Origin of the sequence: Halococcoides cellulosivorans (genome assembly GCF_003058365.1) — an archaeon.
Taxonomy (GTDB): domain Archaea; phylum Halobacteriota; class Halobacteria; order Halobacteriales; family Haloarculaceae; genus Halococcoides; species Halococcoides cellulosivorans.
In genome coordinates, this window is record NZ_CP028858.1 from 898,551 (window position 1) to 1,010,941 (window position 112,391).

General features: G+C 66.9%; 105 protein-coding genes, 3 tRNA genes and 1 pseudogene (2 of these 109 cut by a window edge). 59 read left to right on the top strand and 50 right to left on the bottom strand.

Features of this window, described 5'->3' with window-relative positions; genetic code table 11:
* The 7 genes from HARCEL1_RS04305 to HARCEL1_RS04335 all read left to right on the top strand — a co-directional run.
* On the top strand, positions 1 to 1,385 hold the final stretch of the coding sequence (locus HARCEL1_RS04305; protein WP_108381357.1) for a DEAD/DEAH box helicase. 1,468 nt of this gene lie to the left of the window's left edge; 1,385 of the gene's 2,853 nt are visible here — the last part of the coding sequence; its start codon lies off the left edge, out of view; the stop codon is at positions 1,383 to 1,385.
* 96 nt (positions 1,386 to 1,481) lie between these two features.
* A complete protein-coding gene (gene tenA / locus HARCEL1_RS04310; RefSeq protein ID WP_108381358.1) occupies positions 1,482 to 2,147 on the top strand; it encodes a thiaminase II in 666 nt (221 codons plus the stop codon).
* Positions 2,144 to 2,902, top strand: a complete 759-nt coding sequence (locus HARCEL1_RS04315; RefSeq protein WP_325047902.1) for a TenA family protein — start codon at positions 2,144 to 2,146, stop codon at positions 2,900 to 2,902. Before tenA ends, HARCEL1_RS04315 begins: the two co-directional genes overlap by 4 nt.
* Positions 2,896 to 4,431 (top strand): sodium:solute symporter family transporter, encoded by a 1,536-nt coding sequence (locus HARCEL1_RS04320; RefSeq protein ID WP_108381359.1) that lies wholly within the window; start codon positions 2,896 to 2,898, stop codon positions 4,429 to 4,431. Before HARCEL1_RS04315 ends, HARCEL1_RS04320 begins: the two co-directional genes overlap by 7 nt.
* Before the next feature lie 117 nt (positions 4,432 to 4,548).
* On the top strand, positions 4,549 to 5,877 hold the full coding sequence (locus tag HARCEL1_RS04325; RefSeq protein WP_108381360.1) for an NRAMP family divalent metal transporter: 1,329 nt from the start codon (positions 4,549 to 4,551) through the stop codon (positions 5,875 to 5,877).
* A gap of 87 nt (positions 5,878 to 5,964) precedes the next feature.
* Entirely contained in the window at positions 5,965 to 6,459 is a 495-nt protein-coding gene (locus HARCEL1_RS04330; protein WP_108384075.1) for a redoxin domain-containing protein, read from the top strand.
* 108 nt (positions 6,460 to 6,567) lie between these two features.
* On the top strand, positions 6,568 to 7,383 hold the full coding sequence (locus HARCEL1_RS04335; RefSeq protein WP_108381361.1) for an HD domain-containing protein: 816 nt from the start codon (positions 6,568 to 6,570) through the stop codon (positions 7,381 to 7,383).
* A gap of 1 nt (position 7,384) precedes the next feature.
* Here the strand turns inward: HARCEL1_RS04335 and HARCEL1_RS04340 are convergent, their stop codons facing one another.
* Positions 7,385 to 8,548, bottom strand: a complete 1,164-nt coding sequence (locus tag HARCEL1_RS04340) for a DUF7115 domain-containing protein (protein WP_108381362.1) — start codon at positions 8,546 to 8,548, stop codon at positions 7,385 to 7,387.
* 153 nt (positions 8,549 to 8,701) lie between these two features.
* On the opposite strand from HARCEL1_RS04340, the gene HARCEL1_RS04345 reads away from it, so the two are divergent.
* From HARCEL1_RS04345 to HARCEL1_RS04365, 5 genes are all read left to right on the top strand, one after another.
* Positions 8,702 to 9,220, top strand: a complete 519-nt coding sequence (locus tag HARCEL1_RS04345) for a type II toxin-antitoxin system RatA family toxin (RefSeq protein WP_233357403.1) — start codon at positions 8,702 to 8,704, stop codon at positions 9,218 to 9,220.
* Between the two features lie 89 nt (positions 9,221 to 9,309).
* Positions 9,310 to 9,442, top strand: a tRNA-Met gene (locus tag HARCEL1_RS04350).
* Between the two features lie 282 nt (positions 9,443 to 9,724).
* Positions 9,725 to 10,003: an AbrB/MazE/SpoVT family DNA-binding domain-containing protein gene (locus HARCEL1_RS04355; protein WP_108381364.1), complete on the top strand. Its 279-nt coding sequence runs from the start codon at positions 9,725 to 9,727 to the stop codon at positions 10,001 to 10,003.
* Positions 10,000 to 10,401: a hypothetical protein gene (locus HARCEL1_RS04360; RefSeq protein WP_108384076.1), complete on the top strand. Its 402-nt coding sequence runs from the start codon at positions 10,000 to 10,002 to the stop codon at positions 10,399 to 10,401. Before HARCEL1_RS04355 ends, HARCEL1_RS04360 begins: the two co-directional genes overlap by 4 nt.
* A gap of 347 nt (positions 10,402 to 10,748) precedes the next feature.
* Positions 10,749 to 11,654: an aldo/keto reductase gene (locus tag HARCEL1_RS04365; RefSeq protein ID WP_108381365.1), complete on the top strand. Its 906-nt coding sequence runs from the start codon at positions 10,749 to 10,751 to the stop codon at positions 11,652 to 11,654.
* Here HARCEL1_RS04365 and HARCEL1_RS04370 read toward each other — a convergent pair.
* From HARCEL1_RS04370 to HARCEL1_RS04380, 3 genes are all read right to left on the bottom strand, one after another.
* Positions 11,624 to 12,643 carry a DUF7847 domain-containing protein gene (locus tag HARCEL1_RS04370; RefSeq protein ID WP_108381366.1) on the bottom strand — a complete coding sequence of 340 codons (1,020 nt, stop codon included), beginning with the start codon at positions 12,641 to 12,643 and terminating at the stop codon, positions 11,624 to 11,626. The two genes, HARCEL1_RS04365 and HARCEL1_RS04370, sit on opposite strands and share 31 nt — an antisense overlap.
* Before the next feature lie 239 nt (positions 12,644 to 12,882).
* Positions 12,883 to 13,773, bottom strand: a complete 891-nt coding sequence (locus HARCEL1_RS04375; protein ID WP_108381367.1) for a DUF7847 domain-containing protein — start codon at positions 13,771 to 13,773, stop codon at positions 12,883 to 12,885.
* A 25-nt stretch (positions 13,774 to 13,798) separates the two neighbouring features.
* Entirely contained in the window at positions 13,799 to 14,971 is a 1,173-nt protein-coding gene (locus tag HARCEL1_RS04380) for a M24 family metallopeptidase (protein WP_108381368.1), read from the bottom strand.
* Positions 14,972 to 15,084: 113 nt separating this feature from the next.
* On the opposite strand from HARCEL1_RS04380, the gene HARCEL1_RS04385 reads away from it, so the two are divergent.
* From HARCEL1_RS04385 to katG, 3 genes are all read left to right on the top strand, one after another.
* On the top strand, positions 15,085 to 16,158 hold the full coding sequence (locus HARCEL1_RS04385; protein ID WP_108381369.1) for a hypothetical protein: 1,074 nt from the start codon (positions 15,085 to 15,087) through the stop codon (positions 16,156 to 16,158).
* A 46-nt stretch (positions 16,159 to 16,204) separates the two neighbouring features.
* Positions 16,205 to 17,251: a hypothetical protein gene (locus HARCEL1_RS04390; protein ID WP_108381370.1), complete on the top strand. Its 1,047-nt coding sequence runs from the start codon at positions 16,205 to 16,207 to the stop codon at positions 17,249 to 17,251.
* A 231-nt stretch (positions 17,252 to 17,482) separates the two neighbouring features.
* Positions 17,483 to 19,624, top strand: coding sequence for a catalase/peroxidase HPI (katG, locus tag HARCEL1_RS04395; RefSeq protein WP_108381371.1), 2,142 nt, complete (start codon positions 17,483 to 17,485; stop codon positions 19,622 to 19,624).
* On the opposite strand, the gene HARCEL1_RS04400 is transcribed toward katG, so the two are convergent.
* The 3 genes from HARCEL1_RS04400 to HARCEL1_RS04410 form a co-directional block, all read right to left on the bottom strand.
* A complete protein-coding gene (locus HARCEL1_RS04400; protein WP_108381372.1) occupies positions 19,625 to 20,632 on the bottom strand; it encodes an NAD(P)/FAD-dependent oxidoreductase in 1,008 nt (335 codons plus the stop codon).
* Between the two features lie 48 nt (positions 20,633 to 20,680).
* Positions 20,681 to 20,950 carry a hypothetical protein gene (locus HARCEL1_RS04405; RefSeq protein WP_108381373.1) on the bottom strand — a complete coding sequence of 90 codons (270 nt, stop codon included), beginning with the start codon at positions 20,948 to 20,950 and terminating at the stop codon, positions 20,681 to 20,683.
* A gap of 68 nt (positions 20,951 to 21,018) precedes the next feature.
* Positions 21,019 to 22,845, bottom strand: a complete 1,827-nt coding sequence (locus tag HARCEL1_RS04410) for a coiled-coil domain-containing protein (RefSeq protein WP_108381374.1) — start codon at positions 22,843 to 22,845, stop codon at positions 21,019 to 21,021.
* A 277-nt stretch (positions 22,846 to 23,122) separates the two neighbouring features.
* Here HARCEL1_RS04410 and HARCEL1_RS04415 point away from each other — a divergent pair, with 277 nt between their 5' ends.
* Positions 23,123 to 25,228, top strand: coding sequence for a thioredoxin domain-containing protein (locus HARCEL1_RS04415; RefSeq protein WP_108384077.1), 2,106 nt, complete (start codon positions 23,123 to 23,125; stop codon positions 25,226 to 25,228).
* On the opposite strand, the gene HARCEL1_RS04420 is transcribed toward HARCEL1_RS04415, so the two are convergent.
* From HARCEL1_RS04420 to HARCEL1_RS04430, 3 genes are all read right to left on the bottom strand, one after another.
* Complete coding sequence (locus HARCEL1_RS04420) at positions 25,229 to 25,615, bottom strand: thioredoxin (protein ID WP_108381375.1); 387 nt, start codon at positions 25,613 to 25,615, stop codon at positions 25,229 to 25,231.
* A gap of 68 nt (positions 25,616 to 25,683) precedes the next feature.
* The gene (locus HARCEL1_RS04425) at positions 25,684 to 26,382 is read right to left on the bottom strand and encodes a DUF502 domain-containing protein (protein ID WP_108381376.1); all 699 of its coding nucleotides are present in this window, start codon (positions 26,380 to 26,382) and stop codon (positions 25,684 to 25,686) included.
* 27 nt (positions 26,383 to 26,409) lie between these two features.
* On the bottom strand, positions 26,410 to 26,673 hold the full coding sequence (locus tag HARCEL1_RS04430; protein ID WP_108381377.1) for a hypothetical protein: 264 nt from the start codon (positions 26,671 to 26,673) through the stop codon (positions 26,410 to 26,412).
* Positions 26,674 to 27,032: 359 nt separating this feature from the next.
* Here HARCEL1_RS04430 and psmB point away from each other — a divergent pair, with 359 nt between their 5' ends.
* Together psmB and HARCEL1_RS04440 are read left to right on the top strand one after the other, a co-directional pair.
* A complete protein-coding gene (psmB, locus tag HARCEL1_RS04435) occupies positions 27,033 to 27,755 on the top strand; it encodes an archaeal proteasome endopeptidase complex subunit beta (protein ID WP_108381378.1) in 723 nt (240 codons plus the stop codon).
* Between the two features lie 85 nt (positions 27,756 to 27,840).
* Positions 27,841 to 29,172 carry a phosphohexomutase domain-containing protein gene (locus HARCEL1_RS04440; RefSeq protein WP_108381379.1) on the top strand — a complete coding sequence of 444 codons (1,332 nt, stop codon included), beginning with the start codon at positions 27,841 to 27,843 and terminating at the stop codon, positions 29,170 to 29,172.
* A 59-nt stretch (positions 29,173 to 29,231) separates the two neighbouring features.
* Here HARCEL1_RS04440 and HARCEL1_RS04445 read toward each other — a convergent pair whose 3' ends face one another.
* The 3 genes from HARCEL1_RS04445 to HARCEL1_RS04455 form a co-directional block, all read right to left on the bottom strand.
* A complete protein-coding gene (locus HARCEL1_RS04445; RefSeq protein ID WP_108381380.1) occupies positions 29,232 to 30,386 on the bottom strand; it encodes an NAD(P)/FAD-dependent oxidoreductase in 1,155 nt (384 codons plus the stop codon).
* Between the two features lie 68 nt (positions 30,387 to 30,454).
* The gene (locus HARCEL1_RS04450; RefSeq protein ID WP_108381381.1) at positions 30,455 to 31,138 is read right to left on the bottom strand and encodes a CehA/McbA family metallohydrolase; all 684 of its coding nucleotides are present in this window, start codon (positions 31,136 to 31,138) and stop codon (positions 30,455 to 30,457) included.
* 48 nt (positions 31,139 to 31,186) lie between these two features.
* A complete protein-coding gene (locus tag HARCEL1_RS04455) occupies positions 31,187 to 32,383 on the bottom strand; it encodes a TIGR04347 family pseudo-SAM/SPASM protein (protein ID WP_108381382.1) in 1,197 nt (398 codons plus the stop codon).
* 199 nt (positions 32,384 to 32,582) lie between these two features.
* On the opposite strand from HARCEL1_RS04455, the gene HARCEL1_RS04460 reads away from it, so the two are divergent.
* Both HARCEL1_RS04460 and HARCEL1_RS04465 read left to right on the top strand, forming a co-directional pair.
* Positions 32,583 to 33,656 (top strand): radical SAM protein, encoded by a 1,074-nt coding sequence (locus tag HARCEL1_RS04460; protein WP_108381383.1) that lies wholly within the window; start codon positions 32,583 to 32,585, stop codon positions 33,654 to 33,656.
* A 2-nt stretch (positions 33,657 to 33,658) separates the two neighbouring features.
* Positions 33,659 to 34,327 carry a 2,5-diamino-6-(ribosylamino)-4(3H)-pyrimidinone 5'-phosphate reductase gene (locus HARCEL1_RS04465; protein ID WP_108381384.1) on the top strand — a complete coding sequence of 223 codons (669 nt, stop codon included), beginning with the start codon at positions 33,659 to 33,661 and terminating at the stop codon, positions 34,325 to 34,327.
* 567 nt (positions 34,328 to 34,894) lie between these two features.
* Here HARCEL1_RS04465 and HARCEL1_RS13310 read toward each other — a convergent pair.
* Positions 34,895 to 35,599, bottom strand: coding sequence for a hypothetical protein (locus tag HARCEL1_RS13310; protein WP_159077019.1), 705 nt, complete (start codon positions 35,597 to 35,599; stop codon positions 34,895 to 34,897).
* 320 nt (positions 35,600 to 35,919) lie between these two features.
* Between HARCEL1_RS13310 and HARCEL1_RS04470 the strand changes: the two are divergent.
* Positions 35,920 to 36,162 (top strand): annotated as a pseudogene (locus HARCEL1_RS04470) (endonuclease III domain-containing protein); the annotation flags it as partial.
* A 1-nt stretch (position 36,163) separates the two neighbouring features.
* On the opposite strand, the gene hisE reads toward HARCEL1_RS04470, so the two are convergent.
* On the bottom strand, positions 36,164 to 36,451 hold the full coding sequence (gene hisE / locus HARCEL1_RS04475) for a phosphoribosyl-ATP diphosphatase (protein ID WP_108381385.1): 288 nt from the start codon (positions 36,449 to 36,451) through the stop codon (positions 36,164 to 36,166).
* A gap of 239 nt (positions 36,452 to 36,690) precedes the next feature.
* On the opposite strand from hisE, the gene HARCEL1_RS04480 reads away from it, so the two are divergent.
* Positions 36,691 to 37,101 carry a universal stress protein gene (locus HARCEL1_RS04480; RefSeq protein ID WP_108381386.1) on the top strand — a complete coding sequence of 137 codons (411 nt, stop codon included), beginning with the start codon at positions 36,691 to 36,693 and terminating at the stop codon, positions 37,099 to 37,101.
* Between the two features lie 90 nt (positions 37,102 to 37,191).
* On the opposite strand, the gene HARCEL1_RS04485 is transcribed toward HARCEL1_RS04480, so the two are convergent.
* The 3 genes from HARCEL1_RS04485 to HARCEL1_RS04495 form a co-directional block, all read right to left on the bottom strand.
* Positions 37,192 to 37,788: a chemotaxis protein CheC gene (locus tag HARCEL1_RS04485; RefSeq protein ID WP_108384078.1), complete on the bottom strand. Its 597-nt coding sequence runs from the start codon at positions 37,786 to 37,788 to the stop codon at positions 37,192 to 37,194.
* Between the two features lie 130 nt (positions 37,789 to 37,918).
* Positions 37,919 to 38,602 (bottom strand): O-methyltransferase, encoded by a 684-nt coding sequence (locus HARCEL1_RS04490; RefSeq protein ID WP_108381387.1) that lies wholly within the window; start codon positions 38,600 to 38,602, stop codon positions 37,919 to 37,921.
* A complete protein-coding gene (locus tag HARCEL1_RS04495; RefSeq protein WP_108381388.1) occupies positions 38,602 to 40,005 on the bottom strand; it encodes a class II fumarate hydratase in 1,404 nt (467 codons plus the stop codon). Before HARCEL1_RS04495 ends, HARCEL1_RS04490 begins: the two co-directional genes overlap by 1 nt.
* Before the next feature lie 89 nt (positions 40,006 to 40,094).
* Between HARCEL1_RS04495 and HARCEL1_RS04500 the strand changes: the two genes are divergently transcribed.
* A complete protein-coding gene (locus HARCEL1_RS04500; protein ID WP_108381389.1) occupies positions 40,095 to 40,322 on the top strand; it encodes an antitoxin VapB family protein in 228 nt (75 codons plus the stop codon).
* A 101-nt stretch (positions 40,323 to 40,423) separates the two neighbouring features.
* Positions 40,424 to 42,679, top strand: a complete 2,256-nt coding sequence (locus HARCEL1_RS04505; protein WP_108381390.1) for a DUF2298 domain-containing protein — start codon at positions 40,424 to 40,426, stop codon at positions 42,677 to 42,679.
* 12 nt (positions 42,680 to 42,691) lie between these two features.
* On the opposite strand, the gene HARCEL1_RS04510 is transcribed toward HARCEL1_RS04505, so the two are convergent.
* On the bottom strand, positions 42,692 to 43,924 hold the full coding sequence (locus HARCEL1_RS04510) for an AGE family epimerase/isomerase (RefSeq protein ID WP_108381391.1): 1,233 nt from the start codon (positions 43,922 to 43,924) through the stop codon (positions 42,692 to 42,694).
* A gap of 78 nt (positions 43,925 to 44,002) precedes the next feature.
* Positions 44,003 to 44,698 (bottom strand): hypothetical protein, encoded by a 696-nt coding sequence (locus tag HARCEL1_RS04515; RefSeq protein WP_233357404.1) that lies wholly within the window; start codon positions 44,696 to 44,698, stop codon positions 44,003 to 44,005.
* 97 nt (positions 44,699 to 44,795) lie between these two features.
* On the opposite strand from HARCEL1_RS04515, the gene HARCEL1_RS04520 reads away from it, so the two are divergent.
* The gene (locus HARCEL1_RS04520; RefSeq protein ID WP_108384080.1) at positions 44,796 to 45,917 is read left to right on the top strand and encodes a pyridoxal-phosphate-dependent aminotransferase family protein; all 1,122 of its coding nucleotides are present in this window, start codon (positions 44,796 to 44,798) and stop codon (positions 45,915 to 45,917) included.
* 36 nt (positions 45,918 to 45,953) lie between these two features.
* On the opposite strand, the gene HARCEL1_RS04525 is transcribed toward HARCEL1_RS04520, so the two are convergent.
* Positions 45,954 to 46,697, bottom strand: a complete 744-nt coding sequence (locus HARCEL1_RS04525) for an Lrp/AsnC family transcriptional regulator (protein WP_108381392.1) — start codon at positions 46,695 to 46,697, stop codon at positions 45,954 to 45,956.
* 321 nt (positions 46,698 to 47,018) lie between these two features.
* On the opposite strand from HARCEL1_RS04525, the gene HARCEL1_RS04530 reads away from it, so the two are divergent.
* Genes HARCEL1_RS04530 through ligA form a run of 10 tightly spaced genes read left to right on the top strand, consistent with a single transcriptional unit; the run spans position 47,019 to position 58,283 of the window.
* Positions 47,019 to 47,450, top strand: a complete 432-nt coding sequence (locus HARCEL1_RS04530; protein ID WP_108381393.1) for a zinc ribbon domain-containing protein — start codon at positions 47,019 to 47,021, stop codon at positions 47,448 to 47,450.
* On the top strand, positions 47,447 to 47,866 hold the full coding sequence (locus HARCEL1_RS04535) for a universal stress protein (RefSeq protein WP_108381394.1): 420 nt from the start codon (positions 47,447 to 47,449) through the stop codon (positions 47,864 to 47,866). Before HARCEL1_RS04530 ends, HARCEL1_RS04535 begins: the two co-directional genes overlap by 4 nt.
* A gap of 27 nt (positions 47,867 to 47,893) precedes the next feature.
* A complete protein-coding gene (locus HARCEL1_RS04540) occupies positions 47,894 to 50,254 on the top strand; it encodes an amino acid permease (RefSeq protein WP_108381395.1) in 2,361 nt (786 codons plus the stop codon).
* 3 nt (positions 50,255 to 50,257) lie between these two features.
* A complete protein-coding gene (locus HARCEL1_RS04545; protein WP_108381396.1) occupies positions 50,258 to 50,944 on the top strand; it encodes a potassium channel family protein in 687 nt (228 codons plus the stop codon).
* A 36-nt stretch (positions 50,945 to 50,980) separates the two neighbouring features.
* Positions 50,981 to 52,522 carry a TrkH family potassium uptake protein gene (locus HARCEL1_RS04550; protein ID WP_108381397.1) on the top strand — a complete coding sequence of 514 codons (1,542 nt, stop codon included), beginning with the start codon at positions 50,981 to 50,983 and terminating at the stop codon, positions 52,520 to 52,522.
* A complete protein-coding gene (locus HARCEL1_RS04555) occupies positions 52,519 to 52,749 on the top strand; it encodes a hypothetical protein (protein WP_108381398.1) in 231 nt (76 codons plus the stop codon). The genes HARCEL1_RS04550 and HARCEL1_RS04555 overlap by 4 nt, the downstream gene beginning before the upstream one ends.
* Positions 52,750 to 52,794: 45 nt before the next feature.
* Entirely contained in the window at positions 52,795 to 54,294 is a 1,500-nt protein-coding gene (locus HARCEL1_RS04560; protein ID WP_108381399.1) for a phytoene desaturase family protein, read from the top strand.
* Positions 54,291 to 55,199 carry a prenyltransferase gene (locus HARCEL1_RS04565; RefSeq protein WP_108384081.1) on the top strand — a complete coding sequence of 303 codons (909 nt, stop codon included), beginning with the start codon at positions 54,291 to 54,293 and terminating at the stop codon, positions 55,197 to 55,199. The genes HARCEL1_RS04560 and HARCEL1_RS04565 overlap by 4 nt, the downstream gene beginning before the upstream one ends.
* Positions 55,200 to 55,239: 40 nt before the next feature.
* On the top strand, positions 55,240 to 56,202 hold the full coding sequence (gene cruF / locus HARCEL1_RS04570; RefSeq protein WP_108381400.1) for a bisanhydrobacterioruberin hydratase: 963 nt from the start codon (positions 55,240 to 55,242) through the stop codon (positions 56,200 to 56,202).
* Entirely contained in the window at positions 56,199 to 58,283 is a 2,085-nt protein-coding gene (ligA, locus tag HARCEL1_RS04575) for an NAD-dependent DNA ligase LigA (RefSeq protein ID WP_108381401.1), read from the top strand. The genes cruF and ligA overlap by 4 nt, the downstream gene beginning before the upstream one ends.
* Positions 58,284 to 58,347: 64 nt before the next feature.
* On the opposite strand, the gene HARCEL1_RS04580 is transcribed toward ligA, so the two are convergent.
* The 3 genes from HARCEL1_RS04580 to HARCEL1_RS04590 form a co-directional block, all read right to left on the bottom strand.
* Positions 58,348 to 59,283, bottom strand: a complete 936-nt coding sequence (locus HARCEL1_RS04580) for an ABC transporter permease (RefSeq protein ID WP_108381402.1) — start codon at positions 59,281 to 59,283, stop codon at positions 58,348 to 58,350.
* Positions 59,273 to 60,184, bottom strand: a complete 912-nt coding sequence (locus HARCEL1_RS04585; protein WP_108381403.1) for an ABC transporter ATP-binding protein — start codon at positions 60,182 to 60,184, stop codon at positions 59,273 to 59,275. Before HARCEL1_RS04585 ends, HARCEL1_RS04580 begins: the two co-directional genes overlap by 11 nt.
* Before the next feature lie 70 nt (positions 60,185 to 60,254).
* Positions 60,255 to 60,515: a hypothetical protein gene (locus HARCEL1_RS04590; RefSeq protein ID WP_108381404.1), complete on the bottom strand. Its 261-nt coding sequence runs from the start codon at positions 60,513 to 60,515 to the stop codon at positions 60,255 to 60,257.
* Between the two features lie 469 nt (positions 60,516 to 60,984).
* Between HARCEL1_RS04590 and HARCEL1_RS04600 the strand changes: the two genes are divergently transcribed.
* Positions 60,985 to 62,211, top strand: a complete 1,227-nt coding sequence (locus tag HARCEL1_RS04600) for a PQQ-binding-like beta-propeller repeat protein (RefSeq protein ID WP_159077020.1) — start codon at positions 60,985 to 60,987, stop codon at positions 62,209 to 62,211.
* A gap of 190 nt (positions 62,212 to 62,401) precedes the next feature.
* On the top strand, positions 62,402 to 62,956 hold the full coding sequence (locus HARCEL1_RS04605) for an NUDIX hydrolase (RefSeq protein ID WP_108381407.1): 555 nt from the start codon (positions 62,402 to 62,404) through the stop codon (positions 62,954 to 62,956).
* A 179-nt stretch (positions 62,957 to 63,135) separates the two neighbouring features.
* On the opposite strand, the gene ilvD is transcribed toward HARCEL1_RS04605, so the two are convergent.
* The 4 genes from ilvD to HARCEL1_RS04625 all read right to left on the bottom strand — a co-directional run bounded on the left by ilvD (position 63,136) and on the right by HARCEL1_RS04625 (position 66,833).
* Positions 63,136 to 64,878: a dihydroxy-acid dehydratase gene (gene ilvD, locus HARCEL1_RS04610; RefSeq protein ID WP_233357405.1), complete on the bottom strand. Its 1,743-nt coding sequence runs from the start codon at positions 64,876 to 64,878 to the stop codon at positions 63,136 to 63,138.
* Positions 64,879 to 64,955: 77 nt separating this feature from the next.
* Complete coding sequence (locus HARCEL1_RS04615; RefSeq protein ID WP_108381408.1) at positions 64,956 to 65,204, bottom strand: DUF7385 family protein; 249 nt, start codon at positions 65,202 to 65,204, stop codon at positions 64,956 to 64,958.
* A gap of 82 nt (positions 65,205 to 65,286) precedes the next feature.
* On the bottom strand, positions 65,287 to 65,670 hold the full coding sequence (locus tag HARCEL1_RS04620; protein ID WP_108381409.1) for a Zn-ribbon domain-containing OB-fold protein: 384 nt from the start codon (positions 65,668 to 65,670) through the stop codon (positions 65,287 to 65,289).
* Positions 65,667 to 66,833, bottom strand: coding sequence for a thiolase domain-containing protein (locus tag HARCEL1_RS04625; protein WP_108381410.1), 1,167 nt, complete (start codon positions 66,831 to 66,833; stop codon positions 65,667 to 65,669). The genes HARCEL1_RS04620 and HARCEL1_RS04625 overlap by 4 nt, the downstream gene beginning before the upstream one ends.
* Before the next feature lie 166 nt (positions 66,834 to 66,999).
* Here HARCEL1_RS04625 and HARCEL1_RS04630 point away from each other — a divergent pair, with 166 nt between their 5' ends.
* From HARCEL1_RS04630 to HARCEL1_RS04660, 7 genes are all read left to right on the top strand, one after another.
* A complete protein-coding gene (locus HARCEL1_RS04630) occupies positions 67,000 to 67,911 on the top strand; it encodes an NADP-dependent phosphogluconate dehydrogenase (protein ID WP_108381411.1) in 912 nt (303 codons plus the stop codon).
* Between the two features lie 93 nt (positions 67,912 to 68,004).
* Positions 68,005 to 69,405 (top strand): MATE family efflux transporter, encoded by a 1,401-nt coding sequence (locus HARCEL1_RS04635; RefSeq protein ID WP_233357406.1) that lies wholly within the window; start codon positions 68,005 to 68,007, stop codon positions 69,403 to 69,405.
* A 45-nt stretch (positions 69,406 to 69,450) separates the two neighbouring features.
* Positions 69,451 to 69,523: transfer RNA gene (locus HARCEL1_RS04640), tRNA-Arg, on the top strand.
* 346 nt (positions 69,524 to 69,869) lie between these two features.
* Positions 69,870 to 70,964 (top strand): NADH:flavin oxidoreductase/NADH oxidase, encoded by a 1,095-nt coding sequence (locus HARCEL1_RS04645; RefSeq protein WP_108381412.1) that lies wholly within the window; start codon positions 69,870 to 69,872, stop codon positions 70,962 to 70,964.
* 160 nt (positions 70,965 to 71,124) lie between these two features.
* Positions 71,125 to 71,481 carry a chemotaxis protein CheY gene (gene cheY / locus HARCEL1_RS04650; RefSeq protein WP_108381413.1) on the top strand — a complete coding sequence of 119 codons (357 nt, stop codon included), beginning with the start codon at positions 71,125 to 71,127 and terminating at the stop codon, positions 71,479 to 71,481.
* Complete coding sequence (locus tag HARCEL1_RS04655; protein WP_108381414.1) at positions 71,478 to 72,674, top strand: chemotaxis protein CheC; 1,197 nt, start codon at positions 71,478 to 71,480, stop codon at positions 72,672 to 72,674. The genes cheY and HARCEL1_RS04655 overlap by 4 nt, the downstream gene beginning before the upstream one ends.
* Positions 72,671 to 73,183: a chemotaxis protein CheD gene (locus tag HARCEL1_RS04660; protein WP_108381415.1), complete on the top strand. Its 513-nt coding sequence runs from the start codon at positions 72,671 to 72,673 to the stop codon at positions 73,181 to 73,183. Before HARCEL1_RS04655 ends, HARCEL1_RS04660 begins: the two co-directional genes overlap by 4 nt.
* 22 nt (positions 73,184 to 73,205) lie before the next feature.
* Here HARCEL1_RS04660 and HARCEL1_RS04665 read toward each other — a convergent pair whose 3' ends face one another.
* From HARCEL1_RS04665 to HARCEL1_RS04675, 3 genes are all read right to left on the bottom strand, one after another.
* Complete coding sequence (locus HARCEL1_RS04665; RefSeq protein ID WP_108381416.1) at positions 73,206 to 74,480, bottom strand: adenosylhomocysteinase; 1,275 nt, start codon at positions 74,478 to 74,480, stop codon at positions 73,206 to 73,208.
* A 45-nt stretch (positions 74,481 to 74,525) separates the two neighbouring features.
* Positions 74,526 to 75,992 carry a fibronectin type III domain-containing protein gene (locus HARCEL1_RS04670; RefSeq protein WP_159077021.1) on the bottom strand — a complete coding sequence of 489 codons (1,467 nt, stop codon included), beginning with the start codon at positions 75,990 to 75,992 and terminating at the stop codon, positions 74,526 to 74,528.
* 185 nt (positions 75,993 to 76,177) lie between these two features.
* Positions 76,178 to 76,909, bottom strand: a complete 732-nt coding sequence (locus HARCEL1_RS04675) for a nucleoside phosphorylase (protein WP_108381418.1) — start codon at positions 76,907 to 76,909, stop codon at positions 76,178 to 76,180.
* A 133-nt stretch (positions 76,910 to 77,042) separates the two neighbouring features.
* On the opposite strand from HARCEL1_RS04675, the gene HARCEL1_RS04680 reads away from it, so the two are divergent.
* Positions 77,043 to 78,035, top strand: coding sequence for an AEC family transporter (locus HARCEL1_RS04680; RefSeq protein ID WP_325047904.1), 993 nt, complete (start codon positions 77,043 to 77,045; stop codon positions 78,033 to 78,035).
* Between the two features lie 11 nt (positions 78,036 to 78,046).
* On the opposite strand, the gene HARCEL1_RS04685 is transcribed toward HARCEL1_RS04680, so the two are convergent.
* Positions 78,047 to 78,739 carry a mechanosensitive ion channel family protein gene (locus HARCEL1_RS04685; RefSeq protein WP_108381420.1) on the bottom strand — a complete coding sequence of 231 codons (693 nt, stop codon included), beginning with the start codon at positions 78,737 to 78,739 and terminating at the stop codon, positions 78,047 to 78,049.
* A 175-nt stretch (positions 78,740 to 78,914) separates the two neighbouring features.
* Here HARCEL1_RS04685 and HARCEL1_RS04690 point away from each other — a divergent pair, with 175 nt between their 5' ends.
* The 3 genes from HARCEL1_RS04690 to HARCEL1_RS04700 all read left to right on the top strand — a co-directional run bounded on the left by HARCEL1_RS04690 (position 78,915) and on the right by HARCEL1_RS04700 (position 82,135).
* Positions 78,915 to 79,475 carry an NUDIX hydrolase gene (locus HARCEL1_RS04690; protein WP_108381421.1) on the top strand — a complete coding sequence of 187 codons (561 nt, stop codon included), beginning with the start codon at positions 78,915 to 78,917 and terminating at the stop codon, positions 79,473 to 79,475.
* A gap of 62 nt (positions 79,476 to 79,537) precedes the next feature.
* Entirely contained in the window at positions 79,538 to 80,992 is a 1,455-nt protein-coding gene (gene tgtA, locus HARCEL1_RS04695) for a tRNA guanosine(15) transglycosylase TgtA (protein ID WP_108381422.1), read from the top strand.
* Between the two features lie 78 nt (positions 80,993 to 81,070).
* Positions 81,071 to 82,135 carry a DNA-methyltransferase gene (locus HARCEL1_RS04700; RefSeq protein ID WP_108381423.1) on the top strand — a complete coding sequence of 355 codons (1,065 nt, stop codon included), beginning with the start codon at positions 81,071 to 81,073 and terminating at the stop codon, positions 82,133 to 82,135.
* Between the two features lie 17 nt (positions 82,136 to 82,152).
* Here HARCEL1_RS04700 and HARCEL1_RS04705 read toward each other — a convergent pair whose 3' ends face one another.
* Together HARCEL1_RS04705 and HARCEL1_RS04710 are read right to left on the bottom strand one after the other, a co-directional pair.
* A complete protein-coding gene (locus HARCEL1_RS04705; RefSeq protein WP_108381424.1) occupies positions 82,153 to 82,410 on the bottom strand; it encodes a hypothetical protein in 258 nt (85 codons plus the stop codon).
* Between the two features lie 170 nt (positions 82,411 to 82,580).
* The gene (locus tag HARCEL1_RS04710) at positions 82,581 to 84,455 is read right to left on the bottom strand and encodes a sensor histidine kinase (RefSeq protein ID WP_108381425.1); all 1,875 of its coding nucleotides are present in this window, start codon (positions 84,453 to 84,455) and stop codon (positions 82,581 to 82,583) included.
* 169 nt (positions 84,456 to 84,624) lie between these two features.
* On the opposite strand from HARCEL1_RS04710, the gene HARCEL1_RS04715 reads away from it, so the two are divergent.
* Positions 84,625 to 84,948 carry a hypothetical protein gene (locus HARCEL1_RS04715; protein WP_108381426.1) on the top strand — a complete coding sequence of 108 codons (324 nt, stop codon included), beginning with the start codon at positions 84,625 to 84,627 and terminating at the stop codon, positions 84,946 to 84,948.
* 33 nt (positions 84,949 to 84,981) lie between these two features.
* Here HARCEL1_RS04715 and eif1A read toward each other — a convergent pair whose 3' ends face one another.
* A complete protein-coding gene (eif1A, locus tag HARCEL1_RS04720) occupies positions 84,982 to 85,266 on the bottom strand; it encodes a translation initiation factor eIF-1A (protein WP_108384084.1) in 285 nt (94 codons plus the stop codon).
* 131 nt (positions 85,267 to 85,397) lie between these two features.
* Here eif1A and HARCEL1_RS04725 point away from each other — a divergent pair, with 131 nt between their 5' ends.
* Both HARCEL1_RS04725 and HARCEL1_RS04730 read left to right on the top strand, forming a co-directional pair.
* Positions 85,398 to 86,849, top strand: a complete 1,452-nt coding sequence (locus HARCEL1_RS04725) for a response regulator (protein WP_108381427.1) — start codon at positions 85,398 to 85,400, stop codon at positions 86,847 to 86,849.
* Positions 86,830 to 87,390, top strand: coding sequence for a hypothetical protein (locus tag HARCEL1_RS04730; RefSeq protein ID WP_108381428.1), 561 nt, complete (start codon positions 86,830 to 86,832; stop codon positions 87,388 to 87,390). The genes HARCEL1_RS04725 and HARCEL1_RS04730 overlap by 20 nt, the downstream gene beginning before the upstream one ends.
* Before the next feature lie 50 nt (positions 87,391 to 87,440).
* Here the strand turns inward: HARCEL1_RS04730 and HARCEL1_RS04735 are convergent, their stop codons facing one another.
* From HARCEL1_RS04735 to HARCEL1_RS13315, 3 genes are all read right to left on the bottom strand, one after another.
* A complete protein-coding gene (locus HARCEL1_RS04735; protein ID WP_108381429.1) occupies positions 87,441 to 88,283 on the bottom strand; it encodes a TatD family hydrolase in 843 nt (280 codons plus the stop codon).
* A gap of 45 nt (positions 88,284 to 88,328) precedes the next feature.
* The gene (locus tag HARCEL1_RS04740; RefSeq protein WP_108381430.1) at positions 88,329 to 88,709 is read right to left on the bottom strand and encodes a hypothetical protein; all 381 of its coding nucleotides are present in this window, start codon (positions 88,707 to 88,709) and stop codon (positions 88,329 to 88,331) included.
* Positions 88,710 to 88,883: 174 nt separating this feature from the next.
* Positions 88,884 to 89,051: a hypothetical protein gene (locus tag HARCEL1_RS13315; RefSeq protein ID WP_159077022.1), complete on the bottom strand. Its 168-nt coding sequence runs from the start codon at positions 89,049 to 89,051 to the stop codon at positions 88,884 to 88,886.
* A 133-nt stretch (positions 89,052 to 89,184) separates the two neighbouring features.
* Here HARCEL1_RS13315 and HARCEL1_RS04750 point away from each other — a divergent pair, with 133 nt between their 5' ends.
* Positions 89,185 to 91,209 carry an ABC transporter ATP-binding protein gene (locus tag HARCEL1_RS04750; RefSeq protein ID WP_108381432.1) on the top strand — a complete coding sequence of 675 codons (2,025 nt, stop codon included), beginning with the start codon at positions 89,185 to 89,187 and terminating at the stop codon, positions 91,207 to 91,209.
* Between the two features lie 256 nt (positions 91,210 to 91,465).
* Here the strand turns inward: HARCEL1_RS04750 and HARCEL1_RS04755 are convergent, their stop codons facing one another.
* The 3 genes from HARCEL1_RS04755 to HARCEL1_RS04765 are packed head-to-tail and all read right to left on the bottom strand — an operon-like array spanning position 91,466 to position 95,296.
* A complete protein-coding gene (locus HARCEL1_RS04755) occupies positions 91,466 to 92,218 on the bottom strand; it encodes a metallophosphoesterase (RefSeq protein ID WP_233357407.1) in 753 nt (250 codons plus the stop codon).
* A gap of 1 nt (position 92,219) precedes the next feature.
* Positions 92,220 to 94,037 carry a hypothetical protein gene (locus tag HARCEL1_RS04760; RefSeq protein ID WP_108381434.1) on the bottom strand — a complete coding sequence of 606 codons (1,818 nt, stop codon included), beginning with the start codon at positions 94,035 to 94,037 and terminating at the stop codon, positions 92,220 to 92,222.
* Positions 94,034 to 95,296, bottom strand: a complete 1,263-nt coding sequence (locus HARCEL1_RS04765; RefSeq protein WP_108381435.1) for a Single-stranded DNA binding protein — start codon at positions 95,294 to 95,296, stop codon at positions 94,034 to 94,036. The genes HARCEL1_RS04760 and HARCEL1_RS04765 overlap by 4 nt, the downstream gene beginning before the upstream one ends.
* Before the next feature lie 116 nt (positions 95,297 to 95,412).
* Between HARCEL1_RS04765 and hflX the strand changes: the two genes are divergently transcribed.
* On the top strand, positions 95,413 to 96,723 hold the full coding sequence (gene hflX, locus HARCEL1_RS04770; RefSeq protein WP_233357408.1) for a GTPase HflX: 1,311 nt from the start codon (positions 95,413 to 95,415) through the stop codon (positions 96,721 to 96,723).
* A gap of 29 nt (positions 96,724 to 96,752) precedes the next feature.
* Here the strand turns inward: hflX and HARCEL1_RS04775 are convergent, their stop codons facing one another.
* On the bottom strand, positions 96,753 to 98,000 hold the full coding sequence (locus tag HARCEL1_RS04775; RefSeq protein ID WP_108381437.1) for a glycosyltransferase family 87 protein: 1,248 nt from the start codon (positions 97,998 to 98,000) through the stop codon (positions 96,753 to 96,755).
* Positions 98,001 to 98,149: 149 nt separating this feature from the next.
* On the opposite strand from HARCEL1_RS04775, the gene HARCEL1_RS04780 reads away from it, so the two are divergent.
* The 4 genes from HARCEL1_RS04780 (at position 98,150) to HARCEL1_RS04795 (ending at position 103,312) form a co-directional block, all read left to right on the top strand.
* Positions 98,150 to 99,217 (top strand): TrmB family transcriptional regulator, encoded by a 1,068-nt coding sequence (locus tag HARCEL1_RS04780; protein WP_159077023.1) that lies wholly within the window; start codon positions 98,150 to 98,152, stop codon positions 99,215 to 99,217.
* A 37-nt stretch (positions 99,218 to 99,254) separates the two neighbouring features.
* On the top strand, positions 99,255 to 100,142 hold the full coding sequence (locus HARCEL1_RS04785) for a tetrahydrofolate dehydrogenase/cyclohydrolase catalytic domain-containing protein (protein ID WP_108381439.1): 888 nt from the start codon (positions 99,255 to 99,257) through the stop codon (positions 100,140 to 100,142).
* Positions 100,143 to 100,265: 123 nt separating this feature from the next.
* Entirely contained in the window at positions 100,266 to 101,639 is a 1,374-nt protein-coding gene (locus HARCEL1_RS04790; RefSeq protein ID WP_108381440.1) for a geranylgeranyl reductase family protein, read from the top strand.
* Positions 101,640 to 101,932: 293 nt separating this feature from the next.
* Entirely contained in the window at positions 101,933 to 103,312 is a 1,380-nt protein-coding gene (locus HARCEL1_RS04795) for a hypothetical protein (protein WP_108381441.1), read from the top strand.
* A gap of 36 nt (positions 103,313 to 103,348) precedes the next feature.
* On the opposite strand, the gene aroC is transcribed toward HARCEL1_RS04795, so the two are convergent.
* Positions 103,349 to 104,542 (bottom strand): chorismate synthase, encoded by a 1,194-nt coding sequence (aroC, locus tag HARCEL1_RS04800; RefSeq protein ID WP_108381442.1) that lies wholly within the window; start codon positions 104,540 to 104,542, stop codon positions 103,349 to 103,351.
* Between the two features lie 240 nt (positions 104,543 to 104,782).
* On the opposite strand from aroC, the gene HARCEL1_RS04805 reads away from it, so the two are divergent.
* Positions 104,783 to 105,031 (top strand): DUF7123 family protein, encoded by a 249-nt coding sequence (locus HARCEL1_RS04805; RefSeq protein ID WP_108381443.1) that lies wholly within the window; start codon positions 104,783 to 104,785, stop codon positions 105,029 to 105,031.
* Between the two features lie 18 nt (positions 105,032 to 105,049).
* Here the strand turns inward: HARCEL1_RS04805 and HARCEL1_RS04810 are convergent, their stop codons facing one another.
* The 4 genes from HARCEL1_RS04810 to HARCEL1_RS04825 form a co-directional block, all read right to left on the bottom strand.
* Positions 105,050 to 105,667 (bottom strand): winged helix-turn-helix transcriptional regulator, encoded by a 618-nt coding sequence (locus HARCEL1_RS04810; protein ID WP_108381444.1) that lies wholly within the window; start codon positions 105,665 to 105,667, stop codon positions 105,050 to 105,052.
* Between the two features lie 111 nt (positions 105,668 to 105,778).
* A complete protein-coding gene (locus tag HARCEL1_RS04815) occupies positions 105,779 to 106,894 on the bottom strand; it encodes an SPFH domain-containing protein (RefSeq protein WP_108381445.1) in 1,116 nt (371 codons plus the stop codon).
* A 129-nt stretch (positions 106,895 to 107,023) separates the two neighbouring features.
* Positions 107,024 to 107,560: an NfeD family protein gene (locus HARCEL1_RS04820; RefSeq protein ID WP_108381446.1), complete on the bottom strand. Its 537-nt coding sequence runs from the start codon at positions 107,558 to 107,560 to the stop codon at positions 107,024 to 107,026.
* 80 nt (positions 107,561 to 107,640) lie between these two features.
* Entirely contained in the window at positions 107,641 to 107,916 is a 276-nt protein-coding gene (locus tag HARCEL1_RS04825) for an amphi-Trp domain-containing protein (RefSeq protein ID WP_108381447.1), read from the bottom strand.
* A 222-nt stretch (positions 107,917 to 108,138) separates the two neighbouring features.
* Here HARCEL1_RS04825 and HARCEL1_RS04830 point away from each other — a divergent pair, with 222 nt between their 5' ends.
* The gene (locus tag HARCEL1_RS04830; RefSeq protein WP_233357409.1) at positions 108,139 to 110,751 is read left to right on the top strand and encodes a glycoside hydrolase family 3 protein; all 2,613 of its coding nucleotides are present in this window, start codon (positions 108,139 to 108,141) and stop codon (positions 110,749 to 110,751) included.
* A gap of 235 nt (positions 110,752 to 110,986) precedes the next feature.
* Here HARCEL1_RS04830 and HARCEL1_RS04835 read toward each other — a convergent pair.
* The 3 genes from HARCEL1_RS04835 to HARCEL1_RS04845 form a co-directional block, all read right to left on the bottom strand.
* Positions 110,987 to 111,061: transfer RNA gene (locus HARCEL1_RS04835), tRNA-Glu, on the bottom strand.
* Positions 111,062 to 111,112: 51 nt separating this feature from the next.
* Positions 111,113 to 112,153, bottom strand: coding sequence for a helix-turn-helix transcriptional regulator (locus HARCEL1_RS04840; protein WP_108381448.1), 1,041 nt, complete (start codon positions 112,151 to 112,153; stop codon positions 111,113 to 111,115).
* A gap of 11 nt (positions 112,154 to 112,164) precedes the next feature.
* Positions 112,165 to 112,391: the 3' portion of a DUF7124 domain-containing protein gene (locus HARCEL1_RS04845; RefSeq protein WP_108381449.1), read on the bottom strand. Its footprint extends 181 nt past the window's final position; only the last 227 of its 408 coding nucleotides appear in the window; its start codon lies beyond the right edge, outside the window; it ends in the stop codon at positions 112,165 to 112,167.

Consider the following 112,391-nt stretch of genomic DNA (forward strand, 5'->3'; position numbering starts at 1 on the left):
CGACCTACGACGTGCGCGACCAGACTGCGGGCCGCCAGGTCGGGACGCTCGACGAGGAGTTCGTCCGCCAGTCGGCGACGCCCGGGACGACGTTCGTCCAGCAGGGCAAACTCTGGCGGGTCGCCGAGGTCGACGACGACCGCGAGACGGTGACGGTGACGCCGATCGAAGACCCCGGTGGCGACGTGCCCGCCTGGACGGGCCAGGAGATTCCCGTCCCCGAACCGGTCGCCCGCGAGGTCGGGGAACTCCGCCGGGTCGTCACCGACCAGTATGGAGACGGCGGCACGACCGCGGCCATCGCCGCGGACCTGGCCGATCGGTATCCCGCCAGGCCGACGACGATCGAGCGCGCGATCGCCGATCTGAGCGAACAGTCCGCCCCTGTCCCCTCCGATCGGACGATCACGATCGAGGGGTCCGGTCGGGAAATCTCGATCGTCGCGCACCTGGGCCACCTCGGTGCGGCGGCGCTCGGCCGGATCGTCGCCGCGCTGCTCGGCCAGCAGACCGGGAGTTCGATCGGGATGGACGCCGACCCGTATCGGATCGACCTCGAACTCCCGCCGCGGGCCGACGTGACCGACGTGCGTCGCGTCCTCGAGGAGACCGACCCCGATCACGTCCGCCCCCTCCTGGAGTTGAGCGTCGAGGGTGCGGACGCGCTCGCCTTCCGCCTCCAGTCTGTCGCGCGCACGTTCGGCGCACTCAAAGACTGGCGCACGAGCGGGTCGGCCCGGATCGGTGGCGAGCGCCTCCACGACGCCTTCGAGGACTCGCCGATCTACGAGGAAGCCATTCGCGAATTCTTCCACGAGGAACTCGACGCCGACGCGGCGAGCGACGCGCTTCGTGCGATCCAGTCGGGCGAGCGCGATCTGGCGATCGTCGGCGAGCACACCCCGATCGGGACCGCGGGTCGGGACGGATACAGCGAGTTCCTCCGGCCCGAGGAGGCCGACGCCGACGTGATCGAGACGCTCAAAGACCGCCTCGCAGAGGACGAGATCCGCCTGTTCTGTGTGCACTGCGAGGAGTTCGAACGGCGCAAGCCCATCAAGCGCGTGCGCGACCAGCCCGAGTGTCCCCAGTGTGGCTCGACCCGAATCGCGGCCTGTAACCCCTGGGACGAGGCGACGCCCGCCGCAGTGCGCGCGACCGAGAAAGATTCCGAGCAACAGCGCGCGACTCGACAGGCGTTCCGCCGGGCCGATCTGGTCCAGAGCCACGGGAAACGCGCGGTGATCGCGCTCGCGGGCCGGGGTGTCGGGCCCGAAAACGCCGCCCGCATCATCAACAAGTGGCGCGAGGACGAGACCGAATTCTATCGCGACATTCTCGACCGCGAACGCGAGTACGCCCGGACGAAATCGTTCTGGGACTGAATCGTCGCGGATCGGGACCGATCCGGGCGGGCCGCGAGTACCGATAACCGGGTTGTATTGGTAACTGATAAGGCCGCGCGTTGCCGAACCCCGCCAATGTCTGGGACCGATGACCTTCTCGAAATCGGGGAGCCGATCGTCGACGCGATCGTCGACCATCCGATGGTCGCCCGACTGGGGGATGGCACGCTCGACACCGCGCCGTTCGAGTACTGGGTGCGCCAGGACTACGTCTACCTGATCGAGTACTCGCGCGTGTTCGCCCACGGCGCGGCGCGAGCGCCGGACCTCCAGCGCATGGGCCGGTTCGCGGGACTGCTGGACGCGACGCTCAACACCGAGATGGATCTCCACCGGGCCTACGCCGCGGAGTTCGGGATTAGCGAGGCCGAGCTCGAAGCGACCGAGCCGTCGCCGACCACGCAGGCGTACACCGACTTCCTCGTCCGGACGGCCGCGGCGCGGCCCTTTGGCGAGACCGTCGCCGCCCTGTTGCCCTGCATGTGGGGGTTCAACGAGACCGCCGAGCGCCTGGCCGCCGACGGCCTGCCAGAGGACGAACGGTACGCCGAGTGGATCGAGACCTACAGCGGCGAGGAGTTCGCCGAGTTGACCGAGTGGTGTCTCGACTTGACCGACGAGGTCTGGGCCGCGGCGACAGAGAGCGAGCGCGAGCGGTATCGCGACCGCTTCGAGACCTCGATGCGCTACGAGTATCGGTTCTGGGACGCGGCCTGGCGCGAAGAGGAGTGGTCGGTGTGAGTCCTGCCGATCCCGCATCCGTCGATTCGGCCACGATCGATCCGGCGACGTTCGACCCCGAAACCCAGCGGTTCAGCGACTGGTGTCGCGAGCGGGTCGGGTCGGACTGGACCGCCGCGACCGAGCACCGGTTCACCGAGCGTCTGCACGCGGACACGCTCGACGACGCCGCGTTCCGTCGCTATCTCGTCCAGGATCGCGCCTTCCTCGCCGATCTGGTGGGCACGTTCGGCCACGCGGTCGGCGAGGCCCCATCGATGGCCGCGAAAGGCCGCCTCACCGACTTCCTGGGCGTGTTGACCGACGACGAGAACGACTTCTTCCAGCGGGCGTTCGACGCGCTCGACGTTCCCGAATCCGAGCGCGCCGATCCACCGCGAGCGCCCGTCACGCGAGCGTTCGCGGACCTCCTCGCGCGGGCCCGACAGACCGGTGGGTACGCCGCAACGCTCGCGGTGCTGGTCCCCGCGGAGTGGGTGTATCTCGACTGGGCGCGAGCGGGCGAGTCCCGGCCCGAGCGGTGGTATCTCGACGAGTGGGTCGCGTTGCACGACACCGACGCGTTCGCCGACTTCGTCAGCTGGCTCCGCGCGGAGTTCGACCGCGAGGCGGCAGTCGCCGCGCCCGCTCGCCAGCGCCAGTGCGCCCGCCTGTTCGGCCGGACGGTCGAACTGGAAGTCGCCTTCTTCGAGGCGGCGCTGGCACCCGACAGTGAGGCGGTCGCCGCGCTCACCGGGGGTGGGCAGCGATGGTGACGACGACGCTCGCCCTCGGCCTGACGCTGGCCGTGCTGGTCGGCTTCACCGGAGTCGGCCTCTGGGCGGGCCGTGGTGGCGTCACCACTGCGGAGGCACTCATCAGCGCGCGAAACTCGACGGGGCCGCGCCGGACGACCGCGACGCTCGTCGCCTCCGTGATGGGCGTCTGGATCCTCCTGGCCGCGCCGGAGGCGGGCGCGAGCTTCGGGATCGCCGCCGTGGTCGGCTACGCCATCGGAGAGGCGCTCCCGATGGCCGCCTACGCCAAACTCGGGCCGCGGATCCGGTCGGTCATTCCCGAGGGTCACAGCCTCACCGAGTACGCTCACGCCCGCTACGGCCCTGCGATGTACCTGTTCGTCCTGCTGGTGAGCGGACTCTACATGTTCGTGTTCGTCGCGGCCGAACTGACGGGGATCGCGAGCGCGCTCAGCCTCGTCGCCGACGTGCCACAGTATCAGACCGCGATCCTCGTCGGCGGGTTCGTCCTGCTGTATACCAGCCACGGCGGGCTTCGGGCGTCGATCGTCACCGACTCGGTCCAGGCCGTACTCGTCGGACCACTGTTGGTCGCGACGCTGATCGGGGCCGTGCTCGCACTCGGCGGGCCCGGTGCGATCGTCACGACCGTCCAGACGAGCCAGCCCCACCTGCTCGATCCGGGGTTCTGGCCGGGGTTGCAGTTCGGGCTGGCGCTGGCCTTTGCGATCCTCGGGGCGGAACTCATCAATCAGACCTGGTGGCAGCGGATCTACGCCGGCCGGGACGACGCGACCGTCCGGTCGGGGTTCCAGCGCGCGACGGTGCTCAATGGGCTGATCGTCTTCGTCGCCGCGCTCTTTGGCATCCTCGCGGTCGCGGGGGCGGACATCGTTACCGATCCGACGAGCGGGGCGTACAACGCCGACATCGCGCTGTTCGTCCTGCTCGAAACGGCCTTCCCCGAGTGGATCGCGCTCGCGGTCGTCTTGCTCGCGCTCGTTCTCGTCATGAGCTCGACCGATTCGTTGTTCAACGCGCTCGCGAGCGTCGTCACGGCCGACCTGCCACGCGTCATGGACGCGCCCGACGACCGAACGCTCCGAATCGGCGCTCGACTGCTCACTGTGATCGTCGCGCTCGCGGCGATCTACGTGAGTCTTCGCGCTCGCAGCGTCTTGCGACTCTTCTTCCTCGCAGACCTGCTCGGGGCAGCGGTCGCCGTACCACTGCTGTATGGCCTCTACTCCCGAGCGCTCACCGGACGGGGCGCGCTCGTAGCCAGTCTGTGCGGGCTTGCCGTCGGACTAATCTTTTTCCCGGATTTCGCAGGCCTCGTCAGATCGATCCCCGTGTTGGGCTCAGTGCTGCCCGCGCCGGACCAGCTGTACTTGCGGGCGTTCGGTGGGGCCTTCCTGACCTCGTCAGTCGCAACAGTCGTCGCCGCGCGGGTCAGTTCAGCGACGTTCGATCACGACATGCTGGCCACCGAGATTCGACGGCTCGACGACACCGCGACCGACGGCGGCACCGATCGCGAGGCGTAATTCGATTCTGGCCGCGATCGTGTTCGGACATCGACGGATTGTGGCGAAAAACCGGTATTACTGGCTGGTACTACCGAGTGCAACACGGTTATTTGTCTTCACGCTAAGTCGGCTGCAATGAGTACAGAAACAGCGGAGAGCGGCGGTCTGAGTCTCGGATCGATTCGATCGCTGCTCGACGACATGGGCCCATCGTGGGTCGCCGGTGCGATCGCGGCGGGGCCAGCGTCGATGGGGAGCCTGCTCGCCGCCGGGGCGGGATTCGGGTACAGCCTGCTCTGGGTGGTCGTGCTCTCGGCGCTCGCGGGCGCGGTCTCGCAGTATCTCGCGATGCGACTCGGCCTCCTCACCGAACGCGGGATCGTCGGCGTCGTCGAGGACTCGCTGGGCGAGGGGTGGGCGTGGCTGCTGGTTGCCGACGCGGTGCTCGCGGCGGGCGTCGCCCAACTCGTGATCATGAAGACCGTCGCGAGCGTCTCCGCGACGATCACGGGCGTCGACGCCCGTGTCTGGGGGCTGGTCTGGGGGATCGTTCTCGCGGCGGGGCTCGCGGGTCGTGGCTATCGATTCCTCGAACTGTTCGCCAAGGTCGTCGTCTCGCTGGTCGTCGTCCTGTTCGTCGCCTCACTGTTCGTCGTCCCGATCGACGTCGGCGCTGCGGCGACGGGACTGATCCCCTCGCTGCCCGGCGGGAGCGCGCTCGCGGCGGCGGGTATCGTCGGCGGCGCGGTCCACATCACGCTGATCACGATGCACTCGTACACGATGCGAGCCCGGAATTGGACCGAGCGTGACTACGATCTGGCGACCGCCGACGTCGGCCTCTCGATGATCGTCGCGTTCGGGCTGTACAGTCTCGCGATCTTCCTGGTCGCCGCGAGCGTGCTCAGCCAGGGTGACACCGGGACCGCACTCGGCGCGGCGAAAGCACTCGGCCCGATTGCGGGCGAGAACGCCCAGTGGCTGTTCCTCATCGGTCTCGCTGGCGCGGCGGTCTCGACGCTCGGTGGCAACACGATCGTTCCCCCGTTTCTCGTCGCAGACAAACTCGGCTGGGGCACCGACGTGAGCGACTCCAGATATCGCTGGCTACTCGTCGCCGTCGCCGGGCTGTCGATCCCCGGCGCGTTCATCCCCGGATCGATCATTCCACAACTCTTGCTCATCCTCGCGGTCGGGACGGTCGGAACGCCGTTCGCGATCGCCATCGTGCTCTTCTTGCTGAACTCCGACGCCGTCCCGCGACCACCGTCGATGTTCGCGAACGCCGGTGGGATCGCCCTCCTCGGCGTCACCGGAATCCTCGCCGCGAACTTCGTTCGCGAGCAAGTCGCCGGCGGCATCGCCCCACTGTCGGGGGCCGTGCTCGCGTTTGCACTGCTCGTCGCGCTCGCGACGGTCGCCCTCGGCGGGAAGTTCGCCGTCGAGGAACTGGCCGACACCTGAACCCGCAACTATCACGGTCCCGAACGCACCGGAAAGAACGGGTACTGACCCAATACTCTTGGAGGTGGTGGGTGAATGACCGTCTGTATGGCACGAACTGGCGACGCCGCCCCCGACTTCTCGGCACCGCTCGCGAACGGCGACATCGAGTCGTTCATGCTGTCCGATCGTCTCGCCGACGAGGCCCCGATCGTCCTTGCATTCTTCCCCGGCGCATTCACGTCGGTCTGCAGCCACGAACTCAACGAACTCCAGGCCCGTCTGGACGAGTTCGAGGACGCTGGCGCGACGCTGTACGGCCTCAGCGTGGACTCGCCGTTCGCCCTGAACGCCTTCCGGGAGGACCTCGGCGTGGAGTTCGGTCTCCTGAGCGACAACGAGAGCGAGATCGTCCAGGACTACGACGCCGCGATGGACTTCGACGATCTGGGCGTCTACAACGTCGCGAAGCGATCGGTGTTCGTCATCGACGCGTCCGGCGAGATCACCTACGACTGGGTCAGCGACGACCCCGGCGTCGAACCCGACTACGACGAGGTGGTCGCGGCGGCCGAAGAGGCTGGGGCCCCGGCGGCCGAGTGAGCGCCGATCGGGCGATTCGAACGATCGATCGCACCGAGTGATCGAACTGCGGTGGCTGGCCGTTCGACCACCGTCGGCCCTTTGGTCGTCGGTCGGTAACTCCCGATCATGAGTCAGGACGCCGGCGAGACCGGCCGGACCTACGAGCCTGCGGCGACACACGCCTTTCCCGACGAGCGTGTCAATCGTGTGCTGGAGTATCTCGATGCGGACGACGAAATCCAGGCCTATCTCGAGGCTCAGAACGTCAACCCCGTCACGCGCAAGGGGTACAACGACCACGGCCCCACCCACATCTCGATCGTCAGGAATCGCGCGCTCTGTCTGTACGACCTGCTCAAAGACGCCGACGTCGCCTTCAACGGCGCCCGCGATCAGGGGCTGAGCGAGGCCGATGAGGCGGTCATCGTCGCACTCGCGGCGACACTCCACGACATCGGCCACGTCGTCCATCGTGACGGCCACGCGCTGTATTCGATCCCGCTCGCCGCGGACGTCCTCGATCGGGTGCTCGCGGATCTCCCCTTTTACGACGTCGCCGAGAGCGTCCGGATCAAGGGTGAAGTGCTCCACGCCATCCTGGGTCACGACACCGACCAGCGCCCACTGACGACCGAGGCGGGTGTCGTCCGGGTCAGTGACGCCCTCGACATGGAAGAGGGCCGCTCGCGGATGCCCTACGAGCACGGCAGTCGGGGGATCAACACGGTCTCCAGCCAGGCCATCGAGCGCGTCAATCTCCGTGCGGGCGACGACTCGCCCGTCCTCGTCGAAATCGAGATGACCAACGCCGCCGGGGTCTATCAGGTCGACAATTTGCTGAAAGCCAAACTTCAGGATTCGGGCATCGAACCGTTCGTCCGGATCGTCGCGCTCAACGTCGGCGACGGGGCCGATCACATCGTCGAGCGGATCGAACTGTAGTCTACTCCTCGCCGTCGCGGACTTCCGTGGCGAGTTGTTTCAGCGCCTGGTGCTGTTTGGAGAGCAGACGGTTCTGCTTCTCGATGGCCTCCGTGAGGTCCTCGATACGGTCGATCATCGCTCGGACGTCCTCACGGCCGACCGGGGGGTCCGAGGGAGGGTCGTTGGCGGGCGGTCGATCAGTCTCGGACTGGTCGGTTTCGGTGGGGTCAGCGCTCGCATTGCCGGGGTCACCGGCCGGCTGTCGGTCCTCGACTCCCGCGTCGGCCGCTGTCGAGTGATCGGATCCATCGCTGGTGTCGGGCGGTGCTGTTTGCGGTCGATCGTTCGTGGTTGATTCCGCTTGTCCTCGGTCGACTGGCTGGTCCCGTGGGTTCTGGGTCGTCTCGGGGCCGGTCGGGTCCTCGGACTGAGACTTTCTGAGCGGGTCGTCGAACGCCGAGGAGCCACTCACGCCACCGAGCGGATCGATGCCGCTGTCGAGGCCGAGGCCGTCGTCGGTGTCGTCGCCGTCGTCCTCACGGTCGCCCGGCGAGACGAACGCCCGCAGATCGGTCATCGACTGGACTTCGAAGAAGTCGAAGACGGCGGCCTTGATCGTCTCCTCGACGACGTGGGCGCGCGATTCGGGCGTCTTGATGCGCTGGGGGCGGCCGTCGACTTCGAGGACGACCTCCATCGCGCCGCCCAACTGCTCGAAAGCCAGGTCGGTGAGTTCGCCGTACCCGAAGCGCTCGTAGTCCTGATCCCAGACGGTGCTCCCGACGTGTTTGACGATCTGGTGGTCCCCGACGATCAGCGTGAGCTCGCTGAACCGGAACGTGCCCGCGACGGTCTCCTCGTCGTCGAGGACGCCCGCCGCGGTGCAAATTCCCTCCAGGAGCGCGTCGAGGACGTCGCTCGTCACGCTCGCGGGCACTGTCACGCTGCGCTCGGTGTCGACGTAATCGAGGGTGAACGTCGTCTTGCGACGCCCTTCGCTCATCACCAGGCGCTCGACGTCGTGAGAGAACTCCTCGACGGATTCGTCCGAGAGGATCCCTTCGCCGTGATAGACGAGCGTGCGCGTCGGTGTCGTCGCGAGGATGTCGTCGCCGTCGAGGGCGACGGCGCGGGTGACCGGCTCGCCGCCGCGAGCCTCCCGCATCGCGTCCGGCAGCTTCATGCCATAGCGTGGGCCCGCGCGGCGCATAAATCCGCTGGTGAGACTCGCCTGCTCGATCGATGGATCGACTCGGACTGCTCGATGGAGCACTGGGCCACCGGACGCCATCGCCGGGGCCCACACCGCTTTCAGCCCGCGCACCGACGGTCGAACGTGCCCGTCATCGAGGCCCGGACGGTCGTCCGCGCCCCGCCGGACGCCGTTTTCGATCTACTCGTGGACTTTCCGGGCTACGCCGGCTATTCGGAGTATCTCCAGTCGGTCGATCGGCGTGGCTCCGGCGGGGCGGGGACGCGCTATCGCCTCGAATTCGGTTGGTGGCGGTTCAGCTATGCGGTCCGCTCGGAGGTCCTGGCGGTCGAGCGGCCCCACCGCATCGACTGGCAAATCGTCGACGGTCTCGACGCCCAGGGCTTCTGGCGGGTCGAAGACGCCTCGGACGCACGCGAGAAGCCTGCATCGCGGATCGTCTTTCGGGTGAGCTACGCGCCCGGGACGGCCGATCTGGGCCGGCTCGATCTTCCTCGGGTCGTCTCCCTCGAAACGGTCGTCGATCGACTCCGGCCGGTGATCGAAGCCGAGGTCGAACGCGTCGTCGAGCGTGTCGTGGCGGATCTGGAGGGCACCCGGCGGTCGGTGTCGGTGACCGTCGAGACCGACCCCGACGGCTGACACCCGCTCTCGTCTCCGGACTCCATCGGGCCGCCGCCGTCGAATGGGAAGGTTCAAGGGTGCGTCTGGAAAACACCGAGATGCAGTCAGCCCGGGTGGCTTAGCTGGACATAGCGCCGCACTCATAGGGTACGACGCGGCATGCTCCGGCATCCCACCGGGGGTTCGCACCCCCGGACCTGGGTCATGCGGAGATCGAGGGTTCGGAGCCCTCCCCGGGCATTCTTCGAGGAGCCACGACCGACAGTGAGTGGCGACGATGAAGACTGCCCGGGAGGCGAGGAACCCGGGTGGGCCGTGACGAGCGCGAGCGAGTCGCGGGCAGGAAAATCTTCGATTTTCCGTGGTTCGGGAGCCCTCCCCGGGCATCAATCCTGTGGTTGGAAGCCCAACTGACGAACGTGGCGGTTCTCTCGCGATCCGGTATCCATAGTCTCGCGAGACGAATCGCTCCTCGTCGTCGTGGAGAACAACTCTTAGGTACTACGGCGTGTAGTACCGCACATGAGTACCGAGGACGACACCGACGGGAAGACGACCCGCGTCACTCGAAAGGGACAGGTCACGATTCCGAAGCCCCTTCGTGAGGAGTTCGGTCTCGAAGAGGGCGACGAGGTCCGGTGGGAGAAGACGGAGGAAGGGATTCGGGTCAGGAGAGCGACCCAGTCGGCGGGCCGTGGGATGCTCGTGGATGACGGGGTCAGCGAGGAGCAGCGCGAGGAGATGGCCGAGGCGATGGAATCCGAGATCCGCGACCAGCGGCGGACGGAGTGGCAGCCGTGACGCGGTACACCGTCGACGGGGTCGCGATGGCGCGGTACCTCGTCGACCGGCTTCCGCCAGCCGCCGACGAGGTTTTCGAGCACGCCGAGCAGGGCATCGACGTGGTCGAGGCACCGACCGTAGCGGTCAGCGAGGCCATCTGGACGGTAGTCAACAAGGGGGCGATCGCTGGGATCGACGTCGAGACGACGCCGAACGCGGTCCTGCGCGGACTGGTCAACGATGGTCCCGTGCAGGTCGCCCCTGCTGACGAACAGGATCTCGCAGTCTTCGGGAGCCTCATCGACCATCACACGCTTCACGACGCGCTCGTCGTTGCGAACCACCGGGTGCGTGGCACCGAGGCGATCATCACGAAAGACGACGCGTTCGCCGGCGAGGCCACTGTTTGGCGGTGATTCACGCCAGTTCGATCGCTGGTCGTGTCAGAATAAGTTTTTGTTCTGGGGCGTCTCGCAGTCCCAACGCGCGCACTCTTTGGGGCTGATGTCGTCGGTCTCCACTGGTTCGGCCCTTTTCCCGTGGGCGGTCGCGATCTCGCGGTCGGCCTCTGACCCGCCACGGTCACCACTCTCGTACTGCGCCCCATCCGATCGATCTGTCCGCTGGGACTCGCCGTACCGCAGCAGTGGCTCACTCGATTAAACCTCCAGCTCCAAATCTCGGGTTGCCAGCCCTCTCCGGGCAGTCTCTCACGTCGATCGGTCGCCCCGAGGCTTTTATCGACGCCGACCGACCCGCTGGCATGGAGACCCGTCCACTCGGTGAGACTGGCCAGGAGAGTTCGATTCTCACGTTCGGCGCGATCGCACTCGATCCGCTGGAGCAATCCGACGCGACCGCGATGGTCGAGGACGTCCTCGCGGCCGGCGTCAATCATGTCGACGTCGCACCCACCTACGGGACGGCCGAATCCAAACTCGCGCCCGCGCTCGCGGACCATCGCGACGAGATCTTTCTCGCGGCGAAGACCCAGGAGCGCACCTACAACGGCTTCTGGGGCGAACTGCACGTCACACTCGATCGCCTGGGCGCCGACTCGCTCGACCTGTTTCAGTTCCACGCGGTGACCAGCGATCGCGAACTCGACGCCATCACGGGTGGGTACTCCCCGGAGATGGCCCAGGATGGCCACGATCCGGGCGCGCTCGCCGCCGCTCGCGACGCCAAAGAGCGGGGCCTCATCGACAACATCGGTCTGACGAGTCACGGCGATCCGAGTCTGATCCATCGCGCGCTCTCGCGGATGCCCGGCCTCGATACGGTGATGTTTCCGCTGAACCCCACGCTCGACGCGCGTCGGGGCCCACAGCACGACTACCGATCGGTGCTCAAACGCGCCAAGCGATCGGGCATCGGGACGATCGCGATCAAGGCGTTCGCGAAAGGGGAGTGGGACAGCGACCTCAAGAAATCCGAACGTCCGTATCACACCTGGTACGACCCGTACGACGAGGCCGGCGAGATCGCTGACTGCCTGACGTATACGCTGACCGATGGGCCCGATACGATCGTCAACGCGGGCGATCCCGAACTCGTCGCCCCGATCCTTGAGGCCGCTCGAGAGTTCGAACCGATGGACGAGGCCGATCGCGAGGCGTTGCGCGAGGAGCGCGTCGATCAGAACTCGCCCGTGCCGAAACCGTACTGATCGTCCGGGTCGGTCTGGTCGGGGTCCGCTGGCACGGCCGCCTCGGGGTCAGCTGGCTCCGCCGCAATCACCTCGTAGAAGGCGGCGTACGCAGGGATGAATATCACTCCGAAGAGTGACGAAATCAGGGCGGAGACCACGACGCCGGCCCCGATCTCGCGGACACCGATGCTGGCGATGGGCGCGACCGTCGAGCGTGAGAGGTCGGTCAACATTGCCGTCGAGACCGCGATCTCGACGTCGAAGGTGACGACCAGTGCGGCGATGCCCGAGGCTGTGATAGCTACCCCGAGAGCGAGCGTCACCAGATCGAACCCGATCGTCGCCAGGAGATTCTCTTCCAGGAGGTCGACTCCCCGCTTGCCAGCATCGAACTCGCCGTGCTCGGGAGGGCTGTGATCCTCGAAGACGACCGCTCCGGGAACGAATTGCATGATGAGAACGGGCAGCACACCGACCAGCAGGATCACGATCGCGATCGCCACCACGATGGCGAGGACAACCACCATCAGCGCGACGACGACGAGGAGCGCCCCTGTGGCGTCCCTGGCCTGGAGAACGCTGACTGCCGGGATCCCGACGGCGGAGACGATGGCTACCGGCACGATCGCGACGAACATCAAGAAGTACAGCCCCACCACAGCCAGGAGTTCGGCGAGCATAGCGATGATCCCCGAGAGCATGAGCAGCACCCAGTTCGAGCCCGTGACGCCTGCGCGGAAATCGTCGAGCGTGACTGGCCCGTCGAGGGCCCGCCAACTCATCGTGAGCAGTCCAGCGACGACGGCGGGCACGATCATCGGAGGGACGACGATGAAGATCGTCGCCATCAGATCCCTGAGCAGTCCGCGCCCCAGGACTGCCACGGCGGCGATCGAGACGACCCCCGACACGACAGTGAGGAGTCCAGACAGCACGATCACACCCGCGAGCATGGGATTCCGCCAGAGCGCTCCCAGTCCACGTCGGTACGCCCCGATCGGTCGCATGGTCGCCGAACGAGGCTGCCTCTATTAATCGTTCTGATAGGTGATCGTCTCGTCACAAGGGGTGGCCGATGGAACTGTCTGTAAGCTCGGTGATGGCAACGAGAAACGATTCGGGAAAACCCGGCCCCTCCGTTCGAATTCGGCCGTGCCGATGTCCGTCGGTCGCCGGTGAGACTGTCACGTGGACTGTGAGTTGTCGGTGTCCAACTACTCCCCGAACGGAGGTGTGATCGACCCGGTCACACGTTCGCGACGATTCGGAAGAAGGCGGCGTAGGCCGGAATGACGAGCAGCCCGCCAATCGTCGATGTCACGGTGGAGAGGCCGACCAGCGCCACGATTTCGATGACCCCGAGGCTGGCGTAGGGGTTCATCGTCTGGCTGGACCCTGCGGTCGCCATCTCCGTCGAGAACATGGTTCCGAAGTCGACGAGGACGAACATTGCGACCCAACTAATCGCAGCGACGACCAGGCCGATTCCGAGGACGGTCAGATCGAAGCCGAGCGTCGGCAGGGGATTCTGCCACAGGAGCCCCAGCCCACGCTTGCCAGCGTCGACGAAGCCCTGATCTTCGAAGACGATCGCTCCCGGAATGAACTGAAAGATGGCGTACGGCAGAAGAACGACACCCAGTGTCACGATCGCTACCAGTGCGAAGACCACGGTCATGACGATGGAGAGGCCCGCCATTCCGGCACCCATGCCGCCGGCGGAGCCGCTCCCAGCCATGCCGATGACGAGGATGATCAGGATGATCCACATGACGAACATCGTCACGAAGACGACGGCGAATTCCACGGCGAAGATGATGACTCCCCAGATCAGAAGCTGAAGATAGTTCGAGCGCGCTCCCGCGATGAAGTCTCCGAGGTCGGCCCGTCGATCGAGGGCCTGCCATGCCATTCCGAACAACCCACCGACGACGGCGGGCCCGACGATCAGATACACAGGGAGCAGAGCCATCGACGTGAGGTTCCCGAGGAACGGTTGATCGAGGACGGCCATGATCCCGACCGGGACGTACCCCAATACTGCATTGAGAACCCCGAGCGCTGCGATCACGCCCGCGAGGGCGGGCGAGCGCGGGAGCGATTTGAGTCCGTGCTGATAGGCTGCGATCGGTCGCATATCGTGGGGCTTGAGCGGAGTTATGTTAGTGGTTCTGGTCGACGAACTGACTGGCCGACAGCGCCGTCGGCAACGCCGTCAAGTTCCGACAGCCGTCCTCGGTCACGACGACCAGATCCTCGATCCGGACGCCACCGATCGACGGATCGTAGACCCCCGGTTCGACCGTGACGACCTGACCCGCTTCGAGCGTATCGGCGTCGGGCGCGATCCGTGGGGCTTCGTGGACCGCGAGGCCGACGCCGTGGCCCGTGCTGTGCGTAAAGCCCACCTCGGTCTCGGGGTCGGTCCGGAGCGTCGCGATTCCCGCCGCTTCGATCACGTCACTCGCCGCGGCGTGGACGGCCGCCCCCGAGACGCCGGGTTCGATCGCCTCGATCGCTGCGGCGCGAGCCTCGTCGACGAGCGCGTGCCACTCCTGGATGCGATCGCTGGGCTCACCACGCACGACCGTCCGGGTCGTATCGGCGTGGTAGTGGCTCGCGTCGTCGCGGGGGAACACGTCGATGACGATCGGGTCGCCCGCTCGGAGCGGGCCCGACCCGCGTTCGTGGGGGTCGCCAGCCTGGGGCCCACCCGCGACGATCGTATCGGTGGGCGTACAGCCCGCCCGGACGAGTTCGACGTGGATCGCCGCTCGGACGCGCTCGCTGGTCAGCGGGTCGCCGTCGAGAGCGAGTCGGCCCGAGGCGTCGATCGCCGCCTCGTGGATCGCCGCGACGCCCGCCGCGATCGCCCGCTCGGTCGCTCGCTGGGCGCGTGCGATCGCGTCGCGTTCGTCGGGCCCTTTGATCGCGCGCTGGCCAGCGATCGGATCGACCCCGACCGCGAGGTCGATCTCGGCCGAGCGGAGCGCGTCGGCAGTCGCGATCGGAAAGCGCGATCCGACGCCGACCGACTGGATCTCGCGCTGGTCGCACAGCGTCGCGAGCGCGGTCCCGCGGTCGGCGTCCTCGCCGGCGATCGAGTCGACGGTGTGGACCGCGGCGGCGCCCGACTCCCGACGCGCGCGACCGAGTTCGAGGCCACGGTCGAAGACGAGCGTCACCGCACCGTCGAACAGCGTCACGAACGGGTCGGGCGCGTCGAATGCCGAGAGGTAGAACTGCGTGGGATCGTCGCCGTCGGCGTCGACGGCGATGGCGTCCACGTCGTGCTCGTCGAGTCTCGCCGCCAGCGCGTCCGGATCGAGGGGCATACGCCCGAGCGGGCCCGGTCGGGCAAAGCGGTGGCGGTCGATCGACTGCCGCAGCCACGCGGATCGCACCGATTCCGCTTCGTATTAGTAGCCAGCGTGACGGATCACAAGCAATGGAGGTGGTGACGTACGGACTGCTCGTCGCCGGCTGGTCGATCCTCGCTGGCATCGTCGGTGGGCTCGCTGCCGTCGTAATCGATCGAATGACTGCGGGCGGATCTGGAATGTATCGCCGGGCCGGGCAGTGGTTGATGGGTGCGGTCGGACTCGGGAGCATCGCACTCGTTTTGCTCGGCATCGCATCGGCCACACTGATCCCGCGAACGCCGTTCGAGGTCACCGTGACCGTCCTCGGTGTGGGACTCGGACCGATGGTGACCTGCGGCAGCGGCTGGATTCTCGCGAATGCGTTCGTCCGTGATCACGAGATGGCACCCACGCAGGTTCTCGCCGCCGCCGGACGGGCCACGGGGACGACCTACGCTGTCCTCGCCGCTGGCGTCGTCGCGTACTTCGGCGTCGTTCTCCCGCTGGTCGCTCGGTCGAGCGGACCCGTTCGCGTCGGACTCTTCACGGTCGCTCTCGTCGGTGCTGGCCTGGGATACGCGCTCGTCGAACCGTGGCTCGTCAGGCTCAAACTCTCGACGACGCCGGCGTCACCGTCGGTCGCGTCCTCGGTGAACGAGGCTGCCGCGTCGGTCTCTCGGTCGTCGTATCCGGTTCGGACGATCGAGACGCAAGGCCAGGACGTTTCCGAGGTCTTGATTACCGGTCTGGGACCGACGACACGACTGTTCGTGACCGACGGGCTCGTCGAATCCTCGCCAGAGCGGTTCGAAGCGGCAGTGGTGGGGGCGGCGGCAACGCAGCGAACTGGATACCTCGTCGCGGATGCGATCAGAAAACCACTCCTGTACGGAAGCGTTCCGGTGGTGTTCGTCGACCCTCTCGGTAGCGCCCTCGCTGCGCTCGTCGGGATCGCCGCGTCGGTCGTCACCTACAGGTCCGTGTACCGGCGAGACGCGATCGCTCGTGATGTGGTGGGCACGGACCCGCTCGTCGACCTTCTCCGGTGCGTCACCGAGGACCTGGATCGACCGCTTGAATGGTCTCGCTGGAAGCAACTCCGACACGCACAGCCCGATCCAGCCAGTCGGATCGACCGACTCCGATCGATCGAGGAGTGACGGCCCGATCGGCACCGTTTTTTTCACTCGACTGGACAGGACGACCATGCGACCGATCACGCTCGGCGCACTCCTCGCGTGGGCCGCCCTCGTGAGTCTCGTGACGATCGGCCTCCGATATCGCGCCCGGGGGCGCTCTCAGGACGCACTCGTTGGGCTTCGCGTTCGAATGACCACCCTCGCCGGTGCGGTCGGGGCGGTGATCGCGGTCCTGGGAAACAGTGTGGGCGACGCCGCGTCCCTCTGGCAACTGACCGCGACGCCGCTGGTGGGGGTGGGCGTCCCGGCGATCGCAGCGGGGAAGAGCCAGGTCCTCGCCGCGGGCCGGTACGGCGACTACGACGTCGACCTGTTCACGGCACTGCGAGCCTGGGCCCGCTACATCGGTGGTATGGCACTCATTCTCACCGTTCTCATCGTTCCTGTGGCTCTGGTTCTGTCCTCGACGCCGCTTTTGACCTCGCGATTCGGTCCGGTCGTCGTGCTCGCCCTCATCGTTGCCGGCGGTCTCGTACTCGAAACTGCTCTCCCCTATCTCCAGCGCGTGATGGTCCCGATCCGATCGACCGATCGGGGTGCGGTCGCGGACGGACTCGCCGCCGTCGGACGGCCCGACCTTCCCGTTTGCGTGCAGGAGACACAGGGAAATCCGATACAGCGGGCCTATGCCCGCGGCGTCGGGCCGACCGAACGACTGTATCTCACCGACAACGTGCTCGACCAAACGGATCGGATCGTGACGGCGACGGTCGCGATGGGCGCGGCCCGAACGCGGACCCACGTTCGCCACGCCGGACTGGTCGTGATTCTGGGGGTCTCCGGCGCGGGACTCTCCATCGTCACCGGGGCGCCGATTCCGGCGCTGTTCGCGTTCGCGGTCGGACTCGTGGCCGTGGCCTTGCGCTGGTGGGCGGTGGTCCGCGCGGATCGGATCGCCGCCGACGCACTCGGCCGCGACGCGGTCACCGACGCGATTCGCGAGACGACGATCGGGAGCGATCGCTCGCTCGCCTGGTCACGCCGGCGTGAATGCCTGCGAGCGACGCCGGGGCCCGCCCGACGTATCGATCGACTCATCGCGGCCGGCGAGTGAGGGGTACCCCCCGCTCGCGGGTGTGTATGTGTGGTCCGAATGCCGACGGGACTGCCCGCGGGCGAACATTTGTAAGGCCGCCGCTCGTCGTGACCCCGAACGGTTCACTATGACGACTCACTCAGAGCGTCGCGTTTCAGCCGACGCGAACGGACGCGAGACGACCGCCACACGTGCTGGCGGGCCCGCACGCACGACCAGCGGTCCCCGCGCACTGCGGGAGGGAGACGCATGAGGACGGATCACTCCGCGGACTGGTGGCCCAACCAACTCAATCTCGACAGTCTCGACCAGAACGCCCGCGAGGCCGGGCCCTACGGCGAGAACTTCGACTATGGCGACGCCTTCGAAGACCTCGATCTGGAGGCGGTGAAAGCCGATCTGAAAGACCTGATGACCACATCGCAAGACTGGTGGCCCGCCGACTTCGGCCACTACGGCCCACTGTTCATCCGGATGGCCTGGCACAGCGCCGGGACCTACCGGACGACCGATGGGCGCGGTGGGGCCTCGGGTGGCACCCAGCGGTTCCCGCCGATCAGCAGTTGGCCCGACAACGCCAATCTCGACAAGGCGCGTCGCCTGCTCTGGCCGATCAAACAGAAATACGGTGCGAAGCTCTCCTGGGCCGATCTGATCGTGCTGGCGGGCAACAGCGCGCTCGACTCCATGGGCTTCGAGACCGTCGGATTCGCCGGCGGGCGCGAGGACGCCTTCGAACCCGACAAAGGCGCGTACTGGGGCCCCGAGGCGGAGTTCGAGGCGCCACAACACGAACGTCGTGACGAAGACGGCGCGCTCGACAATCCGCTCGGCGCGAGCGTGATGGGTCTGATCTACGTCGATCCGGAGGGCCCCGATGGCGAGCCAGACCCGATGGCCTCCGCCGAAAACATCCGCGAGTCGTTCGGGCTGATGGCGATGGACGACGAGGAGACCGTCGCGCTCATCGCCGGCGGGCACACGTTCGGGAAGTCCCACGGCGCGGCCTCCGGCGAGAATCTCGGCCCCGAACCCGCGGCGGCCCCGATCGAACAGCAGGGCCTGGGCTGGGAGAACGAGCACGGCTCCGGGAAAGGCCCCGATACGATCACCAGCGGGATCGAGGGAGCCTGGAACGAGTGGCCGACGATGTGGGACACCTCGTATCTCGACAACCTGCTCGACTACGAGTGGGAGGTCACCGAGAGCCCCGCCGGTGCGGTCCAGTGGGCGCCGATCGACGAAGAGGCCCAAAACACCGTCCCCGACGCCCACGACCCATCGGAGAAGCACGCGCCGATGATGATGACGACGGACATCGCGCTCAAGCGCGACCCCGACTACCGCGAGATCATAGAGCGCTTCCAGGACGACCCCGACGCGTTCCAATCGGCGTTCGCGCGAGCGTGGTACAAACTGATCCACCGAGATTTGGGCCCGCCCGCGCGATTCCGCGGCCCCGACGTGCCCGAGGAGACGTTCGTCTGGCAGGACCCGATCCCCGACGCCGATCACGAGGTCGTCGACCACGCGGCCATCGAGGAGCTGAAAGCGGAGATCCTCGGGACCGACCTGACGATTCCCGAACTCGTCAAGGCGGCCTGGGCGTCGGCCTCGACTTATCGTGACAGCGACAAGCGCGGCGGCGCGAACGGCGCACGGGTCCGTCTCGAACCGCAGCGCTCCTGGGAGGTGAACGACCCCGACGAACTCGCGACGGTGCTCGACGAACTCGAAGCGATCCAGACCGACTTCAACGAGGGCCGCTCGGACGACGTGCGCGTCTCGCTGGCGGACCTGATCGTCCTCGGGGGGAGCGCGGCCGTCGAGCAGGCCGCCGCCGACGCGGGCTACGATGTCGACGTCCCCTTCGAACCCGGCCGGACCGACGCGCGGCCCGACCAGACCGACATCGAATCGTTCGAGGCGCTCCGGCCAGACGCCGACGGGTTCCGCAACTACGTCAGCGACGACGCCGAGGGGCGCGCCGAAGACCTGCTCGTCGACCGGGCCGACCTGCTGAACTGCTCGCCCGCCGAGATGACGGTGCTGGTCGGCGGCCTGCGCGCGCTGGGTGCGACTCACGGGAAGAGCGACCACGGCGTGCTCACCGATCGGCCGGGGACGCTCACGAACGACTTCTTCGTCACTCTGCTCGACAACGACCTCGAATGGGAGGACGCTGGCGACGGCGTCTACGAGGGCCGCGACCGCGAGACTGGCGAGGCACGCTGGACGGCGACGCGCGCCGATCTGGTCTTCGGGTCGAACGCCCGTCTCCGCGCGATCGCACAGGTGTACGGGGCCGACGACGGTGAACAGCAGTTGGTCGAGGACTTCGTCGAGGCCTGGAGCGAAGTCATGCACCTCGATCGGTTCGACCTGAACTGACTACAGCCGATTGCTGATCCGACGGCCAGTAGCGAGGCCCGATTCGAGCGCCGCCCGCGTGCGCCCGATCCCGGTGACCCAGTCGCCAGCGAGTGCGAGATCGAACTCCGCGGCGCGATCGAGCAACGAGTCGCCCGGCCCGCGCCCGGGGATGGCCGACCCCCAGCGCTGGTACTCGAACCAGTCGAACTCGAAGAGCTCCTCGTCGTCGAGCAGGTCGGCGGCCCGGTCCGCGGCGGCGCGTGCGGCCTCGTCGGGGCGGATCGTGTGGTGGGTCGTCGCCCACGCCGGGCCGAACTGGACGACCAGGACGGCCTCGCCGCTCGGCACGTGGCCACGTTTACAGCCTTCGCGTGCGATCCAGGCCACGTCGTAGACGGATTCGAGACTCACCAGCCCGAAGTAGGGGCGGTCGATCGCGAAGGGGTAGTGGAGTGCGACGGTGTCCATCGTCCGATAGGGAATCGAGTCCGCGAGGTCCGCGAGATACGTTCGGAAGTCGGCTGTCCAGTCGGCCGACCGGAGCAGTGATCGCGTCGCCGTCGCGGGCGTGGCGAGCACCAACTGCTCGGCGTCGTGCGTGCCCTCGCGCGTCTCGACCCGCCAGCACCCCGCCGAGCGACCGATGCGCTCGACCGGACAGTGATCGGTCACCGTCGCTCCCGCGTCCGCGAACAGGTCTGCGACGATCCGGTCGATGCCGTCGGGCGTGGAGTACCGCGGTGGTTGATTCGGCCCCTCCGAGAGGTCACCTGCCGCGTCGAACTGCCAGATTGGGGCGTCGATCTCTCGAAGGTCGGTCGTCGCGCGCTCGATCAGCGATCGCTGATCGTCGTCGACTTCGAGGTAACTCGCGCCCGTGTCGATCCGACAGCCGGCACGCTCCAGACTGGCCATCCGGCCGCCGACATTGGCCGCTTCGAACACGTCGACCGACGCGGCGTCACCGATCGCCTGGGCGACGCCCGCACCGGCGATCCCTGCGCCGACGATACAGACCCGGTCCATCGTCGGTCAGATCGGCCCCGGGTGTGAAAAATGTACTCGCAGGGCCGATCAGGTGCCGATGCTTTCGTCGGCGCCCCACCACTCCGAGACGACGCGGGCGTAGGGCGTCCAGACGGCCGTGACAGTCGGTCTGCGGTCCGAGGCGGACCGTCGAACGATCACGTGATCACAGTCGGGGCACTCGACGGTCTCTGGCCCTCCGTTCGTCCCGTCGAGCCACCCCTCGGGGAAGGGCACGGCGCGATCGCAGTGCCGACAGAAGAGGACTGCTTTCTGCCCGCTGAAACCGGTGGCCGGGACTGGCGGGCTGGAATCCATTGTGATATCTACGGGAAGCACACACAAGAGCCATTCGACGGACTGTGACCGTCTCCAGATCTCTCAGCTCAGCTGTCAGCGAGCGTCGTGTCGAGGTCGTCGTCACCGATCTCGACGGCTCGCTCGCACAGCCAGGAGCCGTCCAGAAGCTTCACGCCCCGTTCGTTCGCGACGGCGACGATCGGGGCCTCGACGGGCGCGGCGGTCGCGATGGCGACCAGGTCGACCGACGTGTCTGGGCCGGGAACGCTCGCGAGGTCGACGATCCGGTCGCGTGCCGGGCGCTCGACCGAGACGACGATCCCGAGTCGTTCGGGCAACGGGCGACGCTTCTCGACGACCATGTCGAACGGCGGGGTCGCGTTCTCGTTGACCGTCCAGCCCAGGCCCTCCCAGATCGTCGCGACGACGCGCGTGAACGACTCGGTGTCGAGCGCACTGATCCGGTCGAGACAGTCCGTCTGGTCGAACGCCGCGGACTCGGACGCGGGGTCGGTCTCGCGGTCCTCGACGGGCGTGATGTCCGCTGCGACGGCGGGTTCGAACCTGTTCGTCGCCGCTTTGTCGCGTTCGCTGGTCGCAGCGATACTGATCTGACCGTCCAACTCGGTGAGGCGCCGGTCGATCTCCGCGACTCGGTCGTCGAACCCCTCGATCCGGTCGGGGGCGAACTCACGGCCGGTCTCGATGGCCGACTCCAGGAAGTCCCGGCCGGCGGCGAACCGGTCGTGGGCGCGGACGTACTCACCGTTCTCGGCCGCACCAGACGCTTCGTCGACGGCCGCCGTCGCCGCGCGGTCGTACGCCGACAGCAACTCGTCGATGATGGTTTCGAGACGGGCTTTGGCCTGGTCGTGATCGACGTCGAAGCGCTTCTCGTCACGCCCCCAGTCGATCTCCAAAAGCGTCCGATACCGTTCGAGCGTGCGCTCCCACCTGACGACCGCTGTCTCGGGGTCGTCGGCGTCGCTCGCGCGCTTGTACAGCGTTCGTGCGCCCTCGATCGGCGCGGTCGAGAGCGCGTCGAGGTTCTCGTCGATGCGATCGATGAGCGTCTCCAGGTGCTCGACTTTCTCGCCGTCGTCGTTCCAGACCTCGATCGCGCGTCGAAACGCCGCTTTCGCGCCCTCGTATCCGTCGTAAGCGTCCTCGAACCGGCCGTCCTGCCAGGCCCGTTCGGCCTCCTCGACGAGGTGTGATCCACGAGCGGCGCTGACACGGCCGGCGGTCTCCTCACACCGTCGTTCGACCTCAGCGACACGGTTTTGGAGGCCGCGCCCACGGGCCGACCCGAACGCGTCGGCTATTTCGTTCGCGGTCGCGAGCGACTGCTCGACCGCGTCGATCGATGCGGCGGCGGCCTCGAACTCCTCGGAGAACTGGCTCTGGGAGGCGTCGACGAGTGCGCTCCTGGCGTCTTCGAGGTGGTCCTGGGCCCGACTCCATCGCCAGGCCGCCTCGTCGAGATAGGAGACGAGCGCGTCCAGGTCGGCGTCGGTCGGGTGAAATCGCCAGCGAGTCCCGTCTTTGGTCTCGATCGTGACGCTCTGTCTGAACAGCGACTGATCGGTCCGGGTGTACTCCAGGTCGGCCAACGAGACCGACTGGACCCAGTCGCCGTCGTCGGCGCCATCGCCCACGACGAAGAGTAGTCGTCGATCGGTCACGACCACGACGGTGCTGTAGCCCCGACCGGGCGCGAACGTCGTCGCTTCGTCGTCGGTCTCACGGGTCACCCCGCGCTTGCCGTTCGAGAGCACGAACAACGGCACCTCGTCGTCTTCGAGGTAGGTGCCGACCGGTTCGTCCCCCACGTACCCACGTGTGAAGAATCCGCCACTCCCCGTTTCGGTGAGCAGTGGCGTTTCCTGGGCCTCGTGGGGGTCATGTTTCATTGACGATATTCTAATTCTTGACTCGGCGTGGTCTTCAGTATGCGGGACCGTTTCGGCCCGAGAGTATAAAATTTAATTACCGATATATTGGAAAGAATTGGTATCGCCGTCACTGGCTCTGACCGACCACGGCCGTCCGACGAACAGTCGCGATCGATGCCTACGAGCGCATCACAATGTGGCCGACTCCTCGCACGCCGTGATCCGTCGTGTCGATCGCGCCAATCCGGTTGCCGGCGCCCCGAGCGTTATCCGGGTCGGCGGCCGACGACGGAGTATGACCGACCCGCTCGCCCGCAACCGTCTCGACGACGCGGAGAGTCCGTATCTCCGCCAGCACGCCGACAATCTCGTCCACTGGCAGCCCTGGGACGACGCCGCTCGCGAGGCGGCCCGGGCCCGCGACCGCCCGATCTTCCTGTCGATCGGCTACGCGGCCTGTCACTGGTGTCACGTCATGGCCGAGGAGAGTTTCGAGGACGACCGCGTGGCCGAGCGGCTGAACGACGATTTCGTCCCGATCAAAGTCGATCGGGAACAGCGGCCGGCGCTCGACCGGATCTACCAGGCCGTCGCGACCCGCGTCGCCGGCCGCGGTGGCTGGCCGCTCTCGGTCTGGACGACCCCGGACGGCCGCCCGTTTCACGTCGCGACCTACGTGCCACTGGAGTCTCGGGGGCGCTCACCGGGCTTTCTCGACCTCCTCGACCGACTCGACGACGCCTGGGCGACCGATCGAGAGACGATCGAGTCGCGGGCCGATCGGTTCGAGGCGGCCGCGACTGGTGCACTCGGTGAGGCCGCGGGTGAGGCGGCCGCGCCCGCACAGCCCGCCGATCCGCCGACCGAGGCGCTCCGGGCGGCCGCCGACGCCGCCGTCGATCGTGCCGATCGCGAGCACGGCGGCTTCGGTGACGCCCCGAAGTTCCCCCAGCCCCGGCGGATTCGGTTGTGCTATCGCGCCGCGATGCGGACCGGTGAGGCCGCGTACCGTGAGGTCGCGACCGAGGCGCTCGACGCCCTGATCCGGGGCGGGATTGACGACCACGTCGGCGGCGGATTCCACCGGTACGCGACCGACCGGGAGTGGATCGTCCCGCACTTCGAGAAGATGGCCTACGACAACGCCGAGATTCCACGCGCGCTGGTCACCGGCTATCGCGTGACGGGCCGGGAGGCGTTCGCGACAGGCGTCGAGGAGACCATCGCCTTTCTTGACCGGGAGCTGCGCCACTCCGACGGCACCTACTACAGTTCGCTGTCGGCCCGTAGCGACGGCCAGGAGGGGGCCTTTTACACCTGGACGCCCGACGAGATCGCGGCTGCCGTCGAGCGGGCGGGTCTCGACGCCGCGACGAGCGACTTGCTCTGTGCGCGATTCGGGATCGACGGGCGCGGTGAGGCGGGGACGGTCCTCGCGGTCGATCGGTCGATCGACGACCTCGCCGGTGCGGATCGCGATCCCGAGGCGGTCCGCGCGGCGATCGATCGCGGCCTCGACGCGCTTCGATCCGCTCGGGCCGACCGCACGCGCCCCGACCGCGACGAGAAGCGCCTCGCGGGCTGGAACGGCCTGCTGATCTCGATGCTCGCGGAGGCTGGCCTCGCGATCGACGCGAGCTACGCCGATCGGGCCGCGGACGCACTCGACGCGGCCCGCGCACTGTTCGTCGACGGCGATCGGGTCCACCGCCGGGCGCGCGGTGACACGGTCGGCCTGCCGGGGACGCTCACCGATTACGCCGCGCTCGGGCAGGCCGCGTTCGACGTCCACCAGGCCACCGGGGACGTCGACGCGCTCGCACTCGCCGTCGACCTCGGCGCGGCGATCTGCGAGCGGTTCCACGAGGACGGCCGTCTCTTTCTCACCGCCGACAGCGCGACGCCCCTCGTTCGCGCACAGGAACGGGCCGATCGATCGACGCCGGCGGCGACGGGGTTGGCGGTCGACCTGCTCGGCGCCCTCGACCCGTTCGTCCCCGACGACCGGTTCGGGCGCGTCGTCGAGCGGGTCCTGGAGACCCACGCCGACCGGATCCGGGCGGACCCACTCCAGCACGCGACGCTCGTGCTCGCGGCCGATCGCGTCACTGCCGGTGGGACGGAACTCACGATGGCGGGCGACCCGCCGGCGACCTGGCGCGAGCGCCTGGGGGCCGCGGCACTCCCCGCACGGACGATTACCCAGCGTACAGCGGCGGCTGACGACCTCGACGACGACCTCGCGACGCTCGGCATCGACGACACGCCGCCGATCTGGGCCGGGCGTGACGCCCGGGATGGGCCGACGCTGTACGCCTGCCGCGATCGGACCTGCTCGGCCCCGCTCGACGATCCGGACGCGGCGCTCGACTGGTTCGATATCGGGCGGCCTGCGGAGTAATCACTCCGCGAGGCGATCGGCCAGCCAGGTCGCGATCGGTTCGCCCTCGTCTTCGACGTACCGGGCCCGTTCGGTCCCCGATCCGTCGCGATCGGTCGGATCGGCACCCGACTCGACGACGACGGTCGGGATCGACACGATCTCGTCGCGCTCGACGCGTGGTCCGACTTTCTCGCCGTCTCGTTTCTCGACCGGGTAGACGTGAACGCGCTGGTCGTCGATGCCGGCGGCCGCGAGCGCCGCCGCGAACGCAGGGAGTCGGTCTCGACAGTCCGGGCACCAGTCGCCTCCCCAGACTCTGATGGCGACGCTATCGTCGATCTCCGACAGCGTCGCGACCGCGTCGGCCGAGGGCTCGCCGTCTGGCGTCATCGAGTCGAGTGTCATACTCGTGTTCGGCGGTCGGTCGAAAAGACGGTTCGGATCGCAAGATCTGGCCTCATTCGCGTCGCGGCTCAGCCGTCCGGGTCGGCCGTCTCGTCGTCGACCGAGCCGTACTCGATGGCTGTCTCGTCCGTGGTCTCGTCGTCTGTGCCGGGGTCGTCTATGTCTGGGTCGTCCGGCGAGACGACGTCGTCGACGAACATTTCGCCGGGGGCGGTGTGACCGTTGCTGTCACCGAAGCCGGCACTCAAGACGCGTGTCAAGGCTTCTTCGACGGTTTCGTCGCGCACATCGTACTGGTCGGGTTCGATTTCGATGACGAACCCTGTCGTCACGTTCGGCGCGGTCGGTAAAAAGAGGACGTCACGGCCGTCGGGGGTCGTCTCGCCGGTCTTGAACGCCGTCATGCGCATCCCGGGCCAGGTCTCGACCGAGACGGGGGCCTGTAACGACTCGGTCGTCGACAGCGCCGTCTCGGCGGCGGTCTTCGAGGCGTTGTAGATCACGCGCAGGCCCGGCAGTTTGTTCATCACGTCGTCGAGCGCGCGTTCGAGGATGACGCCCACGGCGGTGCGCATCAGATAGCCGACGGCGAACACCAGCAAGACGAAGACGACGAGCGTGACGGCGACTCGCAACGGCGCTGGCTTCAGGTCGATCGGGACTTCTTTGACGAAGTTGTAGATCCAGGCGAGAACGGCGAGCGTCACCAGAAGCGGCGTCAACACGATCAATCCGCTCGCAAAGTCCCGCTTCCAGGTCGCACTCATCACCCGATTCTGGGCGGCCCACTCACATTAAGGGTTGGCGTCTGGGGACGACGTCGTGCTCGTGGGGGCCGCGTAGGTGTGACCGATGGCGAGACTCGTCGCGTTCACGCCCAGCAACGTGACGAAGACGAACAGATCGGTGAGGCCGTCGAGGCCGACGATCAGCCAGGCGACCTGGACCAGCGGCAGCGTGATCGCCAGCCAAAAAGCCAGTGCTCGGATCGTCGGGATCACTCGGCGGGGCGATCCACGGACGTGATCGATGGGGCCGTCGATGGTTGAACTCGACATGTGAGGGACCTCGCGTGATTCAGTCCATGGCCCCTACATCCATATACCCGACAGAACGTTCGGCTGGATTCGGGATCTTTCAGTGACTTTGATCTGTGGACGAAACCTTTCAGGACGTTTCATCTGGCGTCGAGAGATCTCTTCGCGGCTTCTCAGCCCGTCTTGCTGGTTTGGTCGTCGAACCGACCGACCGGCCGCTAAATTCAGTCAATGGCCGCCGGACGAGCGAGTGGCCGCCGAACCGATCGACCGGCCGCCGGACGAGTGCCTGGCGGTCGAACCGATCGCTCGGGTGTCGAACCCCGTCCGATCGCTCTATCGAAGCGTGGATTTATCCCTGCCCCGGCGATACCTTCGGTATGCACGACTCCCAGCCAGAGTTCTCGCGCGCTCGCGACCGCCTGGAGCCGGACCTGCCGCCGGTACACGAACCGCGTCTCGGATCCCTGCCCGACTCGGGGGCCGACGAGAACGGCGACGTCGCCAAGACCGGCACGACCACCATCGGCCTGACGACCGCCGACGGCGTCGTGGTCGCGACCGACCGCCGTGCGAGTCTCGGCGGGCGGTTCGTCTCGAACAAGCGCGTCCAGAAGGTCGAACAGATCCACCCGAACGCGGCGCTCACCCTGGTCGGTTCCGTGGGTGGTGCCCAGTCGTTCATTCGGACGCTCCGCGCGGAGGTCAACCTCTACGAGTCGCGTCGCGGGACGGACATGTCGATGAAAGCGCTCTCGACGCTCGCGGGCAACTTCGCGCGTGGCGGCCCCTTCTTCGCGATCAATCCGATCCTCGGTGGCGTCGACGACGAGGGCGCACACGTTTACTCGATCGACCCGGCCGGCGGCGTCATGGAAGACGAGTACACCGTCACGGGGTCGGGCCTGACGGTCGCGTACGGCACCCTCGAAGACCGGTACGAACCGGGCATGGACACCGACGACGCCGTCGCGGCCGCTGCGGCCAGCGTTCAGGCTGCCGCCGAACGTGACACGGGGTCGGGCAACGGCCTGTACATCGCCGTGGTCGACGAGTCGGGCGTCGACATCACCTCGTACGACGAGTACGAAGACGCCTTCTGAGGCCGGTCTCGCCGGCATTCGTCGACAGACGCGACACGCACAGCCGTCGCGCCGGCGTTAAGTGCAATCGCCCCGCCGATCCGCCATGGATCTGTTCGGAACGTCTGGCGTGCGGGGCCCCGTCGGTGAGACCGTCACGCTCGAACGCGCGCTCGCGCTCGGGACGGCGGCCGGCCAGGACGGCGAGGAGTTCGTCCTCGGGCGCGACGGGCGGACGACCGGGCGGGCGATCGCAGACGCCGTCGCCGCGGGCCTCCAGCGCGCGGGGGCACGCGTCGAGCGGATCGGTGTCGTCCCCACGCCGACGCTGGCGTGGGCCTCACAGGGCCGCCGGGGGATCATGGTCACCGCGAGTCACAATCCGCCCCGCGACAACGGCCTCAAGTTCTTTCGAGACGGCCAGGAGTACGATCGTGATGCGGAGCGCCGCCTCGAATCCCGACTCGACACCGCCCCTGCGAGCGTCGACGCCCTCGAATTCGGGGAGACGACGCGTGGCGACCCACTCAGCGCCTATCGCGATCGGATCGTCGCGTACGCTCGCGAGCGCGTAGGACCGATCGCGGCGACCGGCGTCGTGGTCGACTGCGGGACGGGCGTCGGCGGTCTGGCGACCCCACAGGTGCTTGACCGTCTGGGCGCCGACGTGCTCGCCGTCGACGCCCACGTCGATGGCACCTTTCCCGCGCGACCGAGCAAGCCCACCGCCGACACGCTCACCGACACGGCGGCCCTGATCGCGAGGACCGATCGTATCGACTGTGCGATCGCTCACGACGGCGACGCCGATCGGACCGTCCTGCTCGACAGCGAGGGCGAGATCGTCCCCGCCGATACAGTGCTCGCGATCCTGGCTGGTCACTACCTCACCGAGGGCGGCCGGGTGCTCACGACGCCCGACACCTCCGATCGGATCGACGAGCGTGTCGCGGACCTCGGCGGGCGGGTCGATCGGACCGCGCTCGGAACGCTTCACGAGGCGATGGATGGCCAGGAGGCGACCGCGGAGACCGTCTTCGCGGGCGAGCCCTGGAAACACGTCCACCCGCCGCTGGGCCCCTGGATCGACGGGATCGCGAGCGCGGCGCTACTCGTCGCGTTGATCGATCGCGACGGCCTCGCGGCGCTTCGTAATCCGATCACCGAGCGACCGAAAGCCGAACGCTCGGTCGACTGTCCCGACGACGCGAAAGCCGCCGCGATGGATCGCCTGACCGAGCGTCTCCCCGCCGCGATCGACCACGAGAGCGTCGACACCGACTACGGCGTTCGTCTGACGCTCTCGGAGGGCTGGATTCTCGTCCGTCCGAGCGGGACCGAACCCAAACTCCGCGTATATCTCGAACAGAGCGACGCCGACGCGCTGGCCGAGCGCGTCGTCGAGATCCTTCGGGAAGCGGTCGAACGGGTCGCCTGAACGACGCCGTCTCGCGGATCGCTTCCGATCCTACCTGTGGCGTCGGAGACTCCGCCCGCTCACATCGACCGCCAGGCGCGGGCGGCACTGACGGGTGAATCGATCGAACTGAGCCATCGCGCGGCGATCGCCTTCTTCAGCGTTCGGGCGGCCGGCCCGCCGAACGTCTCGACCGGGACGCCCATCACGTCGTGGGCGACGGCGTCGTCACCGATCGACGCGACCGTGCCTTTGTCGTCGTAGGTCCACTCGTCGAGCGGTCGCCCCTCCATCGCGCGGACGACGTTGTCGGCGACGGCCTCGCCTGCGCCCCACGCGGCTTCGGCGGTCGGCGGGATCGGCTCGCCGCTCGGCCCGTCGATCGCTGCGGCGTCACCGACCGCGAACACCGACTCGGCGCTCGTCCGGAAATCACGCGCGGTGTGGATCCGATAGCTGTTCGAGTCGACGGTAAGATCGCTGTCTCGCAGCGCGTCCTGGCCGCGGATCCCCCCGGTCCAGACGAACACGTCGGCGTCGATCCGATCGCCGTCGTCGAGGGTGATCCGGTCGGCCTCGACGCAGTCGACGAACGATCCCGTTCGGACCGTTACACCTGCGTTTTCGAGTTCCTCACGGAGGCGACGGCCGAACTTGCGATCGCCGCCGGGGTAGACACGATCGAGCCCTTCGAGGATCGTCACGTCGATCGCGGCGGTGAGCCGATCGGCCAGCGCGGCGACCTCGCCGGCGGTCTGGACGCCCGTGAGTCCGGCCCCGCCGACCACGACGCTCGTCGTCTCGGTCGCGTCGGTCGCCTCGCGGATGGCGTCGTGAATCCCGAGCGCGTCGTCGAGGCTCTTCAGCGTATGGCCGTGGTCGAGGACGCCCGGGATGTCGTAAGTCGCCGTCTGTGAGCCGAGCGCGACGATCGCGGTGTCGTACTCGATCGTCGAGCCGTCGGCACAGCGCACACGGGAGTCGGCGCTCTCGATCGCCTCGACCCGTGCTTCGCGAAACGTTGTCTTCGGGCCGGCGATCGTCTCGACGGGGACCGTGATCGATTCTGCGACGGTCGGGTCGCGAATACAGCGGTGGACTTCGTGGAGGACGAGGTGCTCGGACGACTCGGAGACCCAGACGATCTCACAGTCCTCGGGCGCGACGGATTCCAGCCGATCGACGGCTGACACCCCCGCGTAGCCGGCACCGAGCACCACCACCGTCGCTGTCATGGCCGTCACTGAGGGACAGCCGCGTACAAAGGTGTTGGAACCCGGTTTGCTGGCCGATATTGCCGGAGTCAGTCGAGAAGGCCGGCGAGGCGGTTTCGAACCCGGCGTTTGGCCCCGCCCGCGGCCTGGCGGACGCTCAGATGCAACGGCGTTCGGCGCCCGTCGATGTCCGTCTCGCCAGCGGCGATCGCGTCGAGGATCGCCGCGCTCGTCGGGGCGGCGTCGACGCGGGTGATCGCCTGTCCGACCATGGGGGCCACGTGGGCGTCACTGCCGGCGACCGCGGGCAGGCCGTGTTCGCGAGCGAACGTTTCCGCGCGGTGGTTTGCATACCCCGTCAACAGGCGAGAGTTGTACACTTCGATCGCGTCCGCCCGCGCGAGGTCCGACCGCGAGATGTTGGCCATCACGCCGCTGCGCGTCTTCTGAAAGGGGTGGGGGACGACTGCGATGCCGCCCGCGTCGTGGATGCGGTCGACGGTCGCGACGAACGGACGCTGGGGTGGAACGGCCTCGTCGATCCCCAGCGCGAGGACGTGGCCCGCTGCGCTGGTGACCTCCATCCCGGGGATTCCGACGAGATCGTACGCTGGCGCGCGTTCGACGGCGTCCTGGCTGGCAGCGAACTCGTCGTGATCGGTGACGGCGAGCGCGTCGAGGCCGATCGCACTCGCCCGTTCGAGCAATGCGGACACGTCGTCCCGCCCGTCGTAAGAGGCCGCGGAGTGGGCGTGAAGCTCGACCGAGAGCACACCGCTATTTCTCGGTCGGGGGTCTAAAGCGCCCCGGTCGCCGTCGGGTCAGTCCGCGGAGACGTCGCCGCCGGTTCGGAGGCGAGTCGGGAGGTGACACTGCGGGTCCGGCGCGAACGGATCGCCGTGGACGGCCGCCGAGCGGACCGGCGATCCACCGCCACAGTACTCGAAGATTTCACACTCTCGACAGCGCTCGGCGGCGTACGCCTCGCGGTCACGCAGCCGTTCGAGCAGCGGATCGGGGTCATCGCGCCAGATCTCTTCGAACGACTGCTCGCGGACGTTCCCGACGGTCTTCGATTGCCAGAACTGGTTGGGGTGGACGCGCCCACGGTGGTCGATATCGGCGACGCGGTCGCCGGTCGGGTCGCCGCCGTTGGTCGCGAGATGCTGTCGGACGCGGTCGGCGTGCTCCGCGCCGAGTTCGGTCTCGGCGTAGTCGATGATGAGTCCGGCGTCGGCGTAGTTGCCCACCAGCAGCGTCTCGACGTCGAACCCGCGTTCGTGGGCGTCCAGCGTGACGTCGAACACGCGCCGGACGACCTCGCGGCGATCGACCGGCGAGAGGTCGATCGACTGGAGCGCCTCGCCACGCCCGCCGTAGGAGAGGTGGTACACACAGACCCGGTCGATCCCCCGGAGTTCGGCGATGTCGAGCAACTCCTCCAGATCGTCGACGTTGCGCTCGGTGACAGTAAACCGAATGCCCGTGTCGAGGCCGACAGCCTGACAGGCCTCGATCCCCGCCATCGCGCCGTCGAACGCGCCCTCTTCGCCGCGGATCGCGTCGTGGGTCTCGGGCAGGCCGTCGACGGAGACGCCGGCGTACGCCAGCCCCGCCTCTTTCAGCGCCGCCGCGCGGTCTTCGTCGAGCAGAGTCCCGTTCGTCGAGAGCACCGCGCGCAGCCCCTGATCGGTGGCGTACGCCACGAGTTCCTCCAGATCGTCCCGAACGAGCGGTTCGCCACCCGAGAAGAGCAAGACTGGCACGCCGAACGCCGCGAGGTCGTCGATGAGCGCTTTGCCTTCGTCGGTATCGAACTCCTCGGGACTCGGCTCGTCGGCGTCGGCATAGCAGTGCTCGCAGGTGAGATTACAGCCCGCGGTCAGATTCCAGACGACGACGGGCGCGTCCGGACGGTCCTGGCTGATCTGCTCGGCGTCGGACTCGTGGCCGTCGTCGTAGCGGAGTCCGTCGCCCGGGGCGTCGAGGTCGGTGAGGAGTTTGCTGACGGAAATCATGGCTCTATGGGCTGGTCTTTCGTATTTCTCTGCTCGACCCTTTACGGTCTGTCTCTCGTTCCCACCCGGTGGGAAACCGATCCGCCGTTTTCGGGCGGCTCGAAACCTGCGGCAAGTGTTTCCGGTACTGTTCGGGGTCGTTTTCGGGAGTCGAGACCAGCCCGGGGGTCTAAGACCCCCCGAACCCTGGCGGCGGTACATGCACGCGGGGATCGACACGGACGAGCGGCCACTGTTGGTGATCTGGGAGTTGACCCAGGCGTGTGATCTGGCCTGTCATCACTGCCGCGCCAGCGCCCGCCCACAGCGCCATCCCGACGAACTCTCGACCGCGGAGGCGAAGGCGCTGCTCGACGATATCCGCGCGTTCGGCCCGGGGACGCTCGTCGTGTTCTCGGGTGGGGATCCGTTCAAACGTGACGACGTGACCGAACTGATCGCCTACGGCGACGCGCTGGGCCTGCGAATGTCGCTGACGCCCAGCGGGACGCGACTCGTCGATCGCGAGGCCGTCGAAGAGCTCGCGGCGGCCGGCCTGGCGAACCTCGCAGTGAGTCTCGACGGCCCCGACCCCGAGAGTCACGATGCCTTCCGTGAGGAACCCGGATCGTACGACGAGACCATCGCTATCGCCGAGGCCGCGGCCGACCACGACGTATCCCTCCAGATCAACACGACCGTCTGTGCGGAGACCGCCGACGCGCTTCCGGGGATCCGTGATCGAGTCACCGACCTGGGCGCGATCCGCTGGAGCGTGTTCTTTCTCGTCCCGCTCGGCCGTGGGTCGGTGCTCGATCCCGTCACACCAGAGCGGGCCGAAGCCATCTGGGAGTGGCTCGCCGAGGTCGACGAGACCGCGCCGTTCGCGCTCAAGACGACCGAAGCGCCGGCATATCGACGCGTGCGCGCTCAGCGCGGCGCGGGCGAGGGCGGGTCCCGTCCGGGGGTCGCGACGCTCGCGGGCGACGGGTTCGTGTTCGTGAGCCACCGCGGCGAGATCTACCCCTCGGGCTTTCTCCCCCAGTCGGCGGGATCGGTCCGCGAGCGCGATCTCGCGACGGTCTATCGCGAGCACGAGTTGTTCCGGTCACTGCGCGATCGGTCACAGCTCACTGGCAAGTGCGGGGCGTGTGGGTTCCGTGAGCAGTGCGGCGGGAGTCGATCCCGGGCGCACGCCACGACGGGCGATCCGCTCGCGAGCGATCCGCTCTGTCCCTATGTCCCCGCGGGTTACGACGGGCCGATCCCGGGGCCGGCCCACGTGGGGGACTGACGATGGAGGTGATCGTGAACGTCGCGATGAGCGCCGACGGGAAACTCGCGACCCCCGAGCGCGAACAGATCCGGATCTCCGGGCCCGAGGATTTCGATCGGGTCGACGCGATTCGCGCGGAGGTCGACGCCGTCGCGGTCGGGGTCGGGACCGTGCTCGCGGACGATCCCTCGCTGACCGTCGACGATCCCGACCGGATCGACGAGCGTCGCGCCTGCGGGGAGTCCGCCCAGCCGACCCGGGTGGTCGTCGATTCCCGTCTGCGGACGCCGACCGATGCCCAGGTCCTCGACGACGCCGCCGACACCGTCGTGTTCGCGAGCGCGGCCGCGCCCGCCGACCGGATCGCGGCGTTCGAACAGCGCGGCGCGACGGTGATCGTCCGGGGCGACTCGCGAGTCGATCTTCCGGCCGCCGTCGACGCGCTCGGCGATCGTGGCGTCGACGCGATGCTGATCGAGGGCGGTGGCGAACTGCTGGCGTCGGTGTTCGCAACGGGCCTGGCCGATCGCGTCTCGACGTTCGTCGGCCCACTCTTGCTCGGCGGGCGAGAGGCCCCGACGCTCGCCGACGGACCGGGGTTCGACCGCCCGTTCCCCGAACTTGCCCTCGACGGTATCGATCGGCTGGACGACGGGGTGGTGCTCTACTGGTCGGTACTAAAGACCTGAAACCGCCCAAAATCAAAGATTACACGATAGTCAAAGAATTCAAGTCATTCCCGAAAGCGACATTATGACCAATGGACTTCCCGGAACTCCCTTATGACAACATTCACAAATTTTTAACGGCAATTGGATTCGTACTTATACTACCTAGTCTGTTTTTGGATCCAACCTTTCTCTCAAGCCGACAGATTTTAACTATCGGGAGTTTTGCGGTGATCCTAGGCCTAATCGGTTGGGGATTCGAAAGTGCATTGATACCCTATTTACAACAGCTTGAACAGCAAAGAAATATAACTAGGGGAGAAGAGCGGAGAGGAAAAATTCTAATCAAGGTATTGTTGATTATTCGGTTTCTTTTCCCAACCCTCTTTTTGATAGTATCAATCCTATTATTGGCGTAGTTTATCGGTGGTATAGTATATGTATATAGTTCCAATAACCTTCCGGGGTAGACCCAAGTTTTTAATCCGCTGGTTATGTCGAATCGGGAATCCTAGTGTACTGTATACCAATTATAATACTAAAATAATCGCCTCTGTCTTCTTTTGAAAAAATAGTACAAATTGAAATTTAATAGCTTGCTTGGAGCACAGATTTTCTAAGCTCTTCGACCTCTTCAAGCGATTCTTCAAGCCTTTTCATATCAGTTTCTACACCGTCATAATGAAATATCTTTTGAAAAATGCTGTCAGCAATTTCATCGGTGGTGTCACATTCATTTATATCAATTTGCATGGGGTTTTCTAAGATATAGAATACATCACTAGCGCTACTTTCTACTATCTCATCTAATAGTCTCTTAAGTTCTTTGAGTGTCTTTTCGTCAAATTCTCTCAGTTTTTCAGGGTGATTTTGTTCAATATATTCGATTTTATTGAATATCTTTGCGGTTAAACCATATGGGTTATACAGGCTAATAGTGCGGTCAGTGGTGTACATTGCATCCCTATTTCCAACAGTTAACCACACTCTATTATGTCCGCCTGATTTATAACTTTGTTTTAATTCATCTATATTCTCTATTGTATCGTTATTTTTGCTCTCTGGAAGTGATGCGTTTATCAATATATTTGGGTCCTCAGTTTCATATTGGCAAACAAGGCATTGCTCGCTAAGAGTGTCTAATTCAAGCATGAGATCTTCGTGTTCTCTTGGATAATTCAAGATAGTGTTTAGTTCCCCTGCCATTTTACCTATATATTTCAAATCATCGGCCAGGTCTTTGAGTTCTTGGCTTTCCCGCCATTGGAGTTTGTTATGGATAGAGATAGCCACGGCGATAATTGACAAGATAAATCCGCCAATTGTGACGAATGCTAATATATTCATTCACATTTTCCTTGATTGTGATGTGACTTAAATCATGGCCCTCAGTGATTTAGTAATAAGTTTCAGTACATTATTCCCAATTAATCAGTTATTTGAATGACGTCCAAATTATTTATTCTCTAATCCATTTTTTCGGCAAAGATGATGGTGAGTCCTTGTTTGACGTTAATAACCTTCCATTCATTCCCTACCATACCTTGCTCGAAAATAGATATACAACAGAAGCAATTAATACCACTTCTAAGCTATTCTCTGACTTGACTCCCGACACCCACGTCCACCGGATCGCGCGCCGGCTTGGGGTCGTCCCGGCCGATGCCGACCCCGCGACCGTCCGGACACGACTGGAGGCCGACGTTCCCGACGCCGCCTGCGGGTTCGGTCACACCGCGATGATCCAGTTCGGCCGGGAGTACTGTACCGCACGCCAGCCGGTCTGTCTCGACGATTCCACAGCGTGCCCGCTCGCAGACTGCTGTGATCGCGTCGGCGTCGAGGGCGACGCTTGACTCACCGCCGATCGTGCAGTTCGGCTTCGAGGTCCGTGAGGTCCATGTCCATGTCCGCGAGCAAGACGAGCAAATGATAGACCAGATCCGCGCTTTCGTGCGCCACCGCGTCACGGTCGTCGTTTTTGGCCGCGAGGAGGACTTCTGCGGACTCTTCCCCGATCTTTTCGAGGATCGCGTCCTGCCCTTTCTCGTGGGTGAGCAGTGACGCTGTGTACGACCCCTCGGGTTCGTTGACCTTTCGATCTTCGATGACGTCGAAGAGTTCTCGGATGATCTGATCGGTCATAGGCTGACTCGAATCTCCTGGTCCTTGAACCCGCCGACCGGTCCGGGCAGCGGTGCGGCCCTGGTTATCGTTCACGAAGGCAGTAAGTAAGAACTGCCTCAGGGGCCGTTAGGACGTGGTAGGGGCCGCTTACCCGATTATCACTCCCCACTGGATTCAGGCAACATTCTCTCCGTCAGACAATCATAATTATCTTTAACACATATTTATGGTGGTGGGGCCCCAACCAATTATTGGTCATGACAGACCTGATCCTCCTCCCGACGGACGGAAGCGATGCGGCCGAACAGGCGGCCGACCGCGCCCTCGAACTCGCCGCCGAGCGCGAGGCAGCGATCCACGCGCTGTACATCGTCGACACGAACAGGGTCGGCAACCCCGCGCTGTGCAGCACCGAGCTGTTGATTACCGAGTACGAGGACAACGGTCGAGAACTGCTCGAAGACCTCAAACGCCGTGGTGCCGAGCGCGGCGTCGACGTCGAAGCGCGTGTCTGCCGCGGTGAACCCCTCGACGAAATCAAAAAAGCCGTTCGCGAACGCGAACCCGACCTGACCGTGTTCGGGTTCGGTGACGACAAGTCCAAGATGATGAGCCACTCGATGCGCGACAAGATGGTCCAGGAGTTCGAACAGGTCGTCCTCCACTGAGTCGTTCGGGACGGATCAGGTTCGTTCGGCGTCGATTCTGGTCTCCGCGTGTCGACGGAGCCGTCATTTTACGTCGACTGACGCCAGTCGTCACTCGTCGAGAGTGATCTCTTCCATCAACTCGACCAGTTCGTCGAGTTCGGGGAACGTGTAGACGGTCACGTCGACGTCGGCCTCGTGAGCCCTGACCTGAGAGTCGAACATGAGTGCCATCTCTTCACCGTCACCGACGAGTTCGTCGATCATGCCGCTCGACGGACCGTAGGTAAAGGTTGGCGTCGACATGTCGATCGTGGTTTCGAGGACGTTCGCCCAGCCGTCGATAAAGCCCGACGTCATAATGTTCCCGATCTCCTGGATCGCAGACCGTTCCATGTCCGAAAAGCCGGATGCGTCCGGTTCGGCCCCCGCCATGTCCCCGAGCGTCGCTTGCGCCAGCCGTTTCGCGCTCTGAGCGTTCATCAAAAACAGGACGGTCCCGTGGGGGCGTTCCTGCAGATCGACGCTGATCCCGATCTGTTCGTCGTCACCGACGTGCGCGCGAATGTCCTGCAGGCCGATGAAGTTGATTTTCGTGATCTCCATCTCGGTCGCCATCCCGGTCATCTGAGCGAGGTGGTCGGCGACAGTGGTGCCTCCCTCTTTCGCCATCTTATTGAAGAGCGCGAGCTTTCGAATGTCGATCATCAACTGGGAGTCCTGGCCGGCCATTGGCCACGGATTCGCCCGCCGGCGGCTTAAGTCCACCCGCCGTCGATCACGGGCTGTCGTCGTTGACCGCCGCCGTTCACCTTCCGTCGCTCGGTGGTCGCCACCCTCAGGGGTCGCCCGTGACTGTCCCACCTGTCCGGACGCTGACGGCCAGGCCCTCCCCGACGGGGAGGAGTCCCGACTGAAAATCGGGATCCGCACGGACCGTCTCCAGGTACGAGACGATCCCGCCGGTCGCGTCGTGATCGGGGTCGGTCTCGCCCGCGAGTGCGGCCCGGACCGCCGCTCGGTCGATCCCCGCGCCGGCGACGGCGTTGTCTGCGACGACGATCCCACCCGACGCGATTCGATCGCGGACCGTCTCGAACGCCTCGGCGTACCTGGTCTTCTCGCAGTCGACGAGCACGAAATCCAGCGGGGCCGATCCGTCCGCGAGGATCGCGTGGGCGTCGCCGTGTTCGAAGGTCGCCCGATCCGCGACCCCACCCGCCGCGAGGTACTCCCGAGCCAGATCGAGTTCGTCCGCGTCGATCTCGGTGAGCGTGATCGCGCAGTCGGGTGCGCCCCGGAGGAGCCAGTACGCCGAGTAGCCGAACCCAGACCCGAACTCCACCGCGCGTTCGGCGTCGATCAGGCGAGCGAGCGTCGCGAGCCACCCACCGGCGGCGGGTCCGATCGTCGGGAACCCATCGCGGGCGGCACGGCGATCCATCGCGGCGACGATCCGGTCCGCGCGCGGGCCGATGCGAGCACTGATCGCGTCGGTCACCGCGAATCCGTCGGCCGACATCACTCCTCGCCGAGGATGCCCGGACTGGTCATGCGCGCGGGATCGAGTACCTCGTCGGCCTCTTCGGGGGTGAGATGCCCCATCTCGATGGCGGTCTCGCGGACGGTCTGGCCAGTCGCGAGTGCCTTCTTCGCGACCGTGCTCGCGGCGTCGTAGCCGATCGCGGGGTTGAGCGCGGTCGCGAGCGCCATCGAGCGTTCGACCTGATCGGCACAGTGCTCGTGGTCGGCCTCCAACTTCGCGACGAATTTCGTCCCGAACGTCTCGGCGGCCCGTCCGAGGATGCCCGCGGACTCGACGAAGGCGTCCGCCAGCACGGGCTTGTAGAGATTGAGGTCGATCTGCCCGCGTTCGGCCCCGGCCTGGACGGTCGCGTCGTTGCCCAGCACGCGGGCGTGGACCTGGTTGACCGACTCGGCGACGACGGGGTTGATCTTCCCGGGCATGATCGACGATCCGGGCTGGTTTTCGGGCTGATCGATCTCGCCCAGGCCGTTGCGCGGGCCCGAGGCGAGCAAGCGCAGATCGTTGGCGATCTTGTCCATCGCGCCCGACGCGGAGCGGAGCGTGCCGTGGACCGCGCCCATCGCGTCGTGAGCGGCCTGTGCCTCGAAGTGATCGTCGGCCTCGCGGAAGTCGAGATCGGTCTCGACGGCGATCTCTGCGATCGCCCGCTCCGCGAATTCGGGATCGGTGTTCAGGCCCGTCCCGACGGCCGTCCCACCGAGTGCGAGTTCGTCGAGTTCCGTACTCGCGCGCTCGATCCGATCGATCGCCTTCTCGATCTGGCGGCGATACCCGCCGAACTCCTGGCCCAGACGGATCGGCGTCGCGTCCTGGAGGTGTGTGCGACCGGTCTTCACGACGTCGTCGAACGCGTCGGCCTGTGCGGCGAGTTCCGTTTCGAGCGTGCGAAGCCCGGGCAAGAGGTCGTGTGCGACGCTCTCGCGGGCGGCGACGTGCATCGCGGTCGGGATCACGTCGTTCGAGGACTGCCCGAAGTTGACGTGATCGTTCGGATGGATCGCCTTCGAGCCGACCGCTGCGCCGTAGATCTCGCTCGCGCGGTTCGCGATCACCTCGTTGGCGTTCATGTTCGTCGACGTTCCGCTGCCAGTCTGGAACACGTCGACGGGGAACTGATCGTCGTGCTCGCCCGCGACGACCTCTTCGCAGGCACTCTCGATCGCGTCCGCGCGCTCGTCGTCGAGATGGCCCAGGTCGCGATTCGCGCGGGCAGCCCCCAGTTTGACGAGGCCGATCGCGCGAATAAAGCGTCGCCCGAAGCGCCGGTCGCTGATCGGGAAGTTCTCGATCGCACGCTGTGTCTGTGCGCCCCAGTAGGCGTCTCCGGGGACGGCAATCTCTCCGAGGCTGTCGGTCTCGATGCGTTCGTCGGCCATGCCGATGGGTTCAGCGCCGTGGGGTTAACTGTTGGCCACGTGCCTGAGGACGAATATCATATGCCCAGACCCAATACATGGGGATACAGATGCCGCGCAGGACGATCAGTCTCGACGCGGAAACGTACGACCGGTTGCGCCGCGAGAAGACCGACGACGAGAGTTTCAGCGACGTGATCGACCGATTGCTCGGTGACGAGGAGCCACTCGCGGACCTCGTCGGACTGGTGACCGACGCCGAGGCCGACCGCGTGCGAGCGCACAGCGATCAGTTCCGCGAGGACGTGACCGATCGCTTCGATCGGGTCGATCCCTGATTCCGGTCGGGGCTGTGAACGCCGTCGATCGCTCTGTCCGCTCGTGGGAGCGACGCTGGTTTTATCGGTCGATCCGTTGAGAATGACAATATTCATTCCGGATGCCCGACGAATCGACGGACATGGAGTGGCTGGCGGTCGTCGTCTGGCTGGGATTCGTCCTCGCCGTGGGTGGACTGGCACTGCCGGCGACCGCGCGCCTGTTCGCCCCGCTGTCGACCCGCGGGGCCGGATTCGCCGTCACGGTCGGCACGGCCGTCGTCACGCTGGTCGCCTTCTGGGTCGGGCACGTCGCACTCTGGCCGGTCGCGGGGCTCGCGGGCCTTCTCGTCCTCTTTGCGCTGTCGGCGGTCGCGGTCGACCGGGGCGTCACCGTGCCGGGTCGCCGGTACGCCGAGGTGTCGGCGGTGTTCGTGGCGGTGTTCGCACTCGGCGTCGGCCTCCGGGCGGTCGATCCGGGCCTGCAGGTCTGGGCGGAGGGATTTCTGAACTTCGGGCTGATCGAATCACTCCTCCGGGCGGGGACGCTCCCGCCCGAGGACATGTGGTTCGCGGGCGAACCGGTGCAGTACTACTACGGTGGCCACCTCGCGGTCGCGCTCTGGACGCGACTCACTGGCGTGCCGGTCCGGATCGGGGCGAACCTCGCGGTGCCGACGGTGTACGCCATGCTCGCCGCTGGCGCGTACGATCTCGCCGGTGCGATCGCCGCGACCCGGTCCGGGCGGCGTCGCCTGGCGGGCGGTCTGGCCGCGGCGATCGTCGCCCTCGGTGGGAACGCCCTCACGGCGGCTTCGGTGGTGTACGCCGTCGCGCCCGGCGCTCTCCGTGACGTGATCGTCGCCGTCACGGGCACGCCCGCGGAGACCCTCGCGGGCGGCGTGACGACGTTCGACGCGACGCACTTCGCCGGGTTTCCGACGGACGTTCCGATCTATCTCGTCCGGATCGGCAGCCTCCACGCCCACGTCATCAGCCAGCCCTACACCCTGCTCGCGGTCGCCATCGCGTTCACTGCTGTCGTCGCCGATGGCCGCCGAGCACGTCTCTGGCGACTCGCCTGTGTCGCTCCGGTCGCTGGCCTGGTCGAGGTGACCAACGCCTGGAGCTTTCCAGCCGTCGTGGGAATCACCGCGCTGGCGGTCGCGTTCGCGCGTGAGCACCCGCTCGACTGGCTGGTCGACTCCGGGTCGGTCCTCGCCGCTCGCAAGTGGTGGCCACTCCGGGACCTCCAGCGACTGGGCGCGGGTGTCGTCGTCGCCGCTGCAGTCGCCGTCGGCGGAATTCTCGTCGCCGCGCCGTTCGTGTTCACGACCTCGGCGACGCGGCCGCTGGCGCTGTTGCCCGAGCGGACGTCCGCCGCGGTCTATCTCGTCGAGTACGGCCCCTTCATCGCCGCCTTCCTGCTCGGGGCGTGGCCCGCGATCCGACGCCGCCTCGACTTGCGGGTGCTCGGGGCGGCCCTCGTCGCGGCGCTCGTCCTCGCAATGCTCGTCCCACAGGGCGCTGCACTGTTTTTCGTCGCGCCCGTCCTCGTCGGGTCGTGGTATCTCCTCCGGCGGACGGAGGTCGGCTTCGAGGGCGTGCTCGTGCTCGGCGGCGCGGGCCTGCTCGGAATCGTCGAACTCGCCTATCTCGACGGCGGGGCCGCATCGGGGCGATACAACACGGTCTACAAAGTCCACAGCCAGGTGTGGCTGCTCTGGACGGTCGCCGCCGGCGTCTTTCTGGCCCGGGCGATCGAACGGCCCGGGATCGACCCGCCGACCGTCGAGCGACTCTCGGTCCCGGATGCGCTCGACGCCGACCTCGGACGGGCGGTCGCCGCGGTCGTGCTCGTGGGTGTGATCCTCTCTTTCGGCGTCGTGACGACGGGCGCGGCTCTCGACGATGGTCTCGACGACGCCTCACTCGACGCGACACGGTTCGTCGAGACCGATCGTGGCGACGTCGACGCCGCCACGACGTTCCTCGACGCCAGGCCGGGACAGCCCCACATCGTCGCGGCCGTCCCGCGCGAGGCCGAGATGTTCTCGTTTCGGGCGAGTCCGGCGTCGAGTCTGACGGGGCTGCCCACCGTCGCGGGGTGGACCCACGCCGCCGATTACCACGGCGACGACGCGTTCGATCGGCGGTCACGACACGTCCGGACGATCTTCGAAGGCCCCGTGGATCGCCGGGCCGAACTACTCGCGACCTACGACGTTCGATTCGTCTATCTCGGGCCGTACGAGCGCCAGCGGTACGACGTCCGGCCGTTCGAGGAGAGCGTCGTCGCGACTCACTCGTTCGGGTCGATCACGATCTACGAGATCGACCACGGCGACGGGGCTGTCGAGTCCGGTGCGACTCGCTGACGATCGGCCGGGTCACTCGCCGCGTGGATCCTCACCGAACGCCGCTAACCCGGCCAGACACGCCCCGATCGGGTGATAGCCCGGTTCGACGGCCGGCCCGTCGCTGTCGATTACGGCCTCGTTGGTCGGCGTGACGGCCTGGTAGAAATCACCCTGTGGCGCGTCGAGATGGGTGCGCGCGAACTCCCAGAGCCCCTGGTAGGTCTCACGAAAGCGCACGTCGTCGCGGCGCTCGAACAGCGTCGCAGCCGCGCCGATCCCCTCTGCGATCGCCCAGCCGTAGGTGTCTTCGACGACTGGCTCGCCGTCGGGCGCGACGGTGTACGCCAGACCGCCCAGCGTCTCGTCCCACCCCATCTCGACGGCGGCGTCGAACAACGCGATCCCGCGGTCGCACAGCCACTCGCGAGCCTCGTGGTCGGGCGCGACGTGCTCCAGGCGACGATCGATCTGACCGAGCAGTTTCGCCCATTCGAGGTGGTGGCCGGGCTGATACCCCCACGGCCGGAACTGATCGCGCGGATCCGAGCGGTTGTACTCGAAGTCGGGCGTCCAGTCCGCATCGTAGTGCTCCCAGATCAGGGGCACGTCCGCCAGGTCGTCGATCGAGTGATCGTCGGTCGCGCGCTCGACGGTCAGCGCGCGTGCGATCGCGATCGCCCGATCGAGGTGGTCGCGATCCCGGGTCGCGCGGTGGGCTGCGAGGAAGGCTTCACACGCGTGCATGTTCGCGTTCTGCCCGCGATACGCCGACCCGGTCTCGAAGTCGGCATCGAATTCGCTGGCACAGAGGTCGTACTCGGACTCGAAGAACTGCTCGACGAGGAGGTTCGCGACCGCTCGGAGCTCGGCCTCGAAATCGAAACCGGCCTCGACCGCGCGGGCGTACCCCAGCAAGACGAACGCGTGGCCGTAACAGACCCGCCGGTCGTCGCGTGTCTCGTCGTCGACCAGCCAGTCGTACCCACCGGACGCGGCATCGTGGTGGGCCGATCGAAGGAACGCGGCGGCCTGCTCGGCAGCGGCAGCACACCAGTCGGGCCCGTCGATCTGGACGCCGAGACTCGTGTTCGCGAGAAAGCGTGCGGAGGCGACGAGGTGGTGGCGATCGTCGTACCGGTCGCCCGTCTCTGGGTGGACCGCGGCCTGGAAACCGTCGTGCGGGCAGGCCGTCCGATCGGGGTGATAACACTCCAGGACGTCGACCAGTCGCGCCCGGAGCGTCGCGGTGTCGGTCGGATCCATGGCCGGGCGTTCGCAACCCCGCCTCCTGTAGGTTTGGGGCCCACGTCGACGGCGGGTGGCGGGCGGGGCCGACCGCACTCACCGATCGGTGAACACGCCCGCGAGCAGTCGGGCGTGAGTCAGGCCGTTCTCGACGATCGCCCGCGGAATCCGTCGGCGCGCACCGTCGAACGCCGTCTCCAGAGCGCCGCTCGGGTCGTCGGTGATCGCCGTGCCGTGGCCGAACACGATTCGCTCGGGGTCGAGGTCCGCGAACGACGCGTGGGGCGGCCGCAGGCGAGCGAACGGATACAGGCCGATCCGTTCGGGGCCGACCGAGTAGATTGCACCCGGGCCGAGCACGTCCGGGACATAGAGCGTCGCGCCGTCGTGAGCGATCAGGATCGACTCGTCCCAGCCCGGAACCGGCACCCGACGGACGGGCCAGGGGCCGATCCGATCGGTGACGCGCTCGATCGGGACGTCGAGATCGGCGGTGAGGTCCAGCCACTCCGGGACGGTCACCGGCACGTCGTACCGCTCGGCAAATCGCGCGGCGTCGCGGGTGTGGAGGTTCGAACAGACGGCGACGCCCGCAATCTCGCCGAGCGATTCGATCGTCGCGTCGATGCCCGGCGCGTCGAGCGGATCGACGATCCAGACGCCGTCTGGCCCGCGGATCGCGTGACTCGTCCGCCGGCCAGTCTCGTGGGGGTGGGATTGCCACCCGAGCGATCGGGGCGTCCGGTCGACGATCGTCGGATCCTCTGGGGCCGACCGATCGAAGGCGACCATGGCGGCGATCGAACGGATCGGCGGAAAACGATGCCGGTTTTCACTCGTCGGCGGGCGAATCAAAACGCCAATGCCGCCGGCCCCCGGAGGTCGATCCATGACCGATCGGCCACACGGCCAGGAGTACACCGACGACTATCCAGAGAAGACGCTGTACATCCCGGGCCCGACGGAGGTGCGCGAGGACGTCATCGAGGAGATGGCCCAGCCCATGTTCGGCCACCGGATGGACCGGATGACCGACCTGTACACGACGATCGTCGAGGACACCAGGGAGTTTCTCGACACCGACAACGAGGTCATCATCCTCACCGGATCGGGCACGGAGTTCTGGGAGGCCTCGACGCTGAACCTGGTCGACGAGCGCATTCTCGTGCCGACCTGCGGGAGTTTCAGCGAGCGCCACGCCAACGTCGCCGAACGACTCGGCAAGGAGGTCGATCGCCTGGAGTACGACTGGGGCGAGGCGATCAAGCCCGACGACGTCCGCGAGGCGATCGAGGCCACCGACAACGAGTACGACGTCGTCGCGAGCGTCATGAACGAGTCCTCGACGGGCGTGCGCAACCCGATCGAAGCAATCGGCGACGTCGTCGCGGAGTACCCCGACACGTACTTCGTCGTCGATGCCGTCAGCGCGCTCGGCGGTGATTTCGTCGACATCGACGCTCACGACATCGACGTGCTGTTCACCTCCACCCAGAAGGCGTTCGCGATGCCGCCGGGCCTGGCGGTCTGTGTGGTGAGCGACGACGCCTACGATCGCGAACGCGCCTCCGATCAGGCCTCGTGGTACGGTGGGTTCCAGCGCTGTCTGGACTACTACGAGCGGAAGGGCCAGACGCACTCGACGCCGGCGATCCCGATCATGCTGGCCTATCACAGACAGATGAAACACATGCTCGAGGAGGGCCACCACGAGCGGGATCGCCGACATCGCGAGATGACCGAGTACGTCCACGACTGGGCCCGCGAGCATTTCGACCTGTTCGCCGAGGAGGGCTATCGCTCACAGACGGTCTCCTGTATCGAGAACACTCAGGGCATCGACGTCGCCGAGACGATCGAGCAGGTCTCCGAGGAGTACGACATGGTGTTCTCGAACGGCTACGGCTCACAGCTCGGCGAGGAGACGTTCCGCATCGGGCACATGGGCGAGCACGATCTCGACAGTATTCGAGCACTGACCGACGCGATCGAAGACGTCGCCGGACTGTAGGGCCGTCGCACGCTGCATCGTCACGTATCGAGAGGCTCACTCCCCGGTGAACGCGTCGAGGGTCTGTTCGTCGATGCCCGACCGGCAGTGAATCGTCACGAAATCGCCCGCTTCGATCCTCGTCTCGCCGGTCGGGGTGATGGTTTCGTCGTCGCGGTTGATCCGGACGACGAGCAGGTCCGAGCCGAGCAGGCCCGCGTCGGTCGCTCCTTTCAGCGTCTGCCCGGCGATCGGGGCCGTCGACCGGACGATCACCTCCACGACGTCGGCCTCTCCGGCCAGTCCGGCGACGCCGGTCATCGGTGAGCCGACAGTCGCCTCCCGCGGCCCGAACGGGGCGTAGGGCCGGACGGTCTCGTGGTGAACCAGGTCTTCGTCGTCGATCGTGATGCCCAGCGCGGTGATCTCCTGGGCCAGACGCGTCAGATCGTCGGTGTCCGATCCGATCACGGTAATCCGCAGATCGCCGCGCCCGGACATGATCTCGCGGACGCCGACCACGCCGGGGATCTCCAGGGCGCGCTGGGCCATCTCCGTCCGATCCCGCTCACCGGTCGAGCAGACGAAGAGGTTCCGCAGGCGACCCTCGACGCGCTCGTAATCGATCGCGGCGTGATACCCTTTGATCACGCCCCGCTCTTCCAGACGGCGAATGCGATTCCGGACCGTCGGGGGCGTCACGTCCAGGTCCGCGGCGATATCGGGCGCAGAGGTGTGCCTGGCGTCCTCGACGAGACGGTACAGAATCCGTTCGTCGACGGCGTCGATCTCGGGGGGCATGCGTGCACACGAACGAATCCGAACCCACGTATGGGTTGGGATCTGGATTCCCAAAATCTTCGGTCGTATTTCGATCGGGGTAGGACCGGTCTCGACGCTGAGTGTGGCGTCGTCGATGGTCTGACGGGGCTCGACCCCAGGGAACGGATCGAAAATTTAGCCGTGAAAAATGCACGCTCTCGTTCGGCGGAGCGGCAGATATTTCACTCTCCGCGATAGCCGAACGGGCATGATCGAAACCAGTGTGTCGAACGGGTCTCTCGCCGTCGTTGCTGGTCACCCGGTGTCGACGGTCACACCACCCGGCGACGGGAGGCGACCATGAGCGAGGGGTCGCCATCCGATCGCCTCGCGCCCGACCTGATCGATCGAGTCGAGGCGCTCACCGTGCCCGAACTCCGGGCGCTCGGAGCGCTCGTCGAGGATCGTCTCGCGGGCAGCAACGACGACCTCGAAACGATGATCCGCGAGAGCGCGGCCGGTGAAATCGTCGATATCGACCTCGAAAACGATGCATCGGCGCTCGTGCACAAACACCCGCCCGCGCCGGACGGGTCCGGGGTGAACGAGGACACCGTCTCGCTGTACCGCGTCCGCCGACAGCCCCGCTTCGAGGGCGGTGAGGAACTGCGCTGGGCGTATCTGGGTGACGCCGCCGACGCGCATGGTCCGCACTGCCCGGACTGTGGGCACCCACTGCCGGACGATCTGACGACCTGCCCGCACTGTGGTCGAGAGGTGAGCGACTCGTGACGCGATCGCTCACTGGTCACGTCTGTGTCCCGGTCGCCAACGTCGAGGACGCCCGCGAGACCGCACGGGCGCTCGACGAGTACGCGATCGATCGGGTGACCGTCGCCCACGTCGTCGAGAAATCGGGTGGCGCGCCGGACAAACTCCCGCTGGAGGAGGCCGAGGACCGCGCCCAAGAGGCCATCGAGGCGTTCCAGGAGACCTACCCCGAGGCCGACTACGAGATCACCTACGGGACCGACGTCGTCGAGGCCATCGTCGAGACGGCGGGATCGATCGGGGCGTCGGCCATCGCCTTTCACCCACGGGGCGGAAGTCGCGTCGTCCAGTTCCTCGCGGGCGATAAGGCCCTTCGACTCGTGACCGACGCCGATCGACCGGTGATCGCGCTGCCGGAGGACCCGACCGATGTGTAGCGCGACTCGAACGAGGGTGAGCGACCGATGAGCGAGGCCGATCAGGAACTCGCCCGGGACCTCGGCCTCCTCGAAGCCTACACGATCGGTCTCGGGACGATGATCGGGGCCGGGATTTTCGTCCTCCCATCGATCGCCGCGGAGGCGGCAGGCCCCGAGAGCATGATTTCCTTTGCCTTGGGTGGGTTGATCTCGCTGATGGCCGCCCTCTCGCTGTCGGAACTCGCGACGGGGATGCCCAAAGCCGGCGGGAGTTACTACTACGTCAATCGCGCGCTCGGCTCCTTTTTCGGCAGTATCGTCGGCTGGGGGATGTGGGCTGGGTTGACGTTCGCGAGTGCCTTTTACATGCTCGGATTCGGGCAGTATCTCCTCCCGCTGTTGACGCCACACGTCGAATTTCTTGCCGCCATGACTGGCGTCGGCAAGACCGTTGCCGCACTCGGGATGGCCGTGTTGCTCACGGGTGTGAACTACTACGGTGTGAAAGAGACCGGATCGCTCCAGAACGTCATCGTCATCACACTGCTGGGCCTGATCGTCGGCTTTCTCGGCCTCGGCATCCTCAGCGGGCCGACGATCGAGTCGTTCGATCCCACCTCCAAAATGCCGGCGATCGCGGCCACCATCGGGACGGTCTACGTCTCCTTTATCGGGTTCGAGGTGATCGCGACCAGCGCCGAGGAGATCAAAAACCCGAGTCGAAACCTCCCGCTGGCGATGATCGCGGCGGTCGTGACGCCGACGATTCTCTACGTCGGCGTGATGTTCGTCTCGACGGGAACCCTCTCGATCGAGGCGCTCTCGAAATCCGAGATTCCGGTCGTCATCGTCGCCGAAGAGTTCCTCCCTGGCCTCCTCGGTGGCCTGCCGCTCCTCTCTCCGGGGCTGGTCGCGATGATCGGCGGGGTCGTGATGATCTTCGGTGCGCTGCTCGCGACGGTGTCGAGTGCGAACGCGTCGATCCTTTCGGCTGCGCGGGTCAACTTCGCGATGGGCCGAGACAAGATCCTCGTCGAGTGGCTCAACGAGGTCCACGATCGCTTCCGGACGCCGTATCGTGCGATCAGCGTGACCGGCGTTCTGATGCTCGTGCTTATCGGAATCGGTGTCGGGATCGGCACGCTCGCAGAGGTGGCGAGTTTCATGTATCTGCTCACGTACGCACTCGTCCACCTCGCGGTCGTCGTGCTTCGACGGGCGGACCCCGAGGCCTACGAGCCGTCGTTCACGATGCCGTCGCTATTGTATCCAATCGTGCCGATCGTCGGTGCGCTTGCCTGTCTGGGCGTGCTCGTCCAGATGTCGATCACCCAGCCGTTCACGATCGATCTCGCGGGTATCCAGGCGAGCTATCCCGTCGGGCCGACGCCGGTCGGGGCCATCGGGACCCTGATGGTGATCGGCAGTATCGGGTGGTACGTCGCCTATGCCAACAGTCGCGCGCCCTCGATCAGCCTCGTCGGTGACGCGATCGCCCCCGACGCCCGCGAGACGACCGACATCGACGACGTTTATCGCGTGGTCGTCCCGGTCGCGAACCCTGAGACCGAACGCGATCTCATCGAGAAAGCCGTCGCGAGTGCGAGAGCCCACGATGGTGACGCAGAAATCGTCGCCGTCAACGTCATCGAAGTGCCCCAGCAGACCTCGCTGTCCCAGGACGTCACCTTCGAGGAAGAGCGCGTCGAGCGCCAGCGCGAACTGCTCGACGCCGCGCGCGACGCCGCCTCCGGGTTCGTCGGGATCCGCACGCGGGCGATCGTCGGTCGCGACGCCGGGGCGGCCGTCCTCGACGTGATCGAAGACGAACACGCCGATCAGGTCGTGCTGGGTTGGTCCGGAAAACGCAGTCGGCGCGACCACGTGCTCGGCTCGACGATCGACCCGATCGTCGGGCAGGCCTCGTGTGACGTGACGCTCGTCAAAGAGGGCCCCGACCCCCAAAACGACGTGGTCGTCCTCGTGGGCCAGGGGCCACACACCCCGGTGGCCGTTCGACGCGCCGCCGAGTACGTCGCCGCGACCGAGGACGCCTCGCTGACCTTGCTCAACGTCCAGGCGCCGGGCGACGATGCGGCCGAACCGGTCGCGGCGGGCGAAGCGCTCATCGACGACTGTCTCGCGGAGGCCGACATCCCGGCGGTCCCGACCGAAACGCGCGTCGTCGTCGACGAGGACACGGAAACTGCGATCGACGACGCGGTCGGCGAGTACGACGCGATCTGTGTCGGTGCGACTCGCGAGAGCGCGGTCTCGCAGGCGCTCTTTGGGTCACTGCCCGAACGCCTCGCCAGCGAGCGCGCCGAGACCGTCGTCATCGCGCGCGGATCGGAAGAATCACCGATGTCGATCCGGTCTGCAATCGCACGGCGACTGGAGGGCTAATCCATGTACATCATCATCGTCGGCGCGGGCGACATCGGGACACCGTTGATAAACATCGCGACGAAGTCGGGCAACGAGGTCGTCGTCATCGAGAAAGACTCCGAACGCGCGGATCGCGCGGCCGACCGGTTCGACTGTCTCGTCCTCGAAGCCGACGCGACGACCAACGGCACGCTCGACGACGCGGGCATCGACCGGGCGGACGCGCTCGTCTCGACGACCGATCGCGACGCGACGAACGTGATGGTCTGTCTGTTGGCGACCGAGTACGAGGTGCCCGCGATCCTCTCGGTCGTCCACGACCCCGAGCACATGAACCTGTTCGATCGCATCGGCGTCAACACGATGGAGAATCCCCAGGAACTCATCGCCGAGTACCTCTACCGGGCGGTCGCTCGCCCCGCCATCGTCGATTACATGCGTATCGGTGACACTGCCGAAGTGTTCGAAATCACCGTCACCGAGTCGGCTCCGATCGCCGGGATGAGCCTCGAAGAGACGGATCGCGAGGGCCTGCTCTCCGATGACGTGCTCGTCGTCGCGATCGAGCGCGAGGGCGCGAGCGACCCGATCACCCCGCGTGGGGAGACCACGATCCACGCTGGCGACCTGTTGACGGTCTACTCCGGTGTCGGGGCCGACCCCGCAATCACCGACATCTTTGGGCACTATGAGGACACGACCGACTGATCGCGTGGGGCTGGTTCGACCGCCGAGGGCTGGGCCATGAGCGGATCGACCGCGACGATCGCCCGCGACGTCGGGCGCATCCTCGAAGCGCTCGGTGGCGCGATGGCGGTCTCCGTGCTCGTCCCGATCGTCTTCGGAGAGTGGTTCGGCGTGGCAGCCTTCGCCGTCTCGGCGCTCGTCCCGTTCACCGTCGGGTACGTCCTCTACCATCGGTACGCCGACGCCGCCTCGCCCTCGCGCCTGCACGGCATGGTGGTCGCCGCGACGGGGTGGGCGCTCGTGGGCCTGTTCGGATCGGTCCCCTTCCTCGTCGTGGCGTGGGCCGCGAGTCTGGGACTGCCGGGCGCCCCCGAGATCACTCCGACGCTCGCGGCGTTTACCGATCCGCTGAACGCGATCTTCGAGTCCACCAGCGGGTTCACCGGGACGGGCCTGACGATGACCGACGACGAAGCGGTGCTCCCCCGGACGCTGCAGTGGTGGCGCACGTTCACCGAGTGGATCGGTGGCGTCGGCGTGATCGTGTTGACGACGGCGATTCTCGCGCGTCCTGGCAGTGGGTCGCTCACGCTGTACGAAAGCGAGGCCCGCTCGGAGAAGATCCACCCGAGTATCGTCTCCACGGTGCGGACGATCTGGTGGATCTTCATCCTGTTTACGTTCGTCTCGATCGTGACGCTCTGGCTCGCGGGCATGCCACTCTGGGGCGCGATCAACCACGCGATGACCGGGCTGGCGACGGGTGGGTTCTCGATCACGGACAACTCGATCGCGACCTACGACAGCGTCGCCATCGACGCCGCGCTGATCCCGATCATGATCGCGGGATCGATCGCCTTCCCGGTGCACTATCTCATGCTCCGCGGCGATCTGCGGAACTTTTACGCCGATCTTCAGACGCGCTGGGTGTTCCTCTACATGGGCGGCGGGTCGGCACTCCTGATCGCCTTTCTGTCCCTGACGGGCCCCTACGAGACGCTCGCCGCGGCGGTCCGGTACGGCACCTTCCAGTTCGTCTCCGCGGCGACCTGTACGGGCTTTCAGACCGCCGTCGACGCGACGAACGTCGCGCTCGGTCGGTGGCCCGCCGAGTCCCAGTTGATGGTCACCGGCGGGATGGTGATCGGTGGCGCGGCGGGGTCGACCGTCGGTGGGATCAAGATCATCCGCGCACTCACGCTCTTGAAAGGGATCCGCTTCCGGATCGCCGACGTGTTCTTCCCCGACTCGGCCGTCCGACGCCTCGACATCGGTGACCGACGGCTGGACGAGGAGGAAGCGAGCCAGGAGTTCACCGAGGCGGCGATCATCGCCGTTCTCTGGGTGAGCTTTCTGATCCTCGGCACGTTCGTACTGTTGGTGATCCTGCCCGGGGAGTACTCTCTGGCGAACGTCGTCTTCGAGGTGGCGAGCGCCCAGGGCAACGTCGGCCTCTCGGCGGGGATCACCGGGCCAGAGTCGCTGCCGACGGTCGGCAAAGTCGCGTTCCTCGGGCACATGCTGATCGGGCGACTGGAGATCATCCCCGTGCTCGTCGCGCTCCGGGCGCTCATCAGCCACAAGGGGTGGTACGCGTGAGGCTGGCCGACTGGCCGGTGATCCGGGACATCGTCGAAGCGGGGTCGCGAGACCCGATCTTCGACGCGCTCCTCGTCGCCGGCCCGGTCGTAATCGCGATCCTCGCGCTCACGAACTGGCTGGTGGGCGACATCGTCGTCACACGAGTCCTCGCGGCCGGGTACATCGTGGCGTTTCTCGCCGGCATCGGTTACCGGGCGGTCGAGGCCCGATCGCCCGATCGGTAGCGTGCTGGGCCGGGCTATTTGTGGTCGGCCGCCGATGACGACGGTATGTCACAGACACGTGATCGATCGGCCGTCGTCGTCGGCGGTGGATTCGGCGGGCTCTCGGCGGCCTGCTATCTCGCTGACGCGGGCGTGGAGGTCACCCTGCTCGAAAAGAACGACCAGGTCGGCGGGCGCGCCAGTCGCCTCGACCGCGAGGGGTTCGTCTTCGATATGGGCCCATCGTGGTACATGATGCCAGGGGTGTACGAGCGCTTTTTCGCAGCGTTCGGGCGCGAACCCACGGACTATTACACGCTCGATCAGCTCGACCCCAACTACCGAGTGTTTTTCACCGACGGCGATCGGCTGGAACTCCGTCCCGATCGGGCCGCGAATCACGCACTCTTCGAGTCGTACGAGGACGGCGCGGGCGACGCGCTGGATGCGTATCTCGACACGGCGAAACAGCACTACGAGCAGAGCATGGAGTCGATCATCTACGTGGATCGCCCGACCTGGCGGGACTGGCTCGACCCCGAGTTGATGGGCACGCTGAGTCTCGGCTTGCAACTCTTTCGCTCGATGGACAGCTACGTCGAGTCGACGTTCGAACACCAGAAGCTCAGACAGATCATGCAGTACACCCTCACCTTCCTGGGGGTCGCGCCGTCGCGGGCCCCGGCGATCTACAGCATGATCAGCCACGTCGACTTCGATCTCGGCGTCTATTATCCACAGCCAGTCGACGGGGGCCCCGGCGGGATCGGTGCGGTCGTCGACGCGGTCACCGACCTCGCGGGCGAACTGGGCGTCACGATCGAGACCGACCAGGAGGTCACTGCGATCGACACCGAGGGGGGCCTCACCGTCCAGACTGCCGATCGGAGCGTCGCCGCCGACGCGGTCGTCGTCAACGCCGACTACGCCCACGTCGAGCGCGAGTTGCTCGACCCTGCGGATCGCCAGTACGACGAGGCCTACTGGGAGTCTCGAACGTATGCGCCATCCTCCTATGTCCTCTATCTCGGCGTCGAGGGCGCGACGCCCGAGTTGGCCCATCACACCCTGATCATGCCGACCGACTGGGACGACCACTTCGAGGCGCTGTTCGACGATCCCGCCTGGCCCGAGGAGCCAGCGTACTACCTCTGTGTCCCCTCGAAAAGCGACGACAGCGTCGCGCCCGAGGGTCACTCCAACCTGTTCGCGCTCGTCCCGATCGCCGCCGGACTCGACGATACCCCCGAGATCCGCGAGCAGTATCGCGAGATGATCCTCGACGACATCGCGACCCACGCCGATATCGATCTGCGCGATCGGATCGTCGTCGAGGAAGACTTCTGTCTCTCGGAGTTTACCGAGCGGTACAACGCGACCCAGGGCACGGCGATGGGGCTGGCGCACACGCGTCGCCAGACCGGGCCGCTCCGGCCCGATAACCGGTCGTCAGCGGTCGAGGACCTCTACTATGCGGGCGGGTACACCACGCCCGGCGTCGGCGTCCCGATGTGTCTGATCAGCGGTGAACACGCCGCGCAGGCCGCACTCGATCGGTGGCGATGAGCGCTGCCGACCCGACAGGCGCGACCGCCCGCCACGCGTTGCGCGACCGGATCGCGTATCTGTTCGCGCTCTCGCGCCCGCGCTTCTGGCTCTACCTCGCGGGCCCGGTCGTGATCGGCGTGGCCGCCGCCGCGGAATCAGCCGCCGACCTGTTCTCGCCGGCCGCGATCGCGCTGTTCGCATACTTTCTGGTGCCCGCGAACGTCTTCCTGTACGGCGTCAACGACGTCTTCGACGCCGACATCGACGCCGAGAATCCCAAGAAAGACGCTGACGGGCCGGAAGTCCGGTACACGGGCGATCGGTGGGTCCTCGTCGCCGTCGTCCTCGCGGGCCTGCTCGCCGTCCCGCTCGCCGTGGTCGTCGGGCCGACGGGGTGGGCCGCGCTCGCGCTGTTCGTCGTCCTCGCGGTAGAGTACAGCGCGCCACCGCTCCGATTCAAGACCACGCCGCTGCTCGACTCGCTGTCGAACGGACTGTACATCCTCCCGGGCGTGCTGGCCTATCTCGCCGTCGCAGGGTCGCTCCCGCCATGGGTGGCGATCGTCGGTGGGTGGGCCTGGACGATGGCGATGCACACCTTCTCGGCAATTCCCGACGCCGACGCCGATCGACAGGCCGGGATCGCGACCACGGCGACGCGTCTCGGTGAGCGCGGGGCCGTCGCCTACTGTGGCCTGTGCTGGGTCGTCGCCGCGGCCGCGTTCGCCGTGCTCCACCCGCTCGTCGGGGCCCTGATGGCCGTCTATCCGGTCGCACTCCTCGGGGTCGTCCGCTCGCACGTCGCCATCGAGCGGGCGTACTGGTGGTTTCCGGCACTCAACACCGTCGTCGGGGCTCTCCTGACGATGGCCGCACTCACCCACGTGATCGATCCGGCCGTCCTGTTCGAGGTCATAGCGTGAGCATCGAAACGACCGTGTGGCTCCCCCTCCGAGCGTGCCCATGATCGACCGACGTCGCGTCGAGCGGGCCCTCGATCGGGGGGTCGCGGCCAACCGCTTCACCATCGCGATCACGTTTCCCGCCGTCGGCGCAGTCATGCTCGTCGCGAGCGCGGAGGGGTGGCTGGGCGCGGTCCACCCCGCGCTGGCATTCAACCCATGGTTGCTCGTCGTCGGGACGGCGGTCATGCGCTTGCCACTGATCGCGGGGGTCCTCCCGCTCCTCGACCGACGCGGGACGGCCGCGGTGCTCGCGCTCACGGCCTACACCTACGCGATCGAGTTCGTCGGCGTGCTGACGGGCCTGCCCTACGGTCCCTTCGAGTACACCATCGACCTTGGCCCGATGATCGCGGGGACCGTCCCCGCCGCGCTGCCGATCTTTTTCTTCCCGCTCGTCCTCAACGCCTACCTGCTGGCCGTCCTCCTGCTCGGGCGGCGGGCCGGTCGCGCCTGGATTCGCCTGCCCGCGGTCGTCCTGACCGTCCTCGCGATGGACGTCGTCCTCGATCCCGGCGCGGTCGGACTGGGATTTTGGGCCTACGGGTCGTCGACGACCGGCGGGCTCTGGGGTGCGCTCGTCGGGACGCTGTTCTACGGCGTTCCACTCTCGAACTACGCGGGCTGGGTGCTCAGCGCGTCGGTCGGCGTGCTCGCCTTCGATCTGGGGTTTTCCAGGACCGACCTGCTCGATCGGCTGGAATCGACGGGGTTCATGCTCGACGACCTGGTGAGCTTCGTGATCCTCTGGGGCGCGATCAACGCCTGGTTCGGCAACTGGATCGCAGTCGCCGTCGCGGGGGCGTTCGGCGTCGGACTCCTCTGGACCGATCGATTCGATTTCGATATCCGTGAGACGGTCCCGCTGGTGGGGGCCGATCCGACGCCGACCGACGCCGCGAGTACGGGCGAGTCCGTCGCATCGAACGAACAAAGGGCGAGCGCGCGCGACAGTCGCCAATGACAGCCGACCCCCCCGACACCCCGTTCGTCGAGGATCCACCGACCGACTTCGATCCCGTCGACGAACTGTCCGAGGCCGATGCCCGCGACCAGGCGGCCGCGTTGCGCGACGCGATCCGGTATCACGATCATCGCTACTACGTCCTGGCGGATCCCGTGATCGCGGATCGCACGTACGATCGCCTGTTCGCGCGCCTGGAGGCCCTCGAAGCGGCGTTCGATCTCGACCGGACCGACAGCCCCACCCAGCGCGTCGGTGGCGACCCGGTCGACGACCTCCCGACCGTCGAGCACGTCGCGCCGATGCGCTCGATCGACCAGTCGGGCGACGCGAGCGCGGTCCGCGAGTTCGCGGATCGGGTGCGCCGGGGCCTCGACGGCGAGGCGGTCCGGTACTGCTGTGAACCGAAATTCGACGGCATCTCGATCGAGGTGGTCTACGAAGACGGGCGACTCGACCGCGCGGTGACCCGTGGCGACGGCGATGCGGGCGACGACGTGACCGCGAACGTCCGCACCGTCGGATCGATCCCTCTGCGTCTGCGTGGCGATCACCCCGATCGACTCGCCGTCCGGGGCGAACTCTACATGCCACGCGAGGGGTTCACACAGTTGAATCGCGAGCGGATCGACCGCGGCGAGGACCCGTTCGCGAACCCCCGGAACGCGACCGCCGGGACGATCCGTCAACTCGACCCGAGCGTCGTCGCGGACCGGCCGCTCGACGTGTTCTTTTTCGACGTGCTCGATGCGAGCCAGGAGTTCGCGACCATCAGCGCGATCCACGAGCGCCTGCCCGGGTGGGGCCTGCGGGTCTCCGATCGGTGGGCCACCGTCGATTCGATCGACGCCGCGATCGAGTATCGTGACGCCCTCCTCGCAGAGCGCGACGCTCTCCCCTACGAGATCGACGGCGTCGTCATCAAAGTCGACGACCTGGACGCGTGCGATCGACTGGGGACGACCGCGCGGGCCCCGCGCTGGGCGTTTGCCTACAAGTTCCCCGCCCGCACCGAGCGCACGCGGGTTCGGGACATCCTCGTCCAGGTCGGCCGGACGGGCCGACTTACCCCGGTCGCGTTGCTCGACCCGGTCGAGGTCTCGGGCGTGACCGTCTCGCGAGCGACGTTGCACAACCCAAGCGAGATCGAGTCGCTCGGTGTCGCGGTCGGTGACGAGGTCGAGGTCTTGCGCGCGGGCGACGTCATCCCGTACGTCGAACGAGTCACCGATGCGGCGAGTGAGGGCCACTACGCGTTCCCCGAGACCTGCCCATCGTGTGGTACCCCAGTCGAGCGCGACGGGCCGCTCGCTTTTTGTCCGGCGGGGCTGGCCTGTCCCGCGCAACTCGAAGAGGCGATCGTTCACTACGGGAGTCGGGACGGCCTCGATATCGAGGGGTTAGGCGAGGAGTCGGTCGCCCAACTGCTGGACGCGGGCCTGATCGAGTCGCTGCCCGATCTGTACGATCTCTCGCCGTTCGAGTTGACGACGCTGGAGGGCTGGGGCCAGCGGAGCGCGGGCACGCTGATCGAGGAGATCGAGGCGAGTCGCGAGCCGCCGCTCGCGGACCTGCTCGCGGCGCTCACGATCCCCGACGTGGGGCCGACCACCGCGCGGAATCTCGCTCGCGAGTTCGAGACGATCGCAGCGCTGCGCGAGGCCGCCGAGTCGGGCGATCGGGCCGCCCTGGAGGCCGTCGACGACGTCGGCCCTGAAGTTGCTGACTCGATCGTGACGTTCTTTCAGACCGAGGCGACCCGTGAGACGCTCGATCGCCTGCTCGATCACGTCGATCCCGAACCGCCCGATTCGACGGGGGCGGCGTTCGAAGGCGAGACGCTCGTGTTCACGGGATCGCTGCCCGGAGCCGCTCGATCGGACGTCCAGGCCGTCGTCGAAGCGCAGGGCGGTCGGGTCACGTCGAGCGTGTCCGGAAACACCGACTACCTGGTCGTCGGTGAGAATCCCGGCCAGCGCAAACGCGAGGCCGCCGACGAGAACGGCGTTCCGACGCTCGATCCCGAGGCGTTCGCGGATCTGTGTCGCGAGCGCGGTGTCGACGTGCCGATCGAAGCCTGACTGAAAACCGGATCGAAGCCTGACTGACGGCCGATCGAGGCCAGAGGAGGCCGATCGCGATCGATTAGAGGTCGGCGGCGTCGAAGCGGAGGTAGCCTGCGATCAGCGAGAGGCCACTCCAGAGGATCAACGAGATCGGACCGAGCCAGTTCGTGGCGTACCAGACGTCTTCGACCTCCGGACTGCCGATCAGCCCACCGAACAGACTGATGAAGAAGTTCATGAACAGCGGCAGGGGCGGACTCAGTGGCTCGTCCGTCATGAGATTCAACGTCATGTCGAGCGCCCGCGCTGGCGAGAGCGCGTCGAAGACGACCGTCCAGGCGGGCCAGGTCGTGCTGATCAGGCTACTCGCACTCGCTTCGTCACCTTTCAGGAGGAACTCGATCGTGATGTACGCACTCGCAGGGATGTACTCCCAGGCGAAATGGAAGACGACGAAGAGGGCCATCGCTGCCGCGACGATTCGGGTGGTCGATCGCATCGACGCCGAGAGTGCGACGACGATACAGACGTAGGTGAGCGCGAAGACGGTGATCCCGAACAGCCCGATGAGATAGGCCGACAGCGCGGTCTCTCCGATCCAGATCCACCCGACGGCCGTTCCGACGGTGTACCCGACGGTCAGGGGCAACGCGATGACCGACCACCGACCGAGGACCTTCCCCACGAGCACGTCCATCCGGGTGTTCGGCGTCGAGAGCAGGAATTTGATGCTTCCCGAGGCTCGCTCGCCCGCGATCGACCGATAGGCGACCAATATCGTCACGAACGCGATGAAGAGGACGGCGTGACTCGCGATCGATCGGGTGAGTTCGGGGGCTGCCGGGGCCGACCCGAACAACACTTTCCCAATGATTTCGACCTCGACGATGCCCGCCAGTGACTCGCCCACCACGAACAGGACGCCCAGTGCGATGATCAGGCGTGATCGCATGGCGTCACGAAAGTCCTTGCGAGCGACGACCAGTGCGTTCTTCGTCGGCAGTTCAATTTCCATGGGTGGCCTCCGTGTAGTGCATGAACAGATCTTCGAGTGACGATTCGCCCGTCTCGATGTCGTCGACTTCGACGCCGTTCGCGGTCAGCGCTTCCAGCACGTCGATTTTCGCCGTCGGCTCGACCGTACACTCCAGGGCGTCGTCGAGAACCACGTCGGTCACGCCGTCGACCGCTTCGACCGCGGCGACCGCCGCGTCGTCGAGTCCCCGTCCGGTGACGGTCATCTGGCCTTGCTTCCCGCTCGTCTCGCGCAATCCGTCGATCGTGTCGGTCGCGGCGATGGTCCCCTCGTTGAGGATCGCGACGCGGTCACAGACCGCCTCGACCTGACTCAGGATGTGACTCGAAAAGAACACTGTCGTGCCAGAGGCGGCCTCTTCGTTCACCACGTCGCGGATCTCTTTGACGCCGGTCGGGTCGAGCCCTGCCGACGGTTCGTCCAGAATCAGGAGGTCGGGGTCGCCGACGAGTGCCATTCCGAGCGCCATCCGCTGGCGCATCCCCTTCGAGTAGCCACCGGCCTGTCGGTCGATGGCGTCGTCCAGGCCGACACGGCCGAGGACCGTCGCCGGGTCGGCACTGACGTCTTTCGAGTCAGCGACGAATTCGACGTGTTCGCGTCCGGTGAGCCGTTCGTACACCTGATAGCCCTCCGGGAGGACGCCAGTCCGTCGTCGGATCTGCTGGCTCTCTCGCTGGGCGTCCATCCCGAACACCTGGGCCGACCCCGCCGTCGGCCGGACGAAATCCAGCAAGATGTTGATCGTCGTCGACTTCCCCGCGCCGTTGGGCCCGAGAAAGCCGAACACCTCCCCCGATTCGACCGTCAAATCGATGCCGTTCAGGGCCGTCACGGACCCGTACTCCTTCGAAAGCCCGTCGATGTCGATGACCGCCATGCGCGGTCCTTCGGGGCCCGACACTTCAATGCTCCTGATCCGGGCTCCCCGTTTCGTCCGCGTTCGCCTGTCAGACCTCGTCGTCGGGGTCGTGGCGGTCGGCCATCCGCTCGGCCTCCGACGCGTAGCGGTCCCGATCGCCGTCCGAGACGGGTTCGAGCCGATCGGAATCGACCGATTTGGCGGCGGTGATCGACTGTTGGCGCAACAGCGTCGCCGATTTCTGCTGGGTGAGCTGTCGCCGACCGTCGAGGGTGGCGTAGACGAGCGTGATGAGGTCTTCGTCGTAGTAGTCCCGTTCGACCAGCCAGCACCGGACGGCCTCGCTCATACCGCCGCGAGGGTGGCCCCGATCAAAACTCCCGCGGTCGAGGCGGTCCGATCGGTCGGACCAGTTTGGCGGTCGATTCGGACTGCCCGAAAGGATCAACAGGACGGTACTCGATAGGTCGGCAGAGGGAATTCCAGTGATCGAAGACGAGAGCGTGGTCGGTCGAGTCTGCGGTACCTTCACCGTGAGGAACGAGAGTACTGCCGATGTCGACCTGTCGGTGCCGGTCACCGTTGGCAACAAGGTGTTCGAACCGCCCGGGCCGCCGCGACGGGGGTCACTCCCCGAGACCGCCGCTCGACAGTTCAACGCAACCGGGGGGTGAACTGTGTATCGCCGAAGTTTCGTGGTCGGACTCGCCGCGATGGCCGGGTGTTCGTCACCAGACGCGACCGAAGAGTCGCCGACGGAGGCACGGACATCCACAGATCCGGAGACTACGATTCGATCCACCCCGACCGAACGGCCAGTGTCGATTCAAGCCGAGCATCTCGAAGACTGGCCGATGCACCGCGGTGATCCGGGTCACAGCGGCACGCGTACGCCCTCATTTGCCGCGAGCGAGACACCCACGGTGGCGTGGGAGCACCGCGGGCCTGGGACGTTCCCGACCGCGCTCCTGCCGACGACCGGCGCGCTCTTCGTCCAGGCCTACCCGTGGATGGTCAGGCTGTTCGATCCGGCGACTGGCGAGATGCAGACGGGATACGAGTTACCGGACGAGGACGACCGCATCGTCCGTGGTGGAGCCCTCGTCGATGGAACACTGTACATCGGGACGTGGGACTCCGTCACCGCTTTCGAGGCGAGTACTGGTCGGACGGTCTGGTCCCGACGGGTAGGAGAAGCCAGCTTCGAGACATATTCCGAGCCGATCGGCGGGCGTGCCACCCCGGCCATCGTGGACGACGCACTGTACGTGCACGGTGCGATCAGCGGGGAGTGGGGACTGTACGCACTGGATCGAGACGACGGCGAGACCAGATGGCGCCAGCCCCTGCCCGGTGGTGAGCCGACCGACCCCGTTCCCGCCGGAGAAACGATCGTCGTCGCGAACCGGGGGACCGGGGACATTCACGCCCTCGACCGGACGGACGGGACACTGCAATGGACGGCGAACGTGCCGCCCAGACGCACTCAGGACGAACGCGTGGGAACCACGACGCCGATCGTGCACCGAGAGTCCGTCTGCGTTCCGACTGGAGCGGGGACCGTTCGTGCGTTCGCGGCCGAGACTGGCGAGGCCGTCTGGGAGTACGATCTCGGGACCGAGACGCCGCCCGCGAGGACCGAGTGGTACCTCCGGGCCACGTATCCGCTGGCGGCCCGAGACGGCCGCGTCTACGTCGGGGGCAGCGACGGTCAGTTTCACGCGATCGACGTAGCGTCCGGGGAGGCCGTCTGGACGCTGTCGGCCGACGGGCGCGCCTACTGGACCACACCGGCAGTGACCCACGACGCCGTGTACGTGGGAAATGCCAACGCCCGCACCGACGAGTCTGGGAACTGGCAACTCGGGACCGACGGGCGTCTGAGTGCCGTCGATGCCGCCACCGGCCGGGAACTGTGGACCCGTGAGTACGATGGGTACCCGATCGACCCGGTGGTCGGCGAGACTGGCGTTTTCGCCGGGTTCGTTACCCCGGAAGTGGACGAACCCGTTCGACTGATCAAGGTCGGACCAGAGAACGCCTGAAAACGGCCGCTCCATTGCGGTGTCGAATGAGATATCGGGCCATCGGCATCGACGACGGCGGCTGGTGCTGGTCGATTCCCCGAAGCCGGTCCAACACTTATGAGTGCGAGCGACGAACGATCGATATGATCGAGGCAGGGGTCACCCGACGGGGGTCGGGGGAGGTGTCCGCCGCGACGTTCGACCGGCGATGACCAGCGTCGACCGCCTGTGGTATCTGGCCGACGAGGCCGCCCAGGAGGCCGAACAGCTCACACACCGGCTTCGTGACCGCTACGACGATCCCGTGGCGTTCGATCTGGAGCGTCACGTCTCGCGGTCGCGATTCCAGACCATCGTCGACCGGATCCGCGAGAACGGCCTCCCCTACGGGGCGCAGGTGCTCGTCCGGACGCCCGCGGACGCCGTGTTGCTCGTCAGAGAGACCCATCACGATCAGTGGGTCCTCCCCGGCGGCCAGGTCCAAGAGGGAGAATCGATCCGTGAGGGCGCACGCCGCGAACTCCGCGAGGAAGCCGGGATCGACGTCGGGTTCGACGGACTCGGGCTGCTCGGGCGCGTCGAGTTCTACAGCGAGGGGCACCGCACGTGGGGCGTCCTCCCCGTCTACGAGGCCGTCACCGAACGGGTCGAACCGTCGATCGACGATCCCGACGAGGAGATTCTCGCGGCCGACTGGTTCGTGGACCCACCCGACGACGTCCGCGATCGGTCGATTCTCGAACGATACCTCCGGCGGCGCTGAGTCCCGGTTATCGCGTCGCGAGTTTGAACGCCAGCACGGCGACCAGCGCGAGCACGATCAGCGCGAGGACGGTTTTCTTTCCCATCGGTCGGACGCACACACGCGGGCATCAAAACGGTTGCGCCGGTGGCTCGATCGGTCTCGATTTGCACCCGACGACTGTCGGGGTGGCTCTCTCGTCAGTCGTCGGCCGGGCCGGCCTCGCTCTCTGGCAGTTGCATCGACGGCTCGGGCAGGTCTGGGACCTCCAGGACGCCGCCGGTCGCCGCGCTCGTCGCCAGCGCGGCGAACCGTTCGAGCGCGCCCGTCGCGTCGATGGGGGCGGGCTCCCAGTCGGCCGCCCGCGCTCGGAGTTCCTCGTCGGAGACGTCCAGCGTCAACTCGCCCGCGTCGACGTCGATCCGAATCGGATCGCCCTCTTCGACGAGCGCGATCGGCCCGCCAGCGGCCGCTTCGGGGCTGGCGTGCCCGATCGCCGCGCCCCGCGTCCCGCCCGAAAAGCGCCCGTCGGTGAGCAAGGCGACCTCGCCCGACAGGCGGGGCGACCCGCTGATCTTCGAGGTGGGTTCGAGCATCTCCGGCATGCCGGGCCCGCCTTTCGGCCCCTCGGAGCGGATCACGACGAAATCACCGGGCTCGATCGCGCCCGCGTCGTAGGCGTCGAGCATCGCCTGCTGGGACTCGAAGACGCGGGCCCGGCCCTCGAACTGGAACATCGCGTCGTCCATCGCGCCCGACTTGACGACCGCGCCCTCGGGCGCGAGGTTCCCGCGCAGCACCGAGAGGCCACCCTCTGCGTGGACCGGATCGTCGCGGGGCTGAATGACCTCGCCCGCGGGCGGATCGCTACTCTCCAGGCGGTCGCCCAGCGTCTGGCCGTCGACGGTCGGTCGATCGAGGTGGAGCAGGTCCTCCAGGCGGTGGTACAGCGCGGGCAGGCCGCCGTCGTCTCGGAGGTGTTCCATTCGCCAGGGGCCCGCGGGGCTCATGTGCGCGAGGTGTGGCGTGCGCTCGGCGATCTCCTCGAAGTCGGTGAGCGTCACGTCGAGGCCGGCCTCCTGGGCGATCGCCGGGATGTGTAACATCGTGTTGGTCGACCCGCCGAGCGCGAGATCGACCGTGACGGCGTTCTCGAAGGCCTCGGGGGTGAGAAAGTCGGAGGGCCGTCGATCCTGCTCGACGAGGTCGAGGATCTGGGCGCCCGACTGGCGCGCGATTTCGAACTTGCGTTCGTCGGTTGCCCCGTAGGTCGCACAGTCGGTCCAGGAGAGGCCGAGCGTCTCGGTCACGCAGGCCATCGTGTTCGCGGTGAACATGCCCGCACACGACCCTTCGCCCGGACAGGCCGAACACTCCAGATCGTAGAGTTCGTCGTCGGTCATCTCGCCTTCCTCGTACTGGCTGACGCCCTCGAAGACCGTGACGAGGTCCGCGGGTTCGCCGTCGAACTCGCCGGCGGCCATGTGCCCGCCCGTGACGACGATCGCGGGGATGTCCAGCCGTGCGATCGCCATCAACATGCCCGGGACGATCTTGTCACACGAGGCGAGCGCGACGATACCGTCGAACTGGTGGGCATTGGCCATCAACTCGACCGAGTCGGCGATGACCTCCCTGGAGGGGAGCGACGAGCGCATCCCCTCGTGGCCCATCGCGATGCCGTCGTCGACGGCGATCGTATCGAACTCCAGGGGCGTCCCGCCGGCCTCCCGGACGCCGTCTTTGACGTATTCGGCGAGTTCGTCCAGGTGGACGTGCCCGGGAACGATCTCGTTCCAGGAGTTCGCGATGCCGATATGCGGGTTGTGGATCTCCTCGTCGGACAGGCCCGCCGCACGAAAGAGCGATCGATGGGGCGCGCGGTCGGCCCCTTCGGTGACCTCTGCGCTCCGCAGATCGTCGGATTTCGGTGACTCGGTCATTCGAATACGTGACCTTGCCGATGGGTGGGCGAGAAGATTTCGATCCGCGCGTCGCGGTGGGCGGGTGGGTCCTTCAGTCACTCCGAGTGCGTCAAAACGAGTACCTGCTCTGCGGTCCGGGCGAGACAGAAGGGCCCGTTGATCCCCGACAACGAGCGCGTTCGAGCCGTGGTCACGAGGATCGCCTCGAACGGACGGCCACAGGCCGGACACACGAGGTCGGCCCGGTTTTCGAGGTGGGCCGCGTCACGCGTCTCCTCGATCAGTTTCAACTGCTCGCGGTACTCGTGGTAGTCGAACCCATCGGTGAGGTCGATCGTCGGCACGCTATCCTCTACGGATGGCCCGCTCAAGACGGTCACGTGCGGATTCGAATCTCCGACAGGCGAAAGAAATATTCGCAGACGATCAGGCCAGTGAGAACTCGATCAGACGTCGCCCGGTCGTCTCGCTCTCCCCGAGCGCAATCTCGACCGTCTCACCGATTTCGACGTCCTCGATGTCGGCGTCGACCATGCCGGTGAAGCGCACGTCACCGAACTCGGCGATCGCGAGCGCGTACGGCACGTCGTCAGCGAAGTCGGGTGTCGGGACGTGGGTCTCGTTGTACGAGACGATCTCGCCGGTCGTCGGCACGTCGACCTCCGCGAGGTCGCCCTCGCCACAGTCCGGACAGACCCGCCGCGGCGGCAGGCTCGTATGCCCGTTCGAACACTCCAGGGCGTACGGCTCGCCGGATTCGATGGCGTCCAGTGCGTCGTCGTAGCCTGCGTCTCGAACGTCGTCGCTCATCGGTCCACCTCCAGGACGTGGGTGACGGCAGTCGCGACCGTGCCGCCGGCGTTGTGGGTCAGTGCGGTGTCGGCGTCCGCGATGACATCACTGTTGACGTGATCGCCGCGCAGGAGTTTCGTCACCTCGCTGATCTGGGCGAGGCCAGTCGCGCCGACCGGGTGGCCCTTGGCCTTCAGCCCGCCGGAGAGGTTGACCGGCAGATCGCCGTCGGCAGTCGTCTCGCCGTCGCGAGCGGCGGTGATCGCCTCGCCTTCGTCGTAGAATCCCAGGCCTTCGAGCGCGAGGACTTCCGCGATGGTGAAACAGTCGTGGACTTCGAGGAAGTCGACGTCGTCGGCGGTGATCCCGGCGTCGTCGTACACTTCCTCGGCGGCGTCGACGGTCGCGGGCGTCCAGACCAGCGACTCGCGGTGCTGGAGCGCCAGATCGTCGGTGCCCTGGCCCGTCCCGGTGATCGTCACGCTATCGTCGACGTCGTTCGCCTCGGCGTACTCCTCGCTGACGAGCACCGCGGCCGCGGCCCCGTCGGTGATCGGACTCGCGTCGAACAGACCGACCGGCGGCGCGACCGGGAAGGCGTCGAGGACCTTCTCGATCGAGATCTCGGTCTGATACTGCGCGAGCGGATTGTTCGCGGCGTTCGCGTGGTTCTTGACGGCGACGTGGGCGAGATCCTCGCGATCGCCACCGTGGACCTCGAAATATCGCTGGGCCATCAGGGCATAGGCCCCGGGGAAGGTGACGCCGTGTTGAATCTCCCAGAGGTCGTCGGCGGCGACCGACAGGCCGGCGGTCGCGCCCGCCGTGCCCATGTTGTGCATGCGCTCGACGCCGCCGACGAGCGCGACGTCGGCCTCGCCGTTGCGCACGGCCATGACGGCCTGGCGGACGGCCATCCCGCCCGACGCACACGCGCTCTCGATGCGTGTCGCGGGCGCGGTGATGCCCAGGCTCTTGGCCATCAGCGGGCCCATGTGGCCCTGGTTCTCGGAGAGATCGCCCATGAAGTTCCCGACGTAGAGCGTCTCGACGTCCTCGCGGGGGACGCCCGAATCTTCGAGGGCGGTCTCACCGGCTTCAGCGAACAGATCGCGACTCGTGCGCTCGGGTGACTCACCGAATGTGGTCATCCCGACGCCTGCGACGATGGGGGGTGTCATATGTACTGCCTCCACCGGCCGGTGGACCGGACCCCTGAAATAAGTTGAGGCCTCGACCGCGAAAATCGCCCGGAAGCGGTACGAAACTGGTCGAATACTCCACGATCGATCGTCCGGGTGCCGGTCGATCACAAGCCATAGGCGTGGGCCCGTCGATTCGACGGACATGCACGTGGGAGTCGTCGGACTCGGACGGATGGGGCGGATCGTCGTGGATCGACTGCTGGATGCCGGCCACGAGGTGACGGCGTTCGACATCGATTCGGAGGCCCGGGAGAAAGCCGCCGCGGCGGGCGCGGAGACCGTCGCGGAACTGACGGCCCTGCCGGACGCGCTCCCGGACGAAGAGCGGATCTGGATGGTGCTCCCCCACGGCGAGGTCGTCGACGAGACGCTCGACGAACTCGACGGCCATCTGAGCGAGGACGCCATCGTCGTCGACGGCGGGAACTGCAACTTCAAAGAGACACTCCGTCGCGGGGAGTCCATCGACGCGACACTGCTCGACTGTGGGACCAGCGGCGGGCCCGCCGGGGCCGAACTCGGCTTCTCGATGATGATCGGCGGGCCCGAGTGGGCCTACGAGGAACTCGAACCGGCGTTCGACGCCGTCGCGACGAACCCCGAGGGCCACGCACGCATGGGCCCGCTCGGATCGGGTCATTACGTGAAGATGATCCACAACGGCGTCGAGTACGCACTCATGCAGGCCTACGGCGAGGGCTTCGAATTGCTCGCGAACGGCCGGTACGACCTCGACATGGAACAGATCGCTCACACCTGGAACAACGGCGCGGTCATCCGGTCGTGGCTACTCGAACTCGCTGAGGAGTCCTTTGCCGAGGAGGGCAACGACCTCGGCACGGTCGCTGACCGCGTCGAGGGTGGGTCGACCGGGACCTGGACCGTCCAGGAGGCGCTCGAACAGGAGGTCTCCGTGCCGCTGATCTATCAGGCGCTCGCTGAGCGGTTCGACTCGCGAGCCACGGGCGGCGAGCGCGGAAAGTTCTCGCGACGGGTGGCCAATCGCCTGCGATACGGGTTCGGCCGTCACCCCGTGCCCCGGACCGACGAGTAACCACGCCCGTCGGGCCAGGACTGGCGTGTGATATCGTGACGACCTGCCCGGCAATCGAGCAGATTCTTCACGACTCGGTGGCAAACATCTCCTGTGGCAGACGCGACAAACCGACTCGTCGAGGGGTCGCTCGCTCGCCCGCTGTTCGATCTGGCGTGGCCGATCGTCGTCATCCAACTCCTCCAGGTCGCGTACAACCTCGCGGACACGATCTTTCTGGGGGCGTACGATCCGACGGCCGTCGCCGCGATCAGCCTCGCCTTCCCGCTGCTCTTCTTTCTGATCTCGATCGCGGGCGGATTCACGACGGCGGGGTCGATCCTCGTCGCGCAGTACACCGGCTCGGACAGTTCGGAGTCGGCGGGCCGGATCGCCGGCCAGACGGTCTCCTTCGTCGCACTCCTCTCGATCGTGCTCGCACTCCTGGGTGGCCTCGTCCTCGATCCCGCACTCGACCTCCTCCCGACCGATCCCGAGACGGCGGCGACGGTGATCCCACAGATGGCCACCTACCTGCGGATCGTCTTCGCGGGGATCCCCTTCATCTTCGGGTTCTACGTGTTCTCGTCGATCATGCGGGGGTACGGCGACACGCGCACGCCGATGGCGATCATGCTCGTCACGGTCGCACTCAACGTCGTCCTCGACCCGATCGCGATCTTCGGGTTCGGGCCGGTCCCCGAACTCGGCATCGAGGGCGCGGCGCTCGCCTCTGTGTTCGCCCGCGGTGTCGCGACCGTCGCCGGCCTCGCCATCCTATTCGGAACGTCGCGCGGGCCGGCGGTCGGCCTGGCCGACCTGCGTCTCGAACGCGAGACCGTCCGCGAGATCGTCTCGATCGGGACCCCCACGGCGATCGAGCAGTCGATGACCTCCTCGGCGATGATCATCCTCACCGTCGTCGTCGCGCAGTTCGGCCCGGCCGTCGCCGCGGGCTACGGCGTCGTCAATCGCCTGGTCTCGCTCGTCCTCTTGCCCGCGCTGGGGATGGGCCGGGCGACGAACACGCTCGTCGGCCAGAACCTCGGGGCGGGCAAGCCCGACCGTGCGGGCCGTGGCGTCTGGATCGCGGCGCGTGTCGTCGGGGGCGTCATGATCGTCGTCGCGGTGATCGCTGCGCTCTTCCCCGACCCGATCGTCCAGATCTTCCTCCAGGCCGAAACCGAGTACACCGCCGAATCGATCCGTCACGGCACGACCTACCTGCGGATTCGCGCGTTCGAGTTCGCGTTCATGGGCGTGTTGCAGGTCGTCCTCGGGGCCTTCCGTGGCGCTGGCAACACAAAAATCGCGCTCGCCATCTCGATCGTGACGCTCTGGCTCGTCCGCGTGCCCGTGACCTGGGGGCTGGCGATCTGGGCCGGGTGGGGTCCGATGGGGCTGTGGATCGGCATGGCGATGGGTGATATCGTCGCGGCCTTCGTCGCGATTCCGTGGTTCTTGCGGGGGACCTGGCGGGCCGCCGTCATCGACGAGGAGCCCACGACGGCGTGATCGGTTCACAACCGTTAAATCTCGATCCCTGCAAGCATCGCGTGAGGGCGCGTAGCTCAGTGGACAGAGTGCTTGGTTCCGGACCAAGTTGTCAGGGGTTCAAATCCCCTCGCGCCCGTGCAGTGAACCGGTGAGCACCGCGAACCGGTGAACGAACCGGCACGAGGGGATTTGAATCAGGGAAGGGAGCGAACGCAGTGAGCGGACTGACCGTGGTTCAAATCCCCATCGACCACCTTTTTCGTCGTCGCCTTTCCTCACGCCGCAGAGCGGCGCTGCGGGAAGGCTCATCGAAAAACGTGGGCGAAAAAGACCCGAGCGTTCGCTTCGCTCACGCTCGGTCGAGTGAAACGGCTCGCTTCGCTCGCCGTATGAGGGAACGTCCCCTACAGCAACTGTACCCGCAGAGATGCACCTCGTTGATCCCAGCAACCCTTTCCCTCCGCCACCGCTACCCCCGCGGAATGCCCGACCTGTTCACGTCGCTGGACCTCCGCGAGACGACGCTCCCGAACCGCCTGATGGTCTCGCCGATGTGCCAGTACTCCGTCGACGCCCGGGACGGCCTGGCGACCGACTGGCATCTCGTCCACCTGGGATCGCGCGCGGTCGGCGGCGCGGGCCTGGTGATGGCCGAAGCGACCGCCGTCGAACCCGCCGGGCGGATCACGCCCCAGGATCTCGGCCTCTGGAGCGACGAGCATCGCGACGCCCTCGCCCGGACCGCTGCGTTCGTCCGCGAGCAGGGCGCGATCCCGGGGATCCAGCTCGCACACGCAGGCCGGAAGGCCTCGAAATCGCGGCCCTGGGCGGGGAGCGAACCACTCGCACCCGCGGATGGCGGCTGGGAGACGATCGCACCGAGCGATCGGCCCTGGCCGTACGACGCGGGCGCGACCGCGACGCGGGCGATGGACGAAAGCGACATCGCGGGCCTGATCGATGCGTTCCGGGCGGCGGCCCGGCGCGCCCGCGAGGCGGGCTTTCTCGTCGCTGAGGTCCACGCCGCCCACGGCTATCTCCTCCACGAGTTCCTCTCGCCGGTGACCAACGAGCGTCGCGACGCCTACGGTGGCTCCTTCGAGGATCGCACGCGACTCGTCCGCGAGGTAACCCAGGCCGTCCGTGAGGAGTGGCCCGACGATCGACCGGTGTTCGTCCGGATTTCGGGCACCGACTGGCTGCCCGAGCGCGACGCCTGGACCGTCGCGGACTCCGCGCGCCTGGCCGGCGATCTGGCGGACTGCGGAGCGGACCTGATCGACGTCTCCAGCGGCGGGATCAGTCCGGATTCACATCCCGACTGGACGGGCCCGAACTACCAACTCGCGCTCGCGGAGCACGTTCGCGAGGCCACTGACATCGCTGTGGGCACCGTCGGCGGAATCACGACCGCCGAGCAGGCCGAGGCGATCGTCCGCAACGACCGGGCGGACCTCGCGATCGTCGGCCGGGAGTTCCTCCGCGATCCGTACTTCGGACTGCGAGCGGCCGACCGCCTCGACGCCCGCGATCGGTCGCCGGTGCCCGAGCAGTACGAACGGGCGTTCGAGCGGTAGGGATCCGACCGGTTTCACGATCGAGACGAGAGTAGGAATCGAATACCCACCGTAGTAGGGTTGTATCGGTTCGATAGCGGGGCCACCAGCCAACGTTATCGTAGTCGATAATCGTCGGAGAAATCTTATCGGCAATTTCCCCGTACCGTAGGCAACGACTATGGCAGAGGTATTAATCGCGGACGACTCGGAGTTCATGCGGAATCTACTGGGCGAGATCCTCGAAGAGGACCACCAGATCGTCGCTGAGGTCGAGAACGGCGTCGAGGCGACCGAGATGTACGCCGAGACGACTCCCGACCTCGTGATGATGGACATCGTCATGCCGATCAAAGACGGTATCGAGGCGACGGCGGCGATCACCGATTCGGACCCCGACGCGACGGTCATCATGTGTACGAGTGTCGGGCAAGAAGAGAAGATGAAAGAGGCCGTCAAGGCGGGCGCAGCGGGCTATATCACGAAGCCGTTCCAAAAGCCCGCCGTCGTCGACGCGATCCAGGAGACCATCGCATGAACGTCGACGTCCAGTCTCTCGAAACGATCGACCGACTGGCCCGCGAGGGCGCCGACCGCGCGGCGGACGCGGCCGCCCAGATGACCGGCATCGACGTCGCCGTCGACGTCACCCACATCACGTTCGGTGACGAGGCGATTCCGACCGACGAGTTGGGTGCGGACCCGGGCATCGTCGAATTCGACGTCGAGGGCGCACTGGCGGGCCGGGCGTGGATCGTCTTCGACGAAGCCAGCGAACGGTCGATGATCCAGTCGCTGGTCGGTGACGACGTCGATGGGCCGACGGCCCAAAGCGGTATCGAAGAGATCGGTAACGTCGTCCTCAGCGGCTTTATCGACGGGTGGGCCGACTACCTCGACACGACGATCGACCACTCACCACCGACCTATCGGACCGAACCGTCGGAGATGGTCCTCGACGAGACGACCGCAGAGGGTCAGGTGTTTCGCTTCGAGAGTCGCCTGGAGTACGACGGCACCGCCCAGCAGTTTCACGTCCTCGTCAGACCGGACGCCGACGCGCTCTCGGGCCTGCTCGATCGCCAGACCGACACTGCGAGCACGCTCATCCCACTCGATAAACTCGACGTGTTTCAGGAGATGAGCCGACGTGGCACCGAACGGGCCGCCGAGAACGTCGGGATGCTCACCGATATCGAGGTCTCGGCGGAGGTCACCCGGATCGACTTCGTCCGAATCGAAGACGTTCCACGCCGCCTCGGAACCGACCCCTATGCCGGGACCGTCGTCGAGTTCGACGGCGTCCCGAGTGGGTATCTCGCGGTCCTCTTCGAGGAACGCGTGGCGACGACCGTCGGCGGCGCACTCGCTGGTGAGGACGGCGACGAACTCACGCCGGCCCACGAGGCCGCGCTCGAAGAACTCGGGAACATCGTCTCCAGTGGCTTCATCGACGGGTGGGCGAACGTCCTCCAGCAATCGATCGAGCACACCCCGCCGCGGTACGTCCACGACATGGGCCAGGCCATCCTCGACCCGCTGGCTGCCCAGATGGGCCAGTCCCAAAGTCACGTGTTCGTGATCAACTCTCGAATGCACACCGACACGATCGAGTTCGGGTGTGAGATCCACGCGCTGCCCGACCTCGAAGAGCTGCGGACCACACTCGACGCCCTCGACGTGGACCGAGCGGACCGAACGGAGGCCGATCCAGACGAGATCTTCGGATGAAAGTGTACGATAGCACCCGGACGACCGGGCAGGAGACGACTCCCGACCGCCTCGCCGTCGGGATCGCTGAGTACGCCGTCGGGACCGGGGAGGCCGTCCTGACGACCAGCGGGTTGGGCTCCTGTGTCGGGATCGCGATCTACGACCGCCCGGGTGGCGTCGGTGGCCTGTTGCACGCCATGTTGCCCCACGCGGAGGACGGCACCAACGGCGCGCCTGCGAAGTACGTCGACGCGGGCGTCGAAGCCCTGCTGGCGGAACTCGCGAGCGCGGGGGCCGATCGGGACGCGCTGGACGCGAAAATCGCCGGGGGGAGCGACATGCTGGACTTCTCGGGCGATTCGATCGGATCGCGGAACGTAGCGGCGGCCCGCGAGACGCTGGAGCGCGTCGACGTGCCGATCGTTGCCGAAGACGCGGGCGGCGATCAGGGCCGATCGCTCCGCTTTGCGCTCGCAGAGGGCGTCCTCGAAGTTAAGAGTGCGAGAGAAGACCCGCTCCGACTCTAGCGGCGTGCGCGTCGCGTAGCCGTTACGTCCCGTGCTGCCAGTCGTCCATGTACTCGCGCTGGTCGTCGGTGAGTGCGTCGATCGCGACGCCCTCGGCGTCGAGTTTGATCTCAGCGACTTCCCGATCGAGGGCGTCGGGAATCGCGTGGACGCCTGCGTCGAGGTCGGCGTCGGTCGCGATTTCGCGAGCACCGACGGCCTGGATCGCGAAGCTTTGATCCATCACCTCGACCGGGTGGCCCTCCGCGACGGGCGTCGCGAGGTTGACGAGGCGACCGTCCGCGAGGACGTTCACCTGGCGGCCGTCCGGGAGCACGTAGCCTGTCACGCCGTCGCGCGCGTCGACGGTCTCCGTGGCCATCGCTTCGAGGCCCTCCAGATCGATCTCGACGTCGAAATGGCCCGCGTTCGCGAGGATCGCGCCGTCGGCCATCCGCTCGAACGCCTCGGGCGTGATCACGTCGCGATTGCCCGTCGTCGTGACGAACAGATCGCCTTCTTCGGCGGCCTCGACCATCGGCATGACGCGAAAGCCGTCCATGTAGGCTTCGAGCGCGGGTCGGGGATCGACTTCGGTGACGATCACGTCGGCGTCCATCCCGTCGGCCTTGCGTGCGACCCCACGGCCACACTGGCCGAACCCGGCGACGACGACGGTCTTGCCCGCGATCGAGCAGTTCGTCGTGAGCGCGATCGAGACGAGCGACGCCTCGCCCGTGCCGTGGACGTTGTCGAACAGCCGTTTCATCGGCGTGTCGTTCACCGCGAACATCGGATACTCCAGCGCGTCGTCGTCGGCCATCGCGCGCAGGCGGTGGACGCCGGTCGTCGTCTCCTCACAGCCACCTTTGATCGAATCGATCAGTTCGGGGCGGTGCTCGTGAATTCGGAAGACGAGATCCGCGCCGTCGTCGATCGTGATCGTGGGGTCGTGATCGAGCACGGCATCGATCGCCGCGTAGTACGCGTCGTCTTCGAGGCCGCGCTTCGCGTACGACGTGACGCCGTCGGTGTCGTCGAGGGCGGCACTGACATCGTCCTGGGTCGAGAGGGGGTTACAGCCGGTGATCGCGACCTCCGCGCCGCCGGCGACGAGTGTCTCGACGAGCACGGCGGTCGTCGCCTCGACGTGCATCGCCATGCCGATCACCTCGCCGTCGAACGGGCGGTCGGCCGCGAGTTGGTCGCGCAGGGCGTCGAGAATCGGCATCTGTTCGCGCGCCCAGCGAATCTTCTGGGCGCCGTCCGTGATCGCTGTCTCGGGGTCGTCGAGTCGCGCCGTGATCGATTCGGCCATGCGCGCGACTCCGACGGGGCGGGGGAAAACGGTGTTGAACCCGCGCTACACCAACTCGAACAGCGCGAGGACGTCCTGGGGGTCGACGACGCCGTCGCCCGTGAAGTCGTAGGCGTCGACGTGGTCCTGGACGGCCGCGCTGTCGGTGTGCTGGAAGAACCGGTTCACGTCCGGGAAGTCCACGACGTCGTTCCCGTTGATGTCGCGATGCAGGCCGTCGCCGTCGAGGTCTTGCGGGACGGTGCCCTCGATCGGGTCGAGGCCGGGCCCGGCGGTCGGGACCGTCACCGTCGCGGTCTCCGAGCGGTTGCCAGATCCGTCGATCGCGGTGACGCCCACCTCGTAGCTCTTGTCGGCAGAAAGGTCGGAAATCGTCGTCGCTGTCGTCTCCGCGCCGACGCGTTCGATTTCGCTGCCTTCGACGGTGATCGCGTACTCCGCGACGCCGCTGTCCGCGTCACTCGATGCATCCCAGGACACCGTCGCGGACCGGTCCTGTCGGTCGTCGACGGTGACCGATCCGGGCGTCGTCGGCGCGGTGTCGTCGATCTCGTGGACCGTGAAGTCGTCGCGGACGCCCGCCGCGCCGACGGTGTCGTTGACGCGGACGCTGAACTGGTTGACGACGGTCTCGCCGTGGGTCTCGTCCCAGTTCTCGTTGCCGATCTCGACCCCGCCGACGTACTTCGACCCGTCGTAAACACCGCCGCCCTCTGCGACGGCCCCGTCGGGGTCCTCCTGGAGGTAATCGAGCAGCGAGCGCAGGTCCAGGTTCGGGGGCACGCCAGGCTCCGGAAGGTGGAAGATGTGGAAGTTCCAGGTGTCGCCGTCGCCCGGTTCGATGTCGTTTTCCCAGTAGTCGTAGACGTTGCCGTAGTCGTCCTCGAACGCCGCCGTGACCTCGTTTTCGCCCTTGTCGTGGGCCGCGCTGTCGTCGATGACGACCATGATCTCGTCGGTCGCTGGATAGGGGATCCCGGGATTCGGGTCCATCCAGCATTCGAGCGCGAAGTTCCACTCGCCGTCCGAGAGGTCCATCTCGACGTCGAGTTCCACGTCGAAGCGGTCGATGTCTGCGACACGCTGGGGGAGCGCTCCCTGGTCGGACCAGCCACTCGACCCGCCGCCCATCTTCGTCCCCATCAACGCCTCGGGGTAGTTCGGCAGGTCGTCGCCGTTCACACAGGTGACCCCGCGCTCCCACTCCCAGCCGAACGAACCGTCGCTGTACGTCGAGAGACAGATCTCGACCGGTGGATCGGGACACTGCGATGTCGACCAGTCGTTCGCGTACAGGGTGACGTCCCCGAACCGCGTCTCGCCAGCGCCGTCGGACAGACACCGATCGCCGTCGACCTCGCGGGCGGCGGCCGTCCCGAACCCCCCGAGCACGGCGACGCCCGCCCCCGCACCGATCGTTCGCAGGAATGCCCGGCGGGACCGTGCCCCTGCTCGTGCCCTCGCGTCGTTCGATCCCCCGTCCAACCCGTCGGGTCGTGTGTGTCGTGTCATGCTGGAACGTCCCGATAGATGATAGAGAATACGGGCCCAACACGGTTTAAATATATTGGAATTGTTTTGTAATTTTCTCATCTGGCCGTCGAGGGCGACATAGACGCGATGCTGTGGCTGATCGGTGTCACTCCATCGTCGGCACTCGCCACGCCTGTCGAGACCGTCCCTTTGGCCCCGAGGCCCTACAATTCGGAGAGTGCGTCGAGGGCGACCTGGATCTCGCGGTCGACACCCTCGCGTGCGGCGTCGGGGAGTTCGTCGTCACTGTCTTCGTCGGTCCCTTTCTGGGTCCCGGCGACGAGATTGCCGTCGACGGCACAGATCGCCCCAGCCGAGAGGCCGCGACGGCGGGCGAGCGTGAAGATCGCAGCGGCCTCCATCTCGACGCCGAGCAGGCCCGCCGCCTCCCAGTCGGCGACGTAGTCGTCACCCTCGGCATAAAACGCGTCGTCGGTCACGATCGGGCCGACGTGGGCGGTCGCGTCGGTCGCCGTCGCGACCTGCGCGATCGACGTCGCGATTGCGGGGGTCGCGACTGCCGGGATCGTCGCCGACTCGTACCGTTTGGTCGTCCCCTCGTCTTTGGCGGCGGCGGTCGGGACGATCAGGTCGCCGGTCGCGATGTCGGCCTGGAGCGCGCCGATCGTACCGACGCGGACGACGGTCTCGACGCCGACACTGGCGAGTTCCTCGACGGCGATCGCCGCCGAGGGCGATCCGATACCGGTCGAACAGACGGTCACCCGACGGCCGTCGTAGGTGCCGTCGACCAGGCGGTACTCGCGATTGGCCGCGAGATCGGTGCGGTCGTCCAGATGCGCGGCGATACGGTCGACGCGATCGGGGTCGCCCGGGAGGAGTGCGATGTCGGCACAGTCACCAGGATCGACCCGAAGGTGAGCAGCGGTTGGCACGGTGGAGGGGTCGCTCGCGGGCCCCTAACCTCTGTCCATCTCGGTCGCACCGGATCGCTCGTCACGCTGTCCATCGATTCCGCGCTCGAAATCGAACGCAACGGCCAAGCCACTCGGGCGTCGATGCCCGCCCGTGTTCGATGGCCTCGTTGCGGGCATGCTCGGAACGCTCGGGTCGGCCATCCTGCCGATCGTCGCGATCGCTGGCCTCGGCGTCCTCCTCGGGCGCACGCTCGACGTCGATCCCGGCCCGCTCAACGACGTCGCGGTGTACGTTCTGGTCCCCGCACTCGTCTTTCACTCGCTGGCGACGACGCCGCTCTCGGGCGGGACCGTCGTCGCGATCCTCGTCGGCGTCGTCGCCTACACCGCGATCATGCTCGCGATCGCGGGCGGCGTCGGTCGCCTCGCTGGCCTGACCGAACCGCTGCTCGGTGCGGTCGTTCTCGCGGGCGTGTTCTCGAACGCGGGCAACTTCGGCATCCCGCTCTCGGAGTTCGCCTTCGGGACCGTCGGCCGCCAGACCGCCGTCGCGTACATCGTCGGCCAGTCGGTCCTCCTCTACACGCTCGGTGCGGCCGTCGCCGCTCGCGGGGCCGCCGATCGAGCGATCGACGCCGTGCGTGCGATCTTGCGGGTCCCACTGCTGTACGCCGTCCTCGCCGCGCTCGTCGTGCGCGCGTTCGGCCTCGTCGGGCCCGAGACCACGGGGTCGGCCATCGATACCGTCGAGATGGTCGGCGTCGCGTCGATCCCGATCATGCTGCTCGTTCTCGGGATTCAACTCGAACGCGTCGACGTGAGCGCGACCCTCCGGGTGACGGTCACGCCCGCGCTGTTGAAACTCGCGGTCGCGCCCGTGGTCGCGATCGCGATCGCACTCACCATCACCGCGGTCGCACCCGCGGTGTTCGCGGACCCGACCGTCGCGCGCGTGTTCGTCCTCGAATGTGCGGCCCCGTCGGCGGTCACGCCGGTCATCCTCATCGGTGAGTTCGGCCCCGAGACGCCCGCCGAGCCCACACCGGCGGCGATCGCGAGCGCGACGATCCTCGTCACGACGCTCGCGAGCGTGCCGCTGTTGACGCTGTTGATCCCGCTGCTCGAATCGGGAACGATCCTCTAAAACGGGTCGCGTTAGTGCTCGACGCTGTCGACGTCGTCGAGACGGTCGGCAACGTAGGACTTCCCGCCGAGCCCGGCGGCCAGCACGACCGGCAGGCCGACGAGGACGAGTGCCACTGCGAGCAACAGCGAGTCGACGCCGAGGATCTGGAGGCCGATCACGACACCGAACACCGCGACGACCGCCGACGCGAGTTCACCGAGGACGTTCGGCAGGCCCAACTGCGAAGCGGTCTCGGACTCGGAGACGACGCTCCCGACGTGGCTCGCGACGACGAGGCCGACGACGGCGACGGCGACGCCAGCCAGCAGTTCCGGCAGGAAGAAGACGAACCCGCCGAGCACGTTCTGGACCTCGGAGACGCCAAGCAGGCCCGCGATCAAATACAGCGTCACGAGGTAGACGAACCACGCGGCGAGCGTGGTGCCGACGCCGACGACCGATCGATCTCCGCCGAAAAGACCGCCGATCGCGGTCGATTCGAGGGCTCCCTGGACGCCCAACTCGACCAGCCAGTCGTCGACGTGGCTTTTCACGAGATGGCCGATCAGCAGGCCGACGATGCCGACCAGGACGGCATAGCCCAGGTTCGGGAAGTAGTTCAGAATGGACTGGATGAACTGGCCCAGCCCTTCTTTCAGAGACTCGCCATCTTGCAGCTGGAGGACGACTCCACTCATCGTTTCGAGTGATGTGACGCTCATGGTATCTTCTACAGTGTTGAAATATCCCGCTCCCGGACTTCAAGGTACCGGAAAGCGGACACGGTGGCCACTTCGGGGTGTGATCGCCGGAGCACCGCCGTCATCGGGAGTCGGTGCCCCTCGGAATCGGCTCCAGGCCCGGAACGCTCAACCCGGTTCGGGGCCGACGATCGATATGGTCCGACCCGAGCCGTGGACGACGCTGTCGTCCGACATCGTCTACGACTGTCCGGGCTTCGAGGTGGTCTCCGAGACCGTCTCGATCCCGGGTGGCCCGACGACCGATTTCGATTTCGTTCGCGAGGGCGAGAGCGTCGTGATCGTCCCGCTGACGCCTGACGGCCAGGTCGTCACGATCGAAGAGTATCGCGAGGCCGTCGGACGGGTCTCCTGGGGGGTGCCCGCTGGCGGCGTCGAACCGGACGACGACTCGGTCGCGGCGGCCGCGCGACGCGAACTCACCGAGGAGACCGGGTACGAGGCCGATGCCGTCGAGGTGCTCGGGGCGTTCGAGGCGGCCAACGGCTTCACCGACGCCACCCACGCCTACGTCCTCGCGGAGGGCTGTGAGCCGACTGCCGGCCCGGATCGCGAGGCCGACGAGTCGATCACCGTCGACACGACGCCATTCGATGAGCTGGTGGCGGCGACCGCCTCGGGCGAGCTGCGCGACGGCCGTTCCGCGCTCGGCGTGCTGTACGTCGCGACCCACCGGCCGGGAGTCTTCGAGGACTGACCTGGACAGCCCCACGCGACCCAGGACGGAACGCTTACCGCGGTCCACGACGTCGCTCGGGCATGACTGAGGGCTTCGAGATCCGCCGTCACGACGCGGCGGGGCGGCTGGGCGAGTTTTCGATTCCGGGCCGAGAGACGACCGTTCGGACACCGGCGCTGATGCCGGTCGTGAACCCCCATCTCGACTCGATCCCGCCTGGCGAACTCGACGCATTCGGTGCCCAACTGCTGATCACCAACGGTTACATCGTCTACACGAGCGACGAGTACCGCGATCGGGCCCGCTCCGAAGGCATTCACGAGGTGCTCGGGTTCGACGGCCCGATCGTGACGGATTCGGGTTCTTTTCAGCTCTCGGAATACGGCTCGGTCGACGTCTCGAACGAGGAGATCCTGGAGTTTCAGGCCGCGATCGGCGCGGACGTCGTCACGCCACTCGACGTGCCGACGCCGCCCGACGTACCTCGCGAGCGGGCCGCCGACGACCTCGCGGTGACGACCGAGCGGATCGAGCGCGCCGCCGACCTGGACCTGGGCGACGCGCTCGTCAACGCGCCCGTCCAGGGGAGTACGTTCCCGGACCTGCGCGAGCAGTCGGGCGCGGTGGCCGCAGCGAGTGGCCTCGACGTCGCGCCCGTCGGCGCGGTCGTCCCGCTCCTTCGAGAGTACCGCTACGCGACGGTGATCGAGACGGTCCTCGCGGCCAAACGCGGTCTCGGCCCCGCGATGCCCGTCCACCTGTTCGGCGCGGGCCACCCGATGATGTTCGCACTCGCGGCGGCGGTCGGCTGCGATCTGTTCGACTCGGCGGCGTACGCCCGCTATGCCCGTGACGACCGGTATCTCACGGTGCGCGCGACGACGCCGCTCGACGAGTTGCGAGAGTTGCCCTGTTCGTGCCCGGTCTGTGTCGATACCGATCCGACGACGCTCCGCGACGCCGACTCCGATCGGCGCGAACGCGCTCTCGCCCGGCACAACCTCCACGTCAGCCTCGAAGAGATGCGCCGGGTTCGACAGGCGATCCACCGGGGGCGTCTACTCGAACTCGTCGAGACGCGAGCGCGCGGTCATCCCGCCGTCCTCGACGGCTATCGTCGCTTGCTCGACGCAAGCGCGGCCCTGGAGGCCCACGATCCCGTCTCGAAAGACACCTTCTTCTATTGTTCCGCGGAGAGTGCCCGCCGGCCCGAAGTCACGCGCCACCACGACCGTCTCGAACGGCTGGACCCACCGGACTCGCTCGTGCTGGTCGACGAGGCGGTCGCGGGCGTCGAGACGAGCGACGCGGCGACGGTCTGGCCGATCCGGCCACCGTTCGGCCCGGTCCCGACGGATCTCCGCGACACCTACCCGCTGACGGCCGAACTGCCCGAGCGTCGTGATCGCGATGCCCTCCAGGCCGCTGTCGCGGGGATCGAGCGGTTGGACCCACCGCCCGAACGCGTCGTTCACGACGGTTGGCCCGAAGCCGTCCTCGCGGACTGTCCGGGTCTCGTCGAGTCTGCCGATTGACGAGTCTCCGTCGTGCAGGCGGGAGGTTCACCACTGGATCGTCACGGCTTTGCCTGCCCGCGCCCGGGTCTCGGGCGGATGGAGACAACCCATCGGGTCGTCGCTGGCGACGCCCGTTCGCTCTGTGTCCCCGACGACACGGTGGAGTTGGTCGTCACCTCGCCGCCGTATCCGATGATCGAGATGTGGGACGACGCGTTCGCGGCGATGGACGCCACGGTGGCCGACGCACTCGAAGCGGGCGACGGTGATCGTGCCTTCGAGGCGATGCACGCCCACCTCGATCGGGCGTGGGACGAACTCGCTCGCGTCCTCACCGACGGCGGGATCGTCTGTGTCGTCGTCGGTGACGCGACCCGCTCGATCGACGGGTCGTACCAGCGGTATGCCAACCACTCTCGGATCACCCGAGCGATGACCGAGCGTGGATTCACGCCGTTGCCCGAAATCCTCTGGCGGAAGCCGACCAACTCCGCCGCGAAGTTCATGGGTTCGGGGATGGTCCCGCCGAACGCCTACGTCACGCTCGAACACGAACACGTCCTCGTCTTTCGGTACGGCGACCAGCCCCGATCGATCGACCCCGGCGCCGACCGGCGCTACGAGGCGGCGTACTTCTGGGAGGAACGGAATCGGTGGTTTTCGGACGTCTGGACCGACGTGCGTGGCGTCGATCAGGCGCTCGCGGACGCCGGTGCGGACCCAGCCCCGAACGGCGGGACGCGCGATCGATCGGCGGCCTACCCACTCGCGATTCCGTACCGGCTGATCGCGATGTTCAGCGTCCACGGCGACACGGTGCTCGACCCGTTCGTGGGCACGGGGACGACGACGCTCGCGGCGATGGCGGCGGCCCGGAACTCGATCGGCGTCGACAGCGATCCGGGCCTGCTGGCGACCGTCGCGGATCGCGTCGCGGACGCCCCGGCGGTCTCCGAACGGATCGCCCGCCGTCGCCTCGCGGACCATCGCGCGGCGGTCGAACGGGCCCGGGACGCGGGCGAGTCGGTGCCTTACGACGCCGAAACCCACGAGATCAGCGTGCGATCGAAACAGTCACGCCGGATCGTCCTCCGATCGATCGAGACGGTCAGGGCGACGCCGACGGGCTATCGGAGTACCCACGCGCCGATCGAGGACTGACCGCTCTGACCGGTCGATCAGAGACAGACGCGGTCGATCGAATAGAGCACGCGACTCTCGCGTTCGAGTCGTGACAGCATTCCTGCCGAGACCAACTCGTTCAACGTGGTGTGCATCCAGGGGCGGTGACGCGCGGATCGGTGCCGGTCGATGAACTCCTCGTGGCGGTCTCTGAGGTGAGCGAGTGCGTCTTTCACCGTGAACGGCTCGTCGATGTCCTCCAGACAGCACAGCAAGTCCCGCTCAATGGTCGAAATCGAACAGTCATCGGACATCGGTTCATTGTGTTCTTTGCACTACGCCACAATAAGGACACGCTCACATCTCACCTGTCTGGAATGGCCTCCTTATCGATCTGGAATGGGTCACTTTCCCGGTCTGGAACGGCTTCCCTCCCTCATCCACCGATCTGGAATGGGTCCCTTTCCCGGTCTGGAACGGCCCCTCACCGGACGCCGTCGTCGGGTCCGGAGCGGAGCGATCCAGCCCAGGTGAACTCCGTCTCGGTGAAGGGGACCTGCTCGTTCTCGAAGACCTCCGAGAAGACGAACCGGGCGCCGTCCTCGTAGGTCCCGTCGACCCAGACCGTCCAGCCGTGGGCCTCAGCGATGGTCTTGACGATCGACAGCCCCAGACCGGTCCCGTCGTCGCTGGTGGTGTGGCCGTACTCGAAGACGGTGTCCATCATCTCGTCGGGGATGCCCGGGCCGTCGTCCTGGACGAAAAAGCCGTCCCGTGTGAGTCCGACCGTGACGGTGGCCTCCTCACCGACGTGGTCGATGGAGTTCCGAAGGAGGTTTTCGAGTGCGCGCTGAAGGCGACTCGGATCGACCTCGATCGTCCGGCTTTCTGCGACCTCGAACGTCGCCGCGCCCGAGTCGACGTTGTCCCAGGCCTCCCGGGCGATCGCTTCGAGTTTGACCGACTCGGTCTCTTCGACGGACTCACCCTCGCGGGTCAGCGTGAGCACGTCGTTGATGATCGAGTCGATGCGCTCGTGGGCATCGCCCAGTTTGTCGAGGTGCTCGTCGTACTCCGTGGCGTCGAGTTTCATCTCCAGGAGTTCGGTGTGCCCGCGTGCGATCGCGAGCGGGTTTCGCAGGTCGTGGCTCAGCGTCGACGCGAACTGATCGAGGCGGGCGTTCTGGCGTTTGAGTTCCTGCCGTGAGGTCTCGATCTCGCGGCGAATGCGTTCGGTCTCGTCGAACTCGGAGGTGAGCGTCCGCTGTTTCGCCCGGAGCGCGGCGAACGCGCCGCCGATTTCGTCGTCTCGATAGCTCCACCCGTCGAAGGTGAGGTCTTCGACGCCGAGGCGATCGATGTCCTCGGTGAGCCGATTGATGGGGTGGGTGATCGATCGGCCGACCAGCAGGCCGGTCCCGATCAGGCTGACCAACAGCGCGATCAGCGTGATCGCCCAGTTGGCGACTGCCGACCCCACCATCGGCGTTCCATAGGGGGCGGTCGTCACGGCGATCCAGTCCGTCCCGTCGACGGGCGTGTACTGGACGATCACGCCGTTCTCGGTGTAGCCGCTGGCGATGCCGCGCTGGGCGGTGTCGAACGCGGCGGTCGAGGTGTTGACGCGGGCGCTGTCCGGGGCGAACACGGGTGATCCCCCCGCGGTGACGATTCGGGTGTCGCCACCGCTCGCGAGTTGGCGCTGAAGCGTCGTCGCGTCCCTGACGACGATCAGCCCGCGACTCGTGTTGCCGATCCGACTGACAAAGGGCAGCGTCGGACGGTCGTAGCTACCGATCGACCGGGACGCGACGGCGACGAAGTCGTCGTCGGCCCCACCGGCCGCCGTCTGGAGGGGATCACCCCACGCGGCGTCGACCTCGCGCAACTCGCTGTCGTCGACTGCGCTGTCTGTACTCGTGATGACCCGCGAACTCTCCAGATCGGCGTAGTAGACGGCGTAGACGGACTCGGACTCGTTGATCGACTGGAGGTACGTCCGCATGTCGTCGCGACTCGACGGAACGCGGGTGTGCTGGCTCGCCAGTCGCGTCTGGCTCACACCCGCGTCGACCCACGACGTCACGAGTGCGGATTCCAGAGCGGACTGCTCGCTGATCGCGTCGACGCGGTTCTCGCCGGCGGCGTCGACGAAACTCACGGACCCGAGTGTGACGACGGCCGCGACGACGAGCCAGACCGCCACCAGGACGAGCAGGAGTTTGACCGTCAGATTCGTCCGGATGACGTCCGGGACGAACATTCGACGGGCCCGCACCCCCAGCGGGGGCGGGTGGTCCGGGCGGTCGCGAGGCTCCGTCCGATCCGACTCCGTCGCCGATCCAGACTGCTCGGTCATGTGCGCCCCGACACCTGTTGATCATACTACGGCGAGGGGGTCATTAATATCCGTGGTCGATTCTCGCCGCCACCCGATGGATCGTCCCCAGCGCCGTGTCTCGATCTGACTCGCGGACCGGTCGGTCGCGCACCGAAACCCCGATGGGTCGGCCCGCCGTTCGGTCGGTATGACTCTCGACGAACTCACGGAGGATGTGGAATCGACCTATGCCGGAGTCAGCGAGGAGACGACGGTCTCGCTCGATCGTGAGACGCGCATGGAACTCGCGATGTTGGAGACCGCGCTCGGTACTCCGACCGATTCGATCGTCGAACGCGCCGTCCACCAGCTCTTCCAGCGCATCGTCGACACGGGCCGACTGGATTTCCACCTGCGAAGCGAGTACGACGTGACTTACGACGAGTATCTCGCCGGCCAGACCTTCGGCTCGGAGTTCGGGGCCGACGATCCTCTGGCGGCGACCGACGACGACCGCCGCTATCAGTTCTAAAGCACAGAACAAACGCTGCGGACCGAAACCCGATCAGTCGATGTGTCCTTCTTCGCGCAACTGTTCGGCGTCCTGGTTGTCGTAGCGCCACTCGATGTCGGCTTTCGAGTCCTGCCAGTCCCAGGGGTCGACCAGCACCACGTCGCCCTCCTCGATCCAGGTACGATACTTCATCCGTCCGGGGATGCGCCCCATGCGGGACTCACCGTCCTCACACTGGACGCGGACGTGATTGCCCCCGTCGTGCCGTGTGACCACGGCGAACATCTCGTCGTCGTTGGGCATCCGGAGATTCCGGCGCCCGGTGTCTTCGCTCACATCCACTCCTCGGGCCCCGGCGGATTAAGGCGTGCGGTCGGTACCCGGCCCTTACTATAATTATCGTTGGCTATAATTTTGAGAGAACCCTTTAGTGGGTGCGATATGAACCGGCCAGTCGAGGGCCATAGATGAGTGACGGAATCCGTGTGTTGCACGTCGACGACGACCCCGAGATGACCGCTCTCGCGTCGGAATTCCTGGTCCGCGAGAGCGATCGGTTCGAGGTGCTGACGGAGACGGACGCCCGCGCGGGACTCGACCGGTTGGACGACGAGTGTATCGACTGTATCGTCAGCGACTACGACATGCCCGGCATCGACGGGCTGGAGTTCCTCGAAACCGTGCGGGAGGATTCCCCCGAGTTACCCTTTATCCTCTTCACGGGGAAGGGCTCGGAGGCCGTCGCGAGCGACGCCATCTCGGCCGGCGTGAGCGATTACCTCCAGAAAGGACCGGGGACGGACAAGTACACGCTGCTGGCGAATCGGATTCAGAACGTCGTCGACCAGTACCGCGCCGAACGGGCCCTCGACGAGACGCGCCGCCGATTCAGTAAACTGCTCGAACACTCGACGGACGTGATCTCGATTCTGGACGCCGACGGCACCTTCCGATACGTCTCGCCGTCCTCAGAGCGGATCCTCGGCTACACGCCCGACGACCTGGAAGGGACGCTGGCCTTCGAGTACGCGCATCCGGACGACAGACAGCGCGCCATCGAGAAGTTCGCTGGGGCGGTCGACGACCCCGGGGCGCGAACGACCGTCGAGTTCCGCCTCGAACGTTCAGACGGGCGGCTGATCCACCTCGAATCCCGTGGTCGAAACTTGCTCGACGACCCCGATGTCGACGGATTCGTCGTGAACAGCCGGGACGTCACCGACCAGCGCATCCAGTGTGGGGCCGAGCAGATCGAGGGGATCGTCGCCCACGACCTGCGGAACCCACTCCGCGTGGCCCAGGACACGCTGGAACTGCTCGACGCGGAGGCCATCGAGGACGAATCGATCGAGCGCATCGATCGCTCGCTCCGAGAGATGGACGGCTTGATCGAAGACCTTCTGGCGTACGCGCGCGGTGATTCGCTGGTCACCAGCCGTGAGGTCGTCGACGTCTCCGAGATCGCGGCCGCGGCCTGGGAGACGACCCCTACGGCCGAGGCCACGCTCGATCGAGACGCCGCAATGACTGTCGACGCGGACGAAGGGCGGCTCAAACAACTCCTCGCGAATCTCTTTCGGAACGCCGTCGAACACGGATCGACGGACGCGACCGTCAGGGTCGGTGACGACGACCGGTCGTTTTTCGTCGAAGACGACGGTCCAGGTATCGACGCTGCGGTCCGCGATCGGATCTTCGAGACAGGGTGGTCCGATCGACGCGACGGGAACGGGTTGGGACTCGCGATCGTCGACCGCATCGCTCGCGCCCACGGCTGGACCGCGTCGGTCACCGAGGGCTCGCTTGGCGGTGCGCGATTCGAAATTACCGGTGTCGAATCCGCAACCAACTCAAATCATGACTCCCACCCAGACCGATCGAACCGAACGGGCGACGGTGATGGCGCGGAAGATCTGTGAGGGCTTTCAGGCCCACGATCGACGGAATCGAGAGGCCGCGATCGACGCGTTCGCCGCCGTCGACCGGTATCAGTTCGACCATCTCGACGCCGCGACCGCCGAGCAGGCGGCGACGGCCTACGTCGACGCGCTCTGGGCGAAAGATTCGGTCGAGGACACGATCGCCGGCGAGACCGTCGATCCCGACGCTCTCGTCGACGCCGACTGGACGCCGGTCGAGCGGGCGTTTCAGCGCCGCGCGGAGGTCGCCGGCATCGATTCCGCGTACGCCGAACTCAGCACGATCGCCTGGCGCAATCACAAGATCGGTGGTGACTACTGGACGCCGATGATGCGGGCGCAGGCCCACGAAGTCCAGACCGCGCTTCAGGCCCCGTACCCCGACAAACCCCGCCACGGACAGTCTGGGTTCGGCCCGACGGCGACCAGATATCTGCTCGCCGTCGAACTCCACGACATGCGCTCCGATCACCACTGGCGATTGGCCCACGACGTGATGGTGGGCTACTACGACCGGATCCTCCGCTCACACGGCGTCTAGGCTCAGCCACCCGACTCCGTCTCGTTTCAGCCACACGACTCCGTCTCTATTCAGGCTCGCGAATACGTCGCGTCGGTGTCGATGCCGTAGACACGGGCGGGCGTCTCGACGTGGGCGCGTTCGATCGCCTCGGTCCAGTCGTTGTCGGCCATCCACCGCACACGTGAGGGGACGGTCTGTGGGCCGAGCACCGCACCGGGTCGATCGGGGTCGTCCAGAAAGTCAGTCTCCATCATGAACGGGGCCCCGGTCTCGACGGCGAGTTCGAGGTCGTCTTTGTGGCTGATCACGCTCGGCGTGGGCCCTTCCAGCCGGCCGCCCGCATAGTGTTTCACGACACGCTCGCGGGCCAATCCCCGGGCTTCGGCGCGTTCGGCCACGTCGGTGAACTCCTCGCCGCCCTCGGTGTGGAGTTGCACTGCACAGCCGACCTCGCTCGCGAGTTCGAAGGCGTGGTCCATGACGCGATTCGAGGCTTCCAGCACCGCCTCGTCGACCTCGTAGTGGGGGCGACCCGATTTGATCGCGAGTGCGGGGCCACTCGACACGTAGTCGGCGGCGATGTCGAGACCGGCACACATCAGATCGGCGGCCTCGTCGGGTTCGTACCCCTCCTCGTCGAGTTTCGAGATCAGCGCGGGGTGGACGCCGAGGACGGGCCAGGCCCGCCCGGGCAGGCGGTCGCTCGCGCGGTCGACCAGCGCGGTCGTCGTCGAGAACACCTCCTGGAAGATGTCCTCGTCGGTCGCGACTGCCTCCAGCATCCAGGAGGGCTTGTTGACGACCAGGAGGTGACTACCGCCCGCGTCGGCGAAGGCCTCGGCGGCCTCGACGCCGCGGTTGTTCGGATCGAGATGCAGGTGATCGTCGAGGATCGGCGCGAGATCGTCCATGTCGATGCTGGCAGCCCACCGATCAAAAAGGGACCGCTGGGTCGGTCACTCGGGTGTCGCGATCGGTTCGACGTCGAACGCCGTCTCCGCGGTCCGATCGATCCGCTCGGTGAGCGCACGGAGCGTCGCGACGCCGGTGTCGGGGAGTGCGTGGAGGTCGATTCGATCGGCCCGGACGCCGACCCGGAGCACGTCGCCCGTGACGGTGTCGTGGACGAAATAGACGGTTGCGGGCAGGTCGAACCAGTCGCCCGCGACGTACCGCTCGGTGCCGAGCGTGTCGGTGACGACGCCGTCGAGATCGTCGACCGGGTCGGCCGGCCGGAGCGCGAACACCGTCTCGCCGACGTATTCGACGCTGCCGCCGGCGAAGTGGCGCTCCGGACGGGCGACGCTGGCGAACGGATCCCCGGACGCGTCGCACATACGGGTGGGGGCGGCGCGCGCCGGTATAAAACCTCGCGAATCGCCACCGGGCGTGGCGATCGACTCCGGGGCCGTGGCGCTGGGGGCCCGTCGGCCGGATCGGCCACGAGAGCTATGCCCCTGCCCCCGATCCATGAGCGTGTGAATGCTGGATCTGTTCGTGCGTGCGCTCTATCACTTGCTGTCTTCGGGCTGTGTGGGCTGGCTGGTGTGGCGATCGACGGGTTCGACGCGCTCGCACTCGTCATCGACGGGCCCCGCTGGCTCCATCAACTCGATCTCCTGGTCGCGATTGCGGCGACCGTTGCTGTGGGCGGTGTGGACGCATATCGTCGTCGACATCGTTGAACACCGGTCGCCACCGAAACTCCACGAGGGTCTCGTCGGCTTCGCCGGGTGGCTCGTCGACATCGTCGCGCACCTCGCGTAACCTCGGTGGCGACGGGCTTTTTGAGCGTGCGACCGTCGCCACCGTGTGGACATCGACGCCGGCGACGACGGCGCACTCGACGACGTTCGTGACCCCGTCGAGTCGCCCATGCGGCGCCTCTTCGGGACCTACGGTCGGGAGAACCGCTGGCCCTTTATCGTCGGGGTGATCGCGAGTGTCGTCGCGCGCCTGCTGGATCTGCTCCCGCCGGTCTTGCTGGGCATCGCCATCGACGCGACCTTTCGGCAGGATCGACCGTTCGCGCTCGGACCGATCCCCCTCTATCGGATCGCCCCCGAGCCACCCCAGCAGGTCCTGCTCTCGGCGGGCATCATCGCGGGGGCCTTTCTGTTCGCGGCGGGGTTTCACTGGGCGCGCAACTGGGGCTGGAACATGTTCGCCCAGCGCATCCAGCACGCGGTGCGGACCGACACTTACGATCGGATGCAGGACCTCGAGATGGGGTTTTTCGTCGACCGACAGACCGGCGAACTGCTCTCGGTGCTCTCGAACGACGTCAACCGACTGGAACGGTTTCTGAACGACGGCCTCAACTCCGCGTTCCGCCTGGCAGTGATGGTCGTCGCCATCGCCGTCATCCTGTTCGTCTACAACTGGCAACTCGCCCTGTTGACGCTCGTCGTCGTCCCGCTGATCGCCGCGTTTACCTACCGATTCGTCCAGACGATCCAGCCCAAATACGCCGCCGTGCGCTCGACGGTCGGCCACCTCAACTCCCGCATCGAGAACAACCTCGCGGGGATCCGCGTCATCAAGAGCGCGACGACCGAACCCGAGGAGTCGGCCCGCGTCGAGGACTCCTCGGGCGAGTATCTCGACGCCAACTGGGAGGCCATCGAGACGCGCATCCGATTTTTCCCGGGTCTGCGCGTGCTCTCGGGGGTCGGCTTCGTCGTGACCTTCCTCGTCGGTGGCCTGTGGGTGTACTCCGGGGAGGGCCCCTGGATCCTGACGGGAACGCTCTCTGAGGGTGAGTTCGTCGTGTTCATCCTGCTCAGTCAGCGGTTCATCTGGCCGATGGCGCAGTTCGGACAGATCATCAATATGTACCAGCGCGCGTACGCGTCCGCCGAGCGGATATTCGGCCTGATGGACTATCCGACCAGAATCGACGAGCCCGACGACGCGCCCCCGCTCGACGTCACCGACGGACGCGTCAGCTACGATGGCGTCACGTTCGGCTACGATCGGAGCGATGCGACGCCGCTCACCGGCGGGTCGGGGACAGATGCCAGCGCCGAAGGAGACGCGGCCGACGGGGACGCCGCGGCCACGGCTGGCGACGACTCGGCCGTCGAACCAGTCCTGCGTGACGTCTCCGTTTCGGCGTCGGGCGGCGCGACCGTCGGCGTGGTCGGCCCGACCGGCGCGGGCAAGTCGACGCTCCTCTCGCTGTTGGTTCGACTGTACGACGTCGATCGGGGCGCAATCACCATCGATGGCCAGGACGTCCGCGATGTCTCGGTCCGGAGTCTCCGTCAGGCCGTCGGCTACGTCGGCCAGGACCCCTATCTGTTCGACGGTACGGTCCGGGAGAACATTTCGTACGGCACGCCCGAGGCGACCGACGAGGCGATCCGCGACGCCGCGCGGGCCGCCGAGGCGCACGCGTTCGTCTCGAATCTGGACGAGGGTTACGACACCCAGGTCGGGGAGCGCGGCGTCAAACTCTCGGGCGGCCAGCGCCAGCGCATCGTCCTCGCGCGAGCGATCCTCGCGGACCCGCCGATCCTCGTGCTCGACGAGGCGACCAGTGACGTCGACACCGAGACCGAGATGTTGATTCAGCGCTCGCTGAATCGGCTGACCGCCGATCGCACGACGTTCGTCATCGCCCATCGCCTCTCGACGGTCCGGGACGCCGATCAGATCGTCGTCCTCGAAGACGGTCAGATCGTCGAGCGCGGCACTCACGACGAGTTGGTGGCGACCGACGGCCTCTATGCGAGTCTCTGGGCCGTCCAGGCGGGTGAGATCGACGATCTGCCCGACGCGTTCGTCGAGCGTGCTCGCGACCGCCGGGCGACCGTCGAAGAGGGAGACGACTGACCGGACCGCCAGGGACGGAGACGACTGACCGGACCGCCAGGGACGGAGACGACTGACCGGACCGCCAGGGACGGAGACGACTGACCGGACCGCCAGGGACGGAGACGACTGACCGGACCGCCAGGGACGGAGACGACTGACCGGACCGCCAGGGACGGAGACGACTGACCGGACCGCCAGGGACGGAGACGACTGACCGGACCGCCAGGGACGGAGACGACTGACCGGCGCGACGCCGGCCGTGTCCCGTCGCCGCTCAGATGCCGTCGAGCGGCCCGAGTCGTGTCCCGTCGAGCAGGAACGCTTCGGGATCGACGAGCGCAGCGTCCAGCAGTGGCGAGAGAAAGGATCGATCGGGGACGTTCAACGGGTGCCCACCCGAGCGGTCGTTGAACGCCGGCAGGACGACGACTCGCGGCGGTGTCGCGATCTCGTAGCCCTGGTCGCGCAGCGGTTCTGTGTCGAGTCGGCCGCGCAGCCAGACCCGCTCCGTGCGTCCGCCACCGACGGTGTCGGTCAGGCGAACCCGCGGGTGTTCGTGCCCGAGGACGATCGTCTCGCCGGCGAGCAGGGATCCGTCGGGCCAGGTGTGGCCGTGACAGACGCTTAGCTCACCAAATTGCGCGCCGCTCGCGGGTGTGATGGTGAGACCATTCTCGCCCTCGTCGCTCTCGACGATCGCCGCCAGATCGCCGTCGTGGTTCCCGGGCACGACCGTCACGGGCACGCGCTCGGTCGCGGCTGCGAGCAACGCGACGATTTCCTCGCGCTCCGCGCCCGTCGGCCGACCGATCGTCGTGCCCAGATCGCCCGCGACGACGAGGCGGTCGGGGTCGTGGGCGTCGATCAGCCCCACCAACCGCTCTCGACGATCTGCACTGCCGTTTGGCAACTCGACGCCCTCGCGGCGGTGCTCGGCTTCGATCCCGGCGTGGACGTCAGCGACGACGAGGACGCGCTCGGGGCCGTCCCAGATCGCGGCAGGCGCGTCGGGGATCGGATCGAGCACGTCAGATCGGCTTGAGCGTGCCCTCGTTGGGCTCGTAACACTGCCCACTCATCAGCGCGTCCTCGATGGCGTCGTCGACCGCAGCCGCGTCGACGCCCGCTTCGTCGGCAACCTGCTCGATCAGCGCCGTGCGATCGACGCCGTCGCCGTCGTCGCGCTCGGCCATCGCCTCCAGGACGGCGGTGTCGAGGTCGACGTCGCTCTCCGTTTCGTCGGCCGGTTCGTCCGCGCCTGCGTCGTCGGCACTCGCGTCGTCGCTCGATTCCTCGGTGTCGGCACTCGACGGGGCGTCCTCAGTGGGGTCGACCGCGTTGTCGTCGCTGGCGTTGTCGACGGGATCGGCCGCCGGCGCGGCCTCGCTCGTCTCGGCCGCGCTCTCGTGGACTGCGTCGCTCTCGGTGCTCGCCGCGGGGTCGGCCACAGACGCGGTGTCGCCCATCTCGGCCGCGTCCTCGGCGGCCGCGAGCTCCTCGGGATCGGGCGTCTCGATGTCCGCTTCGCCGGGGTCGTCGACTTCGGTCCCGGTCGTGAACTCGGTACCGTACTCCGATTCGATCGACTCGCGGGTCTCGTCGTCGAGGTCGAACTCGGGGCCGTCCTCCGCGACGGCCTCGCTGGCGTCGCCGTCGCCCGGGGTCGCGTCGGCCGTCGCATCGCCAGCATCGCCCTCGCCTGTCGTGTCGCCAGCATCGCCCTCGATCACGTCGTCGGTGGCGTCAACGCTGTCCTCGCTTGCGGGCTCCGCTTGCGTGCTCGTGTCGTCCGCACCGGTCACCTCATCGCTGGCCTCCACCGTCCCGCCTCCCGTCGCCTGGACCGCGACGGCGTCCTCGTCGGTGGCCTCGCTCGCGGTCGTGGGGTCTGCCGTCTGGCTGGTCTCCTCGGAGTCAGCGTCCGCGGTCACCGCGCCCGCCGAATCGACGTCTTCGGGATCGGCGCTCCCGGCGCTTTCGTCCGCTGTGTCCGCCGCACTCGGAGCGTCGTCGGGCGCGTCCGCCGTACTCGGAGCGTCGTTGGCCGCGTCCGCCGGCAGGATGTCGTCGGGGCTCGCGTCGACCGCGTACCGCGGCGTGGTGAACCCACCGACGGCGAGCGGCGTGTCGATCGTCGGGATCGTGACGCGATCGCCGGGCGTGTCGGGCGCGAGACTGTGACCCTCGACGGCGTCGCGATCGCCTGCGACGACGCCCAGCGCGTCGATCGCGAGATCGGCGGTCGCCTGGAGATAGCCCGCGCCCAGATCGTAGTGGGCGATCGCCCGCGGCAGACCCGCCGCGAGCGCGCGGTCCACGCCGCGCTCGACGAGCCACTCGGTCAACGCCGAGCCCTCGTGGCCCGAGTCGAGCGCGTCGCTGGCGACCCGGCACCGGTCGAGCGTCGCGGCGGCGGTCTGGACGACCCATCGATCGCGCGTCGCGGCGTCGACGGCGGTGATCGTCTCCGGCCGGATCGACGAGTAGATCGCGTCGCTGTCCTCGGGTTCGAACGTGCGGGCCTTCCCCGTGAGCGCGACGAACGCCGGCGGGTCGGTGCGTTCGAGAACGCGCTGGGCTTCGGGCTGGTACTGACCGGCATAACAGACGAACGCGCCCGTCGGGTCCGCGATGCGCCCGCGGAGCACGCCGTCGCTGACCGATTCGACCGACGTGAGCACGCCCACGACGAACACGCGATTGGCGCGGGCCCCGGTCGGGAGCGCGACGTACGTGGGCGCGCGCTCTTCGTCGCTCTCGGAATACGACAGGGTCGCGTCGTCGAACTCCCGGGCGAACACGCGGACGCCGACCTCGCGGCGGCCCGGCCCGTCGTCGGCGCTCATGTGCCCACCTCCTGGAGGGCGGCCCGAGCGAGCGCCGCCGGATCGGCGTCGTTCTCGGTGAGTTCGTCGGCGGTGAGCGTCACGCCGTACTCGTCGACGCTCAGCGTTCCGCGAACGCGATACTCCCGGCCGACGATCCGTTGGGCGATATGCTCTGCGACGACCGACTGGTCCATCGCCTCGCGGGCGGCGTCTTTGGCGTCCTCGACGTCGCCGCCGTACACCCGCTCGGTGAGATCGCTGTCGAGCACGACCGTCGCGCTGTCGGTGCCGTCGTCGAAGACCGCCCGGACCCGGAGGTCGTCGACGCCCTCGACCGCGCCGTGTTCGCGACACTGGCCCGACTGGATCACGCGATTGCAGTCGGGGCAGCGTTCGATCAGGCCCGATCCGTCCCTGAGTTCGAGGACGTGCCCGATCACCGCGACGTCGAACTGGCCGCCCGAGGCGCGGGCCTCGCGCAGCGTTCGCTCGGGCGCGTCCTCGATCGGCGTGACGCCGGACGCGGTCTCGACGGTCGCGTACTCCGAGACGTTGACCGACGGTGCGCCCCGGAACTCCCGGACGAACACGTCCGTCACTCTCACCGTTTCGCCCTCGCCGATCGCGTCGTGTGGGTCCCAGTCGGTAAAGGGGAGGCGGGCGGTCTCGTCGGCGAGCACGCCACTCAGAATCTCGGTCTCGCCGTCGCGCCCGTCGATCGTGCGGCGCTCGCACTCCTCGACGCGGGCCTCGACGATCACGCCACGGTCGCCGGGTTCGAGGTCGACCAGATCGGCCTCGCCGCCCACGTCGTAGGGGACGTCGATCGGATCGATCGCGGAGACCTGCGTGGACTCGCCGACGTTGAGTTCGGGCTCACCCTCCCACTCGCGGACGCCCGCGTTGCCGAGTTCGACCGCATCGCCGGCCGTGAGGCCGATGTCGTCCCACGCGGTAAAGGCGATGCGCCCGGTCTCGTCGGCGATCTGGCCCTCGCGGATCACCTGATCCTCGCCCTGGTAGCGGATCGATCGCTTCCCGATCCGGAGGATCACACCCGAGACGGTGACCGAACCGTCCTCTGGAGAGACGTCGTCGATCGACACCGGTTCGGGCGCGCCCGACCGGTCGCCGCTGCCGTACTTGCGTCGCAGACTCTGTTTGGCCTCGTCGAGCGGGACGCTGTAAGAGATCAGGTTCTCCAGATCCTGCTCGATCGCCGCCTGATCGGCGTCGAGCCCGTCGGCCAGGTCCCGCGCTTCGGCTTCGAGATCCATCTTGGCGGCGATTACGGGGCCACGCTCAAATAACCGCCGTGTCAGATGCCACCGCCGGGAGCGGACACCGACCGCCGGCGAACGTTCAAATGGATCCCGGCCGTACTGTTCGAGGAGTGACGGAGCACACAGCCGATCGCGCGGTGATCGTCAAACGCGTCGACGAGGGCACCGCCACCACCGACGAGATCGAACAGCTGGCCCAGTCGGCGGGCTATCACCCGGTCGCGACGATCACGCAGACCCGTACCGAGGATCCCGCCTTTCACGTCGGCGAGGGGAAAGCCGACGAGATCGCCCGCTGCGTGGCGGCCACCGACGCGGGGATCGTCATCTTCGACAACCAGCTCGGCCCCTACCAGACGTTCAACCTCGGGAACAAACTCCCCGAGGGCGCCGAGATCCTCGATCGCTTTCGGTTGATCCTCGAAATCTTCGGCCAGCGCGCGACGACCCGACCCGCACAGCTCCAGGTCGAACTCGCGGAGTTGCGCTACGAACTCCCGCGCGCGGAGGCCAAAGCCAGTCTGGCCAAACGCGAGGAACGGCCCGGGTTCATGGGGCTGGGCGAGTACGACGAGTCCCGCGAACGCGACATCAAGGCCCGCATTTCGCGCATTCGTGACGAACTCGACTCCGTCCAGGACGACGCGAAGCGCCGCCGCGAGACCCGCCGCGAGTCGGGGTTCGATCTCGTCGCACTCGCGGGCTACACCAACGCCGGGAAATCGACGCTATTGCGCCGTCTCGCCGTCGATCACGCCGTCGAGGAGAACGCCGAGAAACACCCCGATCTGCCCGAGACGGCGGCCTCCGAGGACCGACTGTTCACGACCCTGGAGACGACGACGCGGCGGGCCGACATCGACCGGCGTGACGTGCTCGTCACCGACACGGTCGGGTTCATCTCGTCGTTGCCTCACTGGCTGGTCGAGTCGTTCCGCTCGACGCTCGACTCGGTGTATCGGGCCGATCTGGTCTTGCTCGTCGTCGACGTGAGCGAGTCGGTCGACGCGATCCACGAGAAACTCGTCACCGCCCACGACACGCTCTCCGAGCGCAACGAAGCGCCGATCTTGACGGTGCTCAACAAGACCGATCTGATCGACGACGCGGACCTCGACCGCAAGCGCGCGGCGCTGTCGGCGCTCGCGCCCGATCCGGTCGCCGTCAGCGCGCGGACCGGCGACGGCGTCGCGGCGCTCACGGATGCGATCGACGACCGCTTGCCGGACCTCGTCGAAGAACGGATCGTCGTGCCGCTGTCGGACGATTCGATGAGCGTCATCTCCTGGATCCACGACAACGCCCACGTGACCGACGTGGAGTACGGCGAGCAGGCCGTCGTGGAGTTCGAGGCCAAGCCCGCGACCATCGAGCGCGCGCGATCGAAAGTCCAGTCGCTGCCCGCGCCTGGGTCGGTCTGACCCGCGGGCCGTGACGTTCCGGGCGCGCATCAGGCCGTCTCGGTCTCGCTGTTTTCGCCCGCCAAATCGTGATTGGCCCAGACACAGGCCCCGAGCACGAGCAACGACCCCACGAGCGGAGCCTGGATGCGTCGCAAGACGCTCTCGGCCACCCACTGGGTAAGTCCGCCGAGTGCGCCAGGGAGGCTGGTCGCGAGAGCGGCCAGCGGGCCCGGCGGGACCGCGAGCCAGACGAGGAGTGTGCCAACCGCGAGCGGACGGATCGCCGGGTGGTCCTCGATGCGGACGGCGACGAGGACGAGCACAGGGACGGCGAGTGTGAAATAAAACGATTCGAGCGGGACGACCGCGAGCAAGCCGACGACGGTGGCGAGCAGCGCCGTCTCGACGCCGACCGGATCGTCGAGGTGTCGGTAACACGCCAGTACGGGCGGGGCGACGATCGCGAGTGCGCCGATCCAGAGGCCCGTCCCACGGACGCCGAGCGCCGCGAGCGGGCGCATGAGCGTGACTGCCCCCGGCCAGAGCGACGGGCCGTCCGCGAACGCCGCCGTCGATGATTCGTCGAGCAGGACGGTCGTGACGTACGCCTGGGTCAGGTCGACGCCGATCGCGAGGCTGGCGAGCCACCCGCCGGCGACGACGAGCACGGCGACCGCGAGCGCGCGCCAGGACCGCTTGGCGGCCAGCCACGCCCACGCACCCGCCGGATACACTTTGACGAACGCGGCCAGTCCCAGGCCAAGTCCTGCGCGTCGTGGCCGGCCGCTGAGAGCCACGAGACAGCCACCGACGGCGCTGAGAGCGATCAGCGGCGAGAGCTGTCCCATCACGAGCGCGCTCGCGACGGGCCCGGCGACGAGGATCGTGAGTCCGGCCAGCGCCCGGTCGGTCGCCGGGAGCGGTGGCAGCCGGTCGTCGACGAGCCAGGCCAGGGTGAGCAGGGCCAACACGTTCACGCCGCTCTGGACGAGGAAGGCTCCGGTCGGGCCGATCGCGCCGTAGACGGTCGCCAGCACGGCGATCACGGGCGGATACCGGAATCGAAAGCCGGGATGATCCACCGGGTGGACCGCGTAGACGGCCTCGCCGTCGAGGAGTGCGCGCCCGGCGCGAGCGTAGACGTCGGTCGCGATGCCGATCTGGTCGGGCCGGACGAGTACGAGCGAGAGGACACTTCCTACTCCCGCGAGGAGGCCCCCGACGAGTGCGATTCGGACCCACAGCCGTCCGTTCGCTGGCCCGACCGCTCGATCCGTGATCGGGCGCCGGTCCATGCCCTGGCTGAGCACGGCGCTCAAAGAAAGCTGACGGTCCGACTCGCGAGACCGCAAGACGAAGGCAACATTTAACCGATACTGGACTCTCCAGAGGACATAATGCGGCCGGTGAGAGAACAGTCGGATCGTCGAGGGAGGTGTCGGCGGTGGATCGGGACGCGTTGAGTGCGGTCCTCGAAGATGCGGGCCTATCGCAGTACCAGGCCGAAGCGTACGTCACGGTGCTCGAACACGGGTCAGCGACGGCGACCGACGTCGCGAACGACAGCGAGGTGCCCGATCCCCGGATCTACGACGTGCTCCGGGACCTCGAACAACAGGGCTACGTCGAGACCTACCAGCAGGACTCGCTTCGCGTCCGGGCGTTCAGTCCGGAACGGATCCGGTCTGACCTCCGCGATCGTGCCACACAGTTCGAATCCGCCGCCGACGAGATCGATCGCCGCTGGGAAGAGCCGTCGGTCGAATCCCACTCGGTCAACTTCGTCAAGCGCGAGCAGACCGTACTCGATCACGCCGAGGCCGCCATCGACGACGCCGAGTGTCAGGTGATGGTCGCGGCGAGTGCCGACCAGATCGACCACCTCGACCGGGCGCTCGGGGCCGCCGTCGATCGCGGCGTCTACGTGATGGTCGTGGTGTCCCCGACCGAGGGCTGCTGTCTGCGTGATCGGATCGAATCGGGCGGCCTGGCGTCGTCGCTTCGTGTCCGGCCCGATCCGACGCCGTTTCTCACGCTGGTCGATCGGACGATCACGTGTTTCGCCCCGCACGACATGTCGCTGAACCGGTTCGGGATCATCGTCGACGCACCGAGCCACGCGTTCATCTTCCGGTGGTTTTACACCGTCGCGATCTGGGAGACGGCGACGCAAGCGTTCGAGCGCGCTCACGATGCCGTCCGGATCTGTGTCAACCTCGGCCGGTGTGTTCGAGAACTCCGCCCGATCCTGGCCGACGGCGCGACGGTTCGAGCGACAGTCCACGGCGCGAACACCCGGACCGGCGAGGCGGCCACGCTGACCGGGCGGATCACGGACGTCACGGTGCCGGGCGCGGCCGACACCGACGGAACGACGCCGACCGCTCACGGCTCCGGCCCGACTCTGGAAATCGAGGTCGACGGTGACCGCGTCGCGGTCGGTGACTGGGGCGCGATCGTCGAACCGTACGAGGCGATGCGGATCGAGATCAGGTCGATCGACTGGCCCTGATCGGGACGTTCTTGGGCCCGCCGACCGGTGATCCGGTATGACGACCGTCATCGACGGCAACGCCGTCGCGAGCGACCTGCGCGACCGACTGACTGGCCGTATCGACGACCTCGCGACCGAAGGTGTGACCCCGACGCTCGCGACCGTCCTGATGAGTGACGATCCCGCCAGCGAGACGTACGTCTCGATGAAACAGTCCGACTGCGAGGAAGTCGGCATCGCGACCCGCGACGTCGAGATCGATCCCGATGCGCCCGCCGAGCGCCTGTTCGACACCCTCGACGACCTCAACAGCGATCCCGAGGTCGACGGCGTGCTCGTCCAGATGCCCACGCCCGATCAGGTCGCGGACAGCGAGGTGATCCGTCGTCTCGACCCGATGAAAGACGTCGACGGCTTCCATCCCGAGAACGTCGGCCTGCTCGTCCGCGGTGATCCCCGCTACAAGCCCTGTACGCCCCACGGCGTCCAGCACCTCCTCGATCACGCCGGTGTCGAGACCGAAGGGGCCGACGTGGTCATCGTCGGCCGGTCGAACATCGTCGGCAAGCCGCTCGCGAACATGCTCCTCCAGAAAACAGCGGGCGGGAACGCGACCGTGACGGTCTGTCACTCCCGGACCGACGACCTGGCCGCACACACCGGCCGTGCGGACATCGTCGTCGCCGCCGCGGGCGTGCCCGAACTCGTCGACGGGTCGATGCTGGCCGAGGACTCTGTCGTGATCGACGTCGGCGTCAATCGCGTCGAGACCGAGGATGGTAGCACACTCGTCGGTGACGTCGCCTTCGACAGCGCCAGCGAACTCGCGAGCGCGATCACGCCGGTGCCCGGTGGCGTCGGCCCGATGACGCGGGCCATGCTCCTCTACAATACGGTCAAGGCCGCCCACCTCCGTCGCGATCTGGCGTTCGACGGTCTCTGAGGCGCCGTCGATGAGGCTGCCATCCGTCCGTCTCGTGGGCTGAGTCACGGCGGGCGCGCTTAATGTGGCGAAGACCGCCGCTTCACGGCAGGTTTTTGTGAGCGCCCGGACAACCGTGGGTCAATGCCGACCGAACGGTACGACGTCGTCGTCGTCGGCGGTGGGACAGGAGGGACGTTCGCCGCTGTGACCGCCGCCCGGGCGGGCGCGTCGGTCGTCCTCCTCGAACGCAAGTCCGAATCGGAGGCCGGCCACATCGCCTGTGGAGACGCGATCAAAGGCCAGGACACCTTCCCCGACGTGATCGACCGCCAGCGGTTACGTGACGAGGCGTTCACCAACGAGGGCGTCACCCACGCCCTCTTCGAGGTGCCAAAGACCGGCCAGACGCTGGATTACGACTTCGGGGGTGTCGCGGGGTCGGTCCTCGACCGCAAGCGCTACGGCGAGATTCTCCTCGAAGAGACGATCGAGGCCGGTGTCGACATCCACTACGACACCGTCGTCAACGACGTGATCCAGGACGGCGTCCAGGTCACGGGCGTCGAGGCCGTCAGCGAGGGGACGCCGACGACCTACGAGGCCGACGTGGTCATCGACGCGGCGGGGGCGCTCTCCTTGCTCCAGGACGTCGCGGATCTGGACGAGGCGACCTTCGACACGAACGTCACCTACTCGCAGTTCTGTTCGGCGTATCGTGAGGTCATCAGCGTCGACGAACCGGTCGAGTGGTCGGACGCCATCGTGTTCAAGCCCACCGCGGAACTCGGCTATCTCTGGTATTTCCCGCGCACCCCCACGGAGATCAACGTCGGCGTGGGCTTCCAGATGACCGAGGAACCGATGCAACTCGTCCGGGCGATCCGCGAGGACGTCCAGAACCGCTCGGAGTTCGAAAACGCCACCGTCGAGGACAAACTCGGCGCTGCGCTTCCGACGCGGCGCCCGTACGACTCGGGGGTCGCGCCGGGGTATATCGCCGTCGGTGACGCCGCCGCGCACGTCAATCCGACGACCGGTGGCGGCATTCCCGGTGCGGCGAAAGGCGGGCACTGGGCGGGGGAGGTCGCTGCGTCTGCCATTGCCGACGGCGACGTGAGCGAGGCCGGCCTCTGGGAGTACAACCACCGCGTCCAGACCGACTTCGGAAAGCGCTTCGCCGCGATGGATCTGTACAACATCTTCGGGACGGCCCGCGATATCGACGATCTGGTCGATCTGCTCGCGGCGATGCCCGCCCAGCAGTTGATCGACGTCATCGGGAAGAAAGGCGAGGCATCGATGAACCTGGGCCTGAAACTCAAGGTCCTCGTGAAGACCCTCGGACACTGGGGCACCCTGCGTGACGTCTATCGGGTCAACGACCGGGCGTCCGAACTCAAGTCCATCTACGACGACTACCCGACCGATCCCGACGCCTACCACGCCTGGCTCGACCGCCGCGATTCCTTCATGGACGACTACTACGATCTCGTCGGCGCGGAGCCCAAGTACTGAGTCGGTCGATCGGGCCGTGTCGAGTCTGTTCACCGCTGTTGTGAGGCGACCGTTTCCGACGCTCCAGCGACCGCCCCGACCGGCCGATCGATCGGGTCCGATACCGCGATTGATACTCCGAATCGAAGATACCTTCCGGGCCGCCCCCTGTCGGTCGAACAGTGGACTCGGATCCGAGTCAACCGGTTATAGTATGTGAGAACTGGACCGAAGCATTAACCCAGAGTCGCGGGAAAAATAGTGATGATTGTTCCCATGGGACGTCAGATCACGACACGCCGAGGTGACGGGGTATGAGTCTGGCGCGGTCGGTGGCGACGGTGTTGCTCGCGGGCCTGTTGTTCGCGTCGGTCCTGGGGGCGAACGCGACGGTGGCCGCCGACCAGACCGTCCTCGACGACGAGTTCGTTGCCGATCGACTGACCGACAGTGAGGTGACCGCGAGCGTCTCCGAGTCGTTGCTCGACGGAGTGGGCGACCAGCAGAGTGCGTTCGTCGACGACCGCGTCGAGAGCGTCGTCGAGGGCTACGTCGCGTCTCAGACCGATGCGCTCGTCTCGGAGGTGTACGCGTACCTCCACGGTGATCGCGCGGAGTTGACGCTCACGGTCGAGACCGCGCCGCTGATCGAGAACCTCTCGGCGGCCGCCGAACAGCGCGTCCGTGAGGAGGACCCGATCGCGCTCGTTCGGAACTACTCCGAGGGCTCGATCGAGGAGCGCTTCGCCGGATCGACGTCGGTGACCAGCGACGATCTGGCGCGGTTGGACGACAACGCGAGTTCCTACGAGACGGTCCGGACGGAGGTGCGGGCTGACATCCGAGAGCGCGTGGTCGATGAACTGGTCGACGAACTGTACGCCGAGGTCACAACCGACGAACTGCTCGCGCTCGTGATCGACGACTACGATCCCACGGCCTACTCCGACGCCGAGAAACAGCGACTGCTCGACGAGTACGACGCGGAGATTCGGGCGGCGCTCGAACAGCGCGTCGAACAGACTCGGGGCGAGGAGATCGATCGTCGCGTCCAGTCACGACTCGACGACCTGGCCGGATCGGTCTCGACGGACGAAGCGGACAACGTCTCCGCGGCGGCGACGGCGATGGGCGGCACCTACGTGCAGGGGGTCGCAGGCGAGATGGACTACGCCACGTTCGACACGCAGGTGACCGCGGCACAGGACACCCTCGCCGTCGCCGTCGGGGATCGAGTCGCCGCCGACCTCCAGGCGCAACTGCCCGCAGAGATGGCGCTCGCGGAGTCGATGCCCGCCGAACAACGCTCCCAACTCGACACCGTCGCGAGCGCCGTCCAACTGCTCGACGTGCTGGTGTTCGTCTTCCCCGTCATCGCGATCGCTGCGATCGGCCTGCTCTTCTTGCTCACGGGATCGATCGGCCGGACCGCCGGCGTCACCGGTGTGACGCTTACGATCGTGGGCGTGCTCACCGTCGGCGGGTCGCTGATCGGCCGATCGCTGCTCGCAGACCGCCTGGCGGCGCTGCCCGAACCGATCGGCGGCGTGATCGAGTCGTTCGCCCTCGATACGATCGGTCAGGTGAGCGCCCAGTCGCTGTGGGTCCTGGTCGTGGGCCTCGCGTTCGTCGTGGTGGCCGTCGGCGTGCGATACCGCTCTCGAACCGAGTCGACCGTCGATCCGATGGCCTGAGCCACGCGTCGCGATCCGTTCTCAGGGCGTGCCCAGTCAGTCCTCGCTCGACGCACTCGTCGGGGCGTCCTCGGGGTCACGCTGTGGACTCGACGGGTGGTAGTCGGTGTCGTACTCGCCGGGCCGGTCGTCGAGGCGATCGGGGTTGATCCGCCCGCCGAGCAGCATGAAATCGAGGATGGTGCATTCGAGCATCGCCTCGACGACGGGCACTGCCCGCGGCGGGAGCACCGGGTCGTGTCGCCCCGTAACGGTGATGTCCACGTCCTCTTCGCGCTCCCAGTCGACGGTGCGTTGCGTTTTCGGGATCGACGTCGGCGCGTGCCAGGTCACCTCGCCGGTGATCGGTGCGCCGGTGGTGATGCCGCCCTGGATGCCGCCGTGGTCGTTCTCCGCGGGGGTGACCCGACCGTCGGCGTCGAACTCGAAGGGATCGTTCCGGTCGATGCCCGCGACGGTCCGGGCGTCGGTCCCGAGGCCGAACTCGAAGGCTGTCACGGCGGGGATCGCGAACATCGCCCGGCCGAGGCGGGCGGGCAGGCCGTCGAAGCGGGGCGCGCCCAGGCCCGGGGGGACGCCCCGGACCTCGAAGGCGATCGAGCCACCGATCGAGTCGCCCTCGGACTGGTATTCGTCGATGCGGTCGCGCATCTCTTCGGCGGTCTCGGGGTCGCCACACCGGACGTCGTTGTCTTCGACGTTCGCGCGGATCTCCTCGAAGGAGAGTTCGGGCGCGGTGATGTCGTCGATCTGGTCGACGTGCGCGGCGATCTCGACGTCGTAGTCCGATTGGTCGAGCACCTGTCGGGCGATCGCGCCCGCGGCGACCCAGTTGACCGTCTCGCGGGCCGAGGAGCGCCCGCCGCCGCCCCAGTTACGCGTGCCGAACTTCGCGGAGTAGGTGAAATCGCCGTGGCTCGGGCGTGGGGCCGTCACGAACGGCTCGTATTTGCCCGAGCGGGCGTCTTTGTTCTGGATGTGCAGCCCGATCGGCGTCCCCGTAGTGTAGCCGTCCTGTATCCCGGACTCGATGGTCACCGCGTCGGGTTCGTCCCGACTGGTGGTGATCATCGACTGGCCGGGCTTGCGCCGGTCGAGTTCGGCCTGGACATCCGCCGCGTCGAGTTCGACGCCCGCCGGACAGCCAGAGACGACACACCCCATCGCCTCGCCGTGGCTCTCGCCGTACGTCGTCAACTGGAAGAGTCGCCCGAACGAATTGCCGTTCATGCTCGCCCACTGAGTGGCGCGCGCACGTAAGCGTTGCAGTCCCGGTCGGCGTGGGTGGCGGTGGTGCGATCCGAACCCCCTCGATTCGTGAACCACCTCTACCACAGCGGGGCCCCACGCCGCGATCGCCCTCGATATCTTGCCCCCGAATCACTCATTATCGGCCGTATACGGGCCTGAGGGGGCCGATTAATCCGCTGTACCAAATCGGCTTTCACGGGTGGTCCCCACACTCTGTGTATGAGCACCACAGCGGAGGTGGGTGGTGGGAGCGGGCAACTCTCGAACAAACAGCGGCGGATCCTGGCGTACCTCATCGAACACGCCGACGACCAGACGTACTTCAAGTCGCGGCTGATCGGTGACGAACTCGGCCTCTCGCCCAAGGAGGTCGGCACGAACATGCGATCGCTTCAGGACGGCGAGTTCGCCGTCGACATCGAGAAGTGGGGCTATTCGTCCTCGACGACGTGGATGGTCACGCAGTGAGCCGCAGACGGGCCGTTTTCAGGCCCGGTCGATTCGGACGAGATCGTCGGCGTCGGCGGCCAGATCGAGTGCCTCGGGGCCGAACGACCCCGCGTATCGGACGATCAACAGCAGGAGCGTCTCCGGGCGCAGTAGGGCGGCCCCATCGCGCCGGTCGAGCAGCCCAGCGGCCTCCAAATCGCCCGCGCGCTGACTGATCGTCGCTCGCGAGACGCCGATGCGGTCCGCGAGCCGTGCGCCGGTCGCCTCGGGGTCGCGCAGCCAGTGGACGATCATCGCCCGTGGGGTCTCCCGGCGGAGATACCCGAGCGCGATCTGTTCGAACTCGTCGAACCGGTCGGCGGGGAAGTATCGTCGGAAATCGCCGTCCTTGCGGGTCTCGATCACGCCCTCCTCGACGAGTCGATCGAGGTGGTGTTGGGCCTCACCGGTCCCGAGTTGGAGGTCGTCACGCAGTTTCGAGAAGTGTGCGCCGGGCGTGCGATCGAGATAGCCCGCGATTGCGTCCGGACGGTCACTGTCGCTCGCGGACGCGTCGTCGGTCGCGAGCGTGGCGAGCGGGCTTGCCGCCCCGATCGACGCGAATCGGCGGAGCGTCGCTCGCTTGTTCTCGTCGATCGGCCCCTCTCCGACCATTGCCCCGAATCAGGTGATTCCCGAATAAAACGTCTTCGACCGTTCTCGGTGGGCGTCGCCCGACGGCTCGGCGCTCGGCGGTCGATCAGCGGCCGGTCTCAGGCCGTATCCTCACTCGATGTCCTCGACGTCCTCGGGCACGTCGTCGATGTCGGCCGACTCGATCGACGGCTCGTCGGCGCCCTGCTTGATCGCCTGGGCCTGCTCTTCCATGCCCTCGATGTCGATTTCGGTGTCTTCGATCTCACCGATGATCTCCGCGATGTCGTCGATACCGAGCAGTTCGCGCGTCTCGTCGTCGAAGTCGAGACTCTCCAGGTCGGGTTCGTTCCCCGACGTGTCCGCCCCCGTGAGATGCTGGCCGTACCGACTGACCAGCGAGGTCAACTCCTGGGGCAGGACAAACGTCTGTGACTCGCCCTGGCCGATCGACTCCAGGGTCTCCATGCCTTTCTCGATGACGGCGCGTTCACCCATGGACTCGGCGGATTTCGCGCGCAGCACCGTCGAGATGGCGTCCCCCTGGGCTTCGAGGATCTGGCTTTGCTTTTTCCCCTGGGCGCGGATGATGTCCGACTGTTTTTCCCCCTGGGCTTCCTCGATCGCCGAGCGGCGTTCCCCCTGGGCTTCGAGGATCATCGCGCGGCGTTTGCGCTCCGCGGAGGTCTGCTGTTCCATCGCCTGCTGGACGTCTTTCGAGGGGTTGACCTCACGAACCTCGACCGACTCGACGCGAATCCCCCACTCGTCGGTGGGTTCGTCGAGTTCCTCGCGGATCTTCGCGTTGATCTCCTGGCGCTTGTTGAGCGTGTCGTCGAGTTCCATGTCGCCCAGCACCGCCCGCAGCGTCGTCTGGGCGAGATTCGAGACCGCACGCTCGTAGTTTTCGACTTCGAGGAACGCCTTCTTGGCGTTCATCACCTTGATGTAGACCACGGCGTCGGCCCGGACCGGCGAGTTGTCCCGCGTGATGGCCTCCTGGGCGGGCACGTCCAACGTCTGAGTCCGCATGTCGAACGTCTGGGTCGCGGAGACGAACGGAGGCACAAAGGAGATCCCCGGTTCGAGCAGTCCACGGTACTCACCCAGCACCGTCAACGCCTTCTTCTCGTAGGCGTCGACGATGACGACCGACTGCCAGAGGGCCACGACGACGATCGCGAGGACGATCAGCGCGATCAGCGTCAGGCCCGCCGGCAGCGTCTGCAGCGGAATGATCGATAGCATGACGAATTGCGCTTCGAGTCTCCCGGTAAAAAAGGGTTGGGTCGGGCGATCGATCTGGGTCGAGTCGATCGCTCGCCCGGAGGTGATCGACCGATCGCTCGGGGTGAATCGGGTGATCGGTCGACCCGATCACTCCGTTTCGCGTTCTCTCTGGGTTGTGGCGGCGTCGGCAGCCAACTCCCGATCGATCTCGTCGATGGCGGCCATCGACTCGACTTCGAGGACGTTCCCGCCGCCCGGATCGACGACGATCACGCGATCGCCCTCTTCGATCGTCCCCCGGAACGCGCGGGCCTTGTAGATCGGGTTGAATCCACCCTCGTCGAGTTTCACCTCGCCGTCGGTCTCGGTCACGCGTTCGGTCACGCGCCCGGTCGACCCGCGGAGCGAGTCCGAATCGGTGGTCTGAGCGATCCCTTTCCCGCCGTAGAAATCGAACTCGCGATAGCCGTAGAAGGCCCCAGCGCCGGTGATCAGCGCCGTGGCGGCCATCAGCAGGGGGAGTGCGATCCCCTCCAGTGGCGCGAGCACGCCGACCAACCCCGCCGCGAGTAGCGCGATGCCGAGGACGATGAAGTGCCCGCTGGGAACGAACGCCTCCATGATGACCAGTCCGGCCCCCGCGAGCAACACGAGCGTCGCCAACCCGTCGAGCAGATCGACCATACGCCCGTTTGGACCGGCCGGCAAGTAAAGGCTGGCAGCGACCGCCGGGACTCCACTTCGCCTCCTCGACGACCGCCCGATCACTCGATTTCGACGTCGCCGCCGGAACTGTCCTCGCCTTCGTCCCACTCCAGTTCGAACTCGACGCTGAGTTCGGTGTTCGGTGCGCGCCCCTCGCGCTCGGCTTTGATCTCGAAGGTCGGGCGGTCGGGCACGTCCAGTGAGACCGACTCTTCGCCCGCGCGGATCGTGATATCCTCGCCAGCGTCGAGTTTGTCCGCCACGGAGCGCAGCGTTGCAGCGATCTCTCCACGGGTCTGGTCGCGTTCGGTCTCGAAGATGACTTCTTCGGGCATACCCTAACGACGGCCGGACTGCTTATAAAGGTCGAGGGTGGGCCGACGAACGGACACGACCGACGTGACGAGTGGTTTCGTCGCCACTGCCGACGGACCGTCAGCCCCGCGATTTCGGACCGATGGTAGACATATCGGACTGCTGTGTAGAATATATCACTGCCGACAATTATGAAAATATACTAAAACTTTATCCCTCGTCCGGCAGAGGTCTCGGCCGCAATGTCAGACGACAATACAGACGGAGACGACGTCCCGACGGAGAGAGCGGGCCCCTCGCGTCGGACGTTCGTGAAAGCGGCTGGCGCGGCGACAGCGGCGGCAACGATCGGCGCGGGCGCGGAGACGGCGGTCGCTCAGGATCTGCCGATTCCGGCGCTCGTGAATCGGATGTCCGTTCGAGAGAAAGCCGCGCAGATGATCCAGCCGGTGATCGGATCGCTCGACCCGACCACTGAGTCCAGTCACGACAACGTCGAGACCGTCGGGGACATCGTCGGTGAGATCGGCGCGGGATCCGTCCTCTCGGGCGGGGCGATGCCGCCGACGACCGATCCCGAGGCGCTGGTCGCCGGCATCAACGAACTGCAGGAGTACGCCATCGAGAACTCACCACACGGCATTCCGTTTTTCTACGGCATCGACGGTACTCACGGCGCGGCCTACGTCGACGGCGCGACGGCGTTGCCCCAGCGACACAACATGGGTGCGACACGCGATCCGGACCTGATCGAACGGGCCGAAGAACACACCGCCGCAATGATCGCCGCGACGGGCATTCACGAGACCTACGCCCCGACGATCGAACTCCAGCGTGACCCCCGCTGGGGCCGGTATTTCGAGGGGATCAGCGAGTCGACGAAAGTCCTTGGCGATATCTCGCGCGCACGCAACCGCGCGCTCGAAGGCCACGATCGGGTCACCGCGACGCCCAAACACTTCGCGGGCTACGAGATCCCCACGAACGGCAACGACCGGTCTGCGGTCAACACCTCGATGCGTGACCTTCGGGAGACACTCCTCCCGCCGTTCGAGGTCACCCTTGCGGAGGGCGCGGGCATGGTGATGGTCAACAGCGGGTCGGTCAACGGCGTCCCCGCTCACGTCTCGCAGTGGCTGTTGACCGACCTCCTTCGCGGTGAGTACGGCTTCGAGGGCGTGATCCTCACCGACTGGAACGATCTCTACCGGCTGATCGGGATTCACGATCTGTTCCCGGACACGCGGGCGGGCAAGAAGATGGCCGTCCGGGCCGCGATCGCGGCGGGCGTCGACATGGCGATGCTCGGTGGCGGCAACGAGGGTCGCCCGCTCGATCCACGCGAGTTCGTCACCTACGTCGACGAACTCGTCGAGAGTGGCGATCTCACCGAACAGCGGATCGACGCGTCGGTCCGCCGCATCCTCGAACTCAAACAGGACCTGGGGCTGTTCGACGATCCCTACGCCGACGAGTCGCTGGTCACCGACCTGGTCGGCAACGACGAGTCCGTCGCAACCTCGACGGAGATCGCACGCGAGTCGCTCGTCCTTCTGAAAAACGAACCCGTGACGGAGGGTGGCGACCCCGTTTTGCCGCTCGCGGGTGACGAAGACCTCCTGGTGACGGGCCCGGGTGTCGATCCGGAGACGGGCATCGAGAACCGCATTCTGATGCAGTACGGCGGCTGGACGCTCGGCTGGCAGGGCATCGAGGCCGGATCGCTCTCCGAGGGCGGGCCCCGTCCCGCCGGCGACTCCATGATCGCGGCGTTGCGGGACCACCACGACGGGGCGATCACACACGTCCCCACGGACTTCGATCGCACCGAGTGGTGGCAAGGCGAGTGGCACCCCGAAGAGGGTGCGCCCAATCACTCCAGCGAGAACGGCGACTACGGCTTTACGGACGATCAGCGTAGTGCCGTCGAGAGCGCGGCGCCCGAGGCCGACGCCGTGGTCGTCGTCATCGGTGAGGGGCCACACAACGAGGGGTTCGGTGATCGTGATTCCCTCGAACTGCCCGAGACCCAACGAGAGATCATCGCGACCGTCGAGGCGGCCACCGACGACGAGACACCGATCGTCGCCGTCGAGTACGCCGGCAGTCCCCGAGGGAATCAGGAGAGTTTCGGGCCGCTCGACGCGGTGCTGTACGCGGGTCAGCCCGCAACCGGTGGCGGGACCGCCATCGCGGAGACGCTTCTCGGTGCGTACAATCCCTCGGGCCGACTCGGCTTCTCCTGGCCCCAACAGGTCGGGCACGGCCCGCTGCATCACAACGCCTGGCCCGGCAACGGGCACGACCCCACCTACCCCTATGGGCACGGACTCTCCTACACCACCTTCGAGTACGCCAACCTCTCGGTGTCACCCGCGACGGTCGACGATCCCGCTCGCGAGACCGTCACGCTCGGCGTCGACGTGACGAACACCGGCGACATGGCCGGCGAGCACGTCGTCGAGGTGTACAACACCACCGCCTACGGCACGGTCATGCACCGCGATACTCGGGTCGTGGGCTACGAGCGCGTGTCGCTCGATCCCGGTGAGACCACCAGAGCCGAGGTCGAGATCGATCTGGCCGCCCTGGAGGTCGTCGCGGGCGACGTGCCCGGCCTCGGGCCGAAACACGTCGAGGCCACCGACTACGTGCTGACGGTCGATCCCGAAAGCGACCTCTCGACGACGCTGACGGTGACCGAACCGGGAAGCGTCTTGGAGGGTATCACGCCGCCCGACGGCTCCGACACTGGCCCGGGGCAGGGCCGGGGCCCACCACGCGGTCGTGGGAACGGACGCGCACGCGGCCGGCGGTCCAGCCTCATCGATCGGCTCGCTGGGCGCGATCCGTAGCGCTCACGTCGGGTTCTCTGACCGACGGTCGGGTCCTCGGCGCTGTTCGTGCGTCCGTCGCACCGCAGAGAAGTGCTCCGGCAGGGACTGAGCGAAATCTTCGATTTCGCGAGGGTCGAACGGCGGCTTGCTGCCGTTCGGAATTCGAACCACGCCCAGACGTGCTCGCTCCGCTGCGTGCGACTGGTCTGCTCCGAATACCGCTGTCCGCGTCCTTCTTCGTTCCTCAGAATAGTGCTCCGGCAGGGATTCGAACCCTGGTCCTTGCCGTGAGAGGGCAAGATGATTGGCCGGACTACACCACCGGAGCGTGCATCATTGGCTTCGTGCGTTCGTAAATAACCGTTGCGCTTTCCGGCGGTCACTGAGAGTCGTTCGCGTTCCCCGTGGGCCCACCGACGCCCTCGGGGACGGCCTCTGGCAGGCAGACGATGTTCTCGCGGCCCACTTTGAGTTTGAAGATCTGCTCGTCGTCGGCCATGCCCGAGAGCACCATGCTCGTTTTCGATTTCGACCAGCCGGTCGCCTCGACGATGGCCGTCTGTTTCATCCGCCCGTCGGCGTCCTCCAGGAGTCCGATCACGCGTCGATCGTCCGGGAGGTGCTCGGGATCGGTCGTGGGCGGAGCGGGCGGTTCGGCCTCACTCTCCTCGTCGGACGGTGATCGGCGGACCCACCAGCCCACCAGGAGCGCGACGACGAGCGCCATGAGTCCGGCGACCGCAAGCGCACCGGTGGTGGCGAGGCCCCGCCGGTCGTCGGTCGCGATCTGGCGGGTCTCGATCGTCAGCCCGTCGAGCGTTCGCGGGCCGACGTACTCGGCGGTCGTGTTCGAGGCCGCGGATGGCTCTGGCGTGGCGCTCTGGAGAGCGAGGCCTGCTCCGGTCTCGACGACCAGTCGGTGGTCGTTACTGAGCGCGATCTGCACTGGAATCTCGACGGCCAGTTCGTCGGTCGCAGCGGCCTCCGTCGTGAGTCCGCGCACGCGGAACTGGATCGATCGGACGCCCTCGGTCTGGAGGCCGCCCCCCGTGGCGATTCTGGACTCCCGATCGATCACCGCGACGCTCGTCGATCGACCGGTCCGATCCTCGATCCGGTCGAGCGTCTGGGTCGCCAGTCGCTCGGTCTCCGCGAACAGCGGCGTCGAGGACGACCGAAACCGCTCGATCGCGGTCTCGTTCGGGAGTCGCTGTGCGTACGCGACGGTGACCGTCGTCGAGCCGTTCGACCCGACCTGGACGGTCACCGTCGCGCGGTCGACCGACTCGGTCGGCGGTGCGAACAGCGTCGGCTCTGCGGTTGCCGCGACCGGCGGTCCGGCGACACCGCCGACGAGCAGTACGATCGTGACGATCGCGAGGTGGCGACGACATCGTCGATCGGTGCAGTCCTCGACCATACTGACCGGAGTCAGGGCCAGTCCTCGCGGCCCGTGTCGGTGCGGCTATCCGGCGGCTCCGGGTCACCGAGTTCCCAGTCGGCGGCGTCGGCGGCCTCCTCGATCGGGAGGAACTCCCAGCCACTCTGGGTGGCGATCGATTCGTCCTCGGGCAGTCCGATGTAGACGTACCGGTCGGTCTCGAACTGGGTGCGGACGTTCGCCAGGCTGGTCTCGCGATCTTTCGGCCCGGAGAAGA

What these genes read in the sequence shown, in the direction of transcription:
- HARCEL1_RS04715 (WP_108381426.1), top strand. Translation starts at nt 84,625, where the DNA reads ATGACTCTCGACGAACTCACGGAGGATGTGGAATCGACCTATGCCGGA.
- HARCEL1_RS04605 (WP_108381407.1), top strand. Translation starts at nt 62,402, where the DNA reads ATGACCAGCGTCGACCGCCTGTGGTATCTGGCCGACGAGGCCGCCCAG.
- HARCEL1_RS04655 (WP_108381414.1), top strand. Translation starts at nt 71,478, where the DNA reads ATGAACGTCGACGTCCAGTCTCTCGAAACGATCGACCGACTGGCCCGC.
- aroC (WP_108381442.1), bottom strand. Translation starts at nt 104,542, where the DNA reads ATGAACGGCAATTCGTTCGGGCGACTCTTCCAGTTGACGACGTACGGC.
- HARCEL1_RS04565 (WP_108384081.1), top strand. Translation starts at nt 54,291, where the DNA reads ATGAGCGCTGCCGACCCGACAGGCGCGACCGCCCGCCACGCGTTGCGC.
- HARCEL1_RS04620 (WP_108381409.1), bottom strand. Translation starts at nt 65,670, where the DNA reads ATGAGCGACGACGTTCGAGACGCAGGCTACGACGACGCACTGGACGCC.
- ligA (WP_108381401.1), top strand. Translation starts at nt 56,199, where the DNA reads ATGACAGCCGACCCCCCCGACACCCCGTTCGTCGAGGATCCACCGACC.
- katG (WP_108381371.1), top strand. Translation starts at nt 17,483, where the DNA reads ATGAGGACGGATCACTCCGCGGACTGGTGGCCCAACCAACTCAATCTC.
- HARCEL1_RS04590 (WP_108381404.1), bottom strand. Translation starts at nt 60,515, where the DNA reads ATGAGCGAGGCCGTCCGGTGCTGGCTGGTCGAACGGGACTACTACGAC.
- HARCEL1_RS04460 (WP_108381383.1), top strand. Translation starts at nt 32,583, where the DNA reads ATGCACGCGGGGATCGACACGGACGAGCGGCCACTGTTGGTGATCTGG.
- HARCEL1_RS04355 (WP_108381364.1), top strand. Translation starts at nt 9,725, where the DNA reads ATGAGTACCGAGGACGACACCGACGGGAAGACGACCCGCGTCACTCGA.
- HARCEL1_RS04365 (WP_108381365.1), top strand. Translation starts at nt 10,749, where the DNA reads ATGGAGACCCGTCCACTCGGTGAGACTGGCCAGGAGAGTTCGATTCTC.
- HARCEL1_RS04420 (WP_108381375.1), bottom strand. Translation starts at nt 25,615, where the DNA reads ATGACACTCGACTCGATGACGCCAGACGGCGAGCCCTCGGCCGACGCG.
- HARCEL1_RS04390 (WP_108381370.1), top strand. Translation starts at nt 16,205, where the DNA reads ATGCGACCGATCACGCTCGGCGCACTCCTCGCGTGGGCCGCCCTCGTG.
- HARCEL1_RS04510 (WP_108381391.1), bottom strand. Translation starts at nt 43,924, where the DNA reads ATGGATCCGACCGACACCGCGACGCTCCGGGCGCGACTGGTCGACGTC.
- HARCEL1_RS04370 (WP_108381366.1), bottom strand. Translation starts at nt 12,643, where the DNA reads ATGCGACCGATCGGGGCGTACCGACGTGGACTGGGAGCGCTCTGGCGG.
- HARCEL1_RS04705 (WP_108381424.1), bottom strand. Translation starts at nt 82,410, where the DNA reads ATGTCCGATGACTGTTCGATTTCGACCATTGAGCGGGACTTGCTGTGC.
- tenA (WP_108381358.1), top strand. Translation starts at nt 1,482, where the DNA reads ATGTCTGGGACCGATGACCTTCTCGAAATCGGGGAGCCGATCGTCGAC.
- HARCEL1_RS04700 (WP_108381423.1), top strand. Translation starts at nt 81,071, where the DNA reads ATGGAGACAACCCATCGGGTCGTCGCTGGCGACGCCCGTTCGCTCTGT.
- HARCEL1_RS04495 (WP_108381388.1), bottom strand. Translation starts at nt 40,005, where the DNA reads ATGGCCGACGAACGCATCGAGACCGACAGCCTCGGAGAGATTGCCGTC.
- HARCEL1_RS13315 (WP_159077022.1), bottom strand. Translation starts at nt 89,051, where the DNA reads ATGTCGACGACGATATGCGTCCACACCGCCCACAGCAACGGTCGCCGC.
- HARCEL1_RS04485 (WP_108384078.1), bottom strand. Translation starts at nt 37,788, where the DNA reads ATGATCGACATTCGAAAGCTCGCGCTCTTCAATAAGATGGCGAAAGAG.
- HARCEL1_RS04400 (WP_108381372.1), bottom strand. Translation starts at nt 20,632, where the DNA reads ATGGACCGGGTCTGTATCGTCGGCGCAGGGATCGCCGGTGCGGGCGTC.
- HARCEL1_RS04725 (WP_108381427.1), top strand. Translation starts at nt 85,398, where the DNA reads ATGAGTGACGGAATCCGTGTGTTGCACGTCGACGACGACCCCGAGATG.
- HARCEL1_RS04645 (WP_108381412.1), top strand. Translation starts at nt 69,870, where the DNA reads ATGCCCGACCTGTTCACGTCGCTGGACCTCCGCGAGACGACGCTCCCG.
- HARCEL1_RS04765 (WP_108381435.1), bottom strand. Translation starts at nt 95,296, where the DNA reads ATGGATCTCGAAGCCGAAGCGCGGGACCTGGCCGACGGGCTCGACGCC.
- HARCEL1_RS04325 (WP_108381360.1), top strand. Translation starts at nt 4,549, where the DNA reads ATGAGTACAGAAACAGCGGAGAGCGGCGGTCTGAGTCTCGGATCGATT.
- HARCEL1_RS04425 (WP_108381376.1), bottom strand. Translation starts at nt 26,382, where the DNA reads ATGAGTGCGACCTGGAAGCGGGACTTTGCGAGCGGATTGATCGTGTTG.
- HARCEL1_RS04530 (WP_108381393.1), top strand. Translation starts at nt 47,019, where the DNA reads ATGAGCGAGGGGTCGCCATCCGATCGCCTCGCGCCCGACCTGATCGAT.
- HARCEL1_RS04790 (WP_108381440.1), top strand. Translation starts at nt 100,266, where the DNA reads ATGCCGACCGAACGGTACGACGTCGTCGTCGTCGGCGGTGGGACAGGA.
- HARCEL1_RS04730 (WP_108381428.1), top strand. Translation starts at nt 86,830, where the DNA reads ATGGCGCGGAAGATCTGTGAGGGCTTTCAGGCCCACGATCGACGGAAT.
- HARCEL1_RS04685 (WP_108381420.1), bottom strand. Translation starts at nt 78,739, where the DNA reads ATGAGCGTCACATCACTCGAAACGATGAGTGGAGTCGTCCTCCAGCTG.
- HARCEL1_RS04540 (WP_108381395.1), top strand. Translation starts at nt 47,894, where the DNA reads ATGAGCGAGGCCGATCAGGAACTCGCCCGGGACCTCGGCCTCCTCGAA.
- HARCEL1_RS04330 (WP_108384075.1), top strand. Translation starts at nt 5,965, where the DNA reads ATGGCACGAACTGGCGACGCCGCCCCCGACTTCTCGGCACCGCTCGCG.
- HARCEL1_RS04505 (WP_108381390.1), top strand. Translation starts at nt 40,424, where the DNA reads ATGCCCGACGAATCGACGGACATGGAGTGGCTGGCGGTCGTCGTCTGG.
- HARCEL1_RS04320 (WP_108381359.1), top strand. Translation starts at nt 2,896, where the DNA reads ATGGTGACGACGACGCTCGCCCTCGGCCTGACGCTGGCCGTGCTGGTC.
- HARCEL1_RS04625 (WP_108381410.1), bottom strand. Translation starts at nt 66,833, where the DNA reads ATGACACCCCCCATCGTCGCAGGCGTCGGGATGACCACATTCGGTGAG.
- HARCEL1_RS04445 (WP_108381380.1), bottom strand. Translation starts at nt 30,386, where the DNA reads ATGACAGCGACGGTGGTGGTGCTCGGTGCCGGCTACGCGGGGGTGTCA.
- HARCEL1_RS04735 (WP_108381429.1), bottom strand. Translation starts at nt 88,283, where the DNA reads ATGGACGATCTCGCGCCGATCCTCGACGATCACCTGCATCTCGATCCG.
- HARCEL1_RS04840 (WP_108381448.1), bottom strand. Translation starts at nt 112,153, where the DNA reads ATGGTCGAGGACTGCACCGATCGACGATGTCGTCGCCACCTCGCGATC.
- HARCEL1_RS04815 (WP_108381445.1), bottom strand. Translation starts at nt 106,894, where the DNA reads ATGCTATCGATCATTCCGCTGCAGACGCTGCCGGCGGGCCTGACGCTG.
- HARCEL1_RS04340 (WP_108381362.1), bottom strand. Translation starts at nt 8,548, where the DNA reads ATGAAGCTGCCGGACGCGATGCGGGAGGCTCGCGGCGGCGAGCCGGTC.
- HARCEL1_RS04410 (WP_108381374.1), bottom strand. Translation starts at nt 22,845, where the DNA reads ATGAAACATGACCCCCACGAGGCCCAGGAAACGCCACTGCTCACCGAA.
- HARCEL1_RS04380 (WP_108381368.1), bottom strand. Translation starts at nt 14,971, where the DNA reads ATGCCCCTCGATCCGGACGCGCTGGCGGCGAGACTCGACGAGCACGAC.
- HARCEL1_RS04560 (WP_108381399.1), top strand. Translation starts at nt 52,795, where the DNA reads ATGTCACAGACACGTGATCGATCGGCCGTCGTCGTCGGCGGTGGATTC.
- HARCEL1_RS04405 (WP_108381373.1), bottom strand. Translation starts at nt 20,950, where the DNA reads ATGGATTCCAGCCCGCCAGTCCCGGCCACCGGTTTCAGCGGGCAGAAA.
- HARCEL1_RS04810 (WP_108381444.1), bottom strand. Translation starts at nt 105,667, where the DNA reads ATGGTCGGAGAGGGGCCGATCGACGAGAACAAGCGAGCGACGCTCCGC.
- HARCEL1_RS04690 (WP_108381421.1), top strand. Translation starts at nt 78,915, where the DNA reads ATGGTCCGACCCGAGCCGTGGACGACGCTGTCGTCCGACATCGTCTAC.
- HARCEL1_RS04825 (WP_108381447.1), bottom strand. Translation starts at nt 107,916, where the DNA reads ATGCCCGAAGAAGTCATCTTCGAGACCGAACGCGACCAGACCCGTGGA.
- HARCEL1_RS04580 (WP_108381402.1), bottom strand. Translation starts at nt 59,283, where the DNA reads ATGGAAATTGAACTGCCGACGAAGAACGCACTGGTCGTCGCTCGCAAG.
- HARCEL1_RS04795 (WP_108381441.1), top strand. Translation starts at nt 101,933, where the DNA reads ATGAGTCTGGCGCGGTCGGTGGCGACGGTGTTGCTCGCGGGCCTGTTG.
- HARCEL1_RS04550 (WP_108381397.1), top strand. Translation starts at nt 50,981, where the DNA reads ATGAGCGGATCGACCGCGACGATCGCCCGCGACGTCGGGCGCATCCTC.
- HARCEL1_RS04585 (WP_108381403.1), bottom strand. Translation starts at nt 60,184, where the DNA reads ATGGCGGTCATCGACATCGACGGGCTTTCGAAGGAGTACGGGTCCGTG.
- HARCEL1_RS04500 (WP_108381389.1), top strand. Translation starts at nt 40,095, where the DNA reads ATGCCGCGCAGGACGATCAGTCTCGACGCGGAAACGTACGACCGGTTG.
- HARCEL1_RS04545 (WP_108381396.1), top strand. Translation starts at nt 50,258, where the DNA reads ATGTACATCATCATCGTCGGCGCGGGCGACATCGGGACACCGTTGATA.
- HARCEL1_RS04480 (WP_108381386.1), top strand. Translation starts at nt 36,691, where the DNA reads ATGACAGACCTGATCCTCCTCCCGACGGACGGAAGCGATGCGGCCGAA.
- HARCEL1_RS04335 (WP_108381361.1), top strand. Translation starts at nt 6,568, where the DNA reads ATGAGTCAGGACGCCGGCGAGACCGGCCGGACCTACGAGCCTGCGGCG.
- psmB (WP_108381378.1), top strand. Translation starts at nt 27,033, where the DNA reads ATGCACGACTCCCAGCCAGAGTTCTCGCGCGCTCGCGACCGCCTGGAG.
- HARCEL1_RS04385 (WP_108381369.1), top strand. Translation starts at nt 15,085, where the DNA reads ATGGAGGTGGTGACGTACGGACTGCTCGTCGCCGGCTGGTCGATCCTC.
- HARCEL1_RS04665 (WP_108381416.1), bottom strand. Translation starts at nt 74,480, where the DNA reads ATGGCCGAATCGATCACGGCGCGACTCGACGACCCCGAGACAGCGATC.
- HARCEL1_RS04775 (WP_108381437.1), bottom strand. Translation starts at nt 98,000, where the DNA reads ATGGACCGGCGCCCGATCACGGATCGAGCGGTCGGGCCAGCGAACGGA.
- HARCEL1_RS04415 (WP_108384077.1), top strand. Translation starts at nt 23,123, where the DNA reads ATGACCGACCCGCTCGCCCGCAACCGTCTCGACGACGCGGAGAGTCCG.
- cheY (WP_108381413.1), top strand. Translation starts at nt 71,125, where the DNA reads ATGGCAGAGGTATTAATCGCGGACGACTCGGAGTTCATGCGGAATCTA.
- HARCEL1_RS04515 (WP_233357404.1), bottom strand. Translation starts at nt 44,698, where the DNA reads ATGGTCGCCTTCGATCGGTCGGCCCCAGAGGATCCGACGATCGTCGAC.
- HARCEL1_RS04710 (WP_108381425.1), bottom strand. Translation starts at nt 84,455, where the DNA reads ATGACCGAGCAGTCTGGATCGGCGACGGAGTCGGATCGGACGGAGCCT.
- HARCEL1_RS04660 (WP_108381415.1), top strand. Translation starts at nt 72,671, where the DNA reads ATGAAAGTGTACGATAGCACCCGGACGACCGGGCAGGAGACGACTCCC.
- cruF (WP_108381400.1), top strand. Translation starts at nt 55,240, where the DNA reads ATGATCGACCGACGTCGCGTCGAGCGGGCCCTCGATCGGGGGGTCGCG.
- HARCEL1_RS04670 (WP_159077021.1), bottom strand. Translation starts at nt 75,992, where the DNA reads ATGACACGACACACACGACCCGACGGGTTGGACGGGGGATCGAACGAC.
- HARCEL1_RS04465 (WP_108381384.1), top strand. Translation starts at nt 33,659, where the DNA reads ATGGAGGTGATCGTGAACGTCGCGATGAGCGCCGACGGGAAACTCGCG.
- hisE (WP_108381385.1), bottom strand. Translation starts at nt 36,451, where the DNA reads ATGACCGATCAGATCATCCGAGAACTCTTCGACGTCATCGAAGATCGA.
- HARCEL1_RS04740 (WP_108381430.1), bottom strand. Translation starts at nt 88,709, where the DNA reads ATGTGCGACGCGTCCGGGGATCCGTTCGCCAGCGTCGCCCGTCCGGAG.
- HARCEL1_RS04375 (WP_108381367.1), bottom strand. Translation starts at nt 13,773, where the DNA reads ATGCGACCGATCGCAGCCTATCAGCACGGACTCAAATCGCTCCCGCGC.
- HARCEL1_RS04430 (WP_108381377.1), bottom strand. Translation starts at nt 26,673, where the DNA reads ATGTCGAGTTCAACCATCGACGGCCCCATCGATCACGTCCGTGGATCG.
- HARCEL1_RS04830 (WP_233357409.1), top strand. Translation starts at nt 108,139, where the DNA reads ATGTCAGACGACAATACAGACGGAGACGACGTCCCGACGGAGAGAGCG.
- HARCEL1_RS04525 (WP_108381392.1), bottom strand. Translation starts at nt 46,697, where the DNA reads ATGCCCCCCGAGATCGACGCCGTCGACGAACGGATTCTGTACCGTCTC.
- HARCEL1_RS04805 (WP_108381443.1), top strand. Translation starts at nt 104,783, where the DNA reads ATGAGCACCACAGCGGAGGTGGGTGGTGGGAGCGGGCAACTCTCGAAC.
- HARCEL1_RS04630 (WP_108381411.1), top strand. Translation starts at nt 67,000, where the DNA reads ATGCACGTGGGAGTCGTCGGACTCGGACGGATGGGGCGGATCGTCGTG.
- HARCEL1_RS04490 (WP_108381387.1), bottom strand. Translation starts at nt 38,602, where the DNA reads ATGTCGGCCGACGGATTCGCGGTGACCGACGCGATCAGTGCTCGCATC.
- HARCEL1_RS04520 (WP_108384080.1), top strand. Translation starts at nt 44,796, where the DNA reads ATGACCGATCGGCCACACGGCCAGGAGTACACCGACGACTATCCAGAG.
- HARCEL1_RS04760 (WP_108381434.1), bottom strand. Translation starts at nt 94,037, where the DNA reads ATGAGCGCCGACGACGGGCCGGGCCGCCGCGAGGTCGGCGTCCGCGTG.
- HARCEL1_RS04455 (WP_108381382.1), bottom strand. Translation starts at nt 32,383, where the DNA reads ATGATTTCCGTCAGCAAACTCCTCACCGACCTCGACGCCCCGGGCGAC.
- HARCEL1_RS04440 (WP_108381379.1), top strand. Translation starts at nt 27,841, where the DNA reads ATGGATCTGTTCGGAACGTCTGGCGTGCGGGGCCCCGTCGGTGAGACC.
- ilvD (WP_233357405.1), bottom strand. Translation starts at nt 64,878, where the DNA reads ATGACCGAGTCACCGAAATCCGACGATCTGCGGAGCGCAGAGGTCACC.
- tgtA (WP_108381422.1), top strand. Translation starts at nt 79,538, where the DNA reads ATGACTGAGGGCTTCGAGATCCGCCGTCACGACGCGGCGGGGCGGCTG.
- HARCEL1_RS04785 (WP_108381439.1), top strand. Translation starts at nt 99,255, where the DNA reads ATGACGACCGTCATCGACGGCAACGCCGTCGCGAGCGACCTGCGCGAC.
- HARCEL1_RS04820 (WP_108381446.1), bottom strand. Translation starts at nt 107,560, where the DNA reads ATGGTCGATCTGCTCGACGGGTTGGCGACGCTCGTGTTGCTCGCGGGG.